Origin of the sequence: Pedobacter duraquae (assembly GCF_004362245.1) — a bacterium.
GTDB classification, from domain to species: Bacteria; Bacteroidota; Bacteroidia; order Sphingobacteriales; family Sphingobacteriaceae; genus Pedobacter; species Pedobacter duraquae.
Genome location: NZ_SNWM01000004.1, coordinates 173,014 through 288,356, shown reverse-complemented (window position 1 = coordinate 288,356; position 115,343 = coordinate 173,014). Strand labels below are relative to the sequence as shown.

General features: G+C 40.6%; 109 protein-coding genes (1 of these 109 running past the window's edge). 61 read left to right on the top strand and 48 right to left on the bottom strand.

Features of this window, described 5'->3' with window-relative positions:
- A protein-coding gene (locus CLV32_RS16825; RefSeq protein ID WP_166641966.1) for a retropepsin-like aspartic protease crosses the window boundary here: on the top strand, positions 1 to 291 show its final stretch. It extends 561 nt beyond the left edge of the window; the window shows 291 of its 852 coding nt (coding positions 562–852); the start codon falls outside the window, past its left edge; the stop codon is at positions 289 to 291.
- Between the two features lie 2 nt (positions 292 to 293).
- Here the strand turns inward: CLV32_RS16825 and CLV32_RS16820 are convergent, their stop codons facing one another.
- From CLV32_RS16820 to CLV32_RS16805, 3 genes are all read right to left on the bottom strand, one after another.
- On the bottom strand, positions 294 to 653 hold the full coding sequence (locus CLV32_RS16820; RefSeq protein WP_133557647.1) for a diacylglycerol kinase family protein: 360 nt from the start codon (positions 651 to 653) through the stop codon (positions 294 to 296).
- 513 nt (positions 654 to 1,166) lie between these two features.
- On the bottom strand, positions 1,167 to 1,760 hold the full coding sequence (locus CLV32_RS16810; protein WP_133557646.1) for a class I SAM-dependent methyltransferase: 594 nt from the start codon (positions 1,758 to 1,760) through the stop codon (positions 1,167 to 1,169).
- 8 nt (positions 1,761 to 1,768) lie between these two features.
- Complete coding sequence (locus tag CLV32_RS16805; protein ID WP_133558070.1) at positions 1,769 to 2,470, bottom strand: DoxX family protein; 702 nt, start codon at positions 2,468 to 2,470, stop codon at positions 1,769 to 1,771.
- 188 nt (positions 2,471 to 2,658) lie between these two features.
- On the opposite strand from CLV32_RS16805, the gene CLV32_RS16800 reads away from it, so the two are divergent.
- Together CLV32_RS16800 and CLV32_RS16795 are read left to right on the top strand one after the other, a co-directional pair.
- A complete protein-coding gene (locus tag CLV32_RS16800) occupies positions 2,659 to 3,816 on the top strand; it encodes a zinc-dependent alcohol dehydrogenase (protein ID WP_133557644.1) in 1,158 nt (385 codons plus the stop codon).
- A gap of 30 nt (positions 3,817 to 3,846) precedes the next feature.
- The gene (locus tag CLV32_RS16795; protein WP_133557642.1) at positions 3,847 to 4,641 is read left to right on the top strand and encodes an SDR family NAD(P)-dependent oxidoreductase; all 795 of its coding nucleotides are present in this window, start codon (positions 3,847 to 3,849) and stop codon (positions 4,639 to 4,641) included.
- A gap of 73 nt (positions 4,642 to 4,714) precedes the next feature.
- On the opposite strand, the gene CLV32_RS16790 is transcribed toward CLV32_RS16795, so the two are convergent.
- Positions 4,715 to 5,308 (bottom strand): hypothetical protein, encoded by a 594-nt coding sequence (locus tag CLV32_RS16790; protein ID WP_133557640.1) that lies wholly within the window; start codon positions 5,306 to 5,308, stop codon positions 4,715 to 4,717.
- 367 nt (positions 5,309 to 5,675) lie between these two features.
- Between CLV32_RS16790 and CLV32_RS16785 the strand changes: the two genes are divergently transcribed.
- Together CLV32_RS16785 and CLV32_RS16780 are read left to right on the top strand one after the other, a co-directional pair.
- Positions 5,676 to 6,419, top strand: coding sequence for a helix-turn-helix domain-containing protein (locus tag CLV32_RS16785; protein WP_133557638.1), 744 nt, complete (start codon positions 5,676 to 5,678; stop codon positions 6,417 to 6,419).
- Positions 6,420 to 6,448: 29 nt separating this feature from the next.
- Positions 6,449 to 7,609 carry an FAD-dependent oxidoreductase gene (locus CLV32_RS16780; protein ID WP_133557636.1) on the top strand — a complete coding sequence of 387 codons (1,161 nt, stop codon included), beginning with the start codon at positions 6,449 to 6,451 and terminating at the stop codon, positions 7,607 to 7,609.
- A 35-nt stretch (positions 7,610 to 7,644) separates the two neighbouring features.
- Here CLV32_RS16780 and CLV32_RS16775 read toward each other — a convergent pair whose 3' ends face one another.
- The 8 genes from CLV32_RS16775 to CLV32_RS16740 all read right to left on the bottom strand — a co-directional run bounded on the left by CLV32_RS16775 (position 7,645) and on the right by CLV32_RS16740 (position 18,390).
- A complete protein-coding gene (locus CLV32_RS16775) occupies positions 7,645 to 8,811 on the bottom strand; it encodes an efflux RND transporter periplasmic adaptor subunit (protein ID WP_133557634.1) in 1,167 nt (388 codons plus the stop codon).
- A gap of 9 nt (positions 8,812 to 8,820) precedes the next feature.
- Entirely contained in the window at positions 8,821 to 13,152 is a 4,332-nt protein-coding gene (locus tag CLV32_RS16770) for a CusA/CzcA family heavy metal efflux RND transporter (protein WP_133557632.1), read from the bottom strand.
- 73 nt (positions 13,153 to 13,225) lie between these two features.
- On the bottom strand, positions 13,226 to 13,543 hold the full coding sequence (locus CLV32_RS16765) for a DUF6660 family protein (protein ID WP_133557630.1): 318 nt from the start codon (positions 13,541 to 13,543) through the stop codon (positions 13,226 to 13,228).
- A 95-nt stretch (positions 13,544 to 13,638) separates the two neighbouring features.
- The gene (locus CLV32_RS16760; protein ID WP_133557628.1) at positions 13,639 to 14,790 is read right to left on the bottom strand and encodes a TlpA family protein disulfide reductase; all 1,152 of its coding nucleotides are present in this window, start codon (positions 14,788 to 14,790) and stop codon (positions 13,639 to 13,641) included.
- A gap of 2 nt (positions 14,791 to 14,792) precedes the next feature.
- The gene (locus CLV32_RS16755) at positions 14,793 to 15,476 is read right to left on the bottom strand and encodes a hypothetical protein (protein ID WP_133557627.1); all 684 of its coding nucleotides are present in this window, start codon (positions 15,474 to 15,476) and stop codon (positions 14,793 to 14,795) included.
- Positions 15,477 to 15,689: 213 nt separating this feature from the next.
- Positions 15,690 to 16,115 carry a GNAT family N-acetyltransferase gene (locus CLV32_RS16750; protein ID WP_133557625.1) on the bottom strand — a complete coding sequence of 142 codons (426 nt, stop codon included), beginning with the start codon at positions 16,113 to 16,115 and terminating at the stop codon, positions 15,690 to 15,692.
- 120 nt (positions 16,116 to 16,235) lie between these two features.
- Positions 16,236 to 17,417, bottom strand: a complete 1,182-nt coding sequence (locus CLV32_RS16745; RefSeq protein ID WP_133557623.1) for an FAD-dependent oxidoreductase — start codon at positions 17,415 to 17,417, stop codon at positions 16,236 to 16,238.
- Between the two features lie 76 nt (positions 17,418 to 17,493).
- Positions 17,494 to 18,390, bottom strand: a complete 897-nt coding sequence (locus CLV32_RS16740; RefSeq protein WP_133557621.1) for an AraC family transcriptional regulator — start codon at positions 18,388 to 18,390, stop codon at positions 17,494 to 17,496.
- 144 nt (positions 18,391 to 18,534) lie between these two features.
- On the opposite strand from CLV32_RS16740, the gene CLV32_RS16735 reads away from it, so the two are divergent.
- The gene (locus CLV32_RS16735) at positions 18,535 to 18,720 is read left to right on the top strand and encodes a YtxH domain-containing protein (RefSeq protein ID WP_133557619.1); all 186 of its coding nucleotides are present in this window, start codon (positions 18,535 to 18,537) and stop codon (positions 18,718 to 18,720) included.
- Positions 18,721 to 18,785: 65 nt separating this feature from the next.
- Here CLV32_RS16735 and CLV32_RS16730 read toward each other — a convergent pair whose 3' ends face one another.
- From CLV32_RS16730 to CLV32_RS16705, 6 genes are all read right to left on the bottom strand, one after another.
- Positions 18,786 to 19,742 carry a cytochrome-c peroxidase gene (locus CLV32_RS16730; RefSeq protein WP_208111034.1) on the bottom strand — a complete coding sequence of 319 codons (957 nt, stop codon included), beginning with the start codon at positions 19,740 to 19,742 and terminating at the stop codon, positions 18,786 to 18,788.
- A gap of 9 nt (positions 19,743 to 19,751) precedes the next feature.
- Entirely contained in the window at positions 19,752 to 20,141 is a 390-nt protein-coding gene (locus CLV32_RS16725) for a hypothetical protein (RefSeq protein WP_133557617.1), read from the bottom strand.
- 105 nt (positions 20,142 to 20,246) lie between these two features.
- Positions 20,247 to 23,240, bottom strand: a complete 2,994-nt coding sequence (locus CLV32_RS16720; protein WP_133557615.1) for an ATP-binding protein — start codon at positions 23,238 to 23,240, stop codon at positions 20,247 to 20,249.
- 118 nt (positions 23,241 to 23,358) lie between these two features.
- Complete coding sequence (locus CLV32_RS16715; RefSeq protein WP_133557613.1) at positions 23,359 to 23,721, bottom strand: hypothetical protein; 363 nt, start codon at positions 23,719 to 23,721, stop codon at positions 23,359 to 23,361.
- A gap of 40 nt (positions 23,722 to 23,761) precedes the next feature.
- Complete coding sequence (locus tag CLV32_RS16710; protein ID WP_133557611.1) at positions 23,762 to 24,208, bottom strand: DinB family protein; 447 nt, start codon at positions 24,206 to 24,208, stop codon at positions 23,762 to 23,764.
- A gap of 67 nt (positions 24,209 to 24,275) precedes the next feature.
- Entirely contained in the window at positions 24,276 to 26,525 is a 2,250-nt protein-coding gene (locus CLV32_RS16705) for a S41 family peptidase (RefSeq protein WP_133557609.1), read from the bottom strand.
- A gap of 248 nt (positions 26,526 to 26,773) precedes the next feature.
- Between CLV32_RS16705 and CLV32_RS16700 the strand changes: the two genes are divergently transcribed.
- A complete protein-coding gene (locus tag CLV32_RS16700) occupies positions 26,774 to 27,445 on the top strand; it encodes a lipid-binding SYLF domain-containing protein (protein ID WP_133557607.1) in 672 nt (223 codons plus the stop codon).
- Between the two features lie 112 nt (positions 27,446 to 27,557).
- Here the strand turns inward: CLV32_RS16700 and CLV32_RS16695 are convergent, their stop codons facing one another.
- On the bottom strand, positions 27,558 to 29,015 hold the full coding sequence (locus CLV32_RS16695) for a tetratricopeptide repeat protein (RefSeq protein ID WP_133557605.1): 1,458 nt from the start codon (positions 29,013 to 29,015) through the stop codon (positions 27,558 to 27,560).
- Positions 29,016 to 29,275: 260 nt separating this feature from the next.
- The gene (locus CLV32_RS16690) at positions 29,276 to 29,875 is read right to left on the bottom strand and encodes an FMN-dependent NADH-azoreductase (RefSeq protein WP_133557603.1); all 600 of its coding nucleotides are present in this window, start codon (positions 29,873 to 29,875) and stop codon (positions 29,276 to 29,278) included.
- A 109-nt stretch (positions 29,876 to 29,984) separates the two neighbouring features.
- Between CLV32_RS16690 and CLV32_RS16685 the strand changes: the two genes are divergently transcribed.
- Together CLV32_RS16685 and CLV32_RS16680 are read left to right on the top strand one after the other, a co-directional pair.
- A complete protein-coding gene (locus CLV32_RS16685) occupies positions 29,985 to 30,374 on the top strand; it encodes a winged helix-turn-helix transcriptional regulator (RefSeq protein WP_133557601.1) in 390 nt (129 codons plus the stop codon).
- An 87-nt stretch (positions 30,375 to 30,461) separates the two neighbouring features.
- The gene (locus CLV32_RS16680) at positions 30,462 to 30,881 is read left to right on the top strand and encodes a tetratricopeptide repeat protein (RefSeq protein WP_133557599.1); all 420 of its coding nucleotides are present in this window, start codon (positions 30,462 to 30,464) and stop codon (positions 30,879 to 30,881) included.
- A 133-nt stretch (positions 30,882 to 31,014) separates the two neighbouring features.
- Here CLV32_RS16680 and CLV32_RS16675 read toward each other — a convergent pair whose 3' ends face one another.
- The 5 genes from CLV32_RS16675 to CLV32_RS16655 form a co-directional block, all read right to left on the bottom strand.
- The gene (locus CLV32_RS16675; protein ID WP_133557597.1) at positions 31,015 to 31,650 is read right to left on the bottom strand and encodes a DUF6266 family protein; all 636 of its coding nucleotides are present in this window, start codon (positions 31,648 to 31,650) and stop codon (positions 31,015 to 31,017) included.
- A 305-nt stretch (positions 31,651 to 31,955) separates the two neighbouring features.
- Positions 31,956 to 33,374, bottom strand: coding sequence for an aminotransferase-like domain-containing protein (locus tag CLV32_RS16670; protein WP_262711526.1), 1,419 nt, complete (start codon positions 33,372 to 33,374; stop codon positions 31,956 to 31,958).
- Positions 33,375 to 33,554: 180 nt separating this feature from the next.
- Complete coding sequence (locus CLV32_RS16665) at positions 33,555 to 35,420, bottom strand: TonB-dependent receptor plug domain-containing protein (RefSeq protein ID WP_133557593.1); 1,866 nt, start codon at positions 35,418 to 35,420, stop codon at positions 33,555 to 33,557.
- Between the two features lie 117 nt (positions 35,421 to 35,537).
- The gene (locus CLV32_RS16660) at positions 35,538 to 37,778 is read right to left on the bottom strand and encodes a response regulator (protein ID WP_133557591.1); all 2,241 of its coding nucleotides are present in this window, start codon (positions 37,776 to 37,778) and stop codon (positions 35,538 to 35,540) included.
- Positions 37,778 to 38,374 (bottom strand): DUF6436 domain-containing protein, encoded by a 597-nt coding sequence (locus tag CLV32_RS16655; RefSeq protein ID WP_133557589.1) that lies wholly within the window; start codon positions 38,372 to 38,374, stop codon positions 37,778 to 37,780. Before CLV32_RS16655 ends, CLV32_RS16660 begins: the two co-directional genes overlap by 1 nt.
- A 219-nt stretch (positions 38,375 to 38,593) precedes the next feature.
- Between CLV32_RS16655 and CLV32_RS16650 the strand changes: the two genes are divergently transcribed.
- The 5 genes from CLV32_RS16650 (at position 38,594) to CLV32_RS16630 (ending at position 41,710) form a co-directional block, all read left to right on the top strand.
- Positions 38,594 to 39,193 carry an FMN-dependent NADH-azoreductase gene (locus tag CLV32_RS16650; protein WP_133557588.1) on the top strand — a complete coding sequence of 200 codons (600 nt, stop codon included), beginning with the start codon at positions 38,594 to 38,596 and terminating at the stop codon, positions 39,191 to 39,193.
- 90 nt (positions 39,194 to 39,283) lie between these two features.
- Positions 39,284 to 39,565 (top strand): DUF6958 family protein, encoded by a 282-nt coding sequence (locus tag CLV32_RS16645; protein WP_133557587.1) that lies wholly within the window; start codon positions 39,284 to 39,286, stop codon positions 39,563 to 39,565.
- Between the two features lie 231 nt (positions 39,566 to 39,796).
- Positions 39,797 to 40,699 (top strand): VOC family protein, encoded by a 903-nt coding sequence (locus CLV32_RS16640; RefSeq protein ID WP_133557585.1) that lies wholly within the window; start codon positions 39,797 to 39,799, stop codon positions 40,697 to 40,699.
- 113 nt (positions 40,700 to 40,812) lie between these two features.
- Complete coding sequence (locus tag CLV32_RS16635) at positions 40,813 to 41,196, top strand: VOC family protein (RefSeq protein WP_133557583.1); 384 nt, start codon at positions 40,813 to 40,815, stop codon at positions 41,194 to 41,196.
- A gap of 37 nt (positions 41,197 to 41,233) precedes the next feature.
- A complete protein-coding gene (locus CLV32_RS16630; RefSeq protein WP_133557582.1) occupies positions 41,234 to 41,710 on the top strand; it encodes a DinB family protein in 477 nt (158 codons plus the stop codon).
- Positions 41,711 to 41,713: 3 nt separating this feature from the next.
- Here the strand turns inward: CLV32_RS16630 and CLV32_RS16625 are convergent, their stop codons facing one another.
- On the bottom strand, positions 41,714 to 42,844 hold the full coding sequence (locus tag CLV32_RS16625) for a PAS domain-containing sensor histidine kinase (protein ID WP_133557580.1): 1,131 nt from the start codon (positions 42,842 to 42,844) through the stop codon (positions 41,714 to 41,716).
- Positions 42,845 to 43,076: 232 nt separating this feature from the next.
- Between CLV32_RS16625 and CLV32_RS16620 the strand changes: the two genes are divergently transcribed.
- Complete coding sequence (locus CLV32_RS16620) at positions 43,077 to 45,476, top strand: PAS domain-containing sensor histidine kinase (protein WP_133557578.1); 2,400 nt, start codon at positions 43,077 to 43,079, stop codon at positions 45,474 to 45,476.
- 10 nt (positions 45,477 to 45,486) lie between these two features.
- On the opposite strand, the gene CLV32_RS16615 is transcribed toward CLV32_RS16620, so the two are convergent.
- Entirely contained in the window at positions 45,487 to 46,059 is a 573-nt protein-coding gene (locus CLV32_RS16615) for a Crp/Fnr family transcriptional regulator (protein ID WP_133557576.1), read from the bottom strand.
- Positions 46,060 to 46,200: 141 nt separating this feature from the next.
- Between CLV32_RS16615 and CLV32_RS16610 the strand changes: the two genes are divergently transcribed.
- The 8 genes from CLV32_RS16610 (at position 46,201) to CLV32_RS16575 (ending at position 53,558) form a co-directional block, all read left to right on the top strand.
- A complete protein-coding gene (locus tag CLV32_RS16610; RefSeq protein ID WP_133557574.1) occupies positions 46,201 to 46,761 on the top strand; it encodes a biliverdin-producing heme oxygenase in 561 nt (186 codons plus the stop codon).
- Between the two features lie 108 nt (positions 46,762 to 46,869).
- Positions 46,870 to 48,078, top strand: a complete 1,209-nt coding sequence (locus tag CLV32_RS16605; RefSeq protein WP_133557572.1) for a retropepsin-like aspartic protease — start codon at positions 46,870 to 46,872, stop codon at positions 48,076 to 48,078.
- 200 nt (positions 48,079 to 48,278) lie between these two features.
- Entirely contained in the window at positions 48,279 to 49,448 is a 1,170-nt protein-coding gene (locus tag CLV32_RS16600; RefSeq protein WP_133557570.1) for a hypothetical protein, read from the top strand.
- Between the two features lie 101 nt (positions 49,449 to 49,549).
- Complete coding sequence (locus CLV32_RS16595) at positions 49,550 to 50,626, top strand: calcium:proton antiporter (protein WP_133557568.1); 1,077 nt, start codon at positions 49,550 to 49,552, stop codon at positions 50,624 to 50,626.
- 120 nt (positions 50,627 to 50,746) lie between these two features.
- Complete coding sequence (locus CLV32_RS16590) at positions 50,747 to 51,397, top strand: FadR/GntR family transcriptional regulator (RefSeq protein ID WP_133557566.1); 651 nt, start codon at positions 50,747 to 50,749, stop codon at positions 51,395 to 51,397.
- A gap of 8 nt (positions 51,398 to 51,405) precedes the next feature.
- Entirely contained in the window at positions 51,406 to 52,239 is an 834-nt protein-coding gene (locus CLV32_RS16585; RefSeq protein WP_133557564.1) for a sulfite exporter TauE/SafE family protein, read from the top strand.
- Positions 52,240 to 52,249: 10 nt separating this feature from the next.
- Positions 52,250 to 52,648, top strand: a complete 399-nt coding sequence (locus CLV32_RS16580; protein ID WP_133557562.1) for a DUF1634 domain-containing protein — start codon at positions 52,250 to 52,252, stop codon at positions 52,646 to 52,648.
- Between the two features lie 58 nt (positions 52,649 to 52,706).
- Positions 52,707 to 53,558 (top strand): fumarylacetoacetate hydrolase family protein, encoded by an 852-nt coding sequence (locus CLV32_RS16575; RefSeq protein WP_133557560.1) that lies wholly within the window; start codon positions 52,707 to 52,709, stop codon positions 53,556 to 53,558.
- A 3-nt stretch (positions 53,559 to 53,561) separates the two neighbouring features.
- Here the strand turns inward: CLV32_RS16575 and ccsB are convergent, their stop codons facing one another.
- The gene (ccsB, locus tag CLV32_RS16570; RefSeq protein ID WP_133557558.1) at positions 53,562 to 56,831 is read right to left on the bottom strand and encodes a c-type cytochrome biogenesis protein CcsB; all 3,270 of its coding nucleotides are present in this window, start codon (positions 56,829 to 56,831) and stop codon (positions 53,562 to 53,564) included.
- Positions 56,832 to 57,183: 352 nt separating this feature from the next.
- Here ccsB and CLV32_RS16565 point away from each other — a divergent pair, with 352 nt between their 5' ends.
- Positions 57,184 to 57,828 (top strand): hypothetical protein, encoded by a 645-nt coding sequence (locus CLV32_RS16565; RefSeq protein ID WP_133557557.1) that lies wholly within the window; start codon positions 57,184 to 57,186, stop codon positions 57,826 to 57,828.
- A 67-nt stretch (positions 57,829 to 57,895) separates the two neighbouring features.
- Here CLV32_RS16565 and CLV32_RS23415 read toward each other — a convergent pair whose 3' ends face one another.
- Positions 57,896 to 58,021 carry a hypothetical protein gene (locus CLV32_RS23415; RefSeq protein ID WP_262711525.1) on the bottom strand — a complete coding sequence of 42 codons (126 nt, stop codon included), beginning with the start codon at positions 58,019 to 58,021 and terminating at the stop codon, positions 57,896 to 57,898.
- A 164-nt stretch (positions 58,022 to 58,185) separates the two neighbouring features.
- On the opposite strand from CLV32_RS23415, the gene CLV32_RS16560 reads away from it, so the two are divergent.
- The gene (locus CLV32_RS16560; protein WP_133557555.1) at positions 58,186 to 59,409 is read left to right on the top strand and encodes a peroxiredoxin family protein; all 1,224 of its coding nucleotides are present in this window, start codon (positions 58,186 to 58,188) and stop codon (positions 59,407 to 59,409) included.
- 26 nt (positions 59,410 to 59,435) lie between these two features.
- Here CLV32_RS16560 and CLV32_RS16555 read toward each other — a convergent pair whose 3' ends face one another.
- Together CLV32_RS16555 and CLV32_RS16550 are read right to left on the bottom strand one after the other, a co-directional pair.
- Positions 59,436 to 60,161, bottom strand: coding sequence for a LytR/AlgR family response regulator transcription factor (locus CLV32_RS16555; protein WP_133557553.1), 726 nt, complete (start codon positions 60,159 to 60,161; stop codon positions 59,436 to 59,438).
- Positions 60,158 to 61,225 (bottom strand): sensor histidine kinase, encoded by a 1,068-nt coding sequence (locus tag CLV32_RS16550; protein ID WP_133557551.1) that lies wholly within the window; start codon positions 61,223 to 61,225, stop codon positions 60,158 to 60,160. Before CLV32_RS16550 ends, CLV32_RS16555 begins: the two co-directional genes overlap by 4 nt.
- A gap of 185 nt (positions 61,226 to 61,410) precedes the next feature.
- On the opposite strand from CLV32_RS16550, the gene CLV32_RS16545 reads away from it, so the two are divergent.
- The 6 genes from CLV32_RS16545 (at position 61,411) to CLV32_RS16520 (ending at position 68,201) form a co-directional block, all read left to right on the top strand.
- Positions 61,411 to 62,745, top strand: coding sequence for a TolC family protein (locus CLV32_RS16545; RefSeq protein ID WP_133557549.1), 1,335 nt, complete (start codon positions 61,411 to 61,413; stop codon positions 62,743 to 62,745).
- A 3-nt stretch (positions 62,746 to 62,748) separates the two neighbouring features.
- Positions 62,749 to 63,987 carry an efflux RND transporter periplasmic adaptor subunit gene (locus CLV32_RS16540; RefSeq protein ID WP_133557547.1) on the top strand — a complete coding sequence of 413 codons (1,239 nt, stop codon included), beginning with the start codon at positions 62,749 to 62,751 and terminating at the stop codon, positions 63,985 to 63,987.
- Positions 63,984 to 64,733: an ABC transporter ATP-binding protein gene (locus tag CLV32_RS16535; RefSeq protein WP_133557545.1), complete on the top strand. Its 750-nt coding sequence runs from the start codon at positions 63,984 to 63,986 to the stop codon at positions 64,731 to 64,733. The genes CLV32_RS16540 and CLV32_RS16535 overlap by 4 nt, the downstream gene beginning before the upstream one ends.
- Positions 64,734 to 64,743: 10 nt before the next feature.
- Complete coding sequence (locus tag CLV32_RS16530; RefSeq protein ID WP_133557543.1) at positions 64,744 to 65,964, top strand: ABC transporter permease; 1,221 nt, start codon at positions 64,744 to 64,746, stop codon at positions 65,962 to 65,964.
- A 196-nt stretch (positions 65,965 to 66,160) separates the two neighbouring features.
- Positions 66,161 to 66,775 carry a hypothetical protein gene (locus CLV32_RS16525; protein WP_133557541.1) on the top strand — a complete coding sequence of 205 codons (615 nt, stop codon included), beginning with the start codon at positions 66,161 to 66,163 and terminating at the stop codon, positions 66,773 to 66,775.
- Positions 66,776 to 66,950: 175 nt separating this feature from the next.
- Positions 66,951 to 68,201: an MFS transporter gene (locus CLV32_RS16520; protein WP_317130264.1), complete on the top strand. Its 1,251-nt coding sequence runs from the start codon at positions 66,951 to 66,953 to the stop codon at positions 68,199 to 68,201.
- Between the two features lie 8 nt (positions 68,202 to 68,209).
- On the opposite strand, the gene CLV32_RS16515 is transcribed toward CLV32_RS16520, so the two are convergent.
- Entirely contained in the window at positions 68,210 to 68,986 is a 777-nt protein-coding gene (locus tag CLV32_RS16515) for an HAD-IIA family hydrolase (RefSeq protein WP_133557537.1), read from the bottom strand.
- A gap of 232 nt (positions 68,987 to 69,218) precedes the next feature.
- On the opposite strand from CLV32_RS16515, the gene CLV32_RS16510 reads away from it, so the two are divergent.
- The 4 genes from CLV32_RS16510 (at position 69,219) to CLV32_RS23375 (ending at position 72,571) form a co-directional block, all read left to right on the top strand.
- Complete coding sequence (locus CLV32_RS16510) at positions 69,219 to 70,094, top strand: lysophospholipid acyltransferase family protein (protein WP_133557535.1); 876 nt, start codon at positions 69,219 to 69,221, stop codon at positions 70,092 to 70,094.
- A gap of 174 nt (positions 70,095 to 70,268) precedes the next feature.
- The gene (locus CLV32_RS16505) at positions 70,269 to 70,502 is read left to right on the top strand and encodes a DUF2630 family protein (protein WP_133557533.1); all 234 of its coding nucleotides are present in this window, start codon (positions 70,269 to 70,271) and stop codon (positions 70,500 to 70,502) included.
- Positions 70,503 to 70,615: 113 nt separating this feature from the next.
- Positions 70,616 to 71,881 carry an NAD(P)/FAD-dependent oxidoreductase gene (locus tag CLV32_RS16500; protein ID WP_133557531.1) on the top strand — a complete coding sequence of 422 codons (1,266 nt, stop codon included), beginning with the start codon at positions 70,616 to 70,618 and terminating at the stop codon, positions 71,879 to 71,881.
- A 54-nt stretch (positions 71,882 to 71,935) separates the two neighbouring features.
- Positions 71,936 to 72,571 carry an MgtC/SapB family protein gene (locus CLV32_RS23375; RefSeq protein ID WP_133557529.1) on the top strand — a complete coding sequence of 212 codons (636 nt, stop codon included), beginning with the start codon at positions 71,936 to 71,938 and terminating at the stop codon, positions 72,569 to 72,571.
- 28 nt (positions 72,572 to 72,599) lie between these two features.
- Here the strand turns inward: CLV32_RS23375 and CLV32_RS16490 are convergent, their stop codons facing one another.
- Positions 72,600 to 73,556 (bottom strand): hypothetical protein, encoded by a 957-nt coding sequence (locus tag CLV32_RS16490; RefSeq protein WP_133557527.1) that lies wholly within the window; start codon positions 73,554 to 73,556, stop codon positions 72,600 to 72,602.
- A 203-nt stretch (positions 73,557 to 73,759) separates the two neighbouring features.
- On the opposite strand from CLV32_RS16490, the gene CLV32_RS16485 reads away from it, so the two are divergent.
- The 9 genes from CLV32_RS16485 (at position 73,760) to CLV32_RS16450 (ending at position 85,359) form a co-directional block, all read left to right on the top strand.
- Complete coding sequence (locus tag CLV32_RS16485; protein WP_133557525.1) at positions 73,760 to 74,410, top strand: LA_2272 family surface repeat-containing protein; 651 nt, start codon at positions 73,760 to 73,762, stop codon at positions 74,408 to 74,410.
- A 101-nt stretch (positions 74,411 to 74,511) separates the two neighbouring features.
- A complete protein-coding gene (locus tag CLV32_RS16480) occupies positions 74,512 to 75,087 on the top strand; it encodes a DUF4256 domain-containing protein (protein WP_133557523.1) in 576 nt (191 codons plus the stop codon).
- A 234-nt stretch (positions 75,088 to 75,321) separates the two neighbouring features.
- Positions 75,322 to 75,462, top strand: a complete 141-nt coding sequence (locus CLV32_RS23140) for a hypothetical protein (protein WP_166641965.1) — start codon at positions 75,322 to 75,324, stop codon at positions 75,460 to 75,462.
- Positions 75,463 to 75,585: 123 nt separating this feature from the next.
- A complete protein-coding gene (locus tag CLV32_RS16475) occupies positions 75,586 to 78,675 on the top strand; it encodes a SusC/RagA family TonB-linked outer membrane protein (protein ID WP_133557520.1) in 3,090 nt (1,029 codons plus the stop codon).
- Between the two features lie 17 nt (positions 78,676 to 78,692).
- A complete protein-coding gene (locus CLV32_RS16470) occupies positions 78,693 to 80,030 on the top strand; it encodes a RagB/SusD family nutrient uptake outer membrane protein (protein ID WP_166641964.1) in 1,338 nt (445 codons plus the stop codon).
- Positions 80,031 to 80,049: 19 nt separating this feature from the next.
- On the top strand, positions 80,050 to 82,722 hold the full coding sequence (locus CLV32_RS16465) for a M14 family zinc carboxypeptidase (RefSeq protein WP_133557516.1): 2,673 nt from the start codon (positions 80,050 to 80,052) through the stop codon (positions 82,720 to 82,722).
- A 163-nt stretch (positions 82,723 to 82,885) separates the two neighbouring features.
- Positions 82,886 to 83,869, top strand: coding sequence for an ATP-grasp domain-containing protein (locus CLV32_RS16460; RefSeq protein ID WP_133557514.1), 984 nt, complete (start codon positions 82,886 to 82,888; stop codon positions 83,867 to 83,869).
- The gene (locus tag CLV32_RS16455) at positions 83,866 to 84,900 is read left to right on the top strand and encodes an LLM class flavin-dependent oxidoreductase (protein ID WP_133557512.1); all 1,035 of its coding nucleotides are present in this window, start codon (positions 83,866 to 83,868) and stop codon (positions 84,898 to 84,900) included. Before CLV32_RS16460 ends, CLV32_RS16455 begins: the two co-directional genes overlap by 4 nt.
- Positions 84,901 to 85,017: 117 nt before the next feature.
- On the top strand, positions 85,018 to 85,359 hold the full coding sequence (locus CLV32_RS16450) for a HopJ type III effector protein (protein WP_133557510.1): 342 nt from the start codon (positions 85,018 to 85,020) through the stop codon (positions 85,357 to 85,359).
- A 12-nt stretch (positions 85,360 to 85,371) separates the two neighbouring features.
- On the opposite strand, the gene CLV32_RS16445 is transcribed toward CLV32_RS16450, so the two are convergent.
- Both CLV32_RS16445 and CLV32_RS16440 read right to left on the bottom strand, forming a co-directional pair.
- A complete protein-coding gene (locus CLV32_RS16445; RefSeq protein WP_133557508.1) occupies positions 85,372 to 86,055 on the bottom strand; it encodes a response regulator transcription factor in 684 nt (227 codons plus the stop codon).
- A complete protein-coding gene (locus CLV32_RS16440) occupies positions 86,048 to 87,520 on the bottom strand; it encodes a sensor histidine kinase (RefSeq protein ID WP_133557506.1) in 1,473 nt (490 codons plus the stop codon). Before CLV32_RS16440 ends, CLV32_RS16445 begins: the two co-directional genes overlap by 8 nt.
- A 117-nt stretch (positions 87,521 to 87,637) precedes the next feature.
- Here CLV32_RS16440 and CLV32_RS16435 point away from each other — a divergent pair, with 117 nt between their 5' ends.
- A complete protein-coding gene (locus CLV32_RS16435) occupies positions 87,638 to 88,825 on the top strand; it encodes a redoxin domain-containing protein (RefSeq protein WP_133557504.1) in 1,188 nt (395 codons plus the stop codon).
- A 14-nt stretch (positions 88,826 to 88,839) separates the two neighbouring features.
- Here the strand turns inward: CLV32_RS16435 and CLV32_RS16430 are convergent, their stop codons facing one another.
- Complete coding sequence (locus tag CLV32_RS16430; protein ID WP_133557502.1) at positions 88,840 to 89,682, bottom strand: helix-turn-helix domain-containing protein; 843 nt, start codon at positions 89,680 to 89,682, stop codon at positions 88,840 to 88,842.
- 174 nt (positions 89,683 to 89,856) lie between these two features.
- Here CLV32_RS16430 and CLV32_RS16425 point away from each other — a divergent pair, with 174 nt between their 5' ends.
- Together CLV32_RS16425 and CLV32_RS16420 are read left to right on the top strand one after the other, a co-directional pair.
- Positions 89,857 to 90,621, top strand: coding sequence for an SDR family NAD(P)-dependent oxidoreductase (locus CLV32_RS16425; RefSeq protein WP_133557500.1), 765 nt, complete (start codon positions 89,857 to 89,859; stop codon positions 90,619 to 90,621).
- A gap of 228 nt (positions 90,622 to 90,849) precedes the next feature.
- A complete protein-coding gene (locus CLV32_RS16420) occupies positions 90,850 to 93,426 on the top strand; it encodes a TonB-dependent receptor (RefSeq protein ID WP_133557498.1) in 2,577 nt (858 codons plus the stop codon).
- A gap of 73 nt (positions 93,427 to 93,499) precedes the next feature.
- On the opposite strand, the gene CLV32_RS16415 is transcribed toward CLV32_RS16420, so the two are convergent.
- Positions 93,500 to 94,321: an alpha/beta fold hydrolase gene (locus CLV32_RS16415; RefSeq protein WP_133557497.1), complete on the bottom strand. Its 822-nt coding sequence runs from the start codon at positions 94,319 to 94,321 to the stop codon at positions 93,500 to 93,502.
- 345 nt (positions 94,322 to 94,666) lie between these two features.
- Between CLV32_RS16415 and CLV32_RS16410 the strand changes: the two genes are divergently transcribed.
- From CLV32_RS16410 to msrA, 3 genes are all read left to right on the top strand, one after another.
- Complete coding sequence (locus tag CLV32_RS16410; protein ID WP_133557495.1) at positions 94,667 to 95,182, top strand: GNAT family N-acetyltransferase; 516 nt, start codon at positions 94,667 to 94,669, stop codon at positions 95,180 to 95,182.
- Between the two features lie 96 nt (positions 95,183 to 95,278).
- On the top strand, positions 95,279 to 97,552 hold the full coding sequence (locus CLV32_RS16405; RefSeq protein ID WP_166641963.1) for a tetratricopeptide repeat-containing sensor histidine kinase: 2,274 nt from the start codon (positions 95,279 to 95,281) through the stop codon (positions 97,550 to 97,552).
- Between the two features lie 117 nt (positions 97,553 to 97,669).
- Positions 97,670 to 98,158 (top strand): peptide-methionine (S)-S-oxide reductase MsrA, encoded by a 489-nt coding sequence (gene msrA / locus CLV32_RS16400; protein WP_133557491.1) that lies wholly within the window; start codon positions 97,670 to 97,672, stop codon positions 98,156 to 98,158.
- Between the two features lie 61 nt (positions 98,159 to 98,219).
- On the opposite strand, the gene CLV32_RS16395 is transcribed toward msrA, so the two are convergent.
- From CLV32_RS16395 to CLV32_RS16375, 5 genes are all read right to left on the bottom strand, one after another.
- On the bottom strand, positions 98,220 to 99,059 hold the full coding sequence (locus CLV32_RS16395; RefSeq protein ID WP_133557489.1) for an oxidoreductase: 840 nt from the start codon (positions 99,057 to 99,059) through the stop codon (positions 98,220 to 98,222).
- Between the two features lie 85 nt (positions 99,060 to 99,144).
- Positions 99,145 to 100,077: an AraC family transcriptional regulator gene (locus tag CLV32_RS16390; RefSeq protein ID WP_133557487.1), complete on the bottom strand. Its 933-nt coding sequence runs from the start codon at positions 100,075 to 100,077 to the stop codon at positions 99,145 to 99,147.
- Between the two features lie 62 nt (positions 100,078 to 100,139).
- Complete coding sequence (locus CLV32_RS16385) at positions 100,140 to 100,832, bottom strand: HAD-IA family hydrolase (RefSeq protein WP_133557485.1); 693 nt, start codon at positions 100,830 to 100,832, stop codon at positions 100,140 to 100,142.
- A 24-nt stretch (positions 100,833 to 100,856) separates the two neighbouring features.
- On the bottom strand, positions 100,857 to 101,948 hold the full coding sequence (locus CLV32_RS16380; protein ID WP_133557484.1) for an alcohol dehydrogenase catalytic domain-containing protein: 1,092 nt from the start codon (positions 101,946 to 101,948) through the stop codon (positions 100,857 to 100,859).
- Positions 101,899 to 103,221: a DUF5690 family protein gene (locus CLV32_RS16375; protein ID WP_208111032.1), complete on the bottom strand. Its 1,323-nt coding sequence runs from the start codon at positions 103,219 to 103,221 to the stop codon at positions 101,899 to 101,901. Before CLV32_RS16375 ends, CLV32_RS16380 begins: the two co-directional genes overlap by 50 nt.
- Positions 103,222 to 103,479: 258 nt before the next feature.
- Between CLV32_RS16375 and CLV32_RS16370 the strand changes: the two genes are divergently transcribed.
- Entirely contained in the window at positions 103,480 to 103,791 is a 312-nt protein-coding gene (locus tag CLV32_RS16370) for an amidohydrolase family protein (RefSeq protein ID WP_133557482.1), read from the top strand.
- Positions 103,792 to 103,813: 22 nt separating this feature from the next.
- Positions 103,814 to 104,113 carry a GNAT family N-acetyltransferase gene (locus CLV32_RS16365; RefSeq protein WP_133557480.1) on the top strand — a complete coding sequence of 100 codons (300 nt, stop codon included), beginning with the start codon at positions 103,814 to 103,816 and terminating at the stop codon, positions 104,111 to 104,113.
- 9 nt (positions 104,114 to 104,122) lie between these two features.
- Here the strand turns inward: CLV32_RS16365 and CLV32_RS23135 are convergent, their stop codons facing one another.
- Positions 104,123 to 104,284: a hypothetical protein gene (locus tag CLV32_RS23135; protein WP_166641962.1), complete on the bottom strand. Its 162-nt coding sequence runs from the start codon at positions 104,282 to 104,284 to the stop codon at positions 104,123 to 104,125.
- 354 nt (positions 104,285 to 104,638) lie between these two features.
- Between CLV32_RS23135 and CLV32_RS16360 the strand changes: the two genes are divergently transcribed.
- The 3 genes from CLV32_RS16360 (at position 104,639) to CLV32_RS16350 (ending at position 107,203) form a co-directional block, all read left to right on the top strand.
- Positions 104,639 to 105,355 carry a LytR/AlgR family response regulator transcription factor gene (locus CLV32_RS16360; protein ID WP_243732339.1) on the top strand — a complete coding sequence of 239 codons (717 nt, stop codon included), beginning with the start codon at positions 104,639 to 104,641 and terminating at the stop codon, positions 105,353 to 105,355.
- A 112-nt stretch (positions 105,356 to 105,467) separates the two neighbouring features.
- Positions 105,468 to 106,034 carry a Crp/Fnr family transcriptional regulator gene (locus CLV32_RS16355; protein WP_133557478.1) on the top strand — a complete coding sequence of 189 codons (567 nt, stop codon included), beginning with the start codon at positions 105,468 to 105,470 and terminating at the stop codon, positions 106,032 to 106,034.
- Between the two features lie 101 nt (positions 106,035 to 106,135).
- A complete protein-coding gene (locus CLV32_RS16350) occupies positions 106,136 to 107,203 on the top strand; it encodes an SDR family oxidoreductase (RefSeq protein ID WP_133557476.1) in 1,068 nt (355 codons plus the stop codon).
- 55 nt (positions 107,204 to 107,258) lie between these two features.
- On the opposite strand, the gene efp is transcribed toward CLV32_RS16350, so the two are convergent.
- The 3 genes from efp to CLV32_RS16335 form a co-directional block, all read right to left on the bottom strand.
- Entirely contained in the window at positions 107,259 to 107,819 is a 561-nt protein-coding gene (gene efp / locus CLV32_RS16345) for an elongation factor P (RefSeq protein ID WP_133557474.1), read from the bottom strand.
- Between the two features lie 164 nt (positions 107,820 to 107,983).
- Positions 107,984 to 109,480 (bottom strand): sensor histidine kinase, encoded by a 1,497-nt coding sequence (locus tag CLV32_RS16340; RefSeq protein WP_133557472.1) that lies wholly within the window; start codon positions 109,478 to 109,480, stop codon positions 107,984 to 107,986.
- 133 nt (positions 109,481 to 109,613) lie between these two features.
- Entirely contained in the window at positions 109,614 to 110,096 is a 483-nt protein-coding gene (locus tag CLV32_RS16335; RefSeq protein WP_133557470.1) for a GNAT family N-acetyltransferase, read from the bottom strand.
- Positions 110,097 to 110,219: 123 nt separating this feature from the next.
- On the opposite strand from CLV32_RS16335, the gene CLV32_RS16330 reads away from it, so the two are divergent.
- From CLV32_RS16330 to CLV32_RS16305, 6 genes are all read left to right on the top strand, one after another.
- Positions 110,220 to 110,789 (top strand): RNA polymerase sigma factor, encoded by a 570-nt coding sequence (locus CLV32_RS16330; RefSeq protein ID WP_243732338.1) that lies wholly within the window; start codon positions 110,220 to 110,222, stop codon positions 110,787 to 110,789.
- 15 nt (positions 110,790 to 110,804) lie between these two features.
- On the top strand, positions 110,805 to 111,149 hold the full coding sequence (locus CLV32_RS16325; protein WP_208111031.1) for a hypothetical protein: 345 nt from the start codon (positions 110,805 to 110,807) through the stop codon (positions 111,147 to 111,149).
- Positions 111,150 to 111,162: 13 nt separating this feature from the next.
- Positions 111,163 to 111,399, top strand: coding sequence for a hypothetical protein (locus CLV32_RS16320; RefSeq protein ID WP_133557468.1), 237 nt, complete (start codon positions 111,163 to 111,165; stop codon positions 111,397 to 111,399).
- Positions 111,400 to 111,456: 57 nt separating this feature from the next.
- On the top strand, positions 111,457 to 112,086 hold the full coding sequence (locus CLV32_RS16315) for a hypothetical protein (protein ID WP_133557466.1): 630 nt from the start codon (positions 111,457 to 111,459) through the stop codon (positions 112,084 to 112,086).
- 1 nt (position 112,087) lies between these two features.
- A complete protein-coding gene (locus tag CLV32_RS16310) occupies positions 112,088 to 112,513 on the top strand; it encodes a DUF1810 domain-containing protein (protein ID WP_133557464.1) in 426 nt (141 codons plus the stop codon).
- A gap of 98 nt (positions 112,514 to 112,611) precedes the next feature.
- A complete protein-coding gene (locus tag CLV32_RS16305; RefSeq protein WP_133557462.1) occupies positions 112,612 to 113,070 on the top strand; it encodes a hypothetical protein in 459 nt (152 codons plus the stop codon).
- Positions 113,071 to 113,097: 27 nt separating this feature from the next.
- Here CLV32_RS16305 and eutC read toward each other — a convergent pair whose 3' ends face one another.
- Complete coding sequence (gene eutC, locus CLV32_RS16300; RefSeq protein WP_133557460.1) at positions 113,098 to 113,859, bottom strand: ethanolamine ammonia-lyase subunit EutC; 762 nt, start codon at positions 113,857 to 113,859, stop codon at positions 113,098 to 113,100.
- On the bottom strand, positions 113,847 to 115,232 hold the full coding sequence (locus CLV32_RS16295; RefSeq protein ID WP_133557458.1) for an ethanolamine ammonia-lyase subunit EutB: 1,386 nt from the start codon (positions 115,230 to 115,232) through the stop codon (positions 113,847 to 113,849). The genes eutC and CLV32_RS16295 overlap by 13 nt, the downstream gene beginning before the upstream one ends.
- Between the last annotated feature and the right edge of the window lie 111 nt (positions 115,233 to 115,343).

The following is a 115,343-nucleotide window of genomic DNA, read 5'->3' as shown; positions in this document are numbered from 1 at the left end:
GCCGGCAATAACGTTTATCGCTTAAACTCACAATTTATTTCAGCTTTAGCTATTGATACGGTAAATGCAAAGAAGATCGTGATCCCGAGCGAATTCAATCCGGCACTAAAGTCTGTCATTTACCAGGCTAATGTGAAGTCCATCCAGGCGAAAGCTACTTCTGCCATCCAATGCACGAATGTACAGGCATCTTTTATCGATGGACTGATCTATGACGGCATTGTATCACTAAACTGGATCGGAAAACAAGTTACGTTTGATTTGAAAAGAAAAGAGATGATTGTGCGGTGATGTTATCCAACCAGATAAGGTAAATAAATAATTACCGCGCAAACCACAGCGAATATACAGATGATCAGGACTCCTCCTGATGAAAGATCTTTAACTTTTCCAATCAGTGGATCTTGTTCTTTGGTTACACGGTCTGCTAATTTTTCTATAGCTGTATTAAAAATTTCAGCCATCCATGCTAATCCAATGAGAATGAGTGTAGTTATCCAATCTATTTTAGATACGTGAAGCTGAAAATTCAGCAGTATGACGATGAGGGCGGCGGCAAGATGAAAGCGCATATTAGCTTCGTACCGAAATGCCAACCAAATGCCATTTACAGAATACTTATAGCTGTTCAGGTGTTTCTTAAAAGGGTTCATGGGTTTCTGGAATTATGTTACTTGATTACATGCGCCAGATAGACGATGCAATAACTTGTCAAACAAGCTAAAGTGTTCAAATCTATCCGGGTCAATAAATGACTTTTTTCTATATTACGATTGAATGTATAACGTGCGATTAGCCAAAATATCATCGATATACCGATGTCCATCCAATCAAACCGACCGTTGGTAATGTGCACAAGTTGCATTATTTCGAGCGATATACAAAAGACCAATGGGATGTATACGCAATCATACCGTCGGCCATAGACGTCTATGTAATAACATTTAGAAGTGAGGGTAATGCAAAATATCCAGAGCCCTTCTGGCAGAGAATAAATCAGTATCGGACTTAAGGGAATCAAATGAATGATATCCGCCTTGATGCTAGTATACATCGGGCTTGATATGAGGTATATCATAAACTCATTTACTAATGTTTTCTCAGTCCTATAAAACACATAAATAAAGAGACTGATGAGCAGGGCGACGGAAATTACCAGATATTTCTTAATCATTTTTCCGATAGATCAGGAGTTTAAAATAAGAACCTAGTGCCAGGTTGATTTCTTTGTGCAGGGTAAATCGTTTTATCGCGGCGAAATTCCTAATATAAAAAACAGATTTAAACCTAAAAAGTCGTGCAATTGGCTCAAAACCCCGGTCTATCAGGCTAAGCCAATTGTTGGGTGTAAAATGGTTCAGGATGAATACCTTGCCCTTGGGTTTTAATACACGGTGTACTTCTTCTAATAAATGTTCCCCATTATCAACAACCGCAAGCACATGAGACAGCACGATGTAATCAAAAACCTGATCATTAAACTCCAGTGACTCTCCACTCATTTCTAAAAGTTCCGCATTAATCAAATTATTTTTTTTAGCTAGACTCAGCATAGCACCGGAAGTGTCAATCGCAACAACGCTGTGCTTTTTGTATTGCGGCAGGTGAGCCCCGTTACCAACTCCAATCTCTAAGAGTTTACCTTCAGGCAAGTTATTTACTTCGTCGAACAATCGTTTTTTTTGTGGTTTGAGAAACAGATCTACCAGCGGATAGAGCAAGGAGAAATTGTTGTAAAAATTGGTGGTCGGCGTTTTCATAGCATCTTTTATTTTTTTAATGAATGCTCATATTTGTTCAAAGACTGATCGAGATCCATTCCTTTATTGTGGATCTCCTCGCAAAATGCTTTACAGGCAGCAGGGTTGGTACTGTCGTCACATTGCGTTTCACAGTCGGTTAAGGTATTACGGGGCATCAGGTTAAAAACATGTGTTACAGTAAAACCAACAGCCAGAAATACGATAAGTACCATAGCGAAGAACCACTTCGGGAATTTGCTGTCGGGCGCAAGCACAGTTGACGGAGGCGTATTGAATGGTAAGAGATATTTTGTCCGGTCATAATGCCAGCACAGTAGGTAAATGCAGGCAATTACCATTAAAGGCGCTGTTAGCAGCGATCCCTCAAATCGCACAGCGAGTGATAAAAGACAGATATTTAGTATGATGGGCAGATAAATCAGTGTGCCTAATACAACGGTTCTAGGAATCAGCAGCAGCAGTGCAGCAAAAATCTGCGCATAGCCGATAAACGTGTAATAGTAGCCGGTATGGTGCAGTGCTTCGAGGTAGTGCCCCATAGGTTGATTATTGTGCAGATCAGTGAAGCGTTCGCCGATGATCTTTACATATCCCGCAGGAAGAAAACCAGCAACAAGTGCGAGGCGTGTAAAAGTTGTAAAATAACGCATCCATTTATTGCATGTTACAGCAGCATGTAGGGTGTCTAATTTAGTGGTTATTGTCATTTCTAAAAGTACTTCGTAGTACAAAGTTAAATTATGATCCTTACCGCGCAACTATTATTTGAATAATTTTTTCACCAGGTAAAAAGCGGGGCAGACCGACAGGATAAATGTCACGCTGATCAAGAATGATTAAACTATTTTTATTTGAAGGTGTTAGTCCCAATACCTAGAAAATAAAAATCTTATCTATGAAAGCAGCAGTATTTCACAAACCAGGAGACATCAGCTTCACAACAGTAGCTGATCCGAAAATTGAATTGGCCACTGATATTATCTTAAAAGTGACTTCCACAGCGATTTGTGGGTCAGATCTACATATCCTAAGTGGAGCAGTTCCGCAATCTACCGATATGGTGATGGGGCATGAGTTTATGGGTATCGTAGAAGAAGTCGGCGCAGAAGTAAAGAATCTTAAGAAAGGCGACCGTGTCATTGTACCCTTTCCTATAGCTTGCGGGCATTGCTTTTTTTGTAACCATGGCGCCTCACCAAGTTGCGAGAATTCCAATTACAAGCACTATGGGCCAAACGGAGATATGATGGACCAGAAAGGTGCAGCGTTGTTTGGCTATACAGATTTATATGGTGGATATTCTGGTGGGCAAGCAGAATACGTACGCGTACCGTATGCTGATGTTAGTCCGAGAATCATACCTGATACGATCACAGATGAACAAGCACTCTTTCTGACAGATATTTTTCCTACAGGGTGGTCGGGCGTAGACTGGGCGCAACTTAAAGGCGGAGAAGTTGTTGCCATTTTTGGCTCTGGGCCGGTGGGATTGATGGCGCAAAAAGCGGCCTGGCTCCATGGGGCGAGTAGAGTGATTGCCATTGATCCCTTGAACTACCGGTTGGAAAAAGCCCGGGCAGTAAATAACGTAGATACGTTGAATCCGAATGACGTGGATGTTGTGGCAGCGATTCGCGAAATGACCGCCGGAAGAGGAGCAGATGTTTGTATTGACGCTGTTGGATTTGAGCCCGAACGTACGTTTCTAGACAAAGTGAAGGCGACAATAAATTTTGAAAAGGGGAGCATGAAAGTGCTTGATATGTGTTTTGAAGCGGTTAGAAGAAGTGGAACAGTTTCTATTCTTGGTGTTTACGGCAGTCCATACGACAATTTCCCGCTATACAGAATATTCGATAAAGGTCTGACCATTAAACAAGGGCAGGCACCGGTATTGAATCACATTGATACACTGATCCAGCTCGTGAAGGATGAGAAGGTAGTGCTTGATGATATTATCACGCATACAATGCCATTGAGCGAAGTTGCCCATGCATATAAGATCTTTGATGAGAAAGAAGATGATTGTGTAAAAGTGGTCTTAAAACCTTAATTAATAGTCTTTAAATAAATTACATCGTTTATGAAAAATTCAAATCAATATGTACTCATTACGGGTGCAACGAGTGGTATAGGGTTCGAACTCGCTAAACTTTTTGCGAAGGATGGTTACAATCTGGTTATTGTGGCCCGTGACCAAGGTCAGCTAGATGCTAAAGCAGCCGAACTGGAACAAAGTGGAATTAGGGTTATTTCTTTTGCTAAAGACTTATTTGATCCGGAGCAGGCTTTTGCACTTTACGCAGACCTGCATGCACAAGATATCAGAATTGATGTGTTAGTCAATAATGCCGGACAAGGTGTTTACGGTGAATTTGAAGATACGGATATTGACAGGGAACTAGATATCATCAATCTGAACATCTCATCACTTGTGGTACTTACGAAACTGTTTTTACAAGATATGACCGCAAGAAATTCTGGTAAAATCCTGAATACAGCTTCTATTGCCAGTAAAACCCCTGGCCCTTGGCAGGCCGTATATCACGGTACCAAAGCTTTTGTACTCTCTTTTACTGAGGCTATCAGAGAAGAGTTACGTGATACGGAAATTACTGTTACTGCGCTAATGCCGGGTGCCACGAATACAGACTTCTTTAACAAAGCAGATATGCAAGATAGCAAAGCAGTGCAGGATAAGGATGCATTGTCAGACCCGGCCGACGTAGCGAAAGATGGTTATGAAGCATTAATGGCCGGAAAAGATAAGGTTATTTCTGGCTTCAAAAATAAAGTTCAGGTAGGGATGGGGAACCTAACGCCGGATAGCACCGTAGCGCATCAGGTTTATGAACAGCAAAAGCCAATTGATAAATAGATGATTACCCCCCCGAGCTAAGGGGGCTAATTATTTCGGTATTTCTTGCCCGGAACCAGTAAATTATAATGCTTTATTTATTTACGTAAGGCAATACGGTATAGCTAGAGGTAAAGCCTGGTGTTCCAGCCATAATGATAAGGATACTTCCATTGGTTTCGTCGGCTTGATCGATATAGAGTTGTCCATTTTTACCTAAGCCGAATTGTATTTTATTTGAGTTCATCGACCAGTAAAAGGGGGGTACACCTGTAATTGATAAATCATGTTTCTTTCTGAAATATCCATTTTTTAGTTTTCCTTTGATTACTTCGCTCTTTAAAAGAGTTTTGTCCTGATACAGTTTTGAAGTAACATGAGTTTTATCAGCTAAAGTAAGCTCCACATGCGTTGCCTTGGCCAATTCGGCTGTATCTGCACCTTCAGAGTTCTTCAAAAAATACCAAATTGGCGTTGAAATCACTGTATCTTTTGTTGAATTAACACGTATAGTACGATCTACTTTAACCGGATATCTTCCGATAAGTGACGGTGCTTTTAATGCTACTAAATCCGAACGTTTTGGTGTCTTCAGACTTACACACGACCCCAATAGCAGGATGCTAAAACATGTCATCAAAGTAACTTGAATTGTAGAATTCAATCTGGTTGTGCTTTTCTCGCTCATATTATTTGGTCTATGTTTCGCAGTTTTATCGTGATCGACTTACAAAAGTGCTGGATCGATTTTGTGATTATATCCCATTCACCCGCCGATTTTCGTAAATAACACACTCCTGAAGACTGGTGTGTGGTTAATTTGGCGGCTTAGGGTGGGTATACCAATGTCCTTTGCTAGTTTGATTTTAATGAAAGTCAATTATTGTTCCAATTTCAAATTATTCATCTAAACGGAGAATTAATTATCGGGTTATTCGTTATTGTTTTCTACATTGTGTTGTAATATACAGTCCTGGGATCGATAGCTGTTCGAAAATATTGGATTATCCCGGTAAGTGATTTTAATGCTTTAACGACAATTAAAAAATCTTAGGATGGAATATAAAGTTATAAAACCAGATCCATCGCTTACGGATTTTGTTGACAGCTTTTGGATGTTGAAGAGTGAAGATAATCAGAATAAGGAAATAATTGTTCTACCTGATGGACGAGTTGACATCATTTTTGAATGGTCGGAACAAAATCCGCTGCATGTAATGTTAATGACCCTTGACCAGGCGGCCTCTGCGGCTACGCTGCCTGCGCGAACCATAATGTTCGCTGTAAGTATGAAAATCCCCGCACTCGAGTATATACTGGATATCAAGCAGACGATGAATAGCCATCCTAAACTACTTCCGAATGACTTTATGGGCATTACTTCAGATGATTTAAAGGATTTTGACAGCTTTGTAGACCGGATATCAAGGTCAATGCTGACTACAGCACAATCAAAAAACATAGATTCCAGAAAGAAAAAATTATTCGAAATGATCTATGAAACGGATGGCGCGATGACTGTTGGTTTATTGGCCGAAAGGTCTTGCTGGTCTGCCCGACAGATTAACCGCTATTTCAATGATTGGACTGGTATATCACTTAAAAAATATAGCAATATATTAAAGTTCCGCGCGTCCTTTGCTCAGCTCAGAGAAGGGAAACTTTTCCCTCGGGGTGAATTTTTTGATCAGCCGCATTTCATAAAACTAATCAAAAAATTATCAGGTGTTACGCCTAAAGAATTGAGTAAAAATAAAAACGACCGATTTATACAATTTTCTGCCTCTACAGATAAGTAATATTGCATCATCATTCAATATTTCGTATTATGTTGTTACAAGGAAAGAAAATAGCGATTGTGGGAGGCGGACCCGGTGGACTTACACTGGCGAGGCTTTTACAAATGAAAGGTCTCGACGTAAGTGTTTATGAACGGGACCTGAACCGGCAGGTACGTGTACAGGGTGCGACTTTAGATTTGCATTATGAATCAGGATTAAAAGCTTTGCGGCAAGCCAACTTGTTAGACTTGTTTAAAGAGGTATACCGGCCAGGTGCTGATCGGATTCGTGTTACAGACGAACATGGCATTGTTTATTTCGATCAGCATGCTCAGCATTATTTAACGGATTTTGACGACCCATGGTTTAGACCGGAGATTGACCGCGGACCACTTCGGGAGCTCTTACTGGATTCTTTAGAACCCGGTACGGTAGTCTGGGACAGTAATTTTGAGGGGCTATACAAACATGAGGATAAATGGGTGCTGAACTTCAAGAATGGGAGTTCTGCGGAGGCGGATTTTGTGATCGCCGCCGATGGTGCAAATTCTAAAATTCGGCCATTGATTACTGATCAAAAGCCGTTCTACTCGGGGATTACAGTTGTCGAGGGTAATATTTATCATGCTGACGACAATGCGCCAGTTCTCGCCAAGTTGCTAAACGGAGGTAAGATTTTTGCTTTTGGCGATTCTAAAACTATTATTTTGAGTTCTAAAGGGGACGGAAGCATCTCTTTTTATACCGGTTTTAGTATTGAAGAAACAAAAGATCTCGGAATCGACGTAACAGATCACCTGCAGATGCTACAGTGGTTTAAAAAAGAATATGACCATTGGGATCCGGTGTGGTATGAACTTTTTGTTCATCCCGCTACGATCTTTACGGTTAGACCATTATATTGTATGCCCCTCAACCAGATATGGACTGGCAGGTCAGACCTCACTATGTTGGGGGATGCAGCACATTTGATGCCACCATATGCTGGTGAAGGTGTCAACATGGCGATGTTAGACGCGTTAGAACTTAGCGAGGTGCTGACAGGAGGTATATTTACTGAGACACTTTCTGCGATTCAATATTTCGAAAACCAAATGTTGGAAAGATCAGCCCAGATCGCTGAAATTACCTTAGATAACACTTCATGGATGCATTCTCCTGATGGATTAAAGAAAATATTGGAACTTTTTGCCCCGGATAAGTCTTAGCCTATTTGTTTTTGTGCTGATCATGTTATTAGGGTTTAGTCCGAAGCTTCTCCTGTGTTAACCATCTTTGCGAGTACGAAAAAAGTTTTTTTAACAACAATTTTAACGCCCTTTTTAAGCTCTTTAACAGGAGTTATCTCGGTAAAGCCGATATCTGAGATCCCTTTAGCGACTGCAATTCGCTCAAATGACGTTTCCTTCTCATTCTGATTTTTGACCTGGAAAATATAATCCTGCCCACCGGTAGTTACTATGGCTTCAGACGGTAGAGCAGGCAGAAGAGAATTACCAATGCTGATAATAGCGGTGATGTTCATGCCTTCAATCAGCCCTGTTTTATCACCCATAACTATTGCGTGAACGGGGATAGTTTTCGACTGACTGGCAAAAGCTGTTCCAATGGAATAGATCTTAGCATCATATTCTTTGCCCACGCTGTTTGTTAAAGTAAAGTGAATCAATTGTCCTGGTTTGACTTTTGACAAATCCTTTTCAAATACAAAAAGATCCAGGTGAAGCTGTGAGTTATTTACGATTTGGGCTATAGGCGTTGCAGCGTTAACATTGGATCCGATCTGTGCAATAACCTCGCTAATTGTCCCGCTTATTGGCGCCAGCACAGGGATGCTGGTTACGATTGTGGCTCCTCCAGGTGTTATGCCCATAGTCGAGAGCTGCATCCGCAGTGATTTATTTGCAGATTTTAGGGTAGCCATTTCAGCTTCTGCACGTTGGAGGTTTTTTAATGGAGCGGCATTACCTGCAACGAGTTCACGTTGTCGTTGGTATTCCTGTTCTGCGAGCCTCAATTGGGCTTGATTTGCTTGTAGTTGCTGTTGCATTTGAGCGATATCCGGATTCAGAATTGTCGCGATTACCTGTCCTTTGTTTACATAATTACCGGGCTGTATGCTTAGGGTCTTAACGATTCCGCTGGTCACTGAGGTTACCAGAGCTTTGTTTTGGTTGGGTACCGATAGGAGACCATTTGCCTTGATTGCCGTTGCCAAATTCTTCATTTCAACGGATCCGAACTGTATTCCTGCTGTTTTAATTTGAGCCGCGGTAAGGCTTACTGTATTTGTTAGTGCTGCTGTTTCCGGTTCGCTTTTTTCTGCTTCCGGCTCTTTTTTTTCCGAACAGGCAGTCACTGTTGCTAATAGAATCAGGATGTGTATATATGATTTGAAATGTTTGTTCATGACGGTGGGTTATTTACTGGTATAGTAGTTTAATTTGACGGCTGATTGGTTATACTCATTCAGCACGTCAATGTAGTTTCTTTGGATATCAATAGCCTGTGCTAAAAATTGAGAGAGCTCTGCAAAGCCAATTTCTCCCGCACGATAGGAGAGGTCGGCTGCCTTGATAATAGCGTCAGCTTGCTTTAGTCCCGTACCAGTATAGTATTCCAGCAATTCATTGCTTTTTTGAAGTTGTTCAAACTCCTGTTTATACGCCGAGCCAAAGGCTAATTGTTGGTTAGATAATACTGTTCGCTGATAATTCTGTTCCAATTGGCTAGCCTTAAGGGTGTTTTTATAATAGCTCCTGCCAAATAGTGGAATGCCCAAACTAATCGAAAAACCTGAATACGGCATGCTAATACCGTACAGCCGTTGCGAGAAAAACCGACCTTCCAGCGATGGCATTTTTGTCTGACCGGCAAGTTTGGTTTGAAAGCCTGCAATATTGACCTGTTGTTCCTGTAACCGGAGGGCCGGATGATTGACACTATCTGCAGTTGCAGCATCAAGTGTTAACTTCATCAAATCACCTGCATCTGCCAGAAACATTTGCTCAGTATTTAGCAAGCGTTTTAATGCCTGCTGCTTACTGGCGATATCCCGGCCCAGAATTCGCAATTGAACCGTTGTTTCCCGAGATTTTGCCCGTGCTGCAATGCTATCTAGTCCGGCATTTTCTCCTGTCTTCACCCTTAATATTGCTGCTTTTGCCAAGTTTGCATAGATACTATCCAGACGTTTCCACAAGCGTTGTTTGCTCTGACTATACCATAAATCATAATAGACCGCAGCAACGTCCCTCTTGATTTCCGCTGTCAACACCAACCGCTGGTATTCGGCATACCTTGTTTGTTCTGCATATAGATTTTTTCGTGCCTTGTATAAACCTGGCCAATCGATGCTCTGCGATATTCCAATCTTTAAAATACCTTTTTTGTCAACCGGGCTGATATCCTCGTTTTCAGCAAAAACTCCAGTTTTAGGTAGGTTGAATGCTGTTTTTTCGATTATCCGTTGCTCGCTTATCTTAATGTTTGATAACTTAAGATCGAGGTTGTTGTTTACCGCTATTTGATATGCGGTCTGCAATGAAATGTGCTGTGGTTCCGTTGTTGACTGCGCGAAGGTGGTTCCCGAGATTCCGATTAGGGCCAGCGTTAATAATGTTTTCTTTCCTTTTGCGCTTGATTGACGACTATGTTTAGTAAAGATCAAATACAGTAAAGGCAAAACTATCAATGTGAGGATTGTAGCTGTAAGTAATCCGCCAATTACTACTGTAGCAAGTGGCTTTTGAACTTCCGCTCCGGCACTCGAAGACATGGCCATTGGTAAAAAGCCTAGTGAAGCTACTGCCCCTGTCATCAGTACTGGCCGCAGTCTGTCCTTGGTACCCTGGAATATTCTGTCAAGGACGTTTGTCACACCATCTTTTTCCAACTGATTGAAAGTGCCAATCAGCACTATGCCATTGAGAACAGCAACGCCAAACAGGGCGATGAAGCCAACACCAGCGGATATGCTGAAGGGCATTCCGCGTAGTAATAATGCAAACACACCGCCAATTGCAGACATTGGTATGGCTGTGAAGATTAGCGTTGCCTGTCTAAGAGATCGGAAGGTGAAATACAGCAATGCGAAAATAAGTAGTAAAGCCCCGGGTACTGCCACCATTAATCTGGAAGATGCCTGTCGCAAATTTTCGAACGTACCGCCGTAAGTATAGTAATATCCCGTAGGAAGTGGCACTTTTGAGTCCAGCTTCTTTTGGACTTCTTCGACAACGCTTTCTACATCCCGACCTGATACATTAAAGCTAACTACGATCCGGCGTCGTGCATTTTCCCTGCTGATCTGAGCAGGGCCGGTTTCGTAGTCGACTGTTGCGACCTGGGATAATGGAATCTGGTTGCCGTCTGGGCTGGGGATAAATAAGTCGCTTACATTTTCAATAGCATTACGGTGTGCAGAGTCAAGTCTGACAACCAGATCGAAGCGCCGTTCGTTTTCATAGATCGATCCTGTAGTGTTGCCCGCAAAGGCCGTGCTTACTACCTGATTTACGTCTTCAATGTTCAGTCCGTAGTTCGACATTCTCGCGCGATCATATTTGATCGTTATCTGCGGCAATCCACTTACGCGTTCAATCTGAGGTTGGACTACTCCATTTACGGACCTCACCGCCCGCGCAACTTTTTCGGCCATGATATTTAAAGTGTCAAGATTTTCTCCAAAAATCTTAATGGCTACATCCTGCTTTACGCCAGTCATCAGCTCATTGAAACGCATCTGTATTGGCTGGCTCGGTTCTGCAATAACACCTGGAATATTTGATAACGTATTCCTCATGTCTTCAGCAAGTTCATAAAAGCCTTTCCCGTTTGGCCATTCTGATTTATCTTTTAATACTACGATCAGATCTGAAGCTTCAGGTGGCATAGGATCTGTTGCTACATCTGCACTGCCGGTTTTTCCGACCGCCATTTTAACCTCCGGATATTTAAGTAACATGCGCTCTGCCTGCATCACCGTTTCGATAGTTTGTGATAGGGAAGTGCCCTGCGGTAGCACAAATTCAATGGCATAATCACCTTCTTCGAGTTGCGGAATAAATTCGCCGCCCATCCTGGAAAATATAATCCCACTGATTACCAGCAATGCTACAGCCAGACCTACAACGAAGTATTTAAATCGGATGGCAGCCTTTAATACAGGCTCATATTTCTGATATAAAAAGTTAATCATCTTTTCTGAAAAAGTAACCTTTGGTTCTGCATTTTTAGATAAAAATAGCGCAGACATCATGGGGATGTAGGTTAAGGATAGGAGCAGAGCCCCCAGAATGGCAAAACCTACAGTTTGCGCCATCGGGCGAAACATCTTTCCTTCAATACCTGTTAAGGTAAGGATCGGGATATACACTACCAGAATAATAATTTCACCAAAAGCGGCACTATTTCGTATCCTGGAAGCGGATTCAAAGACCTCATTATCCATTTCCTGCTGAGTAAACCTGCCTGTACGTTTTCGCAATAGCAAATGGTGCATGGTAGCTTCGACAATAATGACTGCCCCATCTACAATTAACCCGAAATCTATGGCTCCAAGCGACATCAGGTTGGCCGATACGCCAAATAGATTCATGAGCGACAGTGCAAATAGTAATGCCAGGGGGATAGCTGATGCCACAATCAGTCCCGCACGCCAGTTTCCGAGGAACAAGACCAGAACAAATATGACAATGAGGGCACCTTCAATCAGGTTACGCTCAACCGTGCTGATGGCGCGGTTGATCAAGTTTGTCCTGTCCAGAAATGGCTCGATAATAACATCTTTGGGTAATGATTTTTGGACGAGTTTCATCCGATCTTTGACAAGCGCAACCACTGCTGCGCTATTTGCACCTTTTGTCATAAGTACAATGCCACCTACAACTTCTTTCTCACCATTGTAAGTCATTGCGCCGTATCTTGGTGGCGAACCGAGTTGTATTTTTGCTACGTTTTTAACAAGTATGGGTACACCATTTGCCTGTCTTTTGATGATTGTGTTTTCGATATCGGGAATACCTGACATCAATCCTATACCACGAATGAAATAGGCGTTAGGCTTCTTATCGATATATGCACCACCGGTATTTTGATTGTTTTTTTCAAGAGCGGTGAACACTTCAGGTATGTTGACATCCAGTGCCTTAAGTTTATCCGGATCAATCGCTACTTCATATTGTTTGGATATTCCTCCAAAGGCGGTTACTTCAGCAACACCTGTTATGCCATAAAGCTGGCGGGTCACAATCCAGTCCTGCATGGTGCGAAGATCCATTGCGGTGTATTTTTTTTCACTACCTTTTTTGGGGTGTAGGATGTACTGATAAATTTCACCCAAGCCAGTGGTGACTGGTGCTAGCTCTGGTCTGCCGGTATCTTTAGGAATTTGTTCCTGGGCCTCTGTGAGTTTCTCAGAAATGAGCTGCCGTGCAAAGTAGACGTTTGCGGATTCTTTAAATACGATCGTGATCACACTTAGACCGAAGCGGGACATGGATCGCATCTCGGTGATATCTGGCAGGTTTGATAATGAGCGTTCTACGGGGTAGGTGATATATTGTTCTACCTCCTGTGCTGCTAAAGTTGGGGCTTTGGTAATTACCTGCACCTGGTTATTTGTGATGTCTGGCAACGCGTCGACTGGTATTTGTAATGTACTCCATATACCCCAGGCTACAAGTGCCAGTGTAAAAAAGCCAATTACCAGTTTATTTCGTATGCTGAACCTTATGATGGCATCTAACATGAAATCGGTGTAATAAGAATAAAGAAATAGTTGCAGTGCAATACTGCGAACTGTAAATAATATTTAAAAATAATTACACCAACTGCGGAGGTTGCCAAATCGCGAGGATCTGTTTTTGGGTTGAGGGGATTGTTGGTTGCGCGAAACGTCTGACCAGGATTTTTGAAAATACAATTAGTACTTGTTGTGCAGGTATTGTTCTTGGCGTTGAGCAACAAGAGCAGTTGCAGAATGGCGGACACACGTCCTGACCCGTTTCGTCACTACGTGAATGGTCGATATTTACAGATGTTTCCAGGCTATCGGTCGGTAGTACGCCGTCATTATCCTGGCATGGCACAATTGCAACCAGGATAAAATAGATGCCTAAAATAATTGTAAACAATTTCATTCCGTACAAAGGAGGTAAATATAATTGAGAATTTTAAAATTATTAATTTTAAGTCTGGTCAGATTTGTGTTAAGGACTGCCTCTTAACTTCTGTCTTATTTTTTGAAAATTTTGGCAAGTTGTAGATTTAAATCTTCTCCTCGTAGATCACGCGCAATAATTTTACCCGCCGGATCAATCAGATAATTTGAAGGAAGTGCGCGAATATCATACGTTTGTTTTGCCAAATCATTGAAGTCACTTACCTGGGCCCAAATGCCAGTGCCATCCTTATCTATTGCAGAAAGCCAGGCAGCTTTGTCGCTGCGTACGTCGCGACTAACACTGAGAATATTAAAACCTGAAGCTGTATATTTCTTGAACATGCTGATCATATTAGGATGTTCCTGCCTGCAAGGTGTACACCAGCTCGCCCAGAAATCGACAAGTAAATACTTGCCTTTATAATCACTTATTTTAATGGGCTTATCCAGGGCATTAACTAGTGTGATATCCTTCATTACTTTACCGGAAAGCATTTGTTTTCCTCTCGCAATTTTGGCCGCCATTATCTTTAAAGAAGGGAGGTTTTGGATACCCGTATCGAGGAGCTCCATTAATTTTTCCATTTCGTAAGGCTGTGCTTTGAATCGCTGATTACTTCCGGGATGTTCTGCATAGCGGATAAAAGCATAAGCGCCTACTGGATTATCGAGGTTCTCCATCATGGTTTTCCTGTAAATATTTTCATCGAGATCTTTTGCCAGAGAATCCCTCAAGGCAGAAACTTCTGCTTCAGCCTGCTGGATCGATTTATGATCATATTCCAGCTTTGACAGCGTATTTACTTCCGTCTGGTAGTTAATCACCTTTTTTTGATCCAGAGCAACCATTTTAATTAGTGTTTGATCAGGTAACGATCTTATAACTTCTGCCTGCCGATTTTCCGAAACATGAAGTGTATAAATTCCTGGTGATACCCAAAAGGCTGTTGAAGTGGTGGCTCTACCAGCCCAAAACAGAGTCAACTTATATTTCATTGGCTCTTTAGTCTGGTAAGAAAATTGAGTATTCGTGTTATCAAACTTTAGGGTGTCAACAGAATATTCATTAACGCCCATATCATCACGGTCGAGTACAATGCGAAGCGGGATGGATCTTAAATCCTTAGCGTTAATATTCAATATAACTTTGCCAGCCACAAACTGCTGGGCTGAACCAGCAACAGCGCTGCATACAAAGGCGATGATAATTAGTAGATTTTTCATAGTTATAGTTTTGAGTCGTTATCGATTTTTGCTTTCAAGATCTTTCCCGCCTGACTGTTCCTCAGTCGTTCAGATAACAAGGGGAATAGCGTTAATGGAGTTCCCCAGAAAGTTGGAATCTCATCTTTGTAAGAAAACCTTCCTGACAAACTATTTATGGTATCAAAAGTAGCCTGGGAATCAGGGTTATGCTTGATAAGTTCCAGCACATCTTTATAGTCATTCTTGGAGGAAAGGGCATAAGCATCATATAACGCCGCCAGCTTACCTCCCGCGACAATTTTTGCATCTCTCGCATTGATCGCAGATGATACTTCTAGCGTCATACTATCCAGGGTAATGGTTTTCACAACCCTGTCATAACGAGATGGCCATACAAAATTCCGGTACTTTGATTGAATTTCTTCTTTTGAAATATTGCCGCGCCGACTAAAAAATATCGAGGCCTCTTGGTAGGGGCGCCCTGCTAAATCAAAATTACCCTTAAATTCGAATTTGCCGTCAGTTACCGGCTCGACCTGAAAAACCTTGTCGCTGGAAAGAGCCACCTGATAGGATATTGTCATCAGATAGGCATACCTGGCATTTGTGGTATCTAATATCTGCCCATCAATCACGTAGTTGATGTTTTGTGCGGTCAGCCACAAAGGACCCATCAGAAATAGAAGAATTAACCTTGTTTTCATAATCAAGCGATTTATAAATACAAGGTAGTGATTAAAACTAAAGATTTAGTATTAAAACTATGCAATTAGTTTTCCGTGGCTGCACGCCTGGGCAGGGCCGGTTCAGGAAACTATAGCCTCGCTTGAATTGGCGGGTCTATTTTCATTCGATAAGGAAAGGGCAATTTCATTCTCAATTCGCACGCCTCACCAGTATATTTACTGTTAATCTGTTTATACCAATGATTTTACGAAATATTTGGGAACCTCTTCGTAGCCCTGCCTGATATAAAATTTATGCGCCTGGGTTCTTCTCTCATGACAATGGACTTCAATTCTGTCGCATTTTCTATTTTTTGCCAGCTCAGCACAATATTCTTCCAATAATTTACCAATTCCATTACTTCTGGCAGTACCGTCAACTGCAAAATAACTTATCCTTGCAAAATCGCCTTCAAGCGCTAGCTGACATATAAAATGAATCGACATTACCGCCAAAACTTTGTTGTTTTCTTCGTAAACTATGAGCACTTCGTCTGGATGTGTCATTAAGCGGTTTAGCTTTTCTTGCATGAATTTTTCAGTCCCAGGATACCCCAGTTGGTTGAGGAGGGTAACTATTGGATCGAGGTCCCCGGTGTTCGCTTTTCGTATTGCCATCTGATGTTTTTAAACACTTCCAAATTGCATTTTTTATTGATCTGATAAAAATATAAGTAGGTCAATTCTTTCAGAGATATTTTAGGTTTATGCATGGGTCACATACCCTAACTTATTAAGTTAATCGTAGTCCTGACTTAACAGTTTTAAGAGCTTCCGGATAGATTCCTGAGTAGGAGCGGCGAAATCCTGGATTCCATCGAGCGCCTCTGCTCCAAGGGTAGTTGCTCTGGCTAACATCTGCTGTTCGAAGGCCGACATAGCGGTAGGCAGATCTGCATATTCACCATTCGTCAAACATATACTTAGGTCTAAAGCATCCAACATTGCTGTATTTACGCCTTCTCCAGATGGTGGCATTAGGTGAGCGGCGTCACCAATTAAGGTGAGGTTTCGTTTTGTTTCCCATTTCTGATCCAGCGGAAAATAGTCCAACGGTCTCGGAATAAATTGCTTGCACGCTTTAAAGAGCGTAAAAAACAATGGGTTCCAGCCTCTATAATACTTGATCAGGTAATTATACACATCATCTGCATTTCCAAAATCAATCCCACTGGTACTAACCCAGTTTTCCGGATAAAGTGAGGCGGCATAAAACGTCAGACCGCGGTTTGCTCTGGGCTGTACAGCAATAGTTTTCCCGATACCCATTCCAATAAGATTGGCGTTATTAACCAATGCGTACATTTCAGCACAATCCTGCTCTGGATTGTCGATATCGCCTTGAATGATAGTAGCACCAGAATACACTGCCTCGATATCGGTTACGTAAGATCTGATTTTTGATCGGTAACCTTCTGCTCCAATTACGAGATCTGCGGTAGCAATTGAGCCATTCTTGAATTTGATCGACCAGCGGTTATTATGCTCCGCCATTTCTACAAATTGACTATCCCAAACAACGGTACCCGGTAACAAGGCATCGATTAATAAGTCTCTGAGTACCCCTCTATCGATCTCTGGCCTGAATTGCTCGCTATCAAATCCCACCGTGGTCTTTTGGATGTGTTCATCCAGTAGCATATTCCCGGCTTGATCCAACATGCGGTAATTATCTGCTCCAGGAATATAACTTGCTTTGAAAGCATCCATCAGGTTAGCAGCTTTTAGGACTTTTAAACCTGAATCAAAATGCAGATCTACGATTGCTCCCTGTACACGTGCTTCCTGACTATGATCCCGTTCATATACTTTTACCTTCGCTCCCTTAAGCTGTAAAAGCCTTGCTAGCGTTAAGCCGCCCGGTCCAGCACCTACGATAGCTATCTCCTTATGATGAAGTAGATTTATTGTTGATTCCATTTTATATCGTTTTTATTGATACAAAGGAACTCGATATTGTCAGGGTAAACAATGTCTATACAGAGCGAGTATAGGACTAATCGAAGATTTTATTTCGGAAGGCGAGCGGTGTCATGGCGGTAATCTTGGTAAACAGACGTGTAAAATAGGAGTAATCAGAGTAACCAAGCTCACCAGCAATTTGCTTTACAGATCTATTGGAATGAAAAAGCAGTCTCTTGGCTTCCAGAATAGTGCGGTGTTGAATGTGCAAGGAAACGGATTTCCCTGTTGTGGCCCTTACACATTCATTCAGGTAAGGTGTAGAGATGTTCAACCGCTCCGCATATTTAGAAGGACTCTTTACAGTAGCGAAATCACGTTGCAATAAGATTTTGAATGATTTTGTAATCACCTCAAATCGTGTAGCGTTATCTGTGGTTGTATTTTTTGCCAAATATTGAGATATGACCAATGAAACCAGGGTGTTGCAGCTTTCCTTGAGAATGGCGTTGTATAACTTTTCATGTTTCCGTGCAGAAAAGCGTATACATAACGAACTTGTTTCTGCAATTAGTGCCTGCGTTTCTGGCGTTAACGATAGCGCGTTTACAGGGGTGATGCTTTCCAACAAATTCAGGTTTTCCTGATTTAAGTTTTCACTGGTGATAATCCAGTTGGTGTTTGTGGCGTTTTCGAAAGAAATTAACCGGTGTATCTGATCGGGGTTGATGTAAATAATTGAAGAGGGAGCGATGTGATGCTCCTCAAAATCTATTTCAATGTGGGTAGTTCCTTCCTCTTGTAGAATAAACAAATGTCCATTATCCCGATGCGGTCGTTCTACCTCAATAGCATTAGGTAGTCCATCGCAAACAGTCCTTGCTATCATTATTCCTTCTCTGGTCCCAGATGGCATTGTATTGACAGGGATGTGATTGCTTTTTATGCTGACCTGACCTTTAGCCTCCGGTTCCTTTTCTGGTAGTGTCATGATTAAAGATAGGAATAAAGAAACTGAAGTTCTCTGTTGATAGCTATGCTTAGCCTTATATCGAAAAAATAATATATAGCGTTTAAACTGTAAACATTATCCAATTGAGTCTGTTATACCGGTATCATCAACATACTTAGAAAAATGGGATTATTTAAAACAATTGTTATTAGTGCTGCGGTATACGGTGCTTATAAATTCTTCACTGAAACAGACGCACTGGGAAGAACCAGGCTGGACGAAATTAAAGAGCAGGTTCCTGAGTTAATAGGCAAAGCAAGGGCTATTAAGGAGGATCTTACAGACGGTTATTTGCCTCAGGAATATTAAAAAAAACGCTACTGACCTTCAGTAGCGTTTTTTTTAACGGTTTGTTGCAGACGGATTGTTAATTTCTAACTACTAAGATCCTTTATAAATCGCTTGTCGGTCAATGATTTAAGAAATTCTTCAATGTCTTCTTTTTCCTGTTCGGAAAGGTTAATTGGGGTTGAAAGCAACGGGTCTCTACCAATGGAATGAGGGACTACCTTATCAGGATCATTATAATAGTCAATCACCTCACGCAAAGTTTTAAATCGTCCATTATGCATATAAGGCGCTGTTAGAGCTATGTTTCGAAGCGGGCCGATCTTAAATTTCCCCAAGTCTGTTTTCTTTTTCGTGAGAACCGCCCTTCCGCTATCTGTCAAAAGTTTTCCGTCGAAAAGACCGATGTTTCTAAATTCGCTGTTATTGAAGTCAGGTCCAAAATGACATTGAAAACAGCGGGCTTTGCCATTAAATAATAAAAAACCTCGCTTAACAGACGTACTAACAGCGTTTTCATTATCGGTTAACCTCCAATCATCAAACGGCGAGTTATTGGTTTCTAATGTACGCTCAAAAGCAGCTAATGCTAAAGCAAGGTTTGTTGCGTTCGGATACTGGTTAAACACGCGATAAAATGCTTTCCGATATTTTTTATCCCGGTTTAATCTTTTGATCGCCAATGCTATGGGGAGGTTCATCTCTACCGGATTAGCAACGGGCAGGAGCGCCTGTTCTTCAAGCGTTGATGCTCTTCCGTCCCAAAAAAAACTTGCTTGTAATGCACTGTTCATAACCGAAGGCGCGTTCCTAGTTCCTGTACGTCCAGATACACCCGGACTAATCGCAATAGTATCAGCAAAAGCAAATTCAGCTTTGTGACAAGAACTGCAACTAATTTTCCTGTTGCCAGAAAGTATCGGATCAGAAAAAAGCATCTCGCCTAAGCTTTCTTTTGTTGCCGGTTCCGAACTGTTAAATGCAGCCATCGACATGATGATAACAAACGCTGCAAAAAATGTAAAATAATAAAGCTTCTTCATGAGGAGCTATTATTTTTTAGCTGCCGGCAATCGCTTATATACAAACCCGTCAATGCCCTTTCTGCGCTGGGCGCAAGTATCCTGAATAACATTAAACTGGACAGAGTCTTGTTTACCGAAGAACTTGAGTTTGTAAGTCGCGTTATATTTTGCGTTGCAGATTGGATCAGCGATAAATAGCGTATCATGTTTAACCTGGTATGTGCCTGTTACAAAATTCTTTTTGTTGGCAAATCCGTCATAAATGCCGTTGGTTTTAAATACGGCCAAAATTGTAAGTGGACCCTCAACATGTTTCGTCGACCATTCCCAGCGACCGATTAATGGGTTGGTGTCCTCTGTAAAAGAGAAGTTAATAATTGAGATGGCCAGCATGGTGGCAAAAAAGACTTTTTTCATAGTGGTATGATTAGTTGAACAATACCACAAAGGAACATTAACCTAAAGCATCTGAGGTTTGACGTAGTTGCAATTCGTCTTGAAAACGTTGCAATTTGTTTTATTTTAATGATTTGAAGCTTCAGTTGGGGAGAACCCGAAATGTTTGGAGAAACTAGTCGAGAAGTTTTTTGGATTCCCATATCCTACCATGTAGCTGATATCAGCTACAGTACCTACTTTGTTTCTTAATAGCTCATACGCATGCTGCAGCCTTACAATCCGAATCAAGTCGCCAGGACTTTGAGCAATAACAGCCTTTAATTTACGATGTAATTGCGTACGGCTTAAGTTCATATCATCAGCCAGTAATTCCACGCTATACCGTTCATCGTCCAGGTGCGTTTCAACTAGCAGCAGAACCCTATCCAGGAACACTTTTTCCATGGCTGGTAAATCAGCATGCTGTCCTAGCCAGGCATCCGTTTTGCCGTATTGTTGCTGCAGTTGTTTGCGTATAGCGATTAGATTCTTAATTGTTATGAATAACTCCCGCTCATCAAAAGGTTTATCAAGATAGGCGTCAGCCATTATTTCTAAGCCTGTTATTCTGTTTTCAATCCCACTTTTGGCAGTTAAGATGATCACTGGGATGTGGCTGGTCTTTTCATTTTGTTTAAATTCTGAACAAACCTGATAGCCATCCATAATCGGCATCATCAAGTCTGTGATCACCAAATCCGGTATTTGTGCAATTCCTATATTTAATCCTTCTTCGCCATTAGACGCCTGTAGTACGCGGTATACCGGATGCAAAATACTGCCGATAAAATCTCGTAGTTCCGGGTTATCTTCTATCACTAGAATCAGAGGCAATTCCTTGTCTATGTTCGTCAATTCTATGTGGTCAAGTTGGCCACGACTAACACTGGACTCCAGAATATTTGCTTTCTCTTGCTCTATAACTGCTGCTGTTTCGTTTATAGGCAAGTGTACAGTAACCTCAGTACCCTTACCTTCGATGCTGTTTAGTGCCATATTTCCACCTAAAAGCGTAACAAGTTCTTTAGTGATAGCTAAGCCGATACCAGTTCCTTCATGTGAACGGCTGTCGGATGGATCTGCCTGATAAAATCTGTCGAAAATAAAAGGTAATTTTCCTTTCGGGATGCCGACACCGGTATCCCTAATTTTCAATTCAAGCCAGTTAAGATCTGCGTTTTTTCTTAACGACAAAATAATCTGGCCCTTTGAGTTTGTGAATTTCACAGCGTTCGATAATAAGTTGAGCACGATCATCTCAACTTTGTTCTTATCGATTAGCAACCAGAGTATTTCCCAATCTGATAAAAACCGTAGATCAATCTGTTTTTCATTAGCGAGCGATTCAAAAGATAAAAAATTACGTCTTATTAAGATGATGAGTTCAGTAGGGGTGTTGCTTAGTTCCATTTTTCCTGCTTCCAATTTAGTGAGATCAAGCATTTGGGTAATTAATTGGAGCAAGCGTTCGGCATTTCTTTGGATGGTGTTTGCCTGTACTATAGTTTGCTTATCAGTTACACGCGTCAATATTTGTTTAATGGGGCCCAGTATTAATGTGAGTGGTGTACGAAATTCGTGCGTCAGGTTGATCATGAAACGCGATTTAACGGCATCCATTTCACGCAGTTTTTCTGCCTGCGCCATTACTTCTGTTGTACGTTCGACAACAGTATACTCCAGTTGTTGCGCTTGCTCGGTTATCAATCTCAACTTTTCTGCTTCCTGGGTGGCATTGAGCTCAGATAGTTGCTGTACATGTTGTAGTTGAAGACTTAGGTTACGGTTGGTACGGGCGAAGTCAAGCGCGAGGTAAATCGAAAAACATACTGGTAAGACCAATAAACCTAAACTCATCCACTGATTTATTAATTCTTCATCCTCAAACAAACCGAAGAAATTTACCCCGACAATAAAAAAGAATAGTGCTAGAATAAACATGCCTAATCCAATGAGCCAGACCCCCGGTTTGCGCTTTCTGATAGCGACGATGATTGCTCGAATCCCGTCTATGTTAACGAGTAAATAGTAGAGATTGAGGATGGGTGATAGCTTATTAGCAACCGCACAACCGCAATCAACACTTAAATATGTTAGATAGATAAGTAAGCCTGATGTAACTGAAGCTAAAATTATTATGCGCCACTTAGGCAAAACTGTGTAGCTTACAGCATAAAACAAAAGACCGATAGCAAAAGTGCTCAATATGACAACTGCTGAAAACACGTTATTCGCTACTGCCTGTAGTGCTGGGTCTGTGGTGTCATAAATTACGAAGCGAATGACGATAGTGGAGGCTGAAAACAGTACGAAGAGACTATAAATTAAATTTTGCTTTTGTTTGGGGTACCATACAAACAGAAAAATATGTAATAATGCCAGTGCCAGCTGCGCCCCGGCGCTAATTAGTAAAAGGTCATTGCGTTGCATACTTACAGATGCGGCGGCAGACATTTGCTGGTAGGTGCCTAGCCAGGTTTCGAAGCCGATAAATTCAGGGAAATAATTATTAGGGTTACTATAACGAATTGCAAGCAGGTGTGGCCCGCCATCGTTTATCAGAAATGGAACAATGGTGTAGGCGGCGCGTGCTGCTACAATATTACTTTTCACCTTTCCAACTTTACCGTACCCACCAATTTGCTTCCCATCCAGATATATTTCAGACGCACCGTCGTGGTTTATGCGTAAACCCAGCATTTTGTTTTGGAAGGAATTATTCGAGCTGATCCATAACCTGAACCAACCAATTCCACTCCAGCCTGCTAAAAGTTTGTTACTTCCAAAGTTGGTTGAGACCGGCGTCCAATTATTGTCACTTATGTTTGGGCTTCGCCAATGCGGGTTATCACCCTGTTTGTAAAACCAGTGTGCATGTTGAAGAGGTTGGCCTTTTGGATATTTGGCAAGGGTGTCAGCAGATAAAATTAAGGGTTGCTGTTGCGCAAGGAGCGGTTTAACTGGTAAAAACAGTAAGCAGAATAAAAAGAATTTAAACAAGTATCTGGATAACGAATGCTTGCGCAGCGGTAAGGTTATCATTCCTGAAAAATAACGATACATCCATTCTGAGCTCATGATTAAATCTAGCCATTTTTAGGATAACATGAAACAGTGGCTTGATATTTAGCGGAGTCAGTATCTGCGATTCCAAATATCGTGTTTGGGAATACCAGTAACAGGGCTGGTTGGCGACTTATTGTTTTGCTTTTTCAAATAGTTCATTCACATCCAGGCAGCTGCACCTTTCTTTCAAAAATGCATCGCTCTTTGTCATTTTATTTACCTTTATCACCTGGATACAATAATCTTCTTTCTTTTGCAGATTTCCGAAATAGAGTACCGGTGTTGCGAAGATCCCAAATACAAGTAACGCAGGAATCATATAAATAAACGTTTTGAATGCTACGCCTTCTAGCTGAATATGCTTGCTTTTATCTATATCCCCGGCGATAGGCTTAACAATGCGTTTTCCCCATTTGTACATCAATATTGCACCTATGGGCATTACGAGGAATAAAGAAATGTAAAATGCAATTTGTACAGTTGTGTGGTTCATGATATCAAAACAGATTTTAACTGATCTTGTTCTGAAACAGCTAAATATCTAACAATCTTCGGTGGTAATTTATCTGGCCTAAGTGATAGGTAAGATGAGTTGTCAGATGAACCAGCATGTATTCTGTCGAGGTCTTTGTATCAAGCACGATAACAGGGAATTCTTTTTCCAAATCTTCATGCTGCATGTTTCGGAGTGCATTCAGAACAACTATCGTCGTTTCATCAATTTTGACCAGCAGTTCAGTTTTAGGAATATCCTTCAAAGAGAATTCCAATTCACGATTCCTGATATACCCTGTTTTCCCAATTTCTTTTCCGATGTAAGTATTTAAGTTTCCTACTAAATGCAGGCAAAGGTTGCCCGCTGAGTTTGAAATACCATCAGCTATTTTCCAGATATTGGTTTCATTGCGGTATAAGCTGATTTCTTCCCGGAGCCTTTGCAAATCCCGGTTGAATAATGTTGTTAGTGTTTGTATCATCATGAGCAAGCAGCAGTGTCAATTTAAAGGTATGTAAATAAATGATCTTAGAGCACGGCCATATTCATATTTAAATAGCCGCTTTTAATAACTCCAAAGCTTTTTCCATTAGTTCGTCTCTTCCCTGAGTGATACCTTTAATAGTAGGATATATTTTATGGTCAATCCTGACACCAACACGCTGTGTGTGCGTACCATCAGGATAGTAAACACCTAGTCCAGATATCCTTGTAAAAATTCCTCCAGGAAGATAAATATTAGAAACATCGCCATCGGCACCGGCCGTTGTGCTTCCAATAACTTTCACATTAGGTGAGCTCTGGAATGCTATCGTTGTATATTCAGCCTGACTTTGGGTAGTTGAGTTGACAATAATAATGATTTTTCCCTTAAAGGCGTTGTCTGGTCGACCGAATTCCTGCCCGTTTACTATTTCAGGCTTGAAATGAAAGGCACCTGGGTAACCGATAGAACCTGCTGTTAACTTTACAAAAGAACTAGGTTTATCTTTAATGTAACTTCCAAAGGTAAAAGGCATAAAGTCTGCAGGATAGCAACGCATATCTATGATGATACCTTTAACAGTGCTAAATTTTTTCTTTATATCATTTAGCATACTGTTTTTATATTTTCCTGGATAAACATAACCGATGTCTTGATCTATTAGTTTGTAGGGTACGGCATGCTCAAATGTACGATCCTTAAAGAATGAAGCTAAATTTCCTGTTGGTACACGGTAATTGAAAACATTGCCATTCCTGCTAATTGTAAGTTTAACCTTCGGCTCATTACTTCTTAGTAAAAAATCTGTTGGCATGTCACGTAATTGGGTATCATAATTTGATGCTGAAGTATAGGGTAGATATTTTTTTACCAAACTGTCCACATAGACGTCATTAATTTTTTGAATAATGTCCCCAATGGCTAATTTAAACTTGACATCAAGTGTATCCGTGTTAAGGTCAGTTATGATTAGTTTACCTTCTATAAACTTAGCTTGAAGCGCAGCTAAGTAATTTCCCTTAAATTTGTTTAGCGCTTCATCATCGCCATAAAAACCAGCATGTGTGTCTTTTATTTTCGCGATAAGTTTTAATGTAGCCAAGGAATAATCTACTTCGTTACGGGCGTCTACAAATTCAGATAAAGAAGATGTTAATACCGTATTCCAATTCTCACCAATAAGGTATTTACTAGGGAAAAAATAATTAATCATCGCCCAGTATCTGTAAAGTGCCAGAAGGCGGTATCCAGTGTCTGGATAGAACATATCTGAATAAACACGTTCGTTAGTGAACTGAGGGTTGTGCGTATTTTCAGCCATCGAGATGTAATAATTTTCTCCGAGATTTCGATTATTTATTACGTATTTCAATTTCTCTTGAAGAGATTTGCTTAGTGTCGGATTATTCAGTAGCATACCATATTCCGGTCTGATCACAAATGAGGTAGAAGATATTTCTGCACATTTGTCGCAGTAACCTGGTGTGGGAAGCTTGTCTAGAAATTGTTCTAATACTGTGCTCAAAGATTTATTATTTTTAGCTTTGATGACGGGTGGCAAAAGACGAAAAAGCTCAGCGTCCCAATTATAGTCGCCTTTAGCAACGGCGGGATGATGATATTTTAAGAAGGACCAGAACTGCCCTGCAGCTGTTAAATTGATTAACAGTTGAGGATTTAGCTTAAATTGTTTGATTCCTGAACTATATTGATAAGCGGTATCTGCTTCTGCATTCAAAATGATTTTCTTAGAGAATTTTGCTTTATTCAATGGTTTTCCATCAACCAATACCTCCATATTATCAAACCAAGCTCTACCATCTCCAGTTAACAATCCGCCAATGTTTAGGCTGCGTACCTTTTCGCGGTTGTATGGGATTGAAATGGAAACAAATTTCCAAGGAGTTGTACCTTTTATGCCTTTGGCCAACATATTGTTAAATGCTAAAGAATTGCCTTTACCATCATCGGTCCGCATCCATAATCCCGCATAACCAGATATTACGCCTTCAGCCTTAATGTAACCTCTCAAGGTAATGCTGTCACACTTGATAATATCTTCGATTTTGTAGTTTATGATACCGTATGTTGACGCGCTGTTTACATTTTGAATGCTTATAGCATACTTCCCATGTTGTTTTATAGCGCTATCCATTGTCACAACGTAGCCTTTAGATTTTGTCTTGCTGAATGGGAATTTCCAACCTAGTGGTAAACCGGACTTGTTGTCCAGGAGTTCGAAATCACCATTAAATTTAGGTTGTGAAGGTGTGCACTGAAAAAGTAGAAGGATTATTAAGTAGAACAGTTTTTTCATATTGTGCGCTTAAAACCACAATTTGATTAATTAAACTCTTTAAAGTTACAATTTAACATTATCGAACCAAGACAACGCAAACTTCAATCACATATAGGTGGAAATCGTCATATCAACTAAAAATTAATTATGTAACCAAAGTGTCTCCCTTAAATAATCGATTCTTTTTAATAGGTGAGGGGTGACCTTTTTTTTTGCCAACTTTTCAATATAAATTTTGTTAAAGAGATAACATAAAACAAATACTTATGAAATCATGGAAATTTAGTAGGATAGCCCTGGCATTGGGGACGTTCTTCATGCTCACCTCTGCTGTTGAGGCAGGCAAGGAAACTGAGCGAGTTAATAAATCGTCAGAGGTTTTAGTAGCTTTCAGTAAAATGAAAGAGGGGATTCCCAGTGAACTTCTTGCCGGATCTGAAGGCGTAATCGTAATTCCTAAACTTATAAATGCTGGTCTTGGAATCGGCGGAAAGCGCGGTAAAGGCGTTGGGATGGTTAAACTGGCAAATGGTAAATGGAGCAATCCTGTGTTTATCACATTTACCGGTGGTAGTATCGGTTTTCAGATTGGTGTACAGTCAGTGGACCTTGTACTGGTGTTTAAAAATAAAGGTGTATTAACTAAAGTTAAAGATGGTGATTTTACGATCGGTGGAGATATTTCTGCAACTGCTGGTCCGGTAGGAAGGAGCTCAACGGCTAGTACAGATCATAAATTTGAAGCGGAAATCTATTCTTACTCACGTAGCAAAGGAGCTTTTGCAGGTATTAGTATCAACGGGTCAAATTTGTCAATAGACAAATCTGCTAATGCGGCATTTTATGGAAGTGGAATTAGTTCACAAACAATATTTGATACCTCAGTATCTACAAACGCAGCTGTTAACCGTTTGAAAGCTACTTTAGCAGCATTATAAGTCGACAGGAATTGATCACCCCGGGCAGTAATGTTCCGGGGTTTTTTGTGAGATAACAGTTTGATTGCCTAAAATAAATATACAGAAAACATAATTTTCCACGCCATAGTAATTAATCGGGTTTCCTCACCAACTTACTCGCGATATTTTTCAATGTTTGATCCAGCTCTAAGGCTGAATTATACAGATGCTCATAAAATATTTCGTGTTGTTCCGCATTCTGTTCGGTATCCTTTAACAATGCGCACAAACCAATGATATTAGCCAGATGTTTACGCGCTTCGTGAGAATTAATAAATGCAAGTTCTCGGGTTTCTGCATGATACAGTAATTTCTGGTATTTATGTTTTTGCCTTACGTTGTTGTAGAATAAACCAACAACTATTACAGTTAAGCCAGCCATTATAATTGCAAAAATGAGAATCGTTTTTTCTTTTTTATAAAGCGTAGTCTTGGCACGGTAAGAAGCGTCCATCTGATCGAGCCTGATTTCCGAAGAAAGATCTGCAACACGCATCATTCGATTTCTATAAGCTTCAGACTCCGACAATGCTAGCTTATTATATTTATTTGCAGCATGATAATCACTTTTATTTTGAGCAATCTGGGCCAAAAGGATGTAGGATTGTAACTTAAGCTGCGCCGAGTTAATTTTATGGTCACTAATTAATTCTTGAGCTACTTTTTCTGCAGAATCTACAGCGCCTGATCTGTAGTAGGAGTCTGCCAAATACCATCGGTCTACATTTTTATAATAATTTCCGGGCATGGCAAGTTGCTCTTTAATTACTTTGACTGCTCCGCCAAAATTTCCACCCAAAATCAAACTAAAGTAAGACAATCGCCTGGTGATTCTTTCCGCATCCGGTAACGCTGTGCCTTTGAATCTGTTTACGTATAGATCCAGTGAATCTTTAACACCCAACTTGAAGTAGATTTCCGCCTTATTCGATATTACATAACTTGCAGGTCTGGATTCTTCCGGATGGTTGTTACAATAGGCCTGCGCTTGCCCAAGATAGGTTAACGCCTGATCATAAAGTTGGAGATGCATATACAAGTCTGCGATACCAATATCAATGGATACCTGCAATCGTGGATCATTTAAAACATCAGCCTGTTTACGTGCTAAACGGTAACTATGTATGGCACTAATATAATCACCATTATCTGTTTGCACGTAAGCAAGTGTAAGGTGGAATTTATAAAGTAAATAGTCATTGCTGTGTTGCTGAGCAATGGATATACTTTTTAACAGTAGCTTTTCTGCCATGTCAAGCTGGTCATTGCGGCGATATATCAATATTCTGGCGTATGCTACAAATTCATCCGCTCCTTTTTGATGGTACTTTTTTAAAGAGCCTCTGAGATCATTCAGACGACCATCAAAGGTTGAATTGACTAGAAATCTATTATTTAATAGCTCGGATAATTTTTTTTCTTTTATTCTTTCATCGCTAAGTTTTAAAATGCTCGTCAAGCTATCGGGAAATGCGCGCAGATCGGCAACAGCCCGATTGGTCAAAAAGATGCAGCAAAGTATAAGCGTGAACACCAAGTGTTTCGACATTGGCAGATGAGGTATAGATGAATATTTTTAGCTCGCCCGTAGTAAAAACTTACGCAAGACTGCCAAATATATCATAAAAGTCGTTCAGTTTACTAGAAATAAGTCTATTACATCCAATATTGGATTTCAATTCGAGCTTGTTTTCAGCTTAACAGATCAACGGTGTCTTTATCAATAGATTTCAGTTGAATGAACCGACGTGACTTACAATAATTATTAGGAGAATTTGAACCTCCTAACAATTATTAATGGCGCAGAACTTACAGTACTATACTATCCAGACCTCTTTGGAGCGCAATTTCTGCCTGACCAGTATAAGCTGAGCCTTCTACACGAAATACCTTTTGCTCTGTCATTCCCAGGAAACCTAAAATTCCTTTGAGATATGTTGAAACAAAATCCATCGACTCATAAGGACCACTGGAAAAAACAGCGCCGGAAGACATCGCAATGTAGACTGTTTTGTTCTTAATCAAGCCTTCAATGCCAGCCTCACTGTATCTGAACGTTACACCCGCGCGGGCAATATGGTCTATCCATGCTTTCAGTGCCGACGGAATACCGAAATTCCATAGCGGCGTACTAATTACAAGGATATCGGCCTTCAAAATTTCCGCGACGGCCAGGTCAGAGTGTTTTAGTGCCAGCTTATTTTTATCAGTTTGTTCGTCTGCCGGAGTGAAAAAAGCAGCAAGGGTTGCCTCTTCCAAATGAGGGTAAGGTTTCTTTGTCAGGTCGTCTACAGTAACTGTACTTCCTGGGTTGGCGTCCAGGATCTTATCGACAACTGCATTGCCTAATTTCGTGCTATACGAATTATCGCCTTTTGGACTAGAAATAATGTGAAGTATCTTTTTCATGTTGTTGAATTATTTTTCGACAGCAAACTTAAAGACGCTGGCTTTCAAATTGATACTACTATCCCAAAGGATACCAGTATCTTTTGGGATAGTAATTATCTTTGTGTCAATGGAAAAAGAACTCGAATTGGCCGACAACGCTAGAGCCGTTTGTGCCAAACTGAATTGTGCGGAAGGTGTTTCTGGCATCCGGGATGCCTTATATGTGCTCAGCGGGAAATGGAAATTCCCCCTAATCTTTGCCTTGTCTCAAGGTCCTATGCGGTTTAAAGACATTCAGCGCTCGTTGGGTGATATCACGCCAAAAGTACTTACAAAGGAACTTAGAGAACTTGAACTGAACGAATTTGTTGTTCGAAATGTTTTTCCCACAAGCCCGGTTACCGTAACCTATGAATTAATGCCTTATAGTCTTACGCTGGATAAGGTATTACTTGAACTCAAAGATTGGGGTATTCAGCATCGGCAACGACTAGTGTCAAATAGGAGAGGGAACTGATTAAAGCAGCTGATAAATTATACCAGAAAATCTTGGTGGATCGGCAATAGGCTGTATCTTTGATACACAATCTTATAAAAAGCTACTATGGAACTTCCTGCAGATATCTACGATAAATTAACAACGCTTGCCGAGCAAGGTGATGGATACGAAGAACAAGAAGACTTTGCACTTGCATTGGAGTCGTACAATGAAGCATTGGCACTTTTACCAGAACCGAAAACAGACTGGGAGGCGGCAACCTGGTTATACACAGCTATAGGCGATGCACACATTAACCAGCAAGATTATGATGAAGCCTTAGAAGCATTTGAAAAAGCATTGGCGTCGCCTGATGGGACTGGAAATCCATACATCTGGTATAGCTTGGGACAAGTATTCTATCAGCTTGGAAACCTGGAAAAAGCTAAGTCACATTTTCTAAGTGCGTATATGCTGGATGGTGATGAAATTTTTCAGGGTGAGGATCCTGCGTATCTGGAGTTGATTAGAGGCGAGATTTCATAGGCCGACTTGTACACACGTTTTAAAGAAATTCAGAGTGGGGTAGTTGAAATAAAATAAAACCGGGAAAATTCAAATGCCGTTTGAACTTTCCCGGCTAGTATAATCCGGTATATTCCATAGCTATGCTTCTTTATCAATTGATCTGGCCAAGATAAATACTGTTTGAGACATCCAGCGTTTCATCTGTTGCACAGAAAGCCATGTACACGTGCATGGTATCATTGATGTACAATTCATTGATAGCTAGTTCGTCGCTGAGTGTTTTTCTACGCGCACCAGAGGTATCGTAAACAAACAGATCTTTTGCAGGGAAGTAGGCCAAAAGCATGGTGCGATCGTTTCGGCGGTCGTTTGCTAGACCTTCAAATTCCCACTTAAATTCCAGTCCCTCGGCATTTTTTGTAACTGATGGATTTTGGGGTGTAGGCAAATTTCCTTGAGCAAGACGTACTTTATCATACAGAATATCTGTTTTGCTTTTATCCGGATGAATTGCATTCAGGCGGTTATAAGATACCGCCAGATTATGGAAATTGCGTGTTGTGCCTGCCGCTGCACCACTAAATCCCTTTGTTATAAAAGGTTTGATTTTAACGAAAAACTTGATTAAAACGCTTTGCCGATTCGACGATTGAATTTCATTTGGCGTACGGGCCGCCGTTCGTGAGCCAATCCCTCTGGCTAAGTTTTGTCCATTTGATTCATACCATACGACCTGGCCGACTTTGCCGCTTACAGGGCCATGAATTCCATTTTTTGCAATTCCCATGATTGATAAGTTTAAGTGAATATTAAATCAATATAGGTATAAGTTACTGTAAATAAAAGGAATGCGCTTATAAAAAGTTCTATGTACACAAATCCAACACTGATATTTAACTCAGACGACATACACCTCTAACGCATCTACAGCTGGGTTAGGGCTGCGTGGGGGGTGTGTCGGATGTGCGTTTGTGCTGCGTGTTTCAATAACTTTTTAGCAATACGATTTAACTTCTGGTAAAATGTGTACCTGAACAATAACCAGCTTAATTTGATGTGGCTATCGCCAAATAGGCATTCCCACATGGACTGTTAGCCTGCGGACTTTTTTAGAATGGCCACTGCGTTTTCCATTTCTGCTCTGGTCAGATTTCCAAAACCTACCCGCATAGCTGCGATTTTGCTGTTTTGATACATCAACGTTTTGGGGATGAATAGATTGTTTTTATGGCATCTTTTTGCCAGCTGCGATAGGTTAACTTTTTGCTTCCAGCGTAGCCAAAAAGCCAATCCCCCCGAAGGGAGGTCAAACTCAATTTCATCTGCCAGATGTTCGTTGAGCAATTCCGCAAAATAGTCACGTCTTTCCTGATAAACCTTCAACGACTTTCTCATATACCGGTGGATTTCTCCATCTTCTATCATTTCGCCTAATACCTGCTCCATCAGTATATCGCCCTGCCGGTCTATAATGCCCAAATATTTTCTCATTTCAGCCATGATATTGTCCGGCGCAACAATAAAACCTGTTCTGAACCCGGGAGCGAGTGATTTGCCAAATGATCCTATGTAGACTACCATCCCTGAGCTATCGGCACTACAAAGTGGCAAAACGGGACTTTTGGTGTAATGAAAATCGTAGTCATAATCATCTTCCAGGATCACAAATCCATACTTAACAGCCAGTTCAAGTAGCTGAATTCTACGTTGTGGACTGAGTGTAACTGTGGTAGGATAATGATGATGGGGGGTAATGTAGACCATCCGAACCTTTTGTGTTTTGCAGATTATTTCGATAGCATCAACGTCGATTCCCTGTTGATCTATTGGTACAGTTTTGATATGCGCACCATTTTTCTGCAATATCATATTTACGGAGAAATATCCCAATTCCCCAACCAATACCAGATCGCCCTCTGTAAGCAGAATTCGTGATGTGATATACACACTCATTTCCGTGCTCCTTGTAATCAATAAATTTTTACCGGAGATATGCAGTCCACGGGAGAGATTAAGGTAATTGCAGAGGTTAGCCTTGAAATATTCGCTGCCTTCCTGATTATAGCCGGTCAGTTTTTTTCTGTTTGACTTTCTCTTTAAATTAGCACTATACCGATGCGACAAATCGCTGATTTGTATAAGCCTGATATCGGGAATTCCGTCATTGAATACATACTCACAGTCAGAAAATTCAAAGGGATCATCCAGAATGTTTGTCTGCGTAAAACTGAAGCCGGTGAAGGTAGGATAGGATGCTGGCTGTAGATTTTCTCCTCTGTGTGTTTTAGATGCCACTGGATGTGTGCCGTGCAGAATAACTGTGCCTTTGTTCGGTTTTTTTTTGACCCATTCTTGTCTTTCCAATTCCTCGTAGGCTGCTACTATAGTGTTGCGGTTTACCCCAAGAATCTTGCTCAAGACCCGGGTGCCGGGAAGGTTGATACCTGCCATTAAATGACCCCGTAATATGCAATCAATTATTCTATCGGCAATTTGCCGATAGATGGGCATCGATGAATTTGAGTTAAGCTGAATAAGACTTTTGTACGGTATGTCAACAGGGCTATTCATCTTATAAAAACTGTGCTCAATTTAGAATGCTAAGCTAGCGTTTTTTTTAAATACGGTTTGATTACCGTTGATAGTAAACAAACCGTAATCAGGAAAAGCAGTCTATCCGATGCCTTAGTCTTAAAAAGACACGTATTTAATACCCAGACTAGCCCATCGGGATGGAAGCGGGATAGCCCCAATTTCATAATACGTAGTGTTGAAAATATTTTGCGCATCTACTGATATTGTTAACTTTTTTACCGTTTGGCTGATCCTAAAGTCGTTTATCCAATAAGAAGGGCCGGATACACGTTGATTGAATCGAGTGGCTACCAAAACGGAGAAATTGCGATATTGATAGTCGACAGTATTTGTTAACTGATGTTTTAGCGATGAGATCTGATACTTAGAGATAAGTCTGGATTCCATATCACTAAACTTTGATTTCAGATAGGAATATCCGAGGTTGATATTCAATCTGGCGTCGCTAGAAATATTTCCGGTGTAGTTTGCCCGCGCATTTACACCCCTGGTAAACATATTACCAAGGTTATTACTTTGAAACGGATCCGTATTTACGCTGCGTGTCCAGTCTATAAAACTGCTGATACTTCTGTAAAATGCACTCGTGTTGAAAGTGATATGTCTTTCAATAAATTTGAAACCAACTTCGCTCTGAAAAGCATTTTCGGGTTTCAGATTTGGATTTCCGATGTTTCCGGGACGCTGGTCAAGATAGAGATCTGTAAAAGATGGAAGTCTTTGGCTGGTACCTACGCTTCCTATGATTTTAAATAAATCAGTTATTGTATAACTGGCATCAATTCCTGGATAGATCTGCCATTTGTAGTCTGAATTATAATTGATATAAGTCCCGAGATTTACGTTAAGCTTTTCCATCAGATCGGTACGGTATTGTGAATAGATCCCCAGGTTTCCCCGACGGTGCTGGCCAATATTTGACGAACTTATGTGCTCGTTTCTTACTTCAGCCCCTAAACTTAATTCGCCGGCGACTGTTTTATAGACCGAATTGAGTTCTGCGGCTGCTGAGTTTGTATAGTGTTTACTTACACCCGCATTGAGATTGCTATTTCCAAAATATCGGTAATCATCAAAATTATATCTGTAACTTAATTTTGGAATTAATGTCCATTTGTCATTTAAAATATGTTTTGATTGTGCTGAGGCAAGCGTAGTCTGAACATACTCGGTTGAATTTTTATCGCCTGGCGATGCGTAAAATCCGTTTGCCCCGAAACCGTTTTTAATGTAACCAAACGAAGTGCTTATTTCATTGAATTCGTTGAGTTTATAATGGCCCAGGTAAAGTAGCTTGTTATTTTCAAATCCTGTATTATAACGATAACCATTACTTTTATCATGTGACCCGAAAAACGAATGTTGCTGGTTATCTTTACTCAAAATTGCACCTAACTGAATCCCTCTACCATAAAATGTGTTTCCCGTTCCAGTAGTATCTTTCTCGAAATTTGTGCCTGCGTAAGTATTGACTACAATTCCTGACTTTGTAGGCTTCTTAGTAATGATGTTTATGGCTCCAGTCAAGCTGTTTATTCCATAGATCCTGGCAGCCGGCCCCCTAATCACTTCAATTCTTTCTATCGCTTCTACAGGAATTGGAAGATTCAGCATATTGTGCCCTGTCTGCGTATCAATGATTTTGATTCCGTTTAACAGCACAACCGTCTGTTCAAAACTTCCGCCATCAATGCTGATATCGGCCTGACCGCCGAAAGGGCCGCGTTGTCGAAGATCTATTCCATTTGCGTATTGCAGTAATTCCTGAACAGTGCGGGCCGGTAGCTTCGCTATCATTGCCTGATCAATCACATATACATTTCTATTCTGTTTAGATATTGGGGTATTGAATCCGTTTTCGTTGATCACCACTTCATTGATCAGGATTGTGGTATCTTGTTTTTTCTGGGCATATATATTACCGCATAACAAAAGGAGCACAGCAAAATAAATCTTCGTCATCTTAATTAATTTTTTTCAAATGTAAGATGTCGCCGGACTAATATACTATGCCGGTTTTCAGAAAGTAGCTAGTCCGGTAAGGTGTCAAGTCTATTGATGTACTGACAAGTAGTTCATCTATTGAGACGTACGACTCTTTTCGTTAAAGGTTTTCGAAATTTGCTCGAGCAGGGAATCAATATGAATAGGTTTGGAAAGGTAATCGTCCATGCCGGCAACAAAGCACGCATTTTTATCTTCTGACATCACGTTGGCTGTCATGGCGATAATCTTCGGTTGGTGACCACCAAAGCCTCTGATGACCCGCGTTGCCTCAAGACCGTCCATTTCTGGCATCAACACATCCATCAGCACCAAATCATAGTTTTTCTTACTAAATTTTTCAACTGCTTCCAATCCATTTGCGGCCAGGTCAGCTGCATAACCAAGTTTATTAAGTATCCTGGTAGCCAGCTTCATATTTATCGGATGATCTTCAACCAGGAGAATTTCTAAAGGATATTTATCCGCAAACTCAACATTTAAGGTGTTGGTGTTTCCATCTTTATCTTTAACTGTCAGCATTTGCTGGTGTAAAGTCTGATGGACGATCTTTCTCAACTGTTTGGTCTTAGCAGGCTTATTAATTACTGCTGCAAAAAGGTCTGTGTTGCGGTGTTTACCCTCATCACCAACCGAACTCAGGAGAATAATCGGGATGGTGCTGTTTTTCGCTCTTACGGCTCTCGCAAGTTCAATGCCATCCATTTCCGGCATCTGCATATCTGTAATCAACATATCTGGCTGATCCGGGCCATCGATGTACTTTAGCGCTTCGGTTGGGTCGCTATACACGATGGGTTGAAGATTCCATTGCTCTAGTTGCCCCTTTAAGATTCTGAGGTTTGTATGGTTATCATCTACTATAAGCACCTTCTTGCCGGCGTTTTGAACAGGATCAACAACTAAGAGCTGATGTGCATCGGGAGATCCTGCTACCGATCTGATTGTGAATCCAAATACCGTTCCTTCGTCAACCTTGCTGCTTACATTAATCGCACCATCCATCAACTTTACCAGTTTTTCACTAATAACCAAGCCCAATCCGGTACCTCCATATTTACGGGTATTTGACGAATCAACTTGCGAAAACGGCTTGAACAATTTGTTAAGTTTTTCTTCAGGGATCCCGATGCCCGTATCACGGATTTCAAAAAGAATGTCAACGACATCATTGAGTGTACCAAGGTGTTTAACAGATACATGAACTTCGCCCTCTTTGGTAAATTTCATAGCATTGTTTACCAGGTTTATAAGTATTTGGCGCAGACGAAAAGCATCACCCACAAGGATTTCAGGTAAATTATGGTCTATTTCATATAACAAGTCCAGTTGCTGTACTGTAGCGCGTTTGGCGAATAAATCAATTACATCTTCAATGCATTTGTGCAAATCGAAGCTCATCTCTTCAAGATCGAGGTTGCCGGATTCGATTTTTGAATAGTCAAGGATATCGTTAATTACATTTAGAAGGGCTTCGCCGCTGGTGCTGATTACGTTCACATAGTCTTTCTGCTCGTCGTCCAGCGTAGTTTCAGTCAGCAACGAGGTCATACCCAGAACGCCGTTCATGGGTGTACGGATTTCGTGACTCATTGTTGCTAGAAAAATGCTTTTGGCCTGCGCTGCTTTTTCAGCATCCAAACGTGCATCTATGGCTTCCTGATTAGAAATTTTGAGTTCGTTGTTTAATTTCTCCAGGGCATCCTGATGCGCTTTCTTTTCTTTGATGTAAGCCATCATCGAAAGCTGAATACCATTGTATTTTCTTAAGTGGTGTGCCCAGAGGCCTGCAATAAAGAAAATTACTCCAGTTAGTACAATGTGAATTACAATCGTGCGAACCTCCAGATAGTCTAACGTGGTGAAGTAGACTTCGCCATAACCAAGACTTTGGATATAATTTAGGGATAAATGATGGATGACGACAAAAATCATCATTGGAATCTGCAACCTCCAATTCTGATAGGTAATCAAAATAGCACTACCTATATAGGCGAAGAAGTGCATTTCGAACATACCGTGCATTTGAAATATAAACTGGGCCATGAAAATTCCAAGACAAACGCTAAGTACGTATTGATACAGATCAGATTCTGGGAGTGCCCATTTTATGGAATAATAGGCTAATAGATTCAGTCCGCCCACACCCAGAGCTATAGTCCAGGTATCGTAAAAAAATGCGAGGCCGATGCCTGTGAAGAAAAAGGCGATCATAAAGTAATTGATCAGCCTGTCGGAACGCTCTTTAACGTTTGAATTATATGCTTCGAGTGTTTCCGTTATCTGGGCTAGAGGTACATCAGTCGTATTTGACATTATTTTCCACAGTTAGGCAAGGTACAACCATAAGCTTTCAATGCATATTTGTCAAGACCGGATAAAAGTTGGTGTTTCACAACACCTTCTATAGCCATCTTTGCATAGTTTGTTTTCATATCTGTGCAATACCTGCTCTTGTTATAATTTCCACGGTAATATAAAGTTTGATCTTCTTTTAAAACCACAGCTTGAGGTGTAGAATAAACTCCGCAGGCTGCCGCCACTGTACTATCGGCATAAACGGGTACTTCGAAACCAAACCTTTTTTGAATTTCTGACGCTGTGTAGTGTTTGTCAGACAGGAGTATTACCGCGAAGTTGACCTGATCCTTATAAGTTTTGACTAACGCTTTGAACTGGTCGATGTTAAACCGGGAACATGGACACTCAGGATTAAAAAAATGAAGGAATATAGGTTTGGTATGGTCCGTTTTAATTTTGTCGTTTACGCTGATCTTTTTTCCGGGTTTTACGGTACGGTAATTTAGAGGAACAGGTGTGGGCAAGCTGTACACAAATTGATTGTACCAAAATAACGTAACGATAGTTACCAACAGAAAAGCTAGCCATGTGGTAGCAAGCCATTTTTTCATAAATTAAGCGAATTAGTCCCTCTGAGGTTTGTTAACACAAAACTACGGTTTTAGGGGGTATTCAGATTTTAGATTTTGTAAAAAAAATAAAATGAATGAAGCAAACAAAAGTTCGGAGATCTATTTCAGCCTTTTAACCGTCGTAAATATTTTATTTCTTATCCTATGTCAACGTGGGCAGCGTAGATAAGAGCGTACCTTGCATAAAAAAAAGAAACTATGTCAAGAATATTAAATATCATTTCAAGCCCACGGGGTGCGGCTTCAAACAGCATTAAATTGGCAGATGCCATTATCGACCGCTTAAAAGAGCAAGATCCTGCTGCGTTTGTGCAAGTACATGATTTAACAAACAAACCGTTTCCACATCTTGAGGAAGCTCATTTAAATGCATTTTTTACACCTGTAGAAAATCATACTGATTCCGATAAGGAAGCCATTAAACATTCTAACGACGCAATTAAAGAAATTATGGACGCCGATGTGCTTGTGATTGGTGCACCGATGTACAATTTTGGTATTTCGTCAGTTTTGAAGTCATGGTTTGACCACATCGCGCGTGCAGGGATAACCTTTAAATATACAGCGGAAGGCCCTGTGGGTTTATTAACCGGAAAAAAAGCATATGTTGCTGTTACAACTGGTGGTGTATACAGTTCGGGACCGGCTACAGGTTTTGACTTCGTTACGCCTTATATCAAAACTATGTTGGGCTTTATTGGAATTACTGATGTTACAATTGTAAGAGCTGAAGGGTTTGCGGTTGCTGAGCTACAGCAGACAGCGCTTGATAAAGGAATTGATAGTATTCAATTATAAATAGTTTTACTTTCGTTGTTCAGCCTTTCTCAAATAATGGATTGGGTGAACAGCATATTTAAAAGGTGTCTAATATTTGAAGAAGCGATTATGAAGGCTGAAACTATCCAAACGCTCCATCCAGATCCGGGTAAAACGAATAAGAAAATCACGGTGCTCAAGTACGAGTTGATTAAGGCTGAGTTGCTGTTGATCCTAAGCAAGAACGCGCTTACACACACCGAGTTGATGGAGGAACTTTATCAAAGGGTAAAAGATACGTTTGAAGGTGGTGTGCAGTGGTATGGCGAGACTGTTAAGTTAGATCTCGAAGCGAGAAACTTAATTGAAAGAACAAATAGTAAACCTCAAAAATACAGGCTGGTTGATTGAGCGGATTGGCCAATAATTGTAAACAATCAAATTAAGAGAAATATCATAAACATAAATTTGTAAAAGCAAGAACGCATAAACGTTCTTGCTTTTTTCGTTTAAATGACACCTTAGTTGTTCTGTTCTTGTCGCAACCAGCCCTCAAATTGTCACATATGCCCCTTATGCTACGATTCAAAATCTCTTATTTTTGATTGTCAAACCCTTAACCGACATCAAATTTATTTACTTATGCAACCTATTAAAGCACATCTTTGGTTCAACCGCCCAGCGCATGAGGCGGCCGAGTTTTACACTACTTTAATGCCTGATTCAGCGATCAGCTTTGTTAATCAGTTTTCGATACCAGGAGGCGAATGTGAGGTAGTTGAATTTACTTTTGCCGGGTATACGTTTCTCGGGATCAGCGGCGAAGCTCCTTTTAAGATCAGCCCGTCCATTTCTTTCATGATAAATTTTGATCCTTCACGCGATAAGGATGCTATAAAACAGATAGACGAGTTATGGAGTAAATTGATTGACGATGGAAAAATAATGATGCCTTTGGATCATTACCCTTTTAGCGAACGCTATGGGTGGGTGGCAGATAAATACGGTGTAAACTGGCAATTAATGCTGACGAAACCGGAGGGAGAGCAAAGGCCAGCTGTAGTTCCATCGCTCATGTATACAGGCGAAGGAGCGGGCAGGGCAGAAGAGGCCATTGATTTTTATTGCTCGGTGTTTAAAGACGGTAAACGTGGTATATCAGCCCGGTATCCTGGAGGGATGGCACCTGATCAGGAAGGTACATTGATGTATGCCGATTTCAATATAGATGAAACCTGGTTAGCGGCGATGGATAGTGCGCATCAACATGATTTTACGTTTAATGAAGCCGTTTCATTATTAGTTACATGCGATACACAAGAAGAAATTGATTATTGCTGGTCTGCACTTTCTGCAGGCGGAACCCCGGGCCAATGCGGATGGTTAAAAGATAAGTTCGGCGTATCCTGGCAGGTGTCGTCCGCAGTGATGTTTGAAGTATTGAAAACTGGCACTCCTTCACAAGTCGACCGTGTTATAGAGGTATTCAGATCCATGACTAAGGTTGATGTTGCAGCATTGCAACAAGCATTTGACAGTAATTAGCACAAAACGTCATGAAAAATGTGATATTTATAGTACTGTTAATTGCGACATCATTTTGTTTTGGTTTCGCATTCAAAACAGTGTTAACGAGCCAAACAAAAACAAATAAAAACATGAAAAAAGTAACAGGGATAGGAGGCGTTTTTTTTAAGTGTAAAGACCCTAAGAAAACCACAGAATGGTATCAAAAGCACCTTGGATTAGAGACAAATCCCTACGGCGCATCTTTTGATTGGTATCAGGAAGCAGACAGTGCAACAAAGGCATCAACGCAATGGACACCGTTTGCTGAAAACACCAAATATTTCGATCCATCTACAAAAGACTTTATGATCAACTATCGGGTTGAAAATTTAGTAGCACTCGTAGAAGAACTGAAGAAGGAGGGTGTTACTATTGTTGATGAAATTGAAACTTACGATTATGGAAAGTTTGTTCATATCATTGATCTTGAAGGAAACAAGGTTGAATTATGGGAGCCGATCAATAACAACTAAGATTTAACTGATTGGTATATTAACTTAAAATTAGCATATGGAATTAAACAAGGAGGTTGCAAAACATTTAAGGGAAGTGCATTTTGGTGAAAATTGGACTGACGTAAATTTAAAAGACGCACTTACGGGGGTAACCTGGGAGGATGCTAACATTAAAATTTATGATTTAAATACTATAGCCTCCTTGGTTTTTCACATCAATTATTACGTAGCGGCAGTTTTGAAAGTTATGCAGGGAGAGCCATTAAATGCAAGTGATCAATTCAGTTTTGATCATTCTCCTATTGAAAACGAAGAGGATTGGCAAAGACTTATTGACAAAGTGCTTGTTGAAGCTGATCAGTTAGCTGTTGAGATTGAAAAACTTGACGGAGATAAATTTGCTGAAGATTTTTCAGATCCAAAATATGGAAGTTATTATAGGAACCTTCATGGGATTATAGAACATACACACTATCATCTTGGTCAGATTTCGTTACTTAAAAAGCTGATTAATAATAAAAACAGCTATTGAAATTTACATTGGTAATTTGAACCAAAATGTGCTTCCAACCCCGACTTCACTTTCCACTTGGATCTGCCCGTTGTGGCGCTGTATGATCTCCTCACATAAGTAAAGGCCAATGCCCAGTCCTGAAATCTGCGTGTTGCCAGAGTTTACGCGGTAGTATTTAGAGAAAATATTTTTTAGCTTATCCGCTGGAATACCGATTCCGAAGTCCTGAACGCCAATTTTTACAACATCTTCTTCCTGCTTCAGATGAACGAGGATTTCTTTCGTGCCTGGGGAATATCGGATAGCGTTTGTGAGGAGATTAATAATTACCTGTTCGATACGGTGCGGGTCGCCGTTAACTAATACAGGTTTTGACGCGGCATTAATACGGATATCGATTTGTTTATTATTATGAGAAAGCATTTCCACAGCTTCTTCTGTTAACTTGTGGATGTCAAAGCACTCGGTGTTGAGCTGGAGTTTTCCAGCATCAATTTTCGAGACATCCAATAATTCAGAAATCATGTTGCTAACTCGTTTTACGCTCTGTCCCGCTTTTTGTAAAAATGTCTGACTGCGTTCGTCTGTAACTGTTCTCGTCAGAATTTGCAAATAGCCCTGAATACTGGTAAGCGGTGTTTTGAGTTCATGACTCGCTAAGGCAATAAACTCATCTTTCTTTTCATTGAGCATTTTAACCTGTTCATAAAGACGGGCATTCTCCTCAATAACAGCAAGTTGCTCAGTGATGTCGCGGGCAATTTTTGATGCGCCAATTACACGTCCTTCATGGTCAATTATCGGGGAAATTGATAGTGATAGGGGTATTGTCTTACCTGATTTAGAAATTCTTATTGTTTCAAAGTGACTTACCCGTTTGCCATTAGATATTTCTGTCATGATAAATACCTCTTCACTCAGGCGATCAGTTGGGATGATCAAGGAAATATGTTTTCCAATAGCCTCGGTCTCCGTATAGCCAAACATCCTTTCGGCTGCTGGATTCCAGGTTGTGATAATACCCTGCAACGTCTTACTAATGATCGTGTCGTCTGAATTGGCGATAATAGCGGAAAGTATGGCCTGTTTCTGTTGTGACAAAATCAGAACGTCTGTTGATAAACCTGGCTGCATTTGGCTCTCGTTTTCCATATAAACGAAATTAAAAAATATTCCTAAAAATGCTAAAAATCATTGCTCATGGATTTATTGATTTAATATAAGAACTGCTCGCAATCAAACTTGAGGTGTAAGCGGCTCCCAAACAAGATAATAGCATCACATCTGAACATGTTGCGCCAAAACATAATTATACCGAATTAAAAAAAAGCTAGTGTAAAAATAAATTACGTTTACTATTTTTAACATTATACATTTTTTTCGAATGAGTGAAGCGTCCGATAAACCATTACCTAATAAAGACAATGCAGCTGGAAGTGAAGATCGCTTTCAGGCCTTAATTAATGCATCTTCCGATGTTGTTTATAGTTTGAGTGCTGACTGGAGCGTGATGCGGGAACTTGATGGACGCGGGTTTTTGAAGGATGCACTTGAGCCAACGACCGACTGGCAGACTGATAATATTTTTCCTGATGATCTTGAGAAAGTTCGGAAAGCTATAGCAGATGCCATAAGGGAGAAGAAAATCTTCCAGTTAGAGCACCGCGTGTTACGTGCTGATCGTACACCAGGATGGACTTTTTCAAGAGCAGTTCCAATCCTGGATAAGCAGGGAAATATCATTGAGTGGTTCGGTACGGCGAGCGATATCACAGAACATAAAAATGCGGAAGAAGCTTTGAGGATGGCGAGAGTGTTTTCCGATCAGCAAAAAAGAGTTTATGAAACAATCACCTCGGCTACACCTGATTTGATGTATGTGTTTGACCTGGATTATCGTTTTACCTATGCCAACGGAGCGTTACTATCAATGTGGGGTAAAACATGGGAAACAGCCGTAGGTAAAAGTTTATTGGAAAATGGTTACGAACCCTGGCATGCAGAAATGCATGAAAGGGAGATTGATTTGATTGTTAAAACGAAACAACCCGTCCGCGGTGAGGTATCGTTTCCGCATGCTATTTTAGGTAGGCGCGTATATGATTATATCTTAACACCAGTACTTAATGACGAGGGCGAGGTGGAAGCCGTAGCGGGAACTACCAGGGACGTTACTGATCGTAAGCAATGGGAAGAATCCCTGGCCAGAAGTTCTGAAAAATTGCAGGCCATAAATGAAGAAATGGCAGCTACTAATGAGGAGCAGGCTGCCTCAAATGAAGAACTTACTTCCACAAACGAGGAGCTGGCGTTGGTGAATCAAAAATTAATAGAGGCTCAGGCCAAGATTGAAGAAAGTCAGATTGCTTTACGCCTTGCGATAAGTGCAGCAAACTTTGGCACCTGGTATATTCATTCCGCAACCAGGGAATTCATTACTGACTCGCGCTTAAAAGAGTTATTCGGCTATTTTCCTCATGAAGCATTATCTATCGAACAGGCATTGGCACAGATTACAGACGATTATCGGGGGTATGTGTCTACGAAACTCGAGAATGCAATTTATAACAATGGTGATTACGATGTCACTTATCCGGTGATTGGGCTACATGATAACAAACTACGCTGGCTGCGTGCCATAGGTAATTTAAAAGCAGATCCATCAGGTGCATTTTCTGCATTTACTGGAGTAGTCATGGAGATTACCGAGCAGTTTTTGGCCGCGAAACAAGTTGAGCAAGCGGAAGAAAGTTTGCGTATGGCTATTGACGCGGCGGGCTTAGGTACCTTTTTTATTAATGCTGCAGACCGTATTTTTGTGGCTTCTCCAAAGCTTAAGGAATTTTTTGGATTTCTGCCCGATGAAGAAGTCCCTTATGATGCCGCTATCAACCAAATTCACCCCGATTACCGCAAACGTGCCGCCGATATGGTTGAAGCAGCATTCACTGAAGGTAAACAATTCGATATGGAGTACCCGGTGATTGGTTTTCATGATGGGACAATCCGCTGGGTAAGAGGGATGGGCACGATGCAGCACTACGATGGCAAAGACTATTTTACCGGCGTACTGCATGAAATTACTGAACGCAAGCAGGATGAAATGCGTAAAAATGATTTTATAGGGATGGTAAGCCACGAGCTTAAAACACCTTTAACCTCACTGAAGGCTATTGTGCAGGTAGCAAATGCGAAACTTAAAAACAATGGTGATCAGTTTCTGGCTGAAGCGATGACCAAAGCTGATGCGCAGATTAAGCGGATGACAGCGATGATCAATGGGTTCCTTGATATCTCGCGATTAGAATCAGGCAAGATTATCATTGTGAAAAAGGTTTTTGATGTGGAAGAACTTGCCAGAGAGATTATTGAGGAAATGAAATTAAGTGTACAAAGTCACGACATCAGGCTGGTAGAAAGCGGTAAGTTAGTTGAAGTTTATGCTGATCGTGATAAAGTCAATTCAGTAATTTCCAATTTGATCAGTAATGCAGTAAAATATTCAGCACCTCTTACCACGATTCGCATCGCTTGCACAATAAATCAATATGAGGTATTGGTAAGTGTGCGGGATGAGGGGATCGGCATTGCTCCTCAGGACGTGCGTAAAATATTTGACCGTTATTATCGTGTAGAGAATGGAAATACAGGAACGATTTCCGGATTTGGGATTGGTTTATACTTAAGTGCAGAGATTGTGCAACACCACGGTGGAAAAATTTGGGTGGATAGTGAGCAAGGAAAAGGATCCACATTTTATTTTAGCTTACCTGCTGGTCGTTAGTATAGTTCTTTTACTCGTTGTATAGCCGACTTAATGTTTCCCTTGAAACGCCTAGATAAGCGGCAATTAAGTGTTTCGGCACTAGGTTGTACAATTGCGGATACATGCTAAGTAACTCTTCATAGCGGTATTTTGCGTCATTGTTCATGAATGACAGTAGTCGCTTCTGCGACGCAACATAACCTCTGTTGGACCTCCAGCGAAAAAAGTAAGCGATCTGATCGAACTCAGTACAAAGTTTCTCACGATCTACGTCAGACAAGCATAGCACTTCTGTATCGGTGATGCAGTCCAGATTGATAATAGCTCTGGCTCCGTTATACAATGCGTCGTAATCTGAAGCCCACCAGGTACACATTGCGAACTGTAGAATGAACATTTTTTGATTGTCATTGATATAATATGTTTTTAGGCAGCCACTCAACACAAAATATTCATCATGAACAATATCGCCCTCAGTAATAATTTTTTCACCTTTTTTAAAGCGCTTCGGTTTGAAATGAGAGAAAACGTAATTGAATTCTTCTTCCGTCAGATTAATTGTTTTGCATAAATGAGCTTTTAATATTTCCTGCGGATTCATCGCTTCGTTTTTATGATAAAGGTAGTTAAAAGTTCAATTGCATGAATAATTGCGATACATGCATTCTTAAATCTTCTGATCTAAAATAAATTTCGGAGAAAGCATTACGATTACTGATTAGAAATTATTAGTATTGAAGATATGTTAAGTACAAATATCAAAGAGGCAACAAAGGCCGCGCATCAGGAGCTTGAGAAGAAAGTAATATTTAAATTAAAAGCGATCCGCAATAACACAGACTACGCGGAGTTATTAAAACATTTTTACGCTTATTTTAAAGCGGTAGAAGCAGCTATAGCGCCCTATATCACAACGGATTTACTACCAGATCATTCTGAGAGGCGAAATTCTGAATATTTGAAGAAAGATATTGAAGAGCTTGGAGGCAACGTACATGAGTTATCTGACGTGAAGATTCCTGAAATCAGTAATACTTTACAGGCCCTTGGGGCGATGTATGTGATGGAAGGTTCGATTATGGGCGGTCCGATCATTGTTCAAATGCTGGCGAAGTATGGTGTTAATGATGGTGTTTCCTTTTTTTCCGGCTATGGCGAATCTACTGGAACGATGTGGACCAAATTCGTCGGTGTAATGAACGAAGAAGCGAAAAACGAAACTGATGAATTACTGGCTATTAAAGTCGCAAACGAGACTTTCGAACGTTTTTCTGACGTATTTGGAGAGATAACAACTGCTTAGCAATATTCGCGCAAAAATGCTGCTTGCGAGCGTTCTATTTTTGCGCGGTACAGTAGTACAGCGCATAATTAACCGAAGTTTTAAATTGGTTATTCTTATCTTAGGTGGATGGCTACCATACAGCGCAAACGGACAAACATTTTCTTAAGAACTATTATCTGTTGCGCTATATTGATATCCTGCGTCAGTAAGGTTTATGCTCAGCGGGTTACCTTTAATAAAGGAGGAATTAATGGTAAGCATTATTACGAAGAGATACCCTACGAATTCATTAATGGCAGGATTTATCTTACGCCGCACTTTAACGGGAAGAAATACAAATTTCTTTTCGATACTGGTGCTCCGACTCAGATCGGGGCTGAATTATTTAAGGAGATCAAATCGGAAGTAATTAATAAGACGGACATCACCGATGCCGCGGGAAATAAAACTTCTTTACCTATTGTTTCTATTAAGGAGTTCAAACTTCAAGGCCTTGTGTTCAACGGGATACCGGCGTTGGTTTCCGAAAGTGAGCTTTACAAATGTCTTGAAATTGATGGTGTATTGGGCAGCAATATTTTTCGCAACTCGATAATACAGATCAGCCCTGCGAAACGTATGTTGATCATAACAGACGATGAGACTAAATTAACTTTGGATCATGGTAGGCAGTCGGAACTGAGTTGGGGCGAACCGCAGAGCTATCCTTTTATAACGGTGAAGCTTTCTGATCATAAGATCCTGAAGGTTGGATTTGATAGTGGAACCTACAATTTCCTAAGACTTAGTGATAAAGACCTTGTAAAACTGGGAGACAGCAAGGTATTTGAAAAACTGTTGTCAGGATATGGGGCTAGCAGCAGAAGTTTGCTTGGTTTGCAGAAACCAGATAGCTTATTTCGACTGAAACTCTTCTCTTTAGATGTAAATGAATCGGTATTTACAAACGTGATAACCGAAACATCAAAAAGTAACAACAGTAGGCTCGGGACAAAACTACTTGATTATGGTCCGATCACCTTGGATTTTCTGCATCACCAGTTTTATTTCAGTACGGCAAAACATAGCTATGATTTACAGGAGAAACTTTGGGCGTTCAAACCTGTAATAGACCAGAATAAGTTGGTGGTAGGTGTGGTATGGGAAAGTTTGAAGGGAAAGGTTAATGTGGGAGAAGAGATTCTGGAAATAGATGGAAAATCTTGTGCCAACATTAATCTGTGTAATTGGGTCAATGGTGGTTCAGAAGGAGTGATGACTGGTGACACCACTACAGTTAAAATCAAAGATAAGGACGGTAACGTTAAGGAAATTCAATTGTCTAGAGTTCCATAAAAGATATAGTCATCCTTGAACTTAAGAAAACCAAGATAGCGTGTTTTGGAGAGGTATTATGCTGCGTTTTCCCAGGATTTTCAAGCTAATTATCAGAATCAGGCTTAAAATTGTAACATTTAAATTTCCATTCCATTTAATTTGTGGTTTGCATTGATTTATTTCGTAGCTTTCAGTCTACTTATTTCCTTGAAAAACTTATGGAGCAATACAATTGTACTTACGAAATCGCGGAAGCGACTAATCATTTTTTTGAGCGGGAAGTGTACAATTTTTTGCGGAAATGGGTCGATAATAATGGTGACAGGACATTCTTTCAGTTCGATCAGTCTTTAGACGTTTATTTAACAAATGAGGCGCTTAGGGACTTTTTCATGACTACGGAGCATCCGGTACAGTCGCTTTTGAGCGACCGTTCTATAGCCGAGCATTTGGGGAGAGGTTCCCGGTTGGTATATTTTGATCCGCTGAGCGGAGATCCGTTGCTAGCTCAAACAGAACAACGAATTTATAACCTTGCGCGACGAATGGATAGTGAACTGATGCATGTGCCATTTCGTTCCATTCATCCTAATAAGCAGACCGACACGGGAGATCCCTTGTCAATCACTAGCTATCCCAAAGATTCCGAAGAGATCAGGTACAATAGTGGCAATCATTTTAGCAGTCGCCCCGCCAACAGTAATGTCTTTGATGAACATAGTAAAAGGTGTACAGCGAAATCCGGTGGAAATTTGCATGTATTTGTCAAGTATGGTTTTCTTGAGGACAGACTAGCGGATGTTATGCAGGTTACAGCGGAGCTAAAATCTGAAGGCGAGACAAATTTTCAGTTTTTCGTTATCTACAGTCGACATTCACCAACCGAAGGGCATTTTGGTGTTTCACTTGTTGTAATGGATCCATTATGTCCTGATTTCCCCAAACGGGTGCTTGTGTGTGATACACTATTAAAAGAGTTACCAATGCATCCAAGGTGGTGGAATCATTTTGTGGCGGAATATTCAAACGTATTTGGCGACGCGATAGCCGGCGTTATTGAAGATCTCTCACATCCATTGCAGAAAGTAAACATCAAAGGTGATGATCCTTATCGCCATGACTGGAATTGCCCTTATTATGCTGCAAGCATGGCAGATGCGTTAGCTGAAATCGTAAAGAATAGTTCAGAGCTGATTTTAAACGGAAGCCTGGCACAGATTCATACCGCAATGAAATCAATTATGTCGGATTATTACGAAGCTGATTGTCAGATTAAGGATCGCGTGGTTATCCAGCAAATCAATAAGCTAAAGAGGTGGGACAGTGGCAGCGAATTGGTTAAAGAACTGATCGCCGAAGCCAGCCGCAAATCTTCTTATGGGTTGTAAAGATTTTCTTATGTAATTGGAATGCCTTTTTCCTTTATTTCAATCAAATCAAACTTGATAGGATAGTTTTTGTTAGAATTAAGAGAAACATGTAAACCAATATGAAAAACATCGACTTGCCCAAATGGACAATGGCGATTCCAGTTGCGGGAATCCTATTCTATTTTATCGTTACTGAGGAATCTGATTTCTATCTTAAATTGCTTCTGGCAGCGTTGCTAATAGGTAGTGTGTTGGCCTCTGTACATCATGCAGAAGTTATCGCCCATCGTGTTGGGGAGCCATTTGGAACAATTATTCTTGCGATTGCAATTACCACGATAGAGGTGGGGTTAATCGTATCGCTGATGCTTGCAGGAGGCGACGGTGTTAAAGAACTGGCGCGGGATACGGTATTTGCAGCTGTTATGATCATTGTTACTGGAATCGTTGGGATCTGTTTGCTCAAGGGTGGGATCAAGTTTAAAGAACAATTATATAAATTGTCGGGGGTTAACGCCGCACTAATCACCCTGATAGCGATAATAGTGCTTACGTTGATTTTACCTAATTACACAACCAGCGGCCCGAAAGGCGAATACAGTCAGAGTCAGCTCATCTTCGTATCCTTAGTCTCAATTACACTTTATGCAGGATTCATTTTTATGCAAACAGTTCGCCACAGAGACTTCTTCCTGCCTAAAAATTCAAGCTCTGAAGAAGACCACGCTGATGCGCCCAATAACCTAACCGCAATATTGAGTCTTGCATTTCTAATTCTCAGTCTGATTATAGTCGTTTTATTGGCGAAATTTCTTTCCAAGGATATTGAGAAGATTGTTATTGATCTCGGCGCGCCAAAATCTGCTGTGGGTGTAATTATTGCGGCAATTGTATTGTTGCCCGAGGGATTAGCTGCTTACAGGGCAGTAAAAGCTGATCGTTTGCAAACGAGTCTCAATCTCGCGCTAGGCTCAGCTCTGGCAAGTATCGGGCTTACTATTCCCGTTGTTGCTATTGTATCTATAATTACCCAAATGCCATTGGTTCTTGGAATTGATACGAGCTCTACGGTCATGTTGCTTTTGGCTATGATTACCATTATGTTTTCGCTCGCTACGGGGCGCACAAACATTCAACAAGGAATCGTGTTGCTGGTGATCTTTGCCTCTTATCTTTTTTATACAGTCGTACCTTAGTTCTGGGTAAGCCGCGTTAACGGTCGCTGTGGGCTATTTTCAAGGTAAAATGAGATTTGTCTGAAATAAACATATGATGTTTAATTGAAACATCGTATGTTTGTGCTGAAAATTTAGAATATGGAAACCCAATTGCGACTTTTCGAGCAAATAGCCTTACGCATACGTGATGACATTAAAGAAGCAAGGTTCAAAGCAGGTGAAAAACTTCCCCCTGAACCTTTGTTAATGGAGTGCTATAGTGTAGGTAGGTCAACGATCCGTGAAGCGATAAAATCGCTGACCTTATCCGGCATCCTTACAGTTAGGCAGGGATTTGGAACGATGGTTAATGATGTTTCTGCGGAACCGATAGAGCATCGTCTCCGAAGATCTGACTTCGGTGAAATAAATCAGGTAAGGTCGATACTGGAAAAGGAAATCGTTAGCCTTGCCGTTAAGCATCGAACAACAGAAAATTTAGAATCTATTAGTGCGGCCTTAAAGAAACGCCGGGAAGCGATTGAGCAGGAATCCAAGGTGGCTTGTGCAAATGCGGACATCGAATTTCATATGGCTATTGCTCGTGCTTCAGGAAATCAGGTGCTTGCTGATCTGTATGGAAGTTTTACGGTTGTGATCCGTGATTTTTTTTCCCGGCGTGAACCGTCGGGTGTGACCCACTTTGCGATGAGCCATTATCTGCACCAGAGCCTCTTCGACTCCATTGAGGCTAAAGATGAAGAGCGGGCAACGCATATACTATCTCAAATATTGAATAACAATCATTAAGCAATGCTATGTCAATTTTAACTTTCACATTAATACTAATTCTCGGCGCCTATCTCGCGGGTTTGGTAGGCTCTTTAACGGGCCTTGGTGGTGGAGTAGTGGTGATACCGTTACTTACCCTCGTTTTTCATGTTGATATCAGGTACGCGATTGGCGCTGCCCTGTTAGCTTCAATAGCCAACTCTTCAGGCGCTGCCAGCGCTTATATCAAAGAAGGGATTACGAATATCAGACTTGGGATGTTTCTTGAGATTGCGACTACAATTGGGGCAGTTTTAGGTGCCCTGATTGCTGTATATACGCCAACCAATACTATCGCTATTATTTTTGGCAGTGTATTATTGTTTTCTGCGGCTATGACCTTAAGGAAAAAAAATCAGGAGGCACTAACGGAGGGAAGCAAACTTTCGGCAATGCTCAAATTGGATAGTAGTTATCCTGGTCCTGATGGGCCCATAAGCTACAAATTAAAGAATGTTGGAGGTGGATTTTCCATCATGACACTTGCTGGTGTGATGTCGGGTCTGTTAGGAATAGGCTCCGGCGCACTAAAGGTATTGGCAATGGATACAGCAATGAAGATACCATTTAAAGTGAGCACTACAACGAGCAATTTTATGATTGGAGTAACTGCTGCTGCCAGTGCTGTAGTTTACCTGCAAAGAGGTTACATGGATCCTATTATTGCTTTTCCAGTGGTACTGGGTGTGCTCGGTGGGGCATTTACCGGAGCAAAACTGTTAACCAGGATTAACCCGCAAACATTGAGGATCATATTTTGTGTCGCAATTACTTTTGTCGCATTCGAAATGATCTACAATGGATACCAACATAACTTCTAAAAAGATAGATATGAAAAAAACAGACACTGTTATCCTCCAGGAAAGGGATGTAGAAAAAACTGTAGGAAAATTATTAAGAACCGGGGTATTTACTGCTTGCATTGTTGTGCTTATTGGTGGTATCCTTTTATTATCACAATATGGTACTTGTGCGATGCCTGATTACAGGGTGTTCAAGGGTGAGGGGAGTGAATTTATTACTTTTGACGGGATAATAGTGGGATTATTTACATTTAAAGCTATGGCAATAATCCAATTTGGCGTATTGTTGCTGATCATCACGCCAATCTTACGAATTGCATTTTCTCTTTTCGCTTTTGCGGTAGAGAAAGACAGGTTATATGTTGTTATAACTATGATCGTACTGGGGATAATCCTGTTTAGCACATTCAGCGGTTTAAAAATTTAGCCCTATATTTATTGGTGATGAGGCAGCAGATTAGCCCGAATAAAATATATAGATTGATATGAAATTAATACGATTTGGAGAAGCGGGTTACGAACGCCCTGGCGTAATTATTAACGATGACTGGTTTGATGTATCGCAGTTGGTTAAGGATTATGACGAAGCTTTTTTTGCGGGCGATGCCCTGGTTAAGCTTGAAGAAGATATCAAAAATGCTGAACTTCCAAAGGTTGACAAAAGTACCAGGCTAGGTTCTCCGGTATGCCGACCTTCAAAACTTGTTTGCGTGGGTTTAAATTATAAAGACCATGCTGCCGAAACCGGAGCAGCTATTCCGGTTGAACCAATCTTATTCTTCAAGGCAACCTCTGCTATTGTTGGCCCAAATGATGATCTCATTATCCCTAAAGCGAGTGTAAAAACAGACTGGGAGGTGGAATTGGCTATTGTTATTGGCAGAAAGGCGAGTTATGTAGCTGAAGAAGATGCGTTTGATCATATTGCGGGGTATCTGTTGCATAATGATTATAGCGAACGTGCCTTTCAACTGGAGCGTAACGGGCAGTGGACCAAAGGAAAGAGCTGTGATACATTTGCTCCGCTTGGGCCATTTATGGCTACAAAAGACGAAATTGCTGATGTACACAACTTAAGATTGTGGCTTATGGTGAACGGTAAAATGGTTCAGGATGGAAGTACTTCAAATCTGATTTTTAATGTTCCATTTTTGGTTTCTTACATTAGTCAATTCATGACTCTTTTGCCAGGAGACGTGATAACAACTGGAACTCCGGCAGGTGTAGGGCTGGGTCAAAAACCCGAGCCATGGTACCTCAAACCCGGAGATGTTGTTGAATTAGGGGTTGATTGTCTTGGCAATAGTTTGCAAAAAGTAAAGGCTTATCAGCCTTAAGATCTATGCTTTGGTTAATCGTTTCTTTCTTTGACGGTAAGAAACGATTGCCAGCAACAACACTACGCCGGTAACTATATAAACCCAGGCAGGAACCGGAACGGGATCTCCCTTCGCATACGAATGCAGCCCGGTAAGGTAATAATTTACTCCAAAATAGGTCATGATGATGGTTGAAAAGCCTATTAATGACAACAAGTTGAAGAGGTACTTGCTTTTTAAACCAGGAATGAGACGTACGTGGAGTATGAAAGCGTAAATAATGACCGATATGAATGCCCAGGTTTCTTTGGGATCCCAGCTCCAATATCTTCCCCAGCTTTCGTTTGCCCATATTCCTCCCAGAAAAGTACCGACCGTCAGTAGGAAAAGCCCGATGGTTAGCGACATTTCATTAACAATACTTAATTCGGTTATAGAAGCCTTAACCTTATCGCTAATCTTATTATTGTCAATGATGAACAGAATAAGTACGACAGTGCCAATCAAGGCACTTAAACCGAAAAAACCATAGCTGGATGTAATGATCGCAACATGAATCATTAACCAGTAGGATTTCAGGACAGGAACTAAGGGAGTAATCTGGGGATTCATCTGTGACCCTCCGTGTGCGAAACCCATCAAAATTACGGCGATCAAACATCCCGCGGCGGGAATAAAAGCATTACTATTTCTGTACATCAGTAAGCCAGAAAGCACCCCGATCCAGCTGATGAACAATACAGCCTCATAGCCATTACTCCAAGGTTCGTGTCCCGAAATATACCAACGTACTCCTAAACCAATACCCTGTAAAACTGCGGCAATAGTAATAACAAATAACACGGCAGTAATGATCCGATCGAGATTTTTAGAACTTTTAAAGAGCTTGAAGAACGCCAGCCCTAGTATCAATGCGCCTAAAAAGGCATATGTAATCATCAGGTTTAGAAAGAGATTCCAGGAGTTATACCTGACCTCCCAATTTATCTTTGCCTCAGATGGTATAACACTTTGACCGTACTTATGCTGTAACTTGCTAATATTTTCCAGTTCGGTATTTGCAGCAGTCCAATTACCAGTCTGCTGTCCACTTTGTACTGCCTTTATATATGCGTCAAATGCGTTTGGCATTGTTGTTTTTTGAGCTACAACATTTACCGGCATCGCTATCCATGTGTTATTGGCATCTCCGGCAATGGGAAAAATCCTTAGATAAGCTCCTTCCATCAGTTGCTGCATAACCTGAAGCTTGTCATTCAGGTCAATAACTTCCTTGTCGTACGTGTTTTGATCAGATGGTTTTTTAGCAAATGCGATGAGATAATCGTCTTTCAATATAAAGGTTGCTGAGCCATCTGCATTGATCAGCAACAGGTTGATCATAGAAGTGTAACCGTCCTTGTCCGCTTTAATCTTCGTTAATAGCTCAGCACTTGCTTTTGATCCGGCTTTAATGATAGGGACATTTACCCAATCAAAAAACCTGGTAGAAATTGACAAGAAAAATTGATTTGCATTTAACGAATAAAACTTATCCTTCCGGTGCAGTTTCCGCAGTATTTCCAGCGCCATTGTATTGACTGGCTCTATCCTTCCATCAATGTTTTGCACTAGAAGGTGTCCAAATAAATCAGCATGCGCGGGGTCAATTTTGACCGACGCAGCAAATGCAATGGGGTCAACAACTTTACCATTTAGCAACTGGTCCAGAGCTGCTGTATTATCAGGTGTATGTACGTGTTCGGCCGCGTTAAGATGGTTATGTGGCGCTGTGGTTTCAGTGATCGGAGCCGGCTCATTCTTACCATGCATATCTATTTGTTGACCAAATGCTGCATCCAGAGGAAGAAGCATAAAAAGCAGGAGTGCTACCTTTGATTTCGAAATGCTTTTGAGTTGTTCATTGAGCTTTGAGAAATGTGTGCCTTTCCAAAATAGTGTAACGAACATCGCCAGGAAGAGTAGGGTATAGCCTGCATACGTCACATTAGTCCCTAATTCATCATGATTTACCGAAAGTACGGTGCCTTTTTGGTCGTCGTCGAAACTCGCCTGAAAAAACCTGAATCCTGCATGATCAAGTACATGGTTCATATATATTTTGTAAGGTCGTTCGGCTCCGCCATCTTGTATCATGATATCTGAGGAGTAAGCCGCTGGACTATCACTACCAGGATATTTATCCATTTGAAAGTGCGTTAGTTTAAGTGCAAAAGGTGCAGGATATATTTTAGATCCATAGGCCAGGGATATCCTTAAACCACCAATCTCACTCTGATGCTGAAAATTAGTCATGCCGCGGCCGCCATAAAATGATACGGTGTCGGTGGCTGTTGGCGTTGTTATTTCAACCTTTAACAGATCTGAATCGTGTTCATGTGTTTTCTTATCACCCTCAAAATAGATAATATTCCCATTTACAGGCAGCTCCGGAACAACAAATGCCAAGGCTCCGTAGTTGTATAAACTTCGGAGGTGAAAGGGCTGGGCCATATCTTTTGCCTCGACTGTTTTTCTTTCCTGGGTAGCCATAATCATATAACTGCCTTCATATGGTGAGGATATTAAAAAACTACCCGTAGTGTTGTCAATATTGATTGCTCCTGGTGTTTGTTTGTTGTAGCTGATCAGCAGGTTTTGAATAAGCTGCACTTCGCCCGAAGGAATATATTTATTTACACGTTTACCGTTTTCCAGTACTACCAGATGCAACGTAGGTTTGCCGGAAGGATTTTGGATAAGAGAGTCTTGCGCCCTGGCATAAAAATCTACTACTTTCATTTTTACACGCTGGCCGTTATAGTCGTATTCAGATACGAAGGTCTTTTTAAATGGTTTTAAATACGTTGGAATTCTGTTGGATATGAGAATTGCAGGAACGTCGTCGTAAGCCAGTGCTTGTTCTCCCTGGCCAATTTGTACTTTAAAGAACGTGGCATCAGAAACAATCTCTTTGCTCGATTCTCCTTCCCGAATGTGCATTGATCCTTCGTAACTGATGTATCTTGTAATAAAACCCCCTATAAAGATAATTACGAAGGCAAGGTGAAAGACAAGTAACGGGATTTTTTTACGTTGATAGAGTCTGTATCGTTTGATGTTACCAATAAAGTTGATCACAAGAATTAACATAACCAATTCAAACCACCAGCAATTGTATATCAATGCTTTCGCGACGGCAGTACCGTAATCATTTTCTACAAAAGTTGCCATTGCCATGGAAAAAGCATAAATGAGAAGCATTGTACCCATGGTTCGGGTAGAAAAGAGGATTTTAGTAATTCTATTCATCAGAGTTTTTTTGCCGTAACACGATCTGCTTAATAAGCTCCTACTTCTCAAAGAAAGATGGTAGAGATTTATTTTGTAACATGTCAATTCGGTCAAACATACTTGATATCGTTGTACTAAATGAACACAATAATCAATTATTACGTTTAGCTGATGATAAATTTAACAATATATAATGCGAGCAATGGTATTTCAAAATTTGATAGAGGTTTTCTGTATATGTGCGAAATAGGAACAGTATTTAAAAAATTACAATAAGCAAATCGCAAACCAGCTGGATAATTGTAAATTAGGGAACACACAAATATAAATCATTATGAAAACACTAACCATTTTAAACCAATTTTGGAAAATGAGGCTAAGACGGTCTTTGTCCATCCTAACGTTCGCCATTTTTGGCATTACCTCATTAACGGGTTGTGCAACTTCAAATCTGACAAGTTTCACTAAACAAAAGGTGGCTGAGCCTTATGTTAACGTCGTAGTCGTATTCGTAGAAACTAACCAGGAGATCACACAGTTTAATGAGGAAGCGTATAACACAATAGTTAGGAAGAAATTTAACAATCTCTCTAACATTGATTTTAGGAAAAATCTTGAAAATGCTTTTGTAAAAAACATGGGGCAGACTTCAACACTTGTAACCGGTGCTGGATCTTTATTTGAGGCGGGAGATGATATAGATTATGCTAGTTTTATAGGTGGCCTAAAAAAAGCAGGAGCCGAGGCAGTATTGGTCGTGAACATGAACAAGTCTTGGAGTACCACTACCGAACGGATTGTTAAAAATGACGCTTTAAACACTTATGATGTAGTTAAAGATGCAAATCCAAACGCAAGTTATTTATGTTATCTTATTGATCTAAATCAAATTAAACCGGTGTGGATGGGTAAATCAACAGGTAGCGGTGTTTGGATGGTTGGTTACAACACACTGAATAATAACCTTGCGAAAAATGTCAATTCAAAATTGAATAAAGAGGGATTTGTTTACTGATGTTGAGCGGTTTATAAAACCAATGTTTTACGATCGCAAGATCAGGCACAGCTCAGATTAAAACTTTTCATTTCTCTTTCTTGCCAGATTTTTTGGGAACACAATTAGGGACTTTTTTACCATCTTTTTTTTTCATCCCAACCTGTTCATAATTTTTCCAGCATGGGTCTTTGTCTGTCTTCTTATCTGCCATAACTCATTTAATATATGATAGAGGTATAACCTCTATGCCGACACCAAAGTTTAGAAATTCAGAGATAATTTGTTAATTATATCCTTTAGCTTGTTAATAAAAGACTACTTAAATTGTAGTCTTTTATTTTTTGCTTACCTTTGGTCTATAAATTTCCTGATCAAATGAATATACATCGCTTGTTATTTTTGTTGGTAGTGCTTTTTACTTCTGTAGTCCAGGCACAAACGAAGTCTTTTATTCCTGAAGGATCTTGGCGCGGTGTATTTGATCAGGCTGATGGAACGAAGGTCCCTTTTAACTTTGAGGTTGAGGGTAAGTCGGCTGCGCATGCCAAAATTTACTTATTGAATGGTGGAGAGCGCTTTGAAGGCGGCCGATTTAGGCAAGCTGGCGACTCGTTATTTATATCATTTGACCAGTTTGACAATGAGTTTGCCTTGAAAATTGAAAACGAGAAACTGACTGGCGTGTTGCGTAAAAAAGATCAATTGGGAAGGTCGACACCTATTGAAGCTATCCATGGAGAGACCTACCGATTCGCCGATAGTGTTGAGAAACCTTCAGGTGATATTTCTGGGAAATATGAGATAACTTTTTCCGGTAGAAACGGGGTCGAAGAAAAGAAAGTGGGCTTATTTACACAAAATGGCAATAAGTTATCCGCTACATTTATGAGTATTACCGGGGATTCGAGGTACCTTGAGGGGCTGGTTCAGGGAAATAGTTTTCATTTGTCCTCATTTATAGGTGGGGGTATATCGTATTATACAGGAACCATTGATTCTGTTGGTTTGCTACGGGGTACTGCTAATGGACAACCTTTCAAAGGAAATAAAAATTCAAATGCTGCTTTACCTGACGCCTATCAGCTAACCTATTTAAAAGAAGGCTACAGAACTTTTGATTTTTCTTTGCCTGATGCAGCAGGGAAACAGGTATCATTAAAAGATGAAAAGTTTAAAAATAAAGTAGTTATCGTTACAATTGGTGGGACATGGTGCCCGAATTGTATTGATGAAGCCGCCTTTGTTTCGCCATGGTACAAGAAAAACAAGCACCGTGGTGTTGAAGTAGTCGGTGTTCAATTTGAGCGCAAATCTGATCAGGAATATGTTAAAACTGCGATGGAGAATTTCAAAAAACGCTTTGATATTGATTACACAGAGGTATTTGGTGGGCTCGCTGATAAAAAGGCTGTTGCGGCTTCGTTTCCAGCATTGAATTCATTTTTGTCATTTCCAACGATTTTGTTTATTGACAAGCGGGGCAACGTGGATAAAATTTATACCGGATTTACAGGCCCGGCGACCGGTGAGTATTATACCCGGTTTATTAAGGAATTTAATGAGGAAGTGGATAAACTGCTTGGTCAACCCACTGGTTAACTACAGATGGTAACCTGACGATTAGCTCAGAACCAATTTCCTAAAATGTTTTTTAGCTTTTCCTTATACTGATCACCTACATTAATAGATGTACCGGCAATTAAAACACTGGTTTTAGTTATTGACTCGATTTTGTCAATCGCGATGATGAATGAACGGTGCACTCTGATAAAACGTTGTGCTGGCAGCTTTTCCTCTAACGCCTTCATGGTAATGAGCGACAAAATAAATTTGCCGTTGCTCAGGTGTACCTTTACATAGTCTTTAAGTCCTTCCACAACATTAATATCGTTCAACGCAATCTTTACCAATTGATACTCGACCTTCAGGAATATATATTCTTCGTGGGGCGTGACGTTGCTGTGGTTTTGTTTCAATAGTTCCGCATAATTTTTAGCTTTGGTAGCAGCCATTAAAAACTCACTATAATCGAACGGTTTTAGCAGGTAATCCAGCGCATCAACTTTATATCCTTCAATCGCGAAGGTATTATACGCCGTGGTGAAGATCACCCGAGGACGTTTAGCCTGATCCATGCTTTCCAGTATTTTCGCCAGTTGGAGCCCTGTCAGATCAGGCATTTGTATATCCAGAAAAATTACGTCGACTGACTGATTGTTAATGATTTCCAAGGCTTTGATACCACTCGAAAAACTACCTGCCAGATAAAGAAAAGGCGTCTGATTTACAAAGCTGCTGATAAGTCCGAGGGCTAATGGCTCATCGTCTACAGTTATACAATTCAAAATCATGCGAACTTAAGTTTGATGTGAACGCTATAGGTTTTTCCATCTTCCGATGCGCTACTATTTAATGAATGGTTATCGGGATAAAGTAGTTCCAGACGGCGTCTGGTGTTTAGTAAGCCAATGCCTCCATAGCCATCTTGTTGCTCAGTACTCGCGAATATGGTGTTTTTGACAAACATATCTATTGTAGTCTCGTTTTGAAAAAAGATAATATCTATTACTGCAGGTTCCGTAGTGCTTACACCGTATTTAAATGCATTTTCAATATATGGTAAAAATATCATCGGTGCAATCTGCGGATCCGTATCCAGGGCAGGAGCCGTATAATTAATGGTGGTAAATTCATTCAATCGTAGTTTCATCAACTCTACATAGTCAGTGATAAAAGAAATTTCTTTACTTAAAGGCGTGCTTCCGCCGGATGTTTCATACAAAAGGTATCTCATCATTCTGGAAAGCTTATGTAGCGCAATTCTTGACCCATCAACATCTATATGTGTAAGCGCATAGATATTATTGAGTGTATTGAAAAAGAAGTGTGGGTTAATTTGGGCTTTCAAAAAAGAGAGCTCTGATCCGATTTTCTCTTTTTCGAGCAATTCTCTGGTTTGTTTATCTATATGCCATTTTTGGATCAAAGTTAAACTCGTGCTAATACCTACCATTAGCAAAGTCATGAGTAACAAGAAGATGTCGATGTGATTTTCACGCTTCGGAGGGCCATGACGGCCCGTTTTCTCAAAAGCACGCCCCATAAGTTCTGGAAGACCGAGGGCATGATCGAGGCTTTGGAAAATGGGGCCGGTTATTACTACAATTAACAATATAACAGATACAAAATACAAATTTTTATCTTTTAATAGTGACTGGGGAACCAGTAGATAGCTGTTGCCATAAAACAATATTACCAGAAATAGCAGCACGATGCCCTGTTTAACCCAGAACTGATAGGGTACAGCGATATTCCATGATAACGGCTGATAAAAAAGGAGTACTGATGCAAATAATAACCAGGAAAAAAGATGCAGTAAGACTGCAATATATGACGGGCTTTTTACAGAAACCATAGGTGTTGTCTTAGTGTAAATTTGATAGTCACAAGGTAGCTATGATTTTATGCTACGTCCAAATATTTCCGTCGGCGTAAAATTGATACTGGTCGACACTTTTTGCCACACTGTCTATCACATTTTTTTTACGTGCTAAATTCCGTTTGATTTGTTGTGTAATTAGGAATAAAACTTTAAAAAACATGTTAAAAATCAGCTTTAAATTCCTGACAGTCACTTGTTGTATGTTTTTTGTCTGTAAAAGTTATGGGCAGGACACTACTGCGCGACCAATCGCTAAAATATGGGATCTTGCGGCCTGTTTACAGTACGCAAAGGAGCACAATATTACACTGCGCAGCTTGAAACTGGATTTGGAAACTGCCAGGCAAAACCAACTGTTAGCCAAAGCGGCGGTGCTTCCTGACCTTTATGGATCTGCGTCACAATCTGTCAACCATTATAACCAAGCAACAGGAACGAATGGTAATAACTTAAACTATTCAGGATCATATGGAGTGAGTTCTGCCTGGACATTGTTTCAAGGTGGCTATTTGAAGACCAATATTAAGCAGCAGGAACTTCTGGTACAGTCGTCAAGCCTCTCAATTATGGAGACTGCCAATAGTGTTGATCTTCAGATTGCTCAGGCTTACTTAAATATTCTTGTAGATAAAGAAAGTATCATTTATAACAAAGATCTTGTTACTACATCCACGGCGCAGCTAGAGCAGATCAAACGTCAGTTCGCTGCAGGATCAGTTGCAAAGAAAGATGTGGCACAATTTGAAGCTCAATTAGCAACTGATAAGTTTAATTTAAACGCGGCTGAAAACGCCGAGCGCAACGACAAGATTGCACTACGCACCATATTGCAACTACCTGCGTTGCGTGAATTTGATGTGGTGAAACCAGACACCCTTAGCAATGCTACAAGTACGATCAGCTTGAACACGCTCCAGGACTACGCCCTGGCAAACAGGCCGGAAGTTAAGAATGCCGAACTGGGTACTCAAATCGCAGACCTGGCACTCAGCAAGGCAAAGTCGGGTTACCTACCTACACTGTCGCTCGGTGCTGGAGTAGGAACGAGTTACGCAAGGGACCCCTCATATAATGCTTTCAGGCAGTTTGACAACAACTTTTATCAACAGGCAGGACTTACGCTTTCGATTCCAATATTCACCAAAAGACAAAATAAGACAAATGTATCTCTGGCAAAGATTCAGGTAGAACAAAGCAAGCTGACTCTGGAGAACACGAAGAGCACCTTGGCTTTGACTACAGAAAGTGCATACAATAACATGCAGAATGCGACGAGCCAATACGCTGCTGCCGCGGAGCAGGTAAAGTACAATCAGGAGCTGTATCGGATCGCCAATCAGGAACTTAAGGTTGGCGTGCTGAACGCTGTAGATTTTTATCAACAGAGGAATTTATATGTGCAGGCAACGCAATCGTTTATACAAGCAAAATATAATGCAGCGTTGGCTGCCAAGATTTACGAATTCTATTATGGAGTACCTTTTAAATTATAAGTCATGAGATCAAAGAAAACAATAGGAATTATAGTGTCGGTTGTGCTGGTACTTGGCCTGGTATGGTATTTCTTCTTAAGGAAGACCGAAAACCAGGTACAGCTGGAAACAGAAAAGCCAGTCAGGGGAGAGATTTCGACCAGTGTGACGGCCACAGGAAGAGTGCAGCCAGTAGATACGGTAACTGTGGGTACTCAGGTTTCAGGAACGATTTCTGCTTTATATGCTGATTTTAATTCAACAGTAAAAAAAGGTGAATTACTGGCAGAGTTAGACAAAACGCTTATCCAGGCAACTGTAGACCAGGCTAAGGCGAGTCTTGCTCAGGCACAAAGTAATCTCGTTTACCAAACGGGAAATTTTGGCAGGCAAAAGCAACTCTACGAAACTGGCTCCATTTCCAAACAAGCGTATGATGTTGCATTGAACACTTTGCAGGTAGCACAAGCAAATGTGAATAATACTAAAGCACAACTAAGATCTGCAGAGCGAAATTTATCCTTTACACAGATTTATTCGCCTATAGATGGCGTAGTTCTAGGACGGTCAGTAAGTATCGGACAAACCGTAGCAGCAAGTTTCAATACGCCAACAATCTTTACGATTGCCAAAGATATTACCAAGATGCAGGTTGAGGCCAAAGTTGATGAGGCAGATATAGGCAATGTGGTAACTGGTCAGCGCTCAACCTTTACGGTTGATGCATACATCGATGATACTTTTAATGGAACTGTTAAAGAGATTAGGTTACAACCTTCAATATCCTCGAATGTAGTGACTTATACTACAATGATTGATGCACCAAATGACGACAAGAAATTAAAGCCAGGAATGACGGCAAGCATCATTATTTTCACCAAAGAGGTTAAAAATGCATTATTGGTATCCGCACAGGCAGTCAAGTTTATGCCAGACTCCACACTGCCGAAAAAATATCAGATTGTGCCATTGAAAAGAGGCGAGAGCGCACAAGGCGGCCCGCCGAAGTCTGGTAATGACGTTAAAGCGAAGGGCAAAGGGAAAACTGAAACTAAGATGGGTGAAAGCGTATGGGTATTGGAAGGCGACCAATTGATACAGAAAAGCATCAAAACCGGTTTAAATGACAATACTAAAGTTGAAGTCCTGAGTGGACTAACCGGAAATGAACAAGTTGTTACAGGTGTAGAAGCGTTAACCCAAGGATCAAAACCTGCGGGTGCGGCAAGTCCATTTATGCCACAAAGACCAAAAAGAAGATGACGGGCCGGAAAATTTTAGAGATCCAAAACGTAAAGCGAGAGTTTACGATGGGTACGGAAACGGTCCGCGCATTAAAAGGCGTATCATTCGATGTGAATGCTGGAGAGTTTGTTACTATTATGGGAAGTAGCGGATCCGGGAAAACTACTTTGTTAAATATGTTGGGATGTTTAGATAAACCCACTGAAGGTGTGTATTTGCTGGATAATGTCAATGTTAAGGAGCTTAATAGGGATGAGTTGGCTAAACTCCGGAATACGAAAATAGGTTTTGTGTTCCAGGCTTATAACCTTTTACCGCGTACTTCAGCATTAGAAAACGTCGAATTGCCGTTGTTGTACAATCCATTAATCGGCACTGAAGAAAGGAAGGAGCGTGCTATTGCAGCCTTGAAGGCCGTTAAGCTTGATGGTAGATTTGACCATACGCCAAATCAATTGTCTGGTGGACAGCAGCAACGTGTTGCGATAGCCCGGGCGTTGGTAAATGAACCCGTTATGATCCTTGCTGATGAGGCTACGGGAAATTTGGATACGCGGACGTCCTACGAAATCATGTCGCTGATGCAGGAGTTGAACAGCAATGGTAAAACAATTGTCTTCGTTACGCACGAGCCAGATATAGCGGGTTTCAGTTCCCGTACGGTTATGCTAAGGGATGGAAAGGTCCAGAAAGATACAGTGAACACTGATCGTAGATCGGCGAAGGAGGCCCTTGCTTCCCTACCAGAATCAGACGATTATTAAAATATATGTTATGAAATTTGTAAATCTCATCAGGCTTGCTGTGCGTGCATTACAACGCAATAAATTGCGAGCATTGCTAACGATGCTTGGCATCATTATCGGCGTAGCTTCTGTTATCGCTATGATGGCGATCGGAGAAGGTTCCAAGCAGGCAATTAATGAATCATTGTCAAGCATGGGATCTAATATGATTACGATTATGCCTTATAGCAACGAACCTGGTGGAGCGCGCTTAATGGGGAGTAGTATTCAGTCGCTAACCATCAAAGATATAGATGCCTTAGAAGAAAGTGCTCAGCATATAGCCAAAATATCACCCCTGGTTTCATCCAGTGGACAATCAATAAATGGCGCAGCAAACTGGCCAACGAGCATTCAGGGTGTCAGCCCAGACTATCTCGACATTAGAAAGCTAACGGTCAAAGAAGGTATAATATTTTCAGAGCAGGATTTGCGATCTTCAGCAAAAGTATGCTTACTTGGCAAAACGGTTGTCGACAATCTATTTCCCGGAGGGCAAGACCCTATCGGAAAAATCATACGTTTTAAAAATATCCCTTTCCAGGTTATTGGGGTTCTGAACGCGAAAGGGCAAAGTAATTTTGGACAGGATCAGGATGACATTATTATCGCTCCATATACTACGGTTCAGAAAAGGATCTTATCATCCATATATTTCAATCAGATCTATGCCTCGGCAACAAATGAGGGAGCATCAGACGCCGCTGTTGATGAGATTACAGCTACCTTAAGAGAAACTCACCGCTTACGCACAGGTGAAGAAAATGATTTTCAGGTACGGACGCAGGCAGAGTTAATGACCATGCTAAATTCTACGAGTAGCATGATGACAGCGCTCTTAACAGCCGTGGCAAGCATTTCTTTAATAATTGGCGGAATCGGAATTATGAATATTATGTATGTTTCAGTAACCGAACGTACAAGGGAGATTGGTTTAAGGATGTCAATCGGCGCCAGGGGGAAAGATATTTTGATGCAGTTTTTGATTGAAGCAATTATGATAAGTGTCACAGGAGGTGTGATTGGAGTAATACTGGGTGTAACATCGGCATTCGTCATTCCTGTAGCTTTAAATTGGCCAACTGTAATTTCTGAATTCTCCATTATCATTTCTTTCATAGTATGTGCTGTAACAGGGATTTTCTTTGGTTATTACCCCGCCTTGAAAGCCTCTAAACTAGATCCAATTGAAGCCTTACGCTACGAATAGCATGTAGTTATTTGCTTAAAAGGTGACTGAGTGTATTAAATAACACAGGGAGATTTTAACCGACAAATTTGGTTTTGACCTTTCTGTCGACAAAGTCAGGACATTGGTCGGTACATCTGCGCCTCAAGTGGGTTCAGCTATGTTTTATCGCTTTTATGGTATATCCTTTGGAGTATAGCATATAACTAACACACAAATGAAAATGAAAAGAGTATTGATCGCAGTCTTAATCGGAGTAGCTTCGATGAGCAGCATAACCGCAAAAGCACAGATAAGTATTAATGTTAATATTGGTCAGCAGCCTGCATGGGGTCCGACCGGCTACGACCATGTAGATTATTATTATTTACCCGATGTAGACGCTTACTATTACGTTCCAGGACAACAATATGTTTATCAGGACAATGGTGCATGGGTATGGAGAAGCAGCCTGCCATCAAGATATAGTGGATACGATTTGTATAGTGGCTATAAAGTTGTGATGAATACACCAAGGCCATACCTTTCTCATCAGACACATATCACACAATATAGCAGATATAAAAACTATGGGTCCAAACAAAGTTTAATAAGAGATAGCAGGGATGCAAAGTATGTAAACGCCAGAAAGGGGAACTACAACAAACCAGCTCAGTCAAGGCCGAACCAGTCGAGACCGGCGCAAGTTAACTCGTCACCAAGCAAACAGGCACAGGTGAGGCCAAATCAAGGAAGGCCTACTGAGGTAAGATCTTCACAGAATAATAAAGGAAATGGCGGCCGCCCCGGTGGTCATCAACAAGGTAATACGAGAGGGAAAGGTGGGAATTAGGTCGTAGTGTGGTTGGAGCCGTAGGATCGAAAGATCTTACGGCTTTATTGTAAGCTCTAATTTTAGATCCTAATATAAATATATTCCCTTAAGTTCTAATGAAAATTATAATATGCCTAACTTGTCAACATCCAGATTATTTTACAACACGGGGTTTATCTAAAGACTGATAAGGATGTTAACTGCAACTAAGGAAACTCAATTAATGCAACGTTTAAAACGAGGATTTATAATTTCCTGGGCGTTGGGATGCATATTCTATTTATTGCAGTATGCTGTAAGATCCTCGCCGGCAGTCATGTTAGGAGAATTATCAGACTCTTTTGGCCTGTCCACTTTTCAGATGAGCAGTATCTTAGGTACTTACTACTATAGTTACGCGATCGTAAGTCTTATAGCTGGAGTGGCCTACGATAAATTTGGCGCGAAATATCCAATTGCTATAGGCGCAGGATTGATATGCTTAGGCTGTCTGCTTTTTTCGTTATCAGGAGAAGTGACAGGTAATGCAGGCCGGCTTTTGCAGGGGGCAGGTAGTGCTTTCTCATTTACAGGCTGTGTATATTTGGCGTCGCATGGATTTTCCGCTAAATACATTGCAACAGCGATTGGATTTACGCAATGTATGGGTATGCTTGGTGGATCCTCGGGCCAATTCATAACTGGTCCTCTAATCGAAAATGGCTTGCCGGTACATCTTTTCTGGATTGTAATGGGCGCCGCATGTGGTATTATTTGTTTGTTGTTATTGCTTACTACGCCAAAAGAAGTCCGGGAGCCGAATACCACTCACACATCAGACAGCTTCATAACACCCTACAAAATCGTTTTCAGTAATTTACAATCCTACTTAAGTGGCATTATATCGGGGCTACTTTTTGTACCGACGACGGTTTTTGCCATGACCTGGGGTATATCCTTCCTGGTAACCGATAGAGGAATGGATAGGCATGCCGCAGTTTTAGCGAGCGCAATGGTCCCTATGGGCTGGGTAATCGGTTGTCCGTTGCTGGGATTTATTTCTGACAAAATTGGCCGTAGAAAGCCAGTCCTTATTGGTGGAAGTCTGGTCATGATTCTTTGTTTCTTACAACTGTTTTTCATGCCTCAACTTATGGCTCCACTTGTTTCGATGCTGATATTTGGAATCGCTTCCGGTGCAGCCATGATACCATACACGATGATCAAGGAAGCAAATCCTGATGAAGTGAAAGGGAGCGCAACCGGTGGGATTAACTTCATTACGTTTGGTGTAACGTCATGCCTGGGGCCAGTCTTTGCAGCCTACCATGGCAAAACCTTAGCCAACTCAGCAGCGCATGAAGCGCATTTTCAGGCCGCAGGCATTTTTCTTATAGCTGTGATCGTTGTAGCGCTTATAGTTAGTTTATTTATCAAAGAAACAGGAAAAACCGTCCGAACCTAGCGTTATTTTCATTCCCACCATGACAGCGGAAATTTGATTTCGTCTACAGAGCTTGCCACCATATCCGGTTTAAATGCGTAATGTCCTAAACGATCTTTAGTGGATATGCCTGAGAGTACTAAGATTGTTTTATAACCCATTTGTACCCCGCCCTGGATATCTGTCTCCATCGTATCACCTATTACTGTTGTTTCGCTGGTTTCAAGGCCAAGAAATTTACGTGCAGAACGCATCATTACCGGACTTGGCTTTCCTGTGACGAATGCTTTCCGACCTGTGGCCTCTTCAATCATGGCGGTCGTGGCAGCAATTCCAAGATTATTCCATCCAGGCTTTTTAGGGGACGGATCACGGTTTGTTGTGATGAATTTTGCGCCAGCCAGAATCATATCCACGGCGCGTTGCACCATTTCGAGTGTAAAGTTCCGGCCTTCTCCAAGGACTACAAATTCAGGATCTGTATTAACTAAAGTGATTCCGTTAGCATGCAGGCTACTGAGCAGGCCACCCTCTCCAAGTACGTAAGCTGTTCCATTCGGACTCTGGTCTGCCAGAAATTTACCCGTAGCCATCGCACTTGTGTAGACGTGATTTTCTTCCACCTTAATACCCAAGCCCTTCAACTTCCGGATAACTTCAAGTGGTGTTCTTTGGCTGTTATTTGTCATGAAGGCAAAGGGAATATCTTCATCAATCAATTTTTTAATAAATCTATCAGCACCAAATATCAGCTCCTCTCCACTATAAATTACCCCGTCCATATCGATCAAAAGGCCATGTTTCATATCTCTTCTTAATTTTTTAGCAATATACTTTTTTAACGTTAACAAATTACGTTCACAATGGCATAAGTTACTAATCAATCAGTTAAATGTGCTTTCTCATGAAGTACCGGCAAAGGTTTCAGGTTGAGCAGTTGGATTTTTGTATTTAAAAAGTCAAATGTGAACCTGAACTCAAATTTTCCTTTTTATAAAATTACGGTATTTTTATTTTTGCTCATTCTATCGCGATGGAATGTTAAAGAAAGTTTTCTACTACGCCGTATTGATATTGATCTATTTGATCTCTTTATTGCCATTTTGGGTTTTGTATTTGATTTCCGATGGCATATATGTCATGTTATATCATATTTCCAGATATCGTAGAATGGTTGTTGCAGAGAATCTCAAAAACGCATTTCCTGACAAGTCATCGGAAGACCGAGCGGTTATCGGCAAGAAGTTTTATCGACACCTGGCTGATTTGATTGTTGAAAGTATCAAATTACTTACGATTTCGAGAGCAGAGGTATCTCGTCGAGTTCATGTTCCCAATCCTGAATTGATTACAGATGCATTTGCACAGGGACAAAGTGTGCTCGGTATTTTGGGTCATTATGGGAACTGGGAAATGAGTGCACTACGTTTCAGTCAGCTATTTGATGAACGCCGGATTATCATTTATAAGCCATTGACCGATAGGTTTTTTGATAATGCCGTAATTAAAATGCGGTCGCGGTTTGGAGCGACACTTATAGACATGAAAAATACGATGCGCAGGTTAATTACTTATAGAAATGAAAGAACTGTTACTGTTCTGGTAGGTGACCAGACGCCAGCTAAGTCGGAGATTAGTTATTTCACCAATTTTCTCAACCAACCCACGGCTGTTTTCCTTGGCGTAGAGAAGTTAGCGAAGATCACGAATAGTGTTGTTGTTTTTTGCGATATCAGAAGGCTAAGTCGCGGCCACTACCGTTGCACCTTTATACCAATGTTTGCAAATCCAAGGGAGAGTGGAGAATATGAAATTACAAACGCCCATGTCAGATATTTGGAGCAGGTGATCAGAGAATCGCCGGAATATTGGCTTTGGTCTCATAGAAGGTGGAAATTTAAACCTGAAGCTTAATTAACCAGGTAATCCATCAGGCCTTAAACATGTTATTTTTTGGCGTGTGTGACTTAAATGAATCGTGAATTTACGACATATCGTGAAGCATTGATTTTGCATATCTTTACATATTACTGGAAAACAATACGTTACCTATTGGCGGCGTATTTGTAATACAATGCGAAAAATTATATGGAAGATAATCAGATCTTAAATCACATCAAGAACCTGACTGAAAACGAGGAAAAACTGTGGTCAAAAGAAAATATTTCGGAAGAAGAGGTAAAGCAGTTGCAAAAAATGAAACTTGAACTGGATCAGTATTGGGATTTGCTTAGACAACGCAGAGCCTTACGTGATGCAGGAAAAAATCCTGATAAAGCTGAAACGAGAGATATTGATACTATTGAGAATTACGAACAATAGATTTATGTACCACCGTGGCAAATGCCTTAAGAGGGCGAGTCATTGCCAGTGCTATGCCAGTTGTAGGAGATTATCAGCCTTCTTTTGCTAAATCAATTAAGCAGTGAAAATTCATGGATATACATAAAACCGCCCTGAACAAAATAAAAGTATATGGCAATCCGGACTCACCAGATGCCTATGTGATTCGGGATTTTCTAAAGAGAAGCGTAGTTACATTTGAGTGGATTCCCATTGCGGATTTGCGGTCCTTTCATACGATTTACCCAGATTTAGATATATCGGGGAAACGACTTCCAGCGGTTGAGTTGCCCTGTGGTACGTTTATTTTCAATCCTACAACAGAAGAAATTGCATTCAATTTGGGTTGGATTACAAAACCAAAGCATAAAGAATACGATATTTCAATTTTTGGAGGCGGGCCATCAGGGCTCAGTGCGGCAGTATACGCTGCATCTGAAGGCTTAAGTACCGTACTTGTTGAAAGAGATGCAATAGGTGGTCAGGCAGGTACAAGTTCGCTGATCGAAAACTATCTGGGTTTTCCAGGCGGAATATCGGGCAGTGAACTGGCCGAACGCGCGAGACAACAGGCCGTTAAATTTGGAGTAGATATTCTCCTTGTACGGAAAAGTGTGAAAGCGCAGTTTATTGACGACAAACTACATGTTGACTTTACCGACGGTAATAAAATTATAGCCAGGTCAAATATATCCGCAACAGGGGTGGAGTACTCGCGACTCGAGATTCCAGACGAAGACAGGTTTCTGAATACTGGTTTATATTATGGAGCAGGTGCAAGTGAGGCGATTCTTTGTGCTGACCAACATGTTTTTGTTGTTGGTGGAGGTAATTCAGCGGGACAAGCTGCGTTAAATTTTTGTAAGTATGCAAAAAAAGTTACGATGATTATCAGAGCGGATGATCTGGCGTCGTCCTTGTCGTTCTATTTATTAGACAGAATCAAGAAGAAGAAAAAGATTGAAGTCCTGTTTAATTCAAGAATCACGGGGTTATCAGGAGCCACTTCGCTGGAAGAAATTATAGTAACAAATACGCTCACCAGGAAGGTTATTAAATACCCTACGAAATTTGTCTTTGTATGTATTGGAGGCAGACCTAATACGAGTTGGGCAAAAGACACTGCAATAGTGCGCGATGAAGCGGGTTACCTGGTTACCGGCGGCGATTTGTACAAACCACCCTTCGACGACAAATGGAATAAGGACTTTACACCCGCGTTTTTGGAAACAAGTGTACCCGGATGCTTTGCTGCGGGTGATGTTAGGCATAATTCAGTGAAAAGGGTAGCATCGGCTGTAGGAGAGGGTGCGATGGCTGTTACTTTCATTCATAAATATCTTCACGACAAATATTGATTTCTTGTCCATGGCACCGGTTTTGCTGAATGGATGAAAAATAAAAGTAGATAGATGGATTTTAGTGTTGAGCTGCAGGATATGATAGCGATGATCGTTTCTATCTTATGTGGAGGTGTTATTGGTTTTGAACGGGAATATAAAAGTAAGTCGGCGGGATTTCGCACGATCATCCTAATTTCCTTGGGATCCACTATTTTCACTATAGTCTCAAAACATGGTGTAGGGGCGGACGACCGTATTGCCGCGAATATCATTACTGGAATAGGTTTTATTGGAGCCGGGGTAATATTTAAAGACAAAGTTTCTGTAAGAGGACTGACAACAGCGGCAGTGATCTGGACGTCTGCTGCGATTGGCATGACCACTGGAATAGGGTATCACGCATTAGCGCTGGCGCTTACTGCAATTACATTGGCTGTACTATTGATGGTAACCAGGGTTGAAAAAATGATTGCCAGACTTCAGAAACAAAAATTGATCAGCGTACTTTTTCGTGATCCTGATTTCTCACAAATACAAAACCTGGAAAATACTTTGAGTATAAATGGCTTAGCTATTGAAAGACTGGAGGTAGGTAAAGATAATGACCGTTTGACGGCTGTGTTTAAGGTGTCGGGGAAAAAACAATATCTTGTAGCAATGAACGAAACGCTTGCTTCCATGCCGGAAATTGTTTCTTTTAGCTAAACTTACTAAGTTTACTATTTTAAAGGGACTACTTATTATTTGCCATTTCTTTCAACAACTGATCGCAATCAGCAAATGCTGTATATAAGTATTTGTTTCTTTGTTTTTCACCCTGACCGCTAAATGCGACGGATTTTCTGATCAGACCCTGCATCCAGTCTTTAGTTTGGCTGCAGTAAAACTGATCATCAGTTTTTAAATAGTTGAAGGTGTTGAATCTATTGTAGCATACCATTGCATCTTTGAATTCAACAAGGTATGCCAAACTGCCTAATACATCGCAATTGTACCAATTGAAACCATTGAGCGGATCAATTGTTTTTTTAGCACTCATAGCATACATATTGATATCCGCCAGGCAATACCGTAGTTGTTCAACAATTTTCTCAGCAAGATCCTGATCTGTGATATGTCCTGCCTCAAATGCGTATCGGATCTGTCCTAATGTACCATGAACTGTGTCTTCTGCCCATATTTCAGTGCTGGGGATTTCTAAATAAAGCTGATGTAAATCCTTAGCTATAGCTATAATTTCTTCATTCAAGGTATCTGAATGAAATTTAAGCGTTGGGTTATCGGCCCAAAAGAAAAGTTTGAAACAAGTAAGCTCGGGATATTTAAAGAAATGGAAGATAGGAACGTCGTCAGTAGTAATAATGATATGCTTGTCGTTTCGTTGGTGTATTTCTTTCATATTCTGTAAGAGCCCTTTCATGTAATCCACCATGTTCGGCGTTTCACGATTAACATAGAGATAGTTAAAATTGACCGAAGGCAACTGGTTTGGCTGGTATGAAAATGGCACATTAAAAGCATCTGATAATTTGATGACCTGAGGGATGCTGAGCGTACTTAAGCCCCTGATCTTTTTATATGCTTCATTGTTGCTGATTGCCAAAACCTCAGCAACACTTTGCGCGAGATTCTGATAACCTGGCAGTGCGGCTGTAATCGCCTGAAAAAACTTAACCTGTTGCATATTCATAAATTGAAAATAGTATATAAGGTTATTTATAAAACTTTAAATCATCTGCAGGCTTTTTGTTATCTCCTGGTTCATTTTTAAAGATAAGAATTAAAATCGCCTTTGCTCATTTTAACCTTTGAGATTACAAGAATCACTTTCGCCGGTTCGCAGGATAATTGACTTGTTCTGAGTAGAATACATTTGTATCAAACTTAAATGATATGAAAAAGCAACTAATATTACTTGTGCTGATGGCAACTGCGATCTCTACCCATCCGCAATCGACGAAGAAAGTCAACCGTTTTCCTTTTGGTATTTTCCATAAGAAAAATCAGACGATTACAGGTCTATCTGTAGGAATTTACACTGGTTTGGAATCTGAAGAAGACCCCCGCAACGTTCGTACCAACGGCATTAGATTGGAAGCGATTGGACTGGGTATTGTCGCCCCACTTTTACCTTACAGCCCCATCTCTACAACGGAAGAGGCGTATCAGAAAAGTGTTTACGGAGCACCTTCAGAATGGGTGAACGGATTCAACCTGTCGCCTGCAGGAACAATTTGCGACTGCACTGTGAATGGCGTTAGTGCAGGAATCATAGGTCAGATTAACAGAAAAGTACATGGCATATCTGCGAGTGTATTTATCAATTTTACCGAGAAACATAGCGGAGTACAGCTGGCTGCATTTAATGAAAGTTACCTCATGTATGGACTGCAAGTGGGTGTAAGTAATACTGGCGGAAGAGTTAGAGGGCTTCAGATAGGGCTATTTAATCATTCGAACAATTTGAGGGGTGTACAACTTGGCCTATGGAATGTCAATCAGAAACGGAAATTGCCGATACTGAATTGGAATTTTAAAAACTAGCGTAAACGTGAATTTCAGAAACTTAGGAGAATTTGGATGAACTTGAAAAGATTTCTTAATTTAGACTATACAAGTCCATTTCTTATTCACTATTGATCTCCATGATGAAATCAAATTCCAACCAACAAAAACTTCCTTCTGAAGAACGTCAAGAGCTACTTAAAACATTAAAAAACCGTTTTGAGAAAAATGTAAAAAGGCATGCTCAAGTTGAGTGGACAAGTGTTCTTGCCAGGCTAGAGAGCGACGAACCTAAATTATGGTCATTAAATGAAATGGAAAGAACCGGTGGTGAGCCAGATGTTGTTGATGTAGATCCAAAAACCGGAGCGATTATTTTTTATGATTGCTCCACAGAAACACCTAAAGGAAGGAGGAGCATCTGCTATGATCAGGAAGCACTCGATTCCAGGAAAGAGTTCAAGCCAGATGGTAATGCGCTTGAAATGGCAAAGGCCATGGGTATTGAGATATTGGACGAAAATCAGTATAGATACCTTCAGGAATTTGGAGAGTTTGATCTAAAAACCTCCAGCTGGATACTGACACCCGTAAACATCAGAAAACTCGGTGGCGCAATTTTCGCAGACCGTCGGTACAACACCGTTTTTGTATACCATAACGGCGCATCTTCCTATTATGCCGCACGTGCCTTTCGAGGTTTTTTGAAGGTTTAATTGTTGTAAACCAGAAGTTTGATTAATATTTCACACTTTATTGAAATATTTAGATAAATTTTTGAAGATCCTGCTTTGAAACAACATGGATGCATGAAAGATCAAGACCTATATTTTTGTCGAAATAAAGGCATAATGCAAAATTTAATTCTTTATCGAGCGTTTCACATTCGCGATAAACAAAACTAAGTTTGGAATACTTCTTTAATTTGTCTTTATTTGTCTTAATAATCTATGGATTTAGTAGACTTTAATTATGGAACAACTTTTACAAGAAGAAACGCCGTTCGAAAAGGCGAAGAGTTTGCAAGAAAAATTACCAATGACCTCGGGCTTCCCAATCCCGAAAATGACACATTCACGAATGTGTTGTAGCATGTGTTGCTAATATCTTAAGCCGGTTGAACAGCCGGAAAATTCCAGTTTAATTACAATCTCTATTCTAGCTTCAAGCGGGCTTGACGGGAGAGGTTTATCAAAAAATTTTAAAATAATAAAATGAAAAATCTTTACACAAAAAAGGTTTGTCTGGCTATAGGTATACTTTCTGCGCTCTCCATTTTATGGTCGGCGCGGGTTTCTGCACAGGTAAATCCAACAATTAAGTCGCACCTGAATGGTATTGTTCTGGATGCGACAACAGGACAACCACTTCCAGGCGCCGTGGTTAAAATAAAGGGTACTACACACACCGTATCTACAGATTCTGATGGAAAGTTCAGCTTTGTAACCGGACAGAGTTTTCCATATATCTTAATTATCAGTTTTATCGGCTATGATCAGAAAGAACTAACTGTAAATGGCAGTCCTGTTACGATTCGTCTGCAAGAAATTCAAAACCAACTTAACGACGTGATTGTCACAGGTTATAGTACACAGGAACGCAAATATGTAGCCGGTGCCATAAGTAGCATCAGTGGGTCTGTGGTTCAAAACCAACCTTCCGGCGGATTTAATCAGCTGCTCCAGGGGAAAACAACAGGGGTTCAGGTATCTTCAAATTCCGGAGTTCCAGGTGGCGGTATTACTTTCCGCATCAGGGGAAACAACTCAATCAATGCATCTGTTGATCCTTTATATATCATTGATGGCGTATTTGTAAGTAATGCAGATCCTATCTCTGCAGGCCTGGGAAATCAGGCTGCTTCAAACCCTATAGCTGACCTGAACCCTTCTGACATTGAAGACATTCAAATACTTAAAGACGCAAACGCTACCGCGATCTACGGTTCACTGGGTGCTAATGGGGTAGTTATCGTTACTACCAAAAGAGGCAAGCGGAATACAAATGCAGCTATTTCGTTAAATACTTTCCAGGGCTGGTCTACAGCCATAAATAAATTTGAAGTCGCTACTGGTCCCGAAGTCGCATTGCTCACAAACGAATCGCGTATTAACACTGCTATTGATCAGGGAGTTAACCCATCGACAATTGTTTTACCCTTTGCAAATCCGGCATCGCAGCCTACTTATGACAGGATCAGCGGACTTTTCCGCACTGCGCGAACGTCAAATTATGAGGTGTCTACCCAAGGTGGGACAGATAAAAGTACCTATTATATCAGTTTGGGTTATCTGGGTCAGGAATCGATTGTAAAACCCTCAGATTATACCCGTTATTCTGCAAGGTTGAATTACGACAACTATCTTACCGACAAATTTAAAGTTGGGACGAGTATCAATTTAACCCGTTCAAAAAGAAATCTTAGCGGTAGCGATAATAATCCCACCGGCGTAATTAATTCAGCATTATTTCCAAGATCCTATCTGCCAATATATAACGCTGATGGTACATATGCCCGTTATGGAAGCTTTGACAATCATCTTGCACTGATCGAGAACCTCGATAGTAAAGCAATAGGATGGAGGACTATCGGAAATATTTATGGGGAATATACCTTTCTTCCCGGACTAAAATTACGCAGCAGCTGGAGTATAGATAACAGCAGCGAATATGACAATAGTTACTCAAGTACGCTAATCAGTGCGGGTATAGCATCAAACGGCTCTGCATCATCTATTGAAAACAAAAATCTGGTCTTAACAAATGAGCAGGTATTGAGTTATGCAAAATCGTTCGGTGGCGATAAGAAGCACAACATCAATGCACTTATTGGAAATACAATCAATACCGTACTAAATGAAAGTACGAGTGCAAGTGGGACAGGATTTGCTGCCAACGTGCTCAGGTCAGTTTCTGTTGCTGCTACGCGTTCGGGATCGGCGTCGCGTTCAGAATCGAAACTATTATCCTTTTTTAGTAAAGCGAGCTATACCTATGATGGTAAATACACGATAGACGGTAGTATCCGGGCTGATGGATCGTCGAAATTCGGCGCCAATAAACGCTGGGGCTATTTTCCGTCGGGAGGTGTAGCCTGGAGACTAAGTCAGGAGGACTTCATTAAAAACCTGAATTTCTTCAACGAACTGAAAGTGAGAGCCAGTTTAGGTCTTTCGGGTAACCAAAATGGGATTGGGTCTTACGCCGCCCAGGGACTGTGGTCTTCGGGGGCCAACTATCTGGAGCAACCCGGCATTGCACCGACACAACTTGCCAACCCTGATCTTACCTGGGAAACAACCCGCCAGTTTAACTTAGGAGCAGAGTTTGGTATTTTTAAAAATAGGTTGACTATTGTAGCGGATTATTACAATAAGTATACCTATGATTTGTTGTTAAACGTGCCAGTGCCTTACCGATCGGGTTTTGCATCCTATTTACAAAACTACGGTGCTGTCCGCAATAAAGGTTTTGAGCTTGGCATCAACTCAACAAACGTGCAGACAGATGCATTTCAATGGACAACGAACTTTAACATATCTTTCAATAAAAACAAAATCGAAAAACTGGCTTCTGATATCAGTCTGGGCGCATCAGGACGAAATATTTCAATCCTGAGGCAAGGATATGCTACAAATTCCTTCCAATTGTATAAACAGCTTTATGTAGATCCGCAAACAGGAAATGCAGTTTATGATGATGTAAACGGAGATGGTTTGATTACTTCTGCTGACCGTCAGATTGTCGGAAATGCACTTCCAAACTACACCGGGGGATTAACGAATAACTTTACACTTAAGGGCTTTGATTTTAGCTTTTTCTTTTATTTCCAACAGGGCAACAAGATCATGAACATGAATGATTTCTTTATGGTTCATGGTGGCACACAGGCAAATATCGGGTTTTTGCCTCGTCAACTAGACAGATGGCAGAAAGTGGGCGACATCACTGACATCCCAAGATTAACTACCTACAGCGGAAATCCAACCCAGAATGGTGGAGCAGCCAACAACTACGGCGGCAATGTGGCTAGCCTGTCATCCAGGTACCTAGAGGATGGATCGTTCATTAGGTTAAAAACATTGACATTGGGTTATACGCTACCAAAAGATGCACTAAGGAAAATTGGCGTAAACAAATTTAGAATATATGCACAAGCTACCAATCTCCTGACCTTCACTAAATACGGCGGACTGGATCCTGAAGTTAGCTCACAATCAAACAACCAGAATACAGTGGGTTACGACTGGGCAACCGTACCACAGCCAAAGACTTTTCAGATTGGCGCTAACGTAACTTTTTAATGTTTAAATCAGAGAAAATGAAAACATCATATTTTAGAACTGCAATTTTGTTAACCGTCATCATATTTTCGGCTTCCTGCAAAAAATATTTGGAAGAAGTGCCCAACAATGCACTTCCCACTACAAGTTCCATCACCGACGCCAGCACAGCGAGAGCGGCGATTATTGGTGCCTACGATCGCCTGCAAGGCTACTATGCCTCAAGTTATCCGACACTGGGGACAATTACCACTGATAATGTGATCTTTAACGGTACATTGAGCGAATATTTACAGCTTGACCAGAATGCAATTCCAACTGATAACGTGATCACGGTTTCAGCTTATCAGGGAATTTATAGAACAATTAACTCGGCAAATAGCGTAATTGCTTACGTGCCGGCTGTCACAGATCCGTTGTTAACAGCAGCTGAGAAAAACAAGATTGTTGGAGAAGCTTATTTCATCCGGGCGTTATCGTACTTTGATCTCGCACGCGGATGGGGCGGGGTGCAGCTTCAACTCAAGCCTACCTCAGATTTAAGTGTGTTAACGGGTATTAAACGCAGCACACTCGATCAAACGTATGATCAGGTACTTGCTGACCTGATTCAAGCCGAGCAATTACTCCCAGAAGACGCAACCACTAGAAATCGTGCACAGAAAAGTGCAGCCAGAGCGCTCCGGGCAAGGCTCCATCTCTATAGAAAACAGTGGGCTGAGGCAGAGAACTATGCTACCCAAGTAATCAGCAATACCAAATATTCACTAGTAAAACCTTATAAGTCATTCTTTACTGCACCTTTCCAGACAGCAGAATCTGTGCTCGAATTAGCTTATTCTGTAAATGACAGGAACAGCTATTGGAATCTATGGTATCCGAGTTCTTCTGGTGGCCAATTTACCTTGAAGCCATCCGACGCACTTATTGCGAAATTAAACAATCCAGCAGTTGGTGGAAGTCGTAACTCACTGATCGCAGGGAGTGGAGCAACAGTATATGGCGTGTTATACAATACGACAGCCACGAGCACAGATCCATCTTATCTGATCAGAATTGCCGAACTATATTTAATCAGGGCAGAAGCGAGAGCGCAACAGAATAAGCTTGCAGATGCCGTTGCCGATTTAAATGCTATACGTGCAAGAGCAGATGTAACTGCAACCACCGCCACTACACAACCGGCAATTATTCAGGCAATAGAGGACGAAAACGGAATTGAGTTTGCTTTTGAGGCCCACCGATGGTTTGACCTTGTGAGAACAGAACGTGCAGGTGTTGTTCTTGGTATTACGAACAGGAACTTTTGGCTCTTCCCAATCCCATATTCAGATGTACAATCAGACCCAGACGTTACACAAAACCCAGGCTATTAATCTTAAACTAGATATCAACATGAAAATACGCTTAACTATTACCAGGATCCTGATTGTACTTGGTACTTTCGGGATACAACAGCAGGTATCGGCACAGAACGGTTATTTTTTTCCGAAAGCCACACAGTTAGATCCTAAAATTCCAACACCTGAGCAATTCCTGGGTTACCCCATTGGAACATATTTTACCAGACATGATCAGGTGGTTGCTTATTTCCGTCAATTAGAAAAGGTGTCAGATCGTATACATGTACAAGGTATAGGAAAGACTTATGAGCAGCGTGAGCAGATAATTGTGACCATCACGGCCCCGGCCAATTATAATAAACTGGAGCAGATTAGGCAAGAACACCTTAAGCAAATTGATCCTGCAACCCCTGCCTTGACCAATAGTTCACCGATTATTATCCACCTCGGGTACGGTGTACATGGAAACGAGACATCCAGCACTGAAACAAGTCTGCTGACCGGATATTACCTTGCTGCCAGTAATGATGCGGAAACTCAGAAATGGCTGAATGAGTCTGTTATATTTATTGACCCATCACTTAATCCAGACGGTCGTGACAGAGCTGCAGCATGGGTAAATTCCTATCATTCTTTTCCTGCTGTTGGAGATCCGTTGGATAAAGAGCATCAGGAAGGCTGGCCAGGAGGTCGGACTAACCATTATTTTACCGATCTGAACCGCGACTGGCTAAATCTTGTTCAGGTGGAAAGTCGTAACAGATTGACGTTCTTCCACCAATGGTACCCTAATGTGCAGATCGATTTTCATGAGCAGGGCACCAATGCAACGTACTATTTCGAGCCAACGCCGAAAAGCCATGAAAGCCCTATTATTCCACAATTCCTATACGAATATCAGGTGATTCTAGCCAAATACCATGCTAAGGCATTGGATGATATTGGTTCTTTATATTTTACCAAGGAAAATTATGATAACCTGTCGCCGATTTACGGTTCTACGTATCCTAAATTTTTCGGATCTGTAGCTGCCACATTTGAACAGGCAAGTTCACGGGGTATTCTTCAGGAGTCAACAAACGGACCGCTTACATTTGCTTTTACAATCCGTAATCACTTGGCCACCAGTTTTTCTACGATTAGCGGTGCTATTGCTGAAAAAGCAGGTCTTTTTAAAGTACAAAAGGACTTTTTCAAGTACGCTTTGGAACAAGGACAGAAAAACCCGGCTAAAGGATTTGTATTTGGCGACAAAAATGATGTGACACTGACTCAGAAATTTCTAGGGTTGTTGCTTCAACATCATGTTGAAGTATATGAAACATCGGATAATATTAGCCAGGAAGGAAAGACGTTTGAGAAAGGAAAATCATATGTTGTACCATCAGCACAACCTAATTTCTTGATTGTTCATTCTATTTTTGAAGAAAACTCGCTAAAGGATAGCATCTTTTACGATAATACAGGTTGGAGCATTATCCATGCTTATGGACTTAAGTACGCAAAAATCCCAACTGCATTCAGTAAGGGGGCGCAGGTGAAAGGACTGGCGGCTGAAACCGGGAAGTTGACAGGGGACAGGTCTGGTTATGCTTACTTAATTAATTCGAGTGATTATAATTTTACTAAGGCGCTTTACCAGTTGCAACTAAAGAATATTTTGGTAAAAACTGCATTCAAATCTTTCGCGGCAAATACCCCTTCTGGAAAAAAGGCATATTTACCAGGATCTCTTGTAGTTCCTGTTGTTGGACAAACCATTTCGGCTGACTCCCTGTACGCCGCCTTGAATACTGTTGCCAAGACCGTCAACATTGAAATTACTTCCGTTTCCAGCGGATTCAGCGCAGAAGGGATAGACCTTGGAAGCAGCAATATCAGATCGCTGCGCAAACCAGAGGTAGCGCTTGCTTTTGGCCAGGGCGTAACATCATCAGAAGCAGGTCAGGTATGGTTTTTACTGAATCAGCAGCTTAACCTCCCGGTTACCAAGTTGGATTTGCAGAGTTTTGGCAGAGCAGCATTGGGCCGATACAACGTATTGGTATTGCCAGGCGGAAACTATAGCGCATGGGATAAAGCAACGGTAGATAAAATTAAAGCTTGGGTGAACGATGGCGGTACACTGATTACTTTTCAAACTGCTACTGCCTGGGCAGTTCAGCAAGATATCGTAAAAGAAAAACTGTCTCAAACGGAGAATTTTGGCAGAAGGGGTGATATTGCCCCTGTGCCAGCTCCAACAGAAAAACCGGAAGACGTAAAAAAAGAAGGGGTAAAAGCCGCTGTAACAGAGATACGTCCGCAACAATCCAGACCATCTTCCGAAAGGCTGGATTATGCCAGACAAGAAGATGTTGAAGGATCAAAAAGAATCAACGGAGCCATTTTCTTATCTGACCTGGATATTACGCATCCCATCGCCTTTGGTGTCACTTCTAGAAAATTGTTCATCAATAAGAATGGATCGACCTTGCTACTACCTAGCGCAAACAAATATGCCACCGTGGCGCAGTACACTGCGAAACCGTTTATCAATGGATATTCTTCCAAAGCAAACATCGCTAAAGTTGCCAATTCTGCGGCGATCATTGCTACTGCTAGCGGTGGTGGTGAAGTTGTCCTCTTTGCTGATGATCCAACCTACAGGGGCTATTGGTTGGGAACCAGCAGATTATTCCTAAATGCGATATTTTTTGGAAATCTGCTAGGTGGAGGAAGGTAACCAGCTCTTATCGCTCTTTTTGCCAAAAAGTATCGCTGCAACATAAGTCGTGTATCTGTAAAATACTAAATACATGTTGTTCAGCTATACTTTTTGTCAATTTGAATACTACCTTTGAATTAAATCTAGTAATCCGATATACTTTATAGTAATAAACACAATTATGAGTGCAATAGCGATATCTTATGAACAACCTGATTGGTTCAAGCCCCTATTTGCAGAACTGCAAAAACGGAATATACCTTTCGAGACAACAAATCCGACCAAGCATTTTTTTGCCATAGAAGGCGCCAAGCCAGCTTTTGACCTGTTCTTTAACCGTATGAGCCCTTCAGCTTATCTGAGAGATGGCATTCAGGGTACATTTTATACCCTGAATTACCTTAAATTCCTGGAAGCGCATGGTGTGCGTGTCATTAACGGTTACAAAGCATTTACCTACGAGACTTCAAAAGCCCTTCAGTTACTATTACTGGAAAAATTGGGTATCAGCTATCCCAAGTCAAGAGTCGTAAATCACAGTTCTCAAATCGAAAATGCAGCAGATGGATTGCGTTTCCCAATCGTAATTAAAGCGAATATCGGTGGTAGCGGTGCGGGAATAGAAAAATTTGATTCTATCGAAGAAGTTAAGCTTGCAGTACAAGAAAATAGAGTTGACTTTGGAATTGATCATACGGCTCTGGTACAGGAATTTATTCCCGCCAGAGGTGGATATATAACCCGAGTAGAAACTTTAGGTGGAAAATACCTTTATGGAATCAGAGTGTATACCAATGGCGAAAGCTTTAATTTATGTCCAGCAGATATATGCCAAACCACAACAGGCCAGGATTTAGTGCGCAACGCTTGCGCGCTGGATGCACCAAAAAACGGACTGAAAGTGGAAGCATTCACACCGTCAGCCGAAATTATCGCAAATATCGAGCGTATCGTCCAGGAAAGTGGTATTGATGTAGGGGGTATCGAATATATAATAGATGACCGCGATGGAGAAGTATTGTACTATGATGTTAATGCCCTTTCAAATTTTGTTGCAGATGCAGTGAATGTAATTGGCTTTAACCCGCACGAAAGATTGGTCGACTTTTTAGAGGAGCAGCTTGAAACAGTTAATGGAACGGAAACAACATATACAAAGGCATGAGATACGGATATTGGTTACCAGTTTTTGGAGGATGGCTGCGCAACGTCGAGGACGAAAATATGCAGCCCACCTGGGATTATGTAAAACGTTTGGCCATCAGGAGTGAGGAGATTGGTTTTGATCTCGCACTCATTGCCGAGCTCAATCTGAACGATATCAAAGGCGAAGATGCCCCATCACTGGATGCATGGTCAACAGCTGCTGCGCTTGCGGCGGTAACAACAACGCAGGAATTGATGGTCGCCGTCAGGCCAACATTTCACAATCCCGCATTACTGGCAAAACAGGCAGCCAATATCGATCATATCAGCGGCGGCAGACTCTCTCTTAACTTAGTGTCTTCCTGGTGGAAAGATGAGGCAGAAAAGTTTGGGGTAAATTTTGAGCAGCATGATGATCGGTATGCCCGCTCCGCAGAATGGTTGGAGGTAGTTGACAATGTTTGGAAGATGGACAATTTTAGCTTTGACGGAAAGTATTACAAGGTTAAAGACAACATTCTACAGCCGAAACCGATTTCCAATCCTCGTCCACCAATTTATGCTGGTGGAGAATCCGAAGCCGCAAAAGATCTGATCTCCTCTACCTGTGATGGCTATGTTATGCATGGTGATTCTCCTGAATTGATTGCACGTCGTATTGCGGACCTTACTGAGAGACGTGACAAAAAAGGATTACCGCCGATGCAGTTTGGCGTTGCGGCCTATAGTATCATACGCAATACTGACCAGGAGGTAAAAAAAGAACTCGAACGCATTACCAATGTTAAGGAGGGGACTTCGGGTTACAAAAATTACCAGCAGTGGATTTCAGGTACCCAATTAGAAAGTGAACTGTCATTACATGATTATTCAGTATCAAATAGGGGCTTGAGAAGCGGTCTAACAGGTACACCAGCACAAGTTCAGGACCGTATAGGTGAATTTGAAAAAGCAGGTGTCAACTTCTTTTTATTACAATGTAGTCCGCAATTAGAAGAAATGGAACGATTTGCCGACACAATTATACAAAGGGATAACGTGCTAGCTTAAGATTCACATTTATATCATTAATTAAGCCTGGATAATAATATTTTGTAAATTATTATCCAGGCTATTTTATGATCATTAGTTCAGTTGTTTTAACTTCGCATCAAATAAGAAATCTGAATGAGAGAAGAACTAAATGCATTGCTACTAAATTTGAAAGCCGGATCTACATCGTTTCACGAAGTCATCAGTTTGATAGAAAAACATTATCATCACCAGCCAACAGCATTTAAAAACGGAGAAACTTACAACGAAGCTACCCAGAACCAAGGTAGTGCAAAAGTTTTCGCTTTTGCTAAAATGAACCAGCTACCGGCTTCAGATACATTGTATTTATTTGCAGAACATTACGCCTCGGTGCTCAACCATCCAGAAGGGACAGACCATCAAAATATCAGACAGTTTATGGCGAACGGCTGGGATGGGATTGTTTTTGAAGGTACTGCATTGACTGAGAAATAGAGTCCGAAGAGCTCAAATGACCAGTTTGTAACCGATTCCCCTTAAATTAATAATATGAACATTCGGATCACTCTTGAGATGTTTTCTCAGTCTGCTGATGAAGACGTCCATCGTGCGCGTATTAAAGAAACTATCGTCGCCCCACAATAATATTAGTGCAGTTTTTCGTTCGAGAACAGCATTTTTATGGTCATATAATAGCTTTAACAATTGTGTTTCGCGGAAAGAAAGCTGAATTTCAGAATTTCCAAGTTTTACAGTCTGACTGTTCGGATCAAATAGATAATTACCGATCCGGACTGCTGATTCAGCTCGAATGTTGTTACCTGAATTTCTTTTTAAAAGTTCCGCTATTCTCAGATATAATTCTTCGAGACTGAAAGGCTTTTTTAGATAATCATTTCCGCCGCTTTGGTAACCTTCAATTACATCATTTGTGGTGGTGCGTGCTGTAAGAAAAAGGACAGGTACTAACGAGCCCACAGCCCTAATCTGCTTAGCTAATGTATATCCATCAGTATGAGGCAACATCACATCAATAATGCATAACTGATAAACATGATTCTGAAATAGACTGAATGCTTTTCTACCATCCGCTGCGTGTGTGACGCAATACCCCAGTTGTTCCAGACTGTCTTTAACTACTTTAGCAAGGAACGGTTCATCCTCTACCAATAATAAGTTAATGTTATCCATGATATATAGGTAACTTAATAGTGAAAATGCTTCCCTCCGGATCATTTTTTCTAAAATCTATGAACCCTTTGTGCTTCGTAACTATTTGCTTGACATAACTAAGCCCGAGGCCGAAGCCCTTTACATTATGTAAGTTACCATTGGGAATGCGAAAAAAACGATCAAAAATCTGATCCTTGTAGATTGAGGGAATTCCAATACCATTGTCGGCGATAGAAATAAATGCGATATTATCAATGCAATTAAGCGAGATTGTAATAATTGGCGTACCGTTAGTATATTTTAAAGCATTATCAATTAAATTGACCAGTGCATTTGACAGCATTCCCCGGTCACCATATACATCCACATCACTGATCGAAGCCTTAAAATCCAAATTCGAATTTGCATCTTTTAGTACAGGCTCCATATCCCCAATTGCCGATTGAATTACATGATAAAGATTCAGTAGTTCAAAACTATCCGTGGAATTAACACGTTCAGCAGTGTTTAAAATCTGATCTGTTAAATTGCTCAGCCTATCAGCCTGATAACTTATAATATTGAGGTATTCTTCACGGGTTTCTGAGTCATGTTTAAATCTTTTTAAAGCCTCTGCAGTTATTTTGATGGATGCTATTGGCGTATTTAATTCATGAGTCATGTTGCTTACAAAGTTATCTTTGAGTTCCGACAACTTGTGTTGGGAGAAAAGTGTTTTTACGGTGTAGTAAAAACATCCAATGGTGATAAGTATAAGTAGCAATGAAGTTATGATTACCCATTTCATTGCCTTAAAAAAGTAATTATCAGGATGTTCTATTCCGGCATATATCAAGACACTTTGGTAAGGCTTTCTGAAGTCAGCATTTACTTTATTTGTTAAATGTAAGGATGTTTGCTTGCCAGGATTCAATACAAAGTCAGCCTTGATATTCTTCTTTAATAGCTCCGCCTTAAAATATTGGTTTATAAGGTGTAAACTGGGACGGCTTGCATAAAATGCTTTTTTCAGACTATCGCCTAAAGTTTGGGTGTAATTGTATACGATACCTTTTTCCAAATCCTGCATCAATATACGCCCAGCAAAATGTTTAATCACTATTTTTTTGGCGGCTGGCGTTATGTGATTCAGGCGTTCCTTGAAATCACTTAGGCCAAATTGTGTCTGCCTATGTAAATCCTCAACAAATCTCGGGTGAGTGTCTTGTATGTGAAAAACGGTGGCACTATCTCTATTATTATGGTCGGCAGTTATAGTTACAACCGAAGTATCAGCAAGCCAGTTTTCAAACTGCTTAACAATACCCTGCTTACGCTTAAATGATTCTTTTGCAACAGCTTTTACAAGCGCTTCATTCACACTATGGTCGAAAAACTGCACCGTATTTTTGTAACTCTGGTAGTTCCAGAATAACTGTAAACCAATGATTCCGCTTACGCAGATGGACATTAGAACCACGATGAGAACAATTGTTCTTTTCATTGCCCTAAAATTACATCATTATTGTTGACGTTCGATCGTAGTTTACACTAATTAACTTTCGTTAACAGCAATTAACTCATAACTCTGTTCAACGCAACTAAATTTGAAAGAAAAAACATGAAAAAATCTTTGCTGGTCTTGCTGATCTTGTTCCCGATGATTATTAATGCGCAAATAAAAAATGGAGATAAGGTTTCTGATTTATATTTCAGCACATTATTAAATGCACCACAGAACTCAACGAGTTTAAGTAAATTAAAGGGAAAGATTGTGATAATTGAATTCTGGGCAACATGGTGCGGCTCATGCATTGTGGCCATGCCACATTTAAAAACACTGCAGACCAGATTCCAAAGAGACCTGCAGATTATAGCGGTGACTGACGAATCAGAAAAACGAGTTAAACAATTCATAACAACTAAACCAGCTAACTTCTGGTTTGCGTCTGATGCTTCTGCTACCATTGCAACACAATTTCCACACCAGCTCATTCCACATGCTATTCTGATTGGACCGGATGGAAAACTAATTGCCGCCACAGACCCGGAGGCAGTCACAGAAAAAGTAATTGACAGTTTGATCAGGGGCTTAAAAGTACATTTACCAGAAAAGAGGGATAACTTAATTAGTCATGAAGATCTGATCAAACAGAATTTTTTCGCCAATGATACTATACGCAGCCGTTTTTTGATGCAGGGAGAAATAAAAGGCGGTCCCGGTTTAAGCGACAATTGGTTAACGGATAGCATCTTTAATCGACGCAGACTTACGTGCATTAATCTCCCGCTAAGCACTTTATACGCCATCGCATATGGCAACTTTCCTTATAGCAGAATGGTTAATACAACTAAAGCAAAAGGTGCCCCTGTGTATTGCCTCGACATCATCACCAACACTGCAGAAGAATTGTTACCGGCATTGAAAAAGGAGCTTGCCAGTCGTTTTGACTTACAAGCTAAGATAGAGCTGCAAAAAAAAGAAGTGCAAGTCTTAAAAATTGTAGACCAGAACAAATTCAACAGACTTACAAAAACTAAAGCGGGCAAAAGAACCTATTTCGCAAGACATGGAGCAATAGATCAGCAAGCAATTAATATGGCCGACTTCGCTAGATTTCTCGAAAGTTATGGTATTAACAAATTGGTTGAAGATGAAACAGGGAATACAGAAAAATTCGATATCAAATTCTCTTTCCAGCCAGAAAATCCCCAGAGCCTGCTTGATATATTAGCTAGCATGGGGCTCGGGCTAAGCAAACAAGAGCGCCTTCTCGATGTACTGTATATTTACGAGCAGGCGCGCTAGATTGAGTATGGGTACTAGGTTAGAAACTGAAATATTAATTTATCGTCGCCTAACTTTTCTATCGCACTGAAAAAATCAGAGGGTGCAGATCCAGCTAACTTTTTGTACATTTTAATGAAATAGGACTGGTCGTAAAAATTACTGTTGTGTCCGATATCTGTTAGCTTTTTTAAACTTGAGCTAAATAACTTGTCGTTCATAGAGTGCCTGAAACGGGCTATGCTCCGGTATTCTACCGGAGATACACCGATCATTTGTTTAAAAGTTCTGTTAAACGTTCTAATCGACATTGCGAGATCATTGGCGATTTCATCAATTGTGTAAGCCTTTTCAAAATCACAAAGAAGCTGAAGTGCTTTATTTAACCTGTCTGTATTTAACGGCTGCAACTTGCTGAGCATAAATTCCTCAAGACAGTGGATGCGTTGAGTGGCATCTTGTTTTTCAAAGCATGCTTTCAGGCAGGTCAGATATGCCGGATCCTGATCCCAATTGGTAAATCTTTTACTCGTTTTACCCATAACATCAGATAATGGAACGTTTATAAAATGATTAATCCAAAGCGGTTTAAACCAGATACATATCCGATCGGTTTTTCCCGCAATGTTAACCTTTAGGGGAAGCTGGCGTTTGCCCTGAAGTACAGTAATGAAATTATTAGCACTATCATGTGAAACATTAGATTCTGTGAAAGAGCTGTAAAACGCCGCCTCTTTATAAATCGTAACGGCATTAACAGTATGCGGAAAAGAATAATGGGTATTCTTAAAATCGGCACATTCATTTCTAATCAGGTAGTAGAAATCAATATACTCCCGGAGTTCTTCCCGCGGCTGAATGGTTTCAATTTTTAGCATCGACAATAGGACTCTTTAAAATTGTAAATGTTGCATCATCCTGATCCTAAATTATAAATACACGGTTAAATATCAAAAGAAATAATAAATGTTTGAAATATGCAAATAACAGATTGATCGTTGCAAACAGGAACAACCTTTGTACGCCCATATTTGTAATAAAACAAAAAAGACATGAATAATATAACTAAGATTGCCTTGATTACTGGCGGTAGCCGGGGATTGGGTAAAGATATGGCTTTACGCATTGCAGAAAAAGGCATTGATGTTGTGATCACCTATAACAGCAAAATTGACGATGCACAGGCGGTAGTAGCTCAAATTCAGCAGATGGGCAGAAAATGCGCGGCAATTCAGCTTAATACCGGAATTATAAAAAGCTTTGATGATTTTACTCTACAACTGCAATCAACATTAGAGAAAGAATTTTCCAGTTCTACATTCGACTATCTTGTCAACAATGCGGGGATAGGAGGGTATGCACCATTTGCCGAAGTGACAGAACAAATGTTTGACGAGTTATTAAACATCCATTATAAGGGTGTGTTTTTTTTAACTCAGCAAATGATTCCAATTATGCAGGATGGTGGTGGTATTATAAATATTTCGTCCGGGTTAACACGCGTTTCAGCGGTAGGCTCTTCAGCATATGCATCAATGAAAGGGGCAATAGAGGTTTTCACCAAATATCTTGCAAAAGAATTAGGACCCCGTGGTATCAAAGCAAATGTAATAGCACCGGGAGCCGTCATGACTGATTTTGGAAATGGACATCTTAGGAATGACGCACAACTTCAACAATTAATGAGTAGCGTAACTGCGTTGGGCAGAACTGCTGTCGCAGAAGACATTGGTGGGGCCGTAGCGTTTCTATGTACAGAGGATGCCCGCTGGGTTAATGCCCAACGGATCGAAGTTTCTGGAGGTATGTTTATTTAAATTGGGGTTACAGAGATTCTAAATAAGATACACGAGACTGTATATCAATAAGCTACTAGAATAAATTCAGAATTAATCGGGATTTAAAGGCTGTAAACATGCCTAGAATCCCGATTTTATTTTTTCGAGCAGAATTAAATTTGGAGAATAAAGATTTGCTTCGTTACTTTGTTTAAAATTAGTCTAAATAAGCAAAAAACCTAAAACAAATCAAATAGCTCGTTCAAAATGAAGAAAATTCTACTTTCGCTCCTATTATTTTTTACTGCAATCTGCGCTGGCGCACAAGGTGTCGGTTCAATTACAGGTAAAATTACCACGCCCGACAATAAGCCGGCTCCATTTGCAACCCTTTCTATTAAGGGCACAATGCTAAATTCAGCTACAGATAGTCTGGGCTACTATACGATAGCACAAATTCCGGGTGGTAAATATGTTCTTACAGTTTCTGGAATTGGGTTTTATCCAACAAACAAACAGTTCGTTGTTGTTGCAGGTGTTTCTCAAACTGTAAACGTTACTATCCGTTCAAAATCAAATGAACTTGACGAGGTAACTGTCTCTGGCAACAAGCCAGTAGTTACGTCGTCAAGTGAATATGTGAGTAAGATGCCCCTCAGCAGTATTGAGAATGCTCAGGTTTATACAGGTATTTCCAATGCGCTTATTGTTCAACAAAAGATTTTCACACTGGAAGATGCGGTAAAAAATGTGCCTGGAATTAGCATTGCGTCTGGAAGTGGTTTTCAAAATACCATCGATTATGGTGGTACAAGCTTTAGTAGTCGTGGTTTCCAAACCAAGATCAGGGCATTAAATGGACTTGCAAATAACATGGCTAGTTCTGCAGACGTTGCCAATCTGGAAAAGATCGAAGTAATTAAAGGACCTTCTGCTACACTTTTTGGAAATATCATCAGCTCTTATGGTGGGTTGATTAATAGGGTTACCAAAAAACCATACGATTACACTGGCGGATCAGTAGAGTATGCCGGAGGAAGCTACGGTTTCCACCGTCTGGCTGTAGATGTGAATTCTCCATTGAATGAAGAAAAGACATTTTTATCGAGATTGAACGTTGCAGTGCAAAACCGAAATACTTTCCAGGACAACGGGGCATTTAGTAAAAGTGTTTTCGTTGCACCATCTTTTAGCTATAAATTATCCGATCGTATTAAAATTAATTTGAATGCTGAGATTAACAGAAGTGAAGATGGTGGACAGGGCGGAGGAATTCTTTTTAGTTTAAGTCCGAGTTATATTAAAGGCTATCTGCCAGGTGTGCTCAAAGGATTTGGTGTTCCGGATGCCACAGCGGCAGCAATCATCGCCTCTGCACCAACAACCATAAAGCAGACTTTCGGGTCAAACAACATTAAGGATTTCAACCTTGACCCGTATCGCTCATATACATCTAATGACCTGACTACGAAGATGAGTTCTTTAAATATGAATGCTGAGGTCCATTACAAAATATCAGATCAATGGAATTCTGTAACATCCATGATTTTTGGTTCTGGTAACTCTGATGGATTCAATACCTATCTTATCCTTGTTCCAAATGAAGTACCTGCACTCGTTGCCAGTTTGCCTACAGGAAGAGTGACTTTTGGTACAGCAGGAGCGGATTATTTTACCAGAAATGGTAGAAAAAGTAATGCCAGTCTTGAAACTCAACAGATTCAGCAGAATTTTATCGGCGATTTCAAAATAGGAGCCTTACGTAATAGAATGGTTGTAGGACTTGATTATTACCACTTGAAAACAACGTCTATCTACAGGAACTTCATGGGAAGCCTTTTCGGGATTCCACTAGATAATATGTTCGACCAAGTAAAAGTTTCTGGCAACGCACCAAATTACTATAATTTTAATGCGGTACGATTAGATGATGCCTTACAAAAGAATCCCGTTACGGAAACAAATTTTGGCAATAATCAAAGTGTTTATAGCTCTTACGTTAATGACGTACTTAACATCACCGATCAGATCATTGCCTCGGCAGGTATCCGTATTGACCGTTTCCAAAATAAGGGCACTTATGACGGTATCACAGATACTTACAAAGGCAACTATAATCAAACGGCATTTTCACCTAAATTCGGTCTGATCTATCAGCCGGTTAAAGATAAAGTTTCTTTTTTCGGAAACTACCAGACCAGCTTTACCAATCAGGAAGGAACTAGTTTTGATGGAACAGCTTTTAAACCTGAACAGGCAATGCAATGGGAAGCAGGAGTGAAAACCAGCTTTTTTGACGGCCATTTTACCAGCAGCGTTAGTTATTATGATATTAAGGTGGATGACAAGGTTCGGGTAGATTACGCACATCCGCTGTTTAGTGTACAGGATGGTACTCAGGTAAGTCGGGGTATTGAAGCGGAAATCCTTGGAAATCCAATCCCTGAACTGAATATTTTATTGGGGTATGCGTATAACGATAGTAAAATGACAAAAGCAGATGCATTAATCGAAGGGCTTAGACCTGCGGGATCTGGACCTAAGCATCAGTTCAATTTCTGGATACACTATCACTTCAATGAAACCACGCCACTAAATGGATTCAGTATTGGTACTGGAGGGAATTATGTCGGTGAAACTTTAGCCGTTAATCTGAATCCAGATGGAGCAATCATCATCCCATCTTATAAAGTATTCAACGCAAAACTTTCTTACGACAAGGCTAAGTATTCATTTGGTTTAAGGGTAAATAATCTTAACAACGAAAGATATTGGGTTGGCCTAGGAAGTGTATCTCCGATGATGCCACGTCAGTATGTTGGCACAATAGGTTTAAAATTCTAAGTTATATGGGTTAAAAGGAAGGGCCCGACCGGGCCCTTTCATATATAGGTAATTGTTAATAGTTGCCTTTAGGCTAGCCCTTAATGAATTCCAGGATATCTTTATTGATCGTTTCAGCCTCCGTAGTCGGCATTCCATGAGGAAAGCCTGGATAAGATATCAATTTGCCATTGGGTAGAAGAGCTGCTGCCTTAGGGCCTGAAATAGGATAAGGAACAATCTGATCATCTTCGCCATGTAATACCAGAACAGGAATTTCAACGCTTTTAAGATCTTCGGTGAAATCCGACTCCGAAAATGCCTTGATACCTTTATAATGAGCCAAAACTGAACCCATCATTCCCTGTCTCCACCAGTTGTGCTTAACGCCTTCAGATACTTTTGCACCTTCGCGGTTATACCCGTAAAAAGCTGTAGGGAAATCATGGTAATACTGCGCCCTGTTAAACCCTGTACCTTCGCGGATTTCGTCAAAAATAGACATTGGCACACCTTCCGGATTACTTTCACTTTGTACCATGATTGGTGTTACAGCGCTTATCAATACTGCTTTTACCACACGGCCTTTACCATGTTTCGCCACGTAACGGATTACTTCACCACCGCCGGTAGAATGGCCGATGTGAATTGCGTCTTTAAGGTCTAAAGCTGCAGTTAATTCAGCGATATCGGCTACATAAGTATCCATGTCATTTCCTTCTGAGGATTGTCCGGATCTTCCATGACCACGACGGTCATGCGCAATTACCCGGTAACCTTGATTCAGGAAGAACATCATTTGCCCATCCCAATCATCACCGGATAATGGCCATCCATGATGAAACACAATAGGCTGACCTGTGCCCCAGTCCTTGTAATAGATTTCGGTTCCGTCTTTTACTTTAATGGTACTCATAGTTTTAAATTTTAGGATTAAGAATAAGTGTTTGTATATTTTGTTTTTTTATATTCAGTTTAATCGGTGGAAATCTTTGTAATGCAACGTCTCCAGTGCATCGCACCACCTAATACAACATATATGCCTTAATAGTAAGATTCTGTTTATCAAATAAATAGCTCATTTTTTACTATTGTGAAGTTACGATATTTCGTCGATTTACGTTACCCTCCCGAGAATTGCATTTATTTCATGCTTTCCTGTGTTAAAATTGCTCAGGAGCATCGTCAAAATTAGGCTACTCTGTTTAATTGTTTATACTTTTGGAGTAGCGCTAGTTTATTTGTTCTAAAGTTGTTGAGTATGGTTATTAGGAAAAGTACATTAAATGATATAGTAGAAATATTCGCGATATATGACCTGGCAACAGCCTATCAGAAAACAGTAAACAACAAAAGTTGGAAAGGTTTCGAACGTAGTCAGGTAGAGCGCGAAATAGTCGAAGGAAGACATTTTATTATTCGTGAGGATCAAGAAATTGCTGCCACTTTTTTAATCACGCACGATGATCCGATTATCTGGAAAGATGCTAATGAGGATTCTGCTATTTACCTTCACCGGATAGCAACAAATCCAGAATTCAGAGGGAGATCTTATGTCAAGAAAATAGTTGCGTGGGCCAAAGCTTACGCTAATGAGCATGGTCAGCAATTTATCAGACTTGATACCCACAGCGGAAACGAACGAATCAATGCCTATTATTCCAGTTGCGGCTTTACCTATAAAGGAATAAGTGAAATAGAATGGACGACAGATCTCCCTGAACATTACAAGGAAGGGTCATTCAGTTTGTTCGAAATCCAAGTACCACATTCATGACAATCAAACATACAATTCTATCATTTCCCGGGAATCAAGTATCTTAGGTGGGTGCTTCGGTATGATATGAGTTGCACCTTTAAGATTAACGCTGCTATGAAATCTCAATTAAACATCTGTCTGAAATTCCTGATGTTACTCTTCATCACGGTTTTCGGTATGGATTCTTTTTCGCAGGATATCAATAGGGCGACTGCAAATGGATACTTAGCTGAACTACAATCAACGAAAGCAGATAGCGCCCGTGTAAGGTTATCTCTTCAATTAGCAAAGTTTCACATTCTTAAACCGGGGGAATTAAAAGCAGATTTAGATAGTGGAGAAAGATACATCAACCTTGCGCATAATCTGAGTAATTCGCTTAAAAGTGTTAAGTGGCAACATCAAAGCCTGATTATGGATGTTGTGCTGGCCATGGAGAGAGGTGATGAAGCTCAGGGACGAAAATTATTTAATCAGGCGATCCGTGATTTCCAGAATACTAACGACAAAGAAGCCGAAGCTGATTTAAGATTCCGCTTTGCAATCTGGTTAACGACCAGGGGAACATACACCGCAGAGGTGCTTTCAAATTTCCATAAGTCGGCAGCACTTTATCGGGCACTGAAAAAGCCTGCTCTGGAAATTAACGTATTTAAGGAGATCGCATCGATTCATTTTGACGAAGGTAAAGTTGACATTGCAGAATCAGAACTCTTAACTGTACTAGCAAGATACAAAGATATCAAATACCCAAAATTGCATTATACGTATAATTTACTTTCCTCGGTTAGTAGGGTTAAAGGTAATTTCAACAAAAGCCTTCGTTATGCCTTGCTTTCTGTTGAGGCAATGAAATCATCAAATGATACAACCAATGCGGCTAATTTCTATGCCGATCTAGCGCGGATTTATATGGAGATTGGCAACACCGAAAAGGGTATCGAATGGTATAAAAATGCGCTTCAGAAATGGAAACAAAACGAGCGTGCTACATTTGGCGTCTTTGTAGCTGCCGGATACGTATCAGACGACCTAATCCAGCAGGGAAAAGCTCATGATGCGCTTAATTTCACAGTAAATCTTTCCAAAAGACTTCCTCCAATTACGCTGATTCAAAAGGCATGTTTTGCACAAAATCTCGCTATTTGTTACAATGCCCTGCATAAGTACGCGCAAGCAGAGCGGTATTACCTGGAATCACTAAAGCTGTATGAAGAATCCAAAAACGACTTCGAAGTTTCTGAGGAAGCGCAACGCGCCATCGGGAAATTCTATCTGCAACGTGAAGATTTTAATAAGGCAGGGGATCATCTACGTAAAGCGTTGCTTTTTAATCCAAATAGATTGTCTACAGCCTCTCTAAAGGATATCCACGCAATGCTGTTTCGGGTAGATTCTGCCCAAGGTCGTTTTTTATCAGCAATTAATCATCAAAAAATACATAAACAACTTAGTGACTCATTACTTGATAGCCGTAAAACCCGTGAAATTGAGGAACTGCAGATTCAATATGAGACGGAAAAGCGGAAGAAAGATCTCGCTCTGTTAAGCAATACCAGCAAGCTTCAGGAAAACAAGCTACAACAAGCTAGCATGACCCAGCATTACACTTTCCTTGGGTTAGGCCTCATGGCAGTAATTCTCATCTTACTCTATAGTCAGTATAAACTAAAAAATAAAAGTAATCGGGATCTCCAAAACCAAAAATTAGAAATCAGCGAAAAAAATGATTCCTTAGAGCATCTGTTGGGAGAGAAAGAATGGCTTCTTAAGGAGGTCCATCACCGTGTTAAAAATAATCTGCAGATTGTAATCAGCCTGCTTAATACACAATCATCATACCTTGACAATGATGTAGCCTCAAAGGCATTGAAGGAAAGTCAGCATAGACTACATTCCATTTCCTTAATTCATCAAAAATTATATCAATCTGAAAATCTCTCGGTTATAAACATGGCTGATTACATTTCAGATCTAACGAGCTATTTAAGTGAAAGTTTTAAATTGACCGGTAACATTCATTTTGATTTCCAGCTAAGTCCCATTCAGTTGGATATCAATCAAGCGATCCCTGTAGGCTTGATTTTAAACGAAGCAATTACCAATGCCATTAAGCACGCATTTAAGACAACAAAAAAGGGTAATGTGGGAGTAACGTTCCATGAAGAAGATCCTGAACTCGTAGCATTATTAATAACTGACAATGGGCCCGGTTTCCCGGCAGACTTCGATTTAGAAAATTGCCAGTCACTCGGCATGAATTTGATTAATGGACTAAGCAGGCAGTTGGACGGCACCTTTGCAATTACAAGGCGGGATAACATCACCTGCCTCAAAATATCCTTCAATCATAAATTAACACCTGAAATCTCAGAAAGAGATTTTTAGTCGCTTATTAAAGACCAAATCACGTTTGTACAACGTAAAATTAGATGGTCAGGCTTGAATAAGCTTGGCATTTAAATTGGAGTAGCGTATCTTCATCATACAAAAACGGAAAAACACATGAATACTGAAAAAGCCATTCTCGCCGGCGGTTGTTTTTGGGGAGTTGAAGAACTCATCCGTCACCAGCCAGGCGTAATATCAACTATAGTTGGATACACCGGTGGCGATGTACCAAACGCTACTTATCGCAATCACGGCACACATGCCGAAGGCATTGAGGTTACTTTTGACCCTACAATACTATCTTATCGTAAATTACTGGAATACTTTTTTCAAATCCACGATCCTACAACGAAAAACAGACAGGGAAACGACATCGGCATGTCTTATCGCTCAGCAATTTTTTATCTCAGTGAAGCACAATATGAAACAGCTAAACAGGTAATAGCCGATCTTAATACGTCTGGAAAATGGCCGGGTCCAATTGTAACTGAGGTTATTCCGGCAACAGACTTCTGGAACGCAGAGGAGGAGCATCGCGATTACTTACAGAAAAATCCTTATGGTTATACCTGCCATTTTGAAAGAGCAGACTGGAAACTGTAAGTGCACATAGAAAACGGTCATTTAATACTATTTAAATGACCGTTTTTATTTGATGATACTACTAAAAATCAGTAGATAAACTTACCTCTAAGTTGTCCTGAATTCCCGCTTGTAGCAGCTCTACTTTATAGTTAGCAAATTGAACTGCATCAGAGCCTAATAACAAGCGTAGGGGAGGATTCTCTAATTTTGATGTATTGATCATTACTTCTGCCGCTTTTTGTGGATCACCAATCTGGCTACCCGAAATTTCCTGCTCATGTTTGTGTTTGTTTTCTTCAATGACGGTGTAATCGGAAATGGGTTGTTTTGGAGTTACAATAGATCCGCCAGTTAAAAAATTAGTACGGAAATAGCCGGGTTCTATAATAGTCACATTGATGTTAAAAGGTTTAACTTCCTGAGCCAACGCTTCAGATAGGCCTTCAACAGCAAATTTAGTGGCGCAATAGATGCCCCAGCCGGCACCGGCGATTAACCCAAAGACCGACGATAGGTTAAAAATATGCCCTGATTTGGCGGCACGCATATGTGCTAGTACAGCACGGGTAACATTCAACAAACCGAAAACATTTACGTCAAAATTTGCTTGTACTTCGATGTTTGACGATTCTTCAATGCCGCCCATCAGTCCATAACCTGCATTATTTACTAGGAAATCAATTCTTTTAAACTTAGCAATAGCAGCCGCTACGCCCGATTTAACGTCTGCTTCATTCACAAGATCTACCTGGAGTGGTAAAAACTGTTCTGAACTAGTATCCATCGCCGCTTTTAAACTTTCCAGGTTTCGTCCGGTAGCCACCACATTATAGCCTTCGTTAAGTAATTGTTTAGCTAACACAAGGCCCAATCCCTGAGAAGCGCCTGTTATAAACCATGTTTTTATTTGAGTTTCCATATTGTTTTTTTTTTATACAAAGGAACTCAGATCGTGTAATATAGCATTTATTCAAACCGCAGAGATCTTTGCGATTTTCAACTATTTAAGCAGAAATCAACGTTTCCCGGAATAACGAAGGTGAAACTTTCTCCTTTTTGTGGAAAAACGAGGTAAAGGCTGCTTGTTCTGAAAAGCCTAACACCCGGCTAATTGCGCGAATGTCCCAATCGGTATGTAGCAATAAAACCTTTGCCTCGTATAAGAGTCTTTCTTGAATATGCTCCCGCAGTGTTTTACCTGTTTGGTTTTTCACAAGCGTGTTTAGATAATTTGGATGAACATTCAACTGTTCCGCAAATTCCCCTGCAGTTTTAATTTTAACCACCGTGTCCTGTCCTTTAATCTGAAAAGCAGATTCCAGCAAACTTAAAAAATTATGAATATAGCGGTAACTCTCAGGGACCGCAACCTCAGGCAGATTTTTTCCTGCACGTTGTACTTCCAGCAATAACATTTGAAGCTGTAAAAATATAGCCTGTTTCTTGTCCTCGTGCGTACTGTCGGCTTCCTGCAAAATTATTTCAAAACAGGCATTTACCCTGGTAGATTGATCATCAGAAAGCTGAACAACAGCCCTTGCGGCTTTAAAAAAAGGATATTGTTTAAAAAGCTGCAGCAGATAACTTGCTTGATCAAAATAGTCAGGATGGATCAGACAAAAATGCCCGTCAGATTCTTCAGATGTAGTTTGCCAGGATATAATTTCGTCAGGGTGTATAAAAGCAATATCTCCGGCGCCAATCAAATACTGGTGTAGGCCAACAGTCAGAATGCCCGTGCCAGCAGTAGCATGAAAAATCTTATAAAACTCGCGCCGATTAGGAGAAATATAGTCGTTAACCGGATTATCTTTTCTGTTTTTAATTGTAAACTGATGGTTGTGCAGCGGATTTACAGCAAGACTGAAAACAGGGAACTTGAAGTTTGTTGCAGCAAACTCTGTCAACTCTAAACGTGGAATAGCCGCTTTGTCCATAAAACAAAAGTACAAAAAACTAAACAGATAGTCTGGGCAAGACTACCTGTTAGTTCAATCGGCTATGCCTGATGTTGGGCAATCAGTGGCAATAGCTCAAGGAGGTTGTCGATAACAAGGTCAGGATTCGCAGAAGCCAGTTGTTCAGCAGTATGAGCACCCGTGGTTATACCAACAGTTAAACCACATCCAGCATTTTTGCCTTCTTCAATGTCAATAATAGAATCGCCAACTTTAATAACGGCAGCACTTTCTGTAATACCAAGCTGCTCCATCGCCAAAAGGATCATATCAGGATCAGGTCTGTTTTTGCCTACGTCAGAAGCTGTCACCAATATATCGAAATTAACACCAGATGTCCAGCCCATCTTATCAATAATCAGTTGCGCAGTTTTGCGATCGTAACCAGTATTTAAAACTGTTAAGATATCCCGCTCTTTTAACGCATTCAGAAGAGCGTTGGCGTCAGGTTGTGGCGCTATGGGTGCAGACACGTATGCGTCAGTTAACTGTTCGATGAAGCTACTATAAATTTGTTCGGTAAGTACTTCGTTTGTTATGCCACTATATACTGACAATACAGATCTGATGGCATGTTTCTTTTCTTTTCCCGCACCCTGAATCAGCACCTCATCCAAACTAAAATTAAACCCAGCTTCATTGATCGCTTTTCTTAATGTTTTATATACTACGTTATCTTCGTTAACGGTAGTTCCGGCCATATCAAAAACGACCATTTTTATTTGCTTGTTCATTTATTTAAAAATTAATTGTAAAAATTATATTTTGATACCAACTCTTACAGGCTTAATATCTGTCGCAAAACGGAAAGCTTCCTCAACCTCATGTAGCGAATATTCTTTTTCGATGAGCAGCTCAAAGGGATACTTCTGATAGTTACGTTCAACGAAAATCTTTGCATTGACAAAATCATCATAATTATAGTTGTGCAGCCCCTTGATCTCTAATAGCTTTCTGACGATCTTCTGAGCATCGACAGGGACAGGTTTCGCAGGAAAGACAGCTCCTATCCAGATTGCGCGTCCACCCAGAGCCAAAGAATCCAAGCCTGTTTTCATCGCTTCAGGATTTCCTGTCATGTCAAAAGCAAGATCGCTTTGAGGCCAGGGTAGCTGTGAAGCATCAATTTCTGTAGGAAAAATAAAAGTTTCGTCGGTGCCGAAGCCTGTACCCCAGTTCAGTCTGGATCCGTCGGGGTCTATCAGTCCGATCCAGGAAGCACCAGCTTCCTTACACATAGCAGCGCAGGATATCCCCAATAATCCAGCACCAAAAACCAAGACTTTCTTACCTTTAATCTCCCCGGCGATACGTAAAGCGCCGGCAACAGTAGCATGCGCACAACTGATTGTGGCGGCTACCTTTAGGGGTACATCAGGTGCGATTTTTAGAAATGCAGTATTGGACCTCAATACGCAATAGTCTGCCAGTCCGCCGTTAAAAATATCTGTATCTGTCGCGAGTGCATGGCCATATTTAAAAAGTTGATCGCTCTTTTGCGGCATATCTGCTCGCGGTGCCTCAATACCAGCTGGAACTGCGAAGATGCTCCAGGTAATTCGGTCACCAACCTGTACCGCATTCCCTTGATAATCTTTCACTTCTTCATTGGTATTTAGTGATAAGATTTCTCCAACAATCTCATGTCCCAGAACAACATGCTCGGGCTCTGATCGATGTCCACAATACGTATGGATATCACTTCCACAAATAGTGGTATACAGATTTCGAACCAGGATTTCATCACCGTTTAAAGTAGGTGCTGCACGTTCTACGAATTGAAATGGTTTACCTGGACTATTAAATAGCACAGCCCGACCGGGCAGTAATTTTTCTGACGCGTTGTTCATTGTTTTTAAGTTTGATATTAAAATATAAGTAAGCACATATCAATAGCAGAATACCAGTTATGGATAAACCAATACTGATTTTCAAAAAGACGTCTAATATCGAATCACTAGCTGGAAGTAGATAACGTAACAGCATAAGCACGATATAACCCGTGTAGCCAACGGAATCAACAATGTACATCAGGAAGCCGACATTTGCACGCTCACGGGTCATTGCGATCAGGCGTTCGAATACTACGGCATGAATGGCAACGTACGGGAGGTAAACACCAAGACCTGTAAGTACCATAAATATAAAGGCATCCATACCGCGTTCCAGGCCGGCTACGGCAGCCAAGACAACGATAAACCCTAATAGACTCGTAAACAAAGAAAATCGAAATGCGTTATAATGATTTTTGATAAGCACTGCAAGTGCAGTTACTACAATTACCCCAAAAGAAACCAAAAGCTCAGAACGCGTAAATAGGTCAGGGGTTTGTTTATAACCAAGTCCGGCCCAGATTTCGACAGTAAAATCTGCGCGCACACTTCGCAATAATGTCACGAAAAGATAAACCAGTGTAATGCTGATCAATCCCGTTGCATATTTTGTGAAAAATGCTAGCCGGTCGGCACCTGTCATAGGCTCACGTGCAGAGCGGTCAGCAATGTCTTTTTCAGTGGGCGGCGGAATGCACGCCAACATTCCTATAAAAAGAAGCGTCGGTAACATAAACACAAGCCCAGCAAAAAAAGGCATCCAGTTTTCCGTCACCCCAAATTGTAGAAGCAGGGCACCAACTGATTTAGAAACACCATCAGAAACAATGAAACTTGTACACAAGCCTGCTATCAGAAACTCTGTGTTTTTACGTCCCTCCAGGAATCCAAGTACCAGGCCGAAAATCACGCCTAACGGCAAGCCGTTTAAAAAGATTACAATTAGATTCCAGGGGCGGGGTACCCATCCGAAAGCAAACAACATCAATTCAGCAAATCCAATCAGACTCAGGATTGCCATAATTCTGTGAGTAGGCTTAACTTCAGAGACTATTTTAATTCCTATCCATTTTGCTACAACGTACCCGAGCGTCTGCGCAATAATGAGCAAAATCTTGTAATCTAATCCCAGCAAAACACCATCATTATAGGTGGCGGCAGTGTACGGCCTTCTAAAGCCATACATGCAAAAGTAGGTACCGAACGCCGCAATCAAAGCCCAGGCTGGAGTGGCAGTAGCTACCTTAAAATATTTTCCGCTTATTGTTTTTTTCCTATTTAGCCAATCCATTCATCAATAATTGTTTAGCAAAACTAAACAATGTTGACATTATATAATTTGAAATCATGTTATGCTTTTGTTAAATAGCAGTTATTATTTACTATTTTAGTTGATCGGAACTTTATTTGTAATTCACTGTAATTATGATGTTTATGCCAAACATTTTTCTTGTGCCTGCATTGCAGCGCTTTGTAAGACAATACATTTTATTGCATGCGGATATGAGCGGGATTTCGGTAAACCAACGAAATAAACCAATGCCACCAGATGAAGATCAACCTTTATTTTTTTATCGAAGGAGCAAGTTGTCTGCAGAAAGCCACCCATCCGTTGCGACCTTCAGAGGCAATTAGTAGGGAAGATGCTGTCATAGCATACACGCTTACCTCGGCATATGCCGAATTTGCAGAACAAAATAAAGGAAGTCTGGTTTTTGGTAAAGTGGCCGACCTGGTCGTCCTTTCGCAGGATATTTTTAAAGTTCCTGTACCGCAACTGTTACAAACAGAAAGTCTCTTAACGATTATAGATGGGAAAATCGTTTACGATAAATTGGATTATAAAATCTTCAATCCGTAAATTAGCTCGATAAAAGCTTTTTATGATAGACATCAAGTTTGAGAACAGCGGTGACGAACCTGCAGCATTTAATTTATACAAAGACGGAACGAAGATCGGAGAGATGATTGTCGAAATAGCCGACGGTAATATAACTGTTTATCACACCGAGGTAGATATTGAACAAGAAAACAAGGGTTATGCAGGCCAGCTGCTGTCAGCAATGGTGGACTACGCGAAAGCACACCAACTTAAGGTCATTCCACTCTGCCCGTACGTGCATGCACAATTTTTAAGGCATCCAGAGCAGTATGCGTCAATATGGAATAGCGATATAGCATAAACCCGTTAACTACTGCCTGAACAAAATAAAGCATAACTGCATGCTGACAAAATATCCGTTATAAAACTGTTTATTTAATAGCGACAGTATTTTTTCTTTTCCAGTATTGATCTGTGCTCCAAAATTATTTGTTTGTGGTATTTTTTCTGGTGTGTCCAAGTTAGTTTTCATTGCTAAGGGATTTTAGTGAAACTTAATGATGCTTATAGTATAAGATAAAAGTAGCCCCGGTAACGTTTCTCAATCCACCAAATTCGGCGGAAGGAAGGTTTCGATCGGTGAAACCAATTTTTAGAGCTTTTACTAATTGAATTAAATTGGCTTTGAAAACTCAAGCGGACAGCATAAAATACAAACTGAGCGGCCAAGCGCAATAAGTTTCGTAAATTGACGATATCTCGTTATCTTCAAAGACAACAACGCCCTGCAATAGATTAACTTTCAGCAACATAAGTCGTGGCAACACAATTGCGCTTAGGTTCAACAACAATTGCTAAACCTGAAAAATTGTTTTACCTTTAACTCATGGCCATACCCGCTACAAAAATGACCTGTCTGATTGTTGATGATAACCCAATCGCCCGCGCAACGCTCGTTCAACTTGCCAGTCAGATCCAGGATCTGGAGATACTCCAGGAATGCGACAACGCAATCTCCGCATACAACTACCTTCAACAAAACGATGTACAGCTTGTGCTGTTAGACATAGAAATGCCGGAAATGAGCGGACTGGAACTCACGCGTAGCCTCGGAAAAAAAGATTTTTTCATTATTTTCACTACTTCAAAAAAAGAATATGCGCAAGAGGCATTTGATTTGAATGTAGCCGATTATTTAGTTAAGCCTTATGCTCCACACCGTTTTATACAAGCCATCAATAAAGTAAAAGACTTAATTGGGAGTAAAGATGAAGATTTAGAATTGATAAATGATGAGTTCATCTTTGTACGCGATTCTAATATTATACGCCGACTTGGCCTCGACGACATTTTGTATGCCGAAGCTATGGGTGATTATGTTAAATTTTATACGAAAGACAAGTTGTACGCGATTCATGGCACATTCAAATCTGTCGAAAGCAGGTTGCCCGCTCAGCGATTTGTTCGTATTCACCGATCATATATCGTGTCCCTGCGATATATTGATACCCTTCAGGAGGGTGGTGTGGTTATCCAAGGCAAGTTCCTGCCAATTGCAGATAGTTATCGTAAAAGTTTACATAAAGTCATGAATATCCTGTAATAGGAATCGAAAATCGACCAATACGGATTTTAACGGACGCCGCTTTCAAATTTTGCATAAAGTTACATTCCAACATTTTCTCTTATTTTTGTTGTAAGCTCAGAAACAAAGTATGCAAGAAATTTTAAGGAGTCAGATAGAAAAAATAGTTTCGCTAACAGACGATGAATTCGAATTTGTGATGTCTCATTTTTCTACAAGATTTTATAAAAAACATCAATACGTAGTTCAGGCCGGAGATGCGGCACCTAACGACCATTTTGTGGTTAAGGGCCTGTTAAGATCTTTTTATATTGACGATGCTGGTAAAACCCATATCCTGCAATTTGCTATGGAAGACTGGTGGATCTCAGACCCCGATGCCTACCATAATAAATTGAATGCAACGCTCAATATTGACTGTCTGGAGGATACTCAGGTTTACTATATTTCAATTGATAACCGTGAAAAACTTTGTGTAGCGCTTAATAAGATGGAATACTTCTTCAGAAAGAAAACTACCGCAGGTTACATCGCACTTCAAAAGCGAATCTTATCGCTGATGAGCCAAAATGCAGAAGCGCGTTATATCCAATTTATAAAATTATATCCATTGCTCTTACAGCGCTTGCCCAAGTCCTTAATCGCGTCATATTTGGGTATCAGTAGGGAGACATTAAGTCGACTAACCATGCTTTAACGTGACTTACCGCACAATGATTTTGTGATTCATGTCCTTTGTTTGAGGTCCTCAGATAACGATCATTGTACTATTTAGAAAGACGCAAAAAGCTTAAGAATATGGAACAAATCGCATTGGTAATAGGAGCTACAGGAATTACCGGAAGTAATCTAGTAGAAAAGTTACTGGATAAAGGTTGGAAAACTTATGGATTGGCAAGAAATCCAAATAAGCATATCAAAAATTTAAATCACTTGTCGGCAGATTTACTAAGTCTGGATAGTTTAAGAACTGCGCTTGAAAACGTCAATCCAACACACGTGTTCATCACCAGTTGGATGCGTAACGATACTGAGGCAGAAAATATCAGGATAAATAGCGCCATGGTGCGTAATTTACTAGAGGTATTAGCGATAAAGAAAACAGTACAACACGTAGCGCTAGTTACAGGTCTTAAACATTATTTAGGTCCTTTTGAAGCATATGCGGCAGAAGGATTTCTACCAGAAACCCCAGTTTCTGAAGAGCACCCGAGACTAGATATTGAAAACTTTTATTATGCACAGGAAGATGAGATGTATGCTGCTGCAGTACGTGATCATTTTACATGGAGCATCCATCGGCCGCATACAGTGATTGGGAAAGCTGTGGGAAACCTAATGAACATGGGCACAACACTGGCAGTGTATGCAACGATATGCAAGGAACAAAATCGGCCATTCCGTTGGCCAGGATCCGCTGCGCAGTGGAACGGCGTTTCAGATATGACCGATGCAAGGTTGCTGGCCGAGCATCTGATCTGGGCAGCAACAACACCTGCTGCACGTAATGAAGCATTCAACGTTGTGAATGGAGACGTGTTCCGCTGGAGCACGCTATGGAAGAAGTTAGCTGCAAAATTTGATATTGAACCGATAGGATATACCGGCACTATTTACTCACTTGAAGCGGAAATGAAGGATGACGCACCGGTTTGGGAAGAAATAAGTACGCGATATGGATTAAAAGAAAATAATCTAGAAAGATTGGCATCTGCTTGGCATACCGATCTGGATCTCGGCCGGCCGATAGAAGTAATCACCGATATGTCTAAAAGTCGGAAACTTGGGTTTCTCACTTATCAGCAGACGGAAGAATCATTTTACGATCTGTTCAGTCAATTACGCGCTGAGCATCTTATTCCGTAATTAAGTGGCAAAAAAGCTCCGTGAAAATCCACGGAGCTTTTATATTGCGATAGTATTATTTCACGCGTTCAACGTATTCGCCTGTGCGCGTATCAACTTTAATTTTATCACCAACATTTACGAACAAAGGAACTTTAATTTCTATTCCATTTTCTGTAGTTGCATATTTCTGAGCTCCTGACGATGTATCACCTTTAACAGCAGGCTCTGCATAAGTAATTTCAAGTTCTACAAAATTTGGCGCTACAGCCATGATTGGCTCTTCGCTTTCAAAAGAAACGATTACATCCATACCTTCTTTAAGGAACTTTGCCGAGGGTCCAAAAAGCGCTTTTGCTACATTAAACTGTTCAAAAGACACATTGTCCATAACTACAAAATAATCACCTTCCTCATATAGATATTGATAATCATTCGTTTCCACACGGCAGATTTCTACCTGCTCGTCTGTACCTAAACGGGCTTCTACAATTTTCCCTGTTTTAATATTGCGAAATTTACCCAGATAGAACGCACCACCTTTACCTGGTGTGCGGTGTATGAATTCTGTAACTGTTACCAGTTCATTGTTGTAACGTAAAATGTTTCCCACCTTCGTTTCAGATGCCTTTGCCATAAAAATTATATACTTGTAAAATTTGAGCCTAAAGATATGTGCTTTTTGTGTATTTATGGCTCAAGGGTGAAATATATTTAAACTAACACCGAACCTACATCCACAACAATCGTTTGTCCCATTAAGAAGAAAAAGGAAATGTTTTTAAACACAACTTCAGATGATCAGCCAGTCTTTTGCGTGAAATAGAAGGTAGTGCCTATACCTAATTCCGTTTTAAACCAGATTTTTCCACCGCTGAGCTCTACAAATTCTCTGCATAATATTAAGCCAAGTCCAGTTCCTTTCTCTTCATTTGTGCCTGAAGAGGAAATACCCTGATCAGTATTAAGTATACTGGCCTGGTGCTCTTCTTTAATGCCAATGCCCGTGTCTGAAACAGAAAAACATATTTCATCTTTGAGTCGCTCGGCTTTGAGGATAATTACACTGCCGGCATGGCTAAATTTTATTGCATTAGAAATGAGGTTTCGAAATACTGTACTCGTCATCTGTGCATCAGTATACACACGCTGATCTGTTAATGACATCAATTGTATGCTGATACTTTTTGATTGAGCAAAGGCTTCAGCATTACGTATTGCTTCTTCGAGTAGTGTTAACGGCGATAGGCTCACAAAATCAGGCTTAAGGAGCCCGGTTTGTAACCTAGACCAACCGAGTAAATTATCAAGAAGTACATAAGCCTGTTTCGCAGAATTGTTGATGCGCAAAGCAATGCTACTGATCTTTTCCGTGCTTAGTTTTTCTGCATTTTTGAAGATTAGTTCACTAAAAGATATTAACGAGGTAAATGGGTTTTTTAAATCATGGGCAATTACCGAAAACAATTTGTCTTTCGTAGTATTTAGTCCTTTGAGTTCCTGCTCAGCAAGTTTCAAGTTTTTAGCTAGCGTACGGTATTTCTCTTCGTTGTCTTTAAGATTCTTAAAAATCAATTCAGTGGGTTCAATAAAGCCTGTTTCAACATTGGCTTTATAAATCAGAAAAAAAGCAATCAGCTTAAAATAATGGCCAAACTCGTTAGCGACGCTATAATTTGATGCATATAAGGTGAAGCAGAACTCACTTAGGATAGTAAAAATCAATGAGACAAAAAGTTTACGGTAAACAGACGTACTAAAACGCTCCCTAAAAGTATACAGCAGATAACCTGCAATAAACAGCACCGCAATAATTAGGTATTCTGAATAAATCTTAAATGGTGTTTGTCCTTGACCTTCAACAAAACAAAGGGGAAAGATATGCCAAACCAGAATAGAAAACGTAGCAAGCAGAGTAATGAAAAAATAACTGAGAAAGATCAAATCAGCGTTAAGTTGTTTTCCTCGCCTCAAAAAATAAAAGCCAATTACCAGGGTAGATGCTTCCAGAAACCGCGTGATGATCCAAAATTGGTTGCCGTAGAATACGCCTCCAGGCAAAATATTCATTCCGGTGAACGTAAGTGTATGCAGTAAATCTAATGCGCCGACAAATATATAAGTAATACCAACAAAGCATAAATAGTTATTATCCATCATCTTACGCGAATTCCAAGTGATGATGAATACCGCGAAAGCAATAATGATAGAGAAAAGTTCTATGATGCTATGAAACAGCAGATAGTTCTGTCGCAGGCTAAAGTAAAATATGAGAACCAATGTTGTCACTGAAAACATTGTCCTATAGTTATTCTTAATAAATTCGCGTAAAGAGGCAATCAACGTATAAAATAGCTATAAAGTATTGTCAAATATAATTAAAAATGGCAATGGAGTTTCTTCAGTAAATTTTAAAGTCGTAATATTCTTTCTACAAACTCTTCAACATCCACACATTGCATGCAAAGTGCCCGGAATTGCCCAAAGGTGCGTTGAGTTTCTTAAAACCGTATGCATTATAGATCGCTATCGCCGCAGTTAGAGAAGGAAAAGACTCGAGGTACATGTTTGTATAGTTTAGTAACTTTGCTTCTTTAATAGTCTCATCAATTAACATTTTGCCTAATCCTTTTCCTCTGGCCGATTCTGACAAGTAGAATTTTACAAGCTCCACGCATCCCTCTGGCAAACCTGCAGTGGGAAAGAAACCACATCCCCCCAGTATTTTACCACCTTCTTCAGCTATTAAATAAACACTTCCTGGTTCTGCAAACACGTTAGACAAGTGATCAGTAGATTTATCAGCATATACGGTGCCCTCCTTGGGAAGTTGAAATTCGTCGAACGTTTTTTTGATAATGATCGCCAGTGCCACGTCGTCCTGGCTATTTATTTTTCTAATTATTACAGACATTTTTTTAAATTATTAAGCGTCCAAAGGTAAGCTTAACGGCATATTATAACTATTTTGAATTAAATTAAAATTATTTGAAATGTTTCGCCGGGTGAATCGTCTTAAGATTAAACACCTAAGATCTTGAAAGCTGTATACATGCCCGAAGAAAAAGACAACTACATTATAGACACTATTAAGGCGTATGGCAAAAGCCTGATGGGGTTTATTCGTAAGCGGGTGAGTAATGATGCGGACGCCGAAGATATCCTGCAGGACGTTTGGTATCAGTTGAGCAATGTGGTTAATGCCGAACCTATTGAACAGACTGGTGCGTGGTTGTACCGCGTGGCGAAAAACAAAATTCTTGATAAACATAAGAAACATCGGGAAAGTTTGTTCGACGACTTTCTAGGAGAAGATGAGGAGGAGGGGCAATCGAATTTTATGGAGTTGCTAATGGTCGAAGAGACAACACCAGAATCCACTTATCTCCGCAATTTATTTTGGGAACAGCTTTTCATTGCACTTGATGAGCTGCCTGATGAACAGAAACAAGTATTTATCTGGCACGAATTAGAAGATTTGTCATTTGATGACATCTCGGAAAAAACAGGTGTGAAATTCAATACGCTTGTATCGCGTAAGCGTTATGCTGTATTGCACCTGCGGAGCAGGCTTAAACAATTGTATGCTGAAATTTTAGCTGGTTAATTTATTTAAAAACACATGAAATCGAAATTCAATAACAATAAGAAAAAATTCTTCCTCATCCCTTTCGGAATAGCAGCTATTTTGGGACTGGTGAGTTATGTGGTAATGTTATTATGGAATAATCTTTTACCAGAGATATTACATGTATCTACGATTACGTTTTGGCAGGCAATGGGCATATTTGTGCTGAGTAAAATCCTTTTTGGATTTGGAAAGGGTGGTGGTAAGCCTGCCTGGATGCAACATAAAATGAACCAAAACCGATTTCAAAATATGTCTCCGGATGATAGAGAACGTTTTAAAGAACGTATGAAAGACCGTTTCTGCAATTGGAATAAATCACCACAAGAAAATCCTTAAATCCCTCATCATAATGTATATCATTATTTTCAAAACCAATATTTCTTCACAAGAACAAAGTCTGCACCTACAAACTATGCTCGGCAAACTTCAGGAAATCGTGATGTCCAGTTTTGACCTGGAAGACTGTGATCGGATACTTAGGATCGTAAGTACCAATCCAGACCCTGAAATCATTTGCGAGCTATTCCGTAAGCAAGGTTTCGAATGTGAAATAATGGAGTCTTTTGTTTTTCAGGAACAGGCATAGGCAAACAAAGCGCCGTTATCAATGTTGTTAACTCATCTGAAAACAGAATTGAGGAACATGATGACTAAATATATCTTCGGAATTTTTATAGCGGCCACTTTATTTTCTTGTACGCAAAAAAATAACACCCCGGATAAAGGCCCAGTGGAAACAATGGATACCTTATCTGAAAGCATAAGAACAGACACGTTAAATGTCGTTAAGCCCATCTCAGAAAAGCAATTAATCAGTCCCGGAAAAGGGATCGGACAACTTCGTATAGATGCAACAATGGCTGATGCTTATAAAATTCTAGGTAAACCAGACAGCGGTGATAATGCAATGGGCAGTTCCTTAGCAGTTTGGTATGCAGACCACAAAGCTAACGGATACGCTACAAGTGTTTTCGGTAGCCATAAATACGGTGCTAAAAACGAACAGGGAATCTACATTAAAAAAATTATGGTTAATTCACCTTGGTTTAAAACGGCAGAAGGGCTTGGCACCGGCAGCAGCATAGAGCGTATTAAAAAACAGTATGACGTAAAGAAAGGTGATAGTTTTAAGGTTAGAAACAAAACCATTGATGTATACTCAGATTTAGTAAATGGAATCACTTTTGAAGTAGATTCCGAAACCTCAAAATGTAGTAGCATAATTGTTGGTAGGCCAAATGAGGCTGATGGTACTTATCTTAACATGCACTAGTATGAGCTTCTCGCCTCTGAATAGGTTTATCGACGCTCAGGAGCGTGACTATCAGACCGCGTTGGCGGAGATCAAAAATGGAAAAAAAAGAAGCCATTGGATGTGGTACATCTTTCCACAGATCAGTGGACTTGGGCGTAGTGAGGCAGCAAAACACTACGCAATTAAAGATCGACAGGAGGCAATAGAATTCTTGAACAATCCTATTCTAAGTAATAGGCTTTTCGAGATCTGCGAAGCATTGGTTGAACTTGAACAAGACGACCCGCATGTAATTTTCGGCAGCCCTGATGACATGAAGTTAAGGTCATCCATGACTTTATTTGCTGCAGTTTCAGGAAGTTCTTCTGTATTTAAAAAAGTGATTGATAAATATTTTGACGGCATAGAGGATTCAGAAACTATAAGGATAACGGAACTTAGCTAAAACCATAAGTTTTAAAGAAATGGAATACTTTAAAAGTAGTTGGATCATATTGTAGCATTTATTACTTTCAATTCGTTATAGGTACTAAAATAACGACCATGAAAAGATCGCTACGCTTAATCCTTGCTGTTGTGCTAACTATCACAATTTCTTCTTCTTGTAAAAAGAATAATCCTGACCCTGTTGCGCCAGAAAACAAGTCAATCCTTGGTATGTGGGTTGAATCACAAACGGCCACGCTATATCGGGCGGTTCTTTTCTCTAATGATGGCGTTTTCAGACAATATGTTGTTGTTAAGAACAACAATAGCTCCCAAGGATTTACTCTTAGTGGGACTTACACTATAGATGGCAATAAAATTTCAGCGCGAGTTACACAAGAGGAATTCAATGATGGAAATAATCCGGCTGTTAAATCGACCATTAATACAACATTGTTTGATAAGGGAACATTCAGTATTAAAAACAATGTGATGCAGATAAACTACGTTTCTTACCCTGCAGATGCTCCTGTAGCTACAACGATGCTACTTAAGAGAGAACTAATACCGTTATAGAGTGGTGTCGACGCTTATTTTTGAGTGCTAGTCGATAAATAGATCTTGATTATCTTTCAAATTAACCCCCGATTTTTTTTGCCTAAATGCTTCACGGATTAGGTATATTATTTTTCCAGCAGCAACTTGAGCAGGTAAGCCTGCGTGCCTGATATTAGATACGCAATTGCGCAATTCATCTGTTGATCCTCTTTGGGGATTGTATGTTAAATATGCACCCATACTATCAACTGAACTTAGTCCCGGTCTCTCTCCAATCAGAATAAGAGCCAATTTCGCCTGAAGGCTCTGCGCAACATCATCTGCCACTGCAACTCTTGCCTGCCGGATCAGACAGATTGGACCTATGGTTAAGCCATCTTTAAGTAAGGTTGGTATCAGGAGCGCTAAAAGTTCGCTGGCATTTTGCTGAACAGCGAGCGCGGAAAGTCCATCAGCAATGCAGATTGAGACATCGAAATTTTTAACTTGCTTTGCAAGCTCATTAGCTGAATGCTGACTAAGCTGTCTGCCTAAATCCGGGCGTTGCAAGTATTCCGCCCGGTCCGTAACTTTACTTTCAAGGCACAACACTGGTAAATTAAAATTTGCAATAGAGTCAATCAAACTGTTGATTTCCAGAGATGAATAAACTGCATCCCTGGCATGTGCATGCGCTAATTTAAAATCCAGAGATTGTTTTACGGGAATACTAGTGCCGGTTCTGCCTATGCCGATTCTGGCCGTAGTAAAGCCTTTAAGAAAGCTCATGCCATCTTGTCGATTCCTGCTATTTTCTAGATCTTCCATAAGCCGGTTATGTTTCCATTTAACGCAAAACTATGGTCAAGCAATGTACCATGCCTGTCAGCAATCCCTTGCCTGATTAACCATTTTTCAAATTCAGGTGCCGGCTTAAGACCGAGTACTTTTCTCAAATAGAGCGCATCATGAAAAGAAGTACTTTGATAATTAAGCATTACATCGTCGGATCCGGGTACGCCCATAACAAAATTACATCCGGCAACGCCAAGCAGGGTAAGTAAGTTATCCATATCGTCCTGATCAGCTTCGGCATGATTGGTATAACATGCGTCCACACCCATTGGAAGGCCAAGCAATTTGCCACAAAAATGATCCTCAAGAGCTGCACGGATTATTTGTTTGCCATCGTACAGGTACTCCGGACCGATAAAGCCCACCACAGTATTAACAAGAAAAGGGTTGAATTTTCTCGCTACCGCATATGCCCTTGCTTCGCAAGTTTGCTGGTCAACCCCATGATGGGCATTCGCTGAAAGGGCACTTCCTTGTCCAGTTTCAAAATACATAACATGATCGCCAATCGTCCCACGGTTTAAAGAACGCGTAGCCTGTAATGCTTCTTCGAGTATCGAAAGATTAATGCCAAAGCTTTTGTTAGCGAGCTCGGTTCCGGCAATAGATTGAAAACAAAGATCTACCGGAGCACCGCGATTAACTAATTCGATTGTGGTAGTAACATGACTCAGCACACACGACTGCGTTGGGATGTCAAATTGTTCTCTGAGCCGATCGATCAACAGTAAGATTTTCAGTACAGCCTCAGGACTGTCAGATGCTGGATTTATCCCAATAACGGCGTCGCCGCTACCATAACTAAGGCCCTCAATAATCCCTGCCAGGATGCCCCTTGGATCATCGGTGGGGTGGTTTGGTTGTAGCCGGGTTGAAAAACGGCCTTTCAATCCGATTGTACTTCTAAAACTCGTGATCACCTGACACTTCCTGGCAACAGCAATGAGATCCTGGTTACGCATCAATTTAGACACTGCAGCTACCATCTCTGGTGTCAATCCAGGGCCAACAGCTTCTAACTTCACTAAGTCTGTTGTATCTTCCAAAAGCCAGTCACGCAATTGCCCTACGGTAAAATGGCTGATACTTAGGAACGCCTGAGAATTGTGCTGGTCTAAAATCAACCGGGTAACTTCGTCTTTCTCATAAGGGATCACAGTCTCATTCAGAAAAACTTTCAAGGGTATATCTGCTAATGTAATCTGTGCAGCAACACGCTCTTCATAGGTATCGGCGCTTAGGCCAGCAAGTGCATCGCCGGTACGAAAGGGACTTGCCTTTGCTAGCAAAGCTTTCAAATCTAAAAAGCTGTAGGTTTTATTACCAATAATATGTTTGTAAGCCATTGATGCCCATAAGTTACGTATTGTTTGTGAGCGTGTTATGTCAGTGATGTTAATTTTTCGTAAATAGGAGGCACTTCACGTAAAATTACGGAGCTAATAAGTGAATCAATT

Excerpts from the sequence above, each read along its gene's own strand:
- CLV32_RS16765 (WP_133557630.1), bottom strand. The coding sequence starts at position 13,543 with ATGAAATTGTTTACAATTATTTTAGGCATCTATTTTATCCTGGTTGCA.
- CLV32_RS16695 (WP_133557605.1), bottom strand. The coding sequence starts at position 29,015 with ATGTCGAAACACTTGGTGTTCACGCTTATACTTTGCTGCATCTTTTTG.
- CLV32_RS16720 (WP_133557615.1), bottom strand. The coding sequence starts at position 23,240 with ATGAGCTCAGAATGGATGTATCGTTATTTTTCAGGAATGATAACCTTA.
- CLV32_RS16510 (WP_133557535.1), top strand. The coding sequence starts at position 69,219 with ATGTTAAAGAAAGTTTTCTACTACGCCGTATTGATATTGATCTATTTG.
- CLV32_RS16540 (WP_133557547.1), top strand. The coding sequence starts at position 62,749 with ATGAGATCAAAGAAAACAATAGGAATTATAGTGTCGGTTGTGCTGGTA.
- CLV32_RS16490 (WP_133557527.1), bottom strand. The coding sequence starts at position 73,556 with ATGAATATGCAACAGGTTAAGTTTTTTCAGGCGATTACAGCCGCACTG.
- CLV32_RS16705 (WP_133557609.1), bottom strand. The coding sequence starts at position 26,525 with ATGAAAAAACTGTTCTACTTAATAATCCTTCTACTTTTTCAGTGCACA.
- CLV32_RS16505 (WP_133557533.1), top strand. The coding sequence starts at position 70,269 with ATGGAAGATAATCAGATCTTAAATCACATCAAGAACCTGACTGAAAAC.
- CLV32_RS16325 (WP_208111031.1), top strand. The coding sequence starts at position 110,805 with ATGAAATCGAAATTCAATAACAATAAGAAAAAATTCTTCCTCATCCCT.
- CLV32_RS16740 (WP_133557621.1), bottom strand. The coding sequence starts at position 18,390 with ATGACACTACCAGAAAAGGAACCGGAGGCTAAAGGTCAGGTCAGCATA.
- CLV32_RS16565 (WP_133557557.1), top strand. The coding sequence starts at position 57,184 with ATGAGGCTAAGACGGTCTTTGTCCATCCTAACGTTCGCCATTTTTGGC.
- CLV32_RS16790 (WP_133557640.1), bottom strand. The coding sequence starts at position 5,308 with ATGAGCGAGAAAAGCACAACCAGATTGAATTCTACAATTCAAGTTACT.
- CLV32_RS16365 (WP_133557480.1), top strand. The coding sequence starts at position 103,814 with ATGATAGACATCAAGTTTGAGAACAGCGGTGACGAACCTGCAGCATTT.
- msrA (WP_133557491.1), top strand. The coding sequence starts at position 97,670 with ATGAATACTGAAAAAGCCATTCTCGCCGGCGGTTGTTTTTGGGGAGTT.
- CLV32_RS16370 (WP_133557482.1), top strand. The coding sequence starts at position 103,480 with ATGAAGATCAACCTTTATTTTTTTATCGAAGGAGCAAGTTGTCTGCAG.
- CLV32_RS16810 (WP_133557646.1), bottom strand. The coding sequence starts at position 1,760 with ATGAAAACGCCGACCACCAATTTTTACAACAATTTCTCCTTGCTCTAT.
- CLV32_RS16600 (WP_133557570.1), top strand. The coding sequence starts at position 48,279 with ATGGAGCAATACAATTGTACTTACGAAATCGCGGAAGCGACTAATCAT.
- CLV32_RS16655 (WP_133557589.1), bottom strand. The coding sequence starts at position 38,374 with ATGAAAAAATGGCTTGCTACCACATGGCTAGCTTTTCTGTTGGTAACT.
- CLV32_RS23140 (WP_166641965.1), top strand. The coding sequence starts at position 75,322 with ATGGATTTAGTAGACTTTAATTATGGAACAACTTTTACAAGAAGAAAC.
- CLV32_RS16420 (WP_133557498.1), top strand. The coding sequence starts at position 90,850 with ATGAAGAAAATTCTACTTTCGCTCCTATTATTTTTTACTGCAATCTGC.
- CLV32_RS16480 (WP_133557523.1), top strand. The coding sequence starts at position 74,512 with ATGATGAAATCAAATTCCAACCAACAAAAACTTCCTTCTGAAGAACGT.
- CLV32_RS16580 (WP_133557562.1), top strand. The coding sequence starts at position 52,250 with ATGAAAAAAACAGACACTGTTATCCTCCAGGAAAGGGATGTAGAAAAA.
- CLV32_RS16410 (WP_133557495.1), top strand. The coding sequence starts at position 94,667 with ATGGTTATTAGGAAAAGTACATTAAATGATATAGTAGAAATATTCGCG.
- CLV32_RS16675 (WP_133557597.1), bottom strand. The coding sequence starts at position 31,650 with ATGGGAATTGCAAAAAATGGAATTCATGGCCCTGTAAGCGGCAAAGTC.
- CLV32_RS16725 (WP_133557617.1), bottom strand. The coding sequence starts at position 20,141 with ATGAAAAAAGTCTTTTTTGCCACCATGCTGGCCATCTCAATTATTAAC.
- CLV32_RS16475 (WP_133557520.1), top strand. The coding sequence starts at position 75,586 with ATGAAAAATCTTTACACAAAAAAGGTTTGTCTGGCTATAGGTATACTT.
- CLV32_RS16770 (WP_133557632.1), bottom strand. The coding sequence starts at position 13,152 with ATGTTAGATGCCATCATAAGGTTCAGCATACGAAATAAACTGGTAATT.
- CLV32_RS16385 (WP_133557485.1), bottom strand. The coding sequence starts at position 100,832 with ATGAACAAGCAAATAAAAATGGTCGTTTTTGATATGGCCGGAACTACC.
- CLV32_RS16785 (WP_133557638.1), top strand. The coding sequence starts at position 5,676 with ATGGAATATAAAGTTATAAAACCAGATCCATCGCTTACGGATTTTGTT.
- CLV32_RS16520 (WP_317130264.1), top strand. The coding sequence starts at position 66,951 with ATGTTAACTGCAACTAAGGAAACTCAATTAATGCAACGTTTAAAACGA.
- CLV32_RS16610 (WP_133557574.1), top strand. The coding sequence starts at position 46,201 with ATGTTAAGTACAAATATCAAAGAGGCAACAAAGGCCGCGCATCAGGAG.
- CLV32_RS16615 (WP_133557576.1), bottom strand. The coding sequence starts at position 46,059 with ATGAATCCGCAGGAAATATTAAAAGCTCATTTATGCAAAACAATTAAT.
- efp (WP_133557474.1), bottom strand. The coding sequence starts at position 107,819 with ATGGCAAAGGCATCTGAAACGAAGGTGGGAAACATTTTACGTTACAAC.
- CLV32_RS16560 (WP_133557555.1), top strand. The coding sequence starts at position 58,186 with ATGAATATACATCGCTTGTTATTTTTGTTGGTAGTGCTTTTTACTTCT.
- CLV32_RS16535 (WP_133557545.1), top strand. The coding sequence starts at position 63,984 with ATGACGGGCCGGAAAATTTTAGAGATCCAAAACGTAAAGCGAGAGTTT.
- CLV32_RS16335 (WP_133557470.1), bottom strand. The coding sequence starts at position 110,096 with ATGTCTGTAATAATTAGAAAAATAAATAGCCAGGACGACGTGGCACTG.
- CLV32_RS16685 (WP_133557601.1), top strand. The coding sequence starts at position 29,985 with ATGGAAAAAGAACTCGAATTGGCCGACAACGCTAGAGCCGTTTGTGCC.
- CLV32_RS16805 (WP_133558070.1), bottom strand. The coding sequence starts at position 2,470 with ATGACAATAACCACTAAATTAGACACCCTACATGCTGCTGTAACATGC.
- CLV32_RS16750 (WP_133557625.1), bottom strand. The coding sequence starts at position 16,115 with ATGGCAATACGAAAAGCGAACACCGGGGACCTCGATCCAATAGTTACC.
- CLV32_RS16375 (WP_208111032.1), bottom strand. The coding sequence starts at position 103,221 with ATGGATTGGCTAAATAGGAAAAAAACAATAAGCGGAAAATATTTTAAG.
- CLV32_RS16405 (WP_166641963.1), top strand. The coding sequence starts at position 95,279 with ATGAAATCTCAATTAAACATCTGTCTGAAATTCCTGATGTTACTCTTC.
- CLV32_RS23135 (WP_166641962.1), bottom strand. The coding sequence starts at position 104,284 with ATGAAAACTAACTTGGACACACCAGAAAAAATACCACAAACAAATAAT.
- CLV32_RS16545 (WP_133557549.1), top strand. The coding sequence starts at position 61,411 with ATGTTAAAAATCAGCTTTAAATTCCTGACAGTCACTTGTTGTATGTTT.
- CLV32_RS16760 (WP_133557628.1), bottom strand. The coding sequence starts at position 14,790 with ATGAAAAATCTACTAATTATCATCGCCTTTGTATGCAGCGCTGTTGCT.
- CLV32_RS16320 (WP_133557468.1), top strand. The coding sequence starts at position 111,163 with ATGTATATCATTATTTTCAAAACCAATATTTCTTCACAAGAACAAAGT.
- CLV32_RS16755 (WP_133557627.1), bottom strand. The coding sequence starts at position 15,476 with ATGAAAACAAGGTTAATTCTTCTATTTCTGATGGGTCCTTTGTGGCTG.
- CLV32_RS16435 (WP_133557504.1), top strand. The coding sequence starts at position 87,638 with ATGAAAAAATCTTTGCTGGTCTTGCTGATCTTGTTCCCGATGATTATT.
- CLV32_RS16295 (WP_133557458.1), bottom strand. The coding sequence starts at position 115,232 with ATGGCTTACAAACATATTATTGGTAATAAAACCTACAGCTTTTTAGAT.
- CLV32_RS16315 (WP_133557466.1), top strand. The coding sequence starts at position 111,457 with ATGATGACTAAATATATCTTCGGAATTTTTATAGCGGCCACTTTATTT.
- CLV32_RS16745 (WP_133557623.1), bottom strand. The coding sequence starts at position 17,417 with ATGGAATCAACAATAAATCTACTTCATCATAAGGAGATAGCTATCGTA.
- CLV32_RS16340 (WP_133557472.1), bottom strand. The coding sequence starts at position 109,480 with ATGTTTTCAGTGACAACATTGGTTCTCATATTTTACTTTAGCCTGCGA.
- CLV32_RS16775 (WP_133557634.1), bottom strand. The coding sequence starts at position 8,811 with ATGAACAAACATTTCAAATCATATATACACATCCTGATTCTATTAGCA.
- CLV32_RS16530 (WP_133557543.1), top strand. The coding sequence starts at position 64,744 with ATGAAATTTGTAAATCTCATCAGGCTTGCTGTGCGTGCATTACAACGC.
- CLV32_RS16800 (WP_133557644.1), top strand. The coding sequence starts at position 2,659 with ATGAAAGCAGCAGTATTTCACAAACCAGGAGACATCAGCTTCACAACA.
- CLV32_RS16430 (WP_133557502.1), bottom strand. The coding sequence starts at position 89,682 with ATGCTAAAAATTGAAACCATTCAGCCGCGGGAAGAACTCCGGGAGTAT.
- CLV32_RS16665 (WP_133557593.1), bottom strand. The coding sequence starts at position 35,420 with ATGACGAAGATTTATTTTGCTGTGCTCCTTTTGTTATGCGGTAATATA.
- CLV32_RS16795 (WP_133557642.1), top strand. The coding sequence starts at position 3,847 with ATGAAAAATTCAAATCAATATGTACTCATTACGGGTGCAACGAGTGGT.
- CLV32_RS16425 (WP_133557500.1), top strand. The coding sequence starts at position 89,857 with ATGAATAATATAACTAAGATTGCCTTGATTACTGGCGGTAGCCGGGGA.
- CLV32_RS16735 (WP_133557619.1), top strand. The coding sequence starts at position 18,535 with ATGGGATTATTTAAAACAATTGTTATTAGTGCTGCGGTATACGGTGCT.
- CLV32_RS16820 (WP_133557647.1), bottom strand. The coding sequence starts at position 653 with ATGAACCCTTTTAAGAAACACCTGAACAGCTATAAGTATTCTGTAAAT.
- CLV32_RS16470 (WP_166641964.1), top strand. The coding sequence starts at position 78,693 with ATGAAAACATCATATTTTAGAACTGCAATTTTGTTAACCGTCATCATA.
- CLV32_RS16460 (WP_133557514.1), top strand. The coding sequence starts at position 82,886 with ATGAGTGCAATAGCGATATCTTATGAACAACCTGATTGGTTCAAGCCC.
- CLV32_RS16595 (WP_133557568.1), top strand. The coding sequence starts at position 49,550 with ATGAAAAACATCGACTTGCCCAAATGGACAATGGCGATTCCAGTTGCG.
- CLV32_RS16585 (WP_133557564.1), top strand. The coding sequence starts at position 51,406 with ATGTCAATTTTAACTTTCACATTAATACTAATTCTCGGCGCCTATCTC.
- CLV32_RS16450 (WP_133557510.1), top strand. The coding sequence starts at position 85,018 with ATGAGAGAAGAACTAAATGCATTGCTACTAAATTTGAAAGCCGGATCT.
- eutC (WP_133557460.1), bottom strand. The coding sequence starts at position 113,859 with ATGGAAGATCTAGAAAATAGCAGGAATCGACAAGATGGCATGAGCTTT.
- CLV32_RS16640 (WP_133557585.1), top strand. The coding sequence starts at position 39,797 with ATGCAACCTATTAAAGCACATCTTTGGTTCAACCGCCCAGCGCATGAG.
- CLV32_RS16630 (WP_133557582.1), top strand. The coding sequence starts at position 41,234 with ATGGAATTAAACAAGGAGGTTGCAAAACATTTAAGGGAAGTGCATTTT.
- CLV32_RS16395 (WP_133557489.1), bottom strand. The coding sequence starts at position 99,059 with ATGGAAACTCAAATAAAAACATGGTTTATAACAGGCGCTTCTCAGGGA.
- CLV32_RS23375 (WP_133557529.1), top strand. The coding sequence starts at position 71,936 with ATGGATTTTAGTGTTGAGCTGCAGGATATGATAGCGATGATCGTTTCT.
- CLV32_RS16445 (WP_133557508.1), bottom strand. The coding sequence starts at position 86,055 with ATGGATAACATTAACTTATTATTGGTAGAGGATGAACCGTTCCTTGCT.
- CLV32_RS16525 (WP_133557541.1), top strand. The coding sequence starts at position 66,161 with ATGAAAATGAAAAGAGTATTGATCGCAGTCTTAATCGGAGTAGCTTCG.
- CLV32_RS16555 (WP_133557553.1), bottom strand. The coding sequence starts at position 60,161 with ATGATTTTGAATTGTATAACTGTAGACGATGAGCCATTAGCCCTCGGA.
- CLV32_RS16465 (WP_133557516.1), top strand. The coding sequence starts at position 80,050 with ATGAAAATACGCTTAACTATTACCAGGATCCTGATTGTACTTGGTACT.
- ccsB (WP_133557558.1), bottom strand. The coding sequence starts at position 56,831 with ATGAATAGAATTACTAAAATCCTCTTTTCTACCCGAACCATGGGTACA.
- CLV32_RS16710 (WP_133557611.1), bottom strand. The coding sequence starts at position 24,208 with ATGATGATACAAACACTAACAACATTATTCAACCGGGATTTGCAAAGG.
- CLV32_RS16310 (WP_133557464.1), top strand. The coding sequence starts at position 112,088 with ATGAGCTTCTCGCCTCTGAATAGGTTTATCGACGCTCAGGAGCGTGAC.
- CLV32_RS16700 (WP_133557607.1), top strand. The coding sequence starts at position 26,774 with ATGAAATCATGGAAATTTAGTAGGATAGCCCTGGCATTGGGGACGTTC.
- CLV32_RS16635 (WP_133557583.1), top strand. The coding sequence starts at position 40,813 with ATGAAAAAAGTAACAGGGATAGGAGGCGTTTTTTTTAAGTGTAAAGAC.
- CLV32_RS16390 (WP_133557487.1), bottom strand. The coding sequence starts at position 100,077 with ATGGACAAAGCGGCTATTCCACGTTTAGAGTTGACAGAGTTTGCTGCA.
- CLV32_RS16670 (WP_262711526.1), bottom strand. The coding sequence starts at position 33,374 with ATGCCCATCTATCGGCAAATTGCCGATAGAATAATTGATTGCATATTA.
- CLV32_RS16645 (WP_133557587.1), top strand. The coding sequence starts at position 39,284 with ATGAAGGCTGAAACTATCCAAACGCTCCATCCAGATCCGGGTAAAACG.
- CLV32_RS16625 (WP_133557580.1), bottom strand. The coding sequence starts at position 42,844 with ATGGAAAACGAGAGCCAAATGCAGCCAGGTTTATCAACAGACGTTCTG.
- CLV32_RS23415 (WP_262711525.1), bottom strand. The coding sequence starts at position 58,021 with ATGGCAGATAAGAAGACAGACAAAGACCCATGCTGGAAAAATTATGAA.
- CLV32_RS16355 (WP_133557478.1), top strand. The coding sequence starts at position 105,468 with ATGCAAGAAATTTTAAGGAGTCAGATAGAAAAAATAGTTTCGCTAACA.
- CLV32_RS16550 (WP_133557551.1), bottom strand. The coding sequence starts at position 61,225 with ATGGTTTCTGTAAAAAGCCCGTCATATATTGCAGTCTTACTGCATCTT.
- CLV32_RS16605 (WP_133557572.1), top strand. The coding sequence starts at position 46,870 with ATGGCTACCATACAGCGCAAACGGACAAACATTTTCTTAAGAACTATT.
- CLV32_RS16730 (WP_208111034.1), bottom strand. The coding sequence starts at position 19,742 with ATGAAGAAGCTTTATTATTTTACATTTTTTGCAGCGTTTGTTATCATC.
- CLV32_RS16515 (WP_133557537.1), bottom strand. The coding sequence starts at position 68,986 with ATGAAACATGGCCTTTTGATCGATATGGACGGGGTAATTTATAGTGGA.
- CLV32_RS16455 (WP_133557512.1), top strand. The coding sequence starts at position 83,866 with ATGAGATACGGATATTGGTTACCAGTTTTTGGAGGATGGCTGCGCAAC.
- CLV32_RS16305 (WP_133557462.1), top strand. The coding sequence starts at position 112,612 with ATGAAAAGATCGCTACGCTTAATCCTTGCTGTTGTGCTAACTATCACA.
- CLV32_RS16380 (WP_133557484.1), bottom strand. The coding sequence starts at position 101,948 with ATGAACAACGCGTCAGAAAAATTACTGCCCGGTCGGGCTGTGCTATTT.
- CLV32_RS16440 (WP_133557506.1), bottom strand. The coding sequence starts at position 87,520 with ATGAAAAGAACAATTGTTCTCATCGTGGTTCTAATGTCCATCTGCGTA.
- CLV32_RS16575 (WP_133557560.1), top strand. The coding sequence starts at position 52,707 with ATGAAATTAATACGATTTGGAGAAGCGGGTTACGAACGCCCTGGCGTA.
- CLV32_RS16690 (WP_133557603.1), bottom strand. The coding sequence starts at position 29,875 with ATGAAAAAGATACTTCACATTATTTCTAGTCCAAAAGGCGATAATTCG.
- CLV32_RS16650 (WP_133557588.1), top strand. The coding sequence starts at position 38,594 with ATGTCAAGAATATTAAATATCATTTCAAGCCCACGGGGTGCGGCTTCA.
- CLV32_RS16660 (WP_133557591.1), bottom strand. The coding sequence starts at position 37,778 with ATGTCAAATACGACTGATGTACCTCTAGCCCAGATAACGGAAACACTC.
- CLV32_RS16415 (WP_133557497.1), bottom strand. The coding sequence starts at position 94,321 with ATGAGTACCATTAAAGTAAAAGACGGAACCGAAATCTATTACAAGGAC.
- CLV32_RS16620 (WP_133557578.1), top strand. The coding sequence starts at position 43,077 with ATGAGTGAAGCGTCCGATAAACCATTACCTAATAAAGACAATGCAGCT.
- CLV32_RS16360 (WP_243732339.1), top strand. The coding sequence starts at position 104,639 with ATGGCCATACCCGCTACAAAAATGACCTGTCTGATTGTTGATGATAAC.
- CLV32_RS16715 (WP_133557613.1), bottom strand. The coding sequence starts at position 23,721 with ATGAACCACACAACTGTACAAATTGCATTTTACATTTCTTTATTCCTC.
- CLV32_RS16590 (WP_133557566.1), top strand. The coding sequence starts at position 50,747 with ATGGAAACCCAATTGCGACTTTTCGAGCAAATAGCCTTACGCATACGT.
- CLV32_RS16350 (WP_133557476.1), top strand. The coding sequence starts at position 106,136 with ATGGAACAAATCGCATTGGTAATAGGAGCTACAGGAATTACCGGAAGT.
- CLV32_RS16680 (WP_133557599.1), top strand. The coding sequence starts at position 30,462 with ATGGAACTTCCTGCAGATATCTACGATAAATTAACAACGCTTGCCGAG.
- CLV32_RS16485 (WP_133557525.1), top strand. The coding sequence starts at position 73,760 with ATGAAAAAGCAACTAATATTACTTGTGCTGATGGCAACTGCGATCTCT.
- CLV32_RS16500 (WP_133557531.1), top strand. The coding sequence starts at position 70,616 with ATGGATATACATAAAACCGCCCTGAACAAAATAAAAGTATATGGCAAT.
- CLV32_RS16780 (WP_133557636.1), top strand. The coding sequence starts at position 6,449 with ATGTTGTTACAAGGAAAGAAAATAGCGATTGTGGGAGGCGGACCCGGT.